100 protein-coding genes, 3 tRNA genes, 1 pseudogene and 1 riboswitch (1 of these 105 running past the window's edge) are annotated in these 113,970 nt (G+C 70.1%); of the genes and pseudogenes, 51 read left to right on the top strand and 53 right to left on the bottom strand.

Annotated elements, in window-relative coordinates; translation table 11 throughout:
* Positions 1 to 979 carry the 5' portion of a chromosomal replication initiator protein DnaA gene (gene dnaA / locus ABZ624_RS09775; protein WP_360084536.1) on the bottom strand. It extends 977 nt beyond the left edge of the window, so only the first 979 of its 1,956 coding nucleotides appear in the window; its start codon is at positions 977 to 979; its stop codon lies beyond the left edge, outside the window.
* A gap of 393 nt (positions 980 to 1,372) precedes the next feature.
* On the opposite strand from dnaA, the gene rpmH reads away from it, so the two are divergent.
* From rpmH to ABZ624_RS09730, 9 genes are all read left to right on the top strand, one after another.
* A complete protein-coding gene (gene rpmH / locus ABZ624_RS09770; protein WP_015659252.1) occupies positions 1,373 to 1,510 on the top strand; it encodes a 50S ribosomal protein L34 in 138 nt (45 codons plus the stop codon).
* A gap of 21 nt (positions 1,511 to 1,531) precedes the next feature.
* Positions 1,532 to 1,903, top strand: coding sequence for a ribonuclease P protein component (rnpA, locus tag ABZ624_RS09765; protein WP_078992730.1), 372 nt, complete (start codon positions 1,532 to 1,534; stop codon positions 1,901 to 1,903).
* Complete coding sequence (gene yidD / locus ABZ624_RS09760) at positions 1,900 to 2,265, top strand: membrane protein insertion efficiency factor YidD (protein WP_360084533.1); 366 nt, start codon at positions 1,900 to 1,902, stop codon at positions 2,263 to 2,265. Before rnpA ends, yidD begins: the two co-directional genes overlap by 4 nt.
* Positions 2,266 to 2,268: 3 nt before the next feature.
* A complete protein-coding gene (gene yidC / locus ABZ624_RS09755; RefSeq protein ID WP_360084530.1) occupies positions 2,269 to 3,558 on the top strand; it encodes a membrane protein insertase YidC in 1,290 nt (429 codons plus the stop codon).
* Between the two features lie 15 nt (positions 3,559 to 3,573).
* Positions 3,574 to 4,086: a R3H domain-containing nucleic acid-binding protein gene (locus tag ABZ624_RS09750; RefSeq protein ID WP_360084527.1), complete on the top strand. Its 513-nt coding sequence runs from the start codon at positions 3,574 to 3,576 to the stop codon at positions 4,084 to 4,086.
* Positions 4,087 to 4,203: 117 nt separating this feature from the next.
* Complete coding sequence (gene rsmG, locus ABZ624_RS09745; RefSeq protein WP_360084525.1) at positions 4,204 to 4,920, top strand: 16S rRNA (guanine(527)-N(7))-methyltransferase RsmG; 717 nt, start codon at positions 4,204 to 4,206, stop codon at positions 4,918 to 4,920.
* Positions 4,921 to 5,185: 265 nt separating this feature from the next.
* Complete coding sequence (locus tag ABZ624_RS09740) at positions 5,186 to 6,259, top strand: ParA family protein (RefSeq protein ID WP_360085199.1); 1,074 nt, start codon at positions 5,186 to 5,188, stop codon at positions 6,257 to 6,259.
* Positions 6,256 to 7,356 (top strand): ParB/RepB/Spo0J family partition protein, encoded by a 1,101-nt coding sequence (locus ABZ624_RS09735; protein WP_360084522.1) that lies wholly within the window; start codon positions 6,256 to 6,258, stop codon positions 7,354 to 7,356. The genes ABZ624_RS09740 and ABZ624_RS09735 overlap by 4 nt, the downstream gene beginning before the upstream one ends.
* A 321-nt stretch (positions 7,357 to 7,677) precedes the next feature.
* A complete protein-coding gene (locus ABZ624_RS09730; RefSeq protein ID WP_351241981.1) occupies positions 7,678 to 8,295 on the top strand; it encodes a GNAT family N-acetyltransferase in 618 nt (205 codons plus the stop codon).
* Between the two features lie 68 nt (positions 8,296 to 8,363).
* Here ABZ624_RS09730 and trxA read toward each other — a convergent pair whose 3' ends face one another.
* From trxA to ABZ624_RS09695, 7 genes are all read right to left on the bottom strand, one after another.
* Positions 8,364 to 8,696 (bottom strand): thioredoxin, encoded by a 333-nt coding sequence (trxA, locus tag ABZ624_RS09725; protein WP_351241979.1) that lies wholly within the window; start codon positions 8,694 to 8,696, stop codon positions 8,364 to 8,366.
* A gap of 43 nt (positions 8,697 to 8,739) precedes the next feature.
* Positions 8,740 to 9,711 carry a thioredoxin-disulfide reductase gene (gene trxB / locus ABZ624_RS09720; protein WP_360084519.1) on the bottom strand — a complete coding sequence of 324 codons (972 nt, stop codon included), beginning with the start codon at positions 9,709 to 9,711 and terminating at the stop codon, positions 8,740 to 8,742.
* A 453-nt stretch (positions 9,712 to 10,164) separates the two neighbouring features.
* Complete coding sequence (locus ABZ624_RS09715; protein ID WP_360084516.1) at positions 10,165 to 10,857, bottom strand: hypothetical protein; 693 nt, start codon at positions 10,855 to 10,857, stop codon at positions 10,165 to 10,167.
* Positions 10,858 to 11,045: 188 nt separating this feature from the next.
* Positions 11,046 to 11,771, bottom strand: a complete 726-nt coding sequence (gene sigM / locus ABZ624_RS09710) for an RNA polymerase sigma factor SigM (protein ID WP_360084513.1) — start codon at positions 11,769 to 11,771, stop codon at positions 11,046 to 11,048.
* 26 nt (positions 11,772 to 11,797) lie between these two features.
* The gene (locus ABZ624_RS09705) at positions 11,798 to 13,516 is read right to left on the bottom strand and encodes a protein kinase family protein (RefSeq protein ID WP_360084510.1); all 1,719 of its coding nucleotides are present in this window, start codon (positions 13,514 to 13,516) and stop codon (positions 11,798 to 11,800) included.
* A gap of 118 nt (positions 13,517 to 13,634) precedes the next feature.
* Positions 13,635 to 15,977, bottom strand: a complete 2,343-nt coding sequence (gene murJ, locus ABZ624_RS09700; protein ID WP_360084507.1) for a murein biosynthesis integral membrane protein MurJ — start codon at positions 15,975 to 15,977, stop codon at positions 13,635 to 13,637.
* A gap of 45 nt (positions 15,978 to 16,022) precedes the next feature.
* On the bottom strand, positions 16,023 to 18,401 hold the full coding sequence (locus ABZ624_RS09695) for a DUF6049 family protein (RefSeq protein WP_360084504.1): 2,379 nt from the start codon (positions 18,399 to 18,401) through the stop codon (positions 16,023 to 16,025).
* 277 nt (positions 18,402 to 18,678) lie between these two features.
* On the opposite strand from ABZ624_RS09695, the gene ABZ624_RS09690 reads away from it, so the two are divergent.
* Positions 18,679 to 20,145 carry a CCA tRNA nucleotidyltransferase gene (locus tag ABZ624_RS09690; protein WP_360084501.1) on the top strand — a complete coding sequence of 489 codons (1,467 nt, stop codon included), beginning with the start codon at positions 18,679 to 18,681 and terminating at the stop codon, positions 20,143 to 20,145.
* 118 nt (positions 20,146 to 20,263) lie between these two features.
* Here ABZ624_RS09690 and ABZ624_RS09685 read toward each other — a convergent pair whose 3' ends face one another.
* From ABZ624_RS09685 to ABZ624_RS09675, 3 genes are all read right to left on the bottom strand, one after another.
* On the bottom strand, positions 20,264 to 21,526 hold the full coding sequence (locus tag ABZ624_RS09685) for an MFS transporter (RefSeq protein ID WP_360084498.1): 1,263 nt from the start codon (positions 21,524 to 21,526) through the stop codon (positions 20,264 to 20,266).
* 102 nt (positions 21,527 to 21,628) lie between these two features.
* Entirely contained in the window at positions 21,629 to 22,711 is a 1,083-nt protein-coding gene (locus ABZ624_RS09680; protein WP_360084495.1) for an inositol-3-phosphate synthase, read from the bottom strand.
* 43 nt (positions 22,712 to 22,754) lie between these two features.
* The gene (locus ABZ624_RS09675; RefSeq protein WP_360084492.1) at positions 22,755 to 23,438 is read right to left on the bottom strand and encodes a PadR family transcriptional regulator; all 684 of its coding nucleotides are present in this window, start codon (positions 23,436 to 23,438) and stop codon (positions 22,755 to 22,757) included.
* Positions 23,439 to 24,227: 789 nt separating this feature from the next.
* Here ABZ624_RS09675 and ABZ624_RS09670 point away from each other — a divergent pair.
* A complete protein-coding gene (locus ABZ624_RS09670; RefSeq protein ID WP_360085196.1) occupies positions 24,228 to 26,510 on the top strand; it encodes a transglycosylase domain-containing protein in 2,283 nt (760 codons plus the stop codon).
* 129 nt (positions 26,511 to 26,639) lie between these two features.
* A complete protein-coding gene (locus tag ABZ624_RS09665) occupies positions 26,640 to 28,184 on the top strand; it encodes a glycosyltransferase 87 family protein (protein WP_360084489.1) in 1,545 nt (514 codons plus the stop codon).
* Between the two features lie 78 nt (positions 28,185 to 28,262).
* Here the strand turns inward: ABZ624_RS09665 and ABZ624_RS09660 are convergent, their stop codons facing one another.
* The 3 genes from ABZ624_RS09660 to ABZ624_RS09650 form a co-directional block, all read right to left on the bottom strand.
* Entirely contained in the window at positions 28,263 to 29,294 is a 1,032-nt protein-coding gene (locus ABZ624_RS09660; RefSeq protein ID WP_360084487.1) for an alanine racemase, read from the bottom strand.
* An 83-nt stretch (positions 29,295 to 29,377) separates the two neighbouring features.
* A complete protein-coding gene (gene femX / locus ABZ624_RS09655; RefSeq protein ID WP_360084484.1) occupies positions 29,378 to 30,499 on the bottom strand; it encodes a peptidoglycan bridge formation glycyltransferase FemX in 1,122 nt (373 codons plus the stop codon).
* A 179-nt stretch (positions 30,500 to 30,678) separates the two neighbouring features.
* Positions 30,679 to 30,996 carry a hypothetical protein gene (locus tag ABZ624_RS09650; protein ID WP_360084481.1) on the bottom strand — a complete coding sequence of 106 codons (318 nt, stop codon included), beginning with the start codon at positions 30,994 to 30,996 and terminating at the stop codon, positions 30,679 to 30,681.
* 272 nt (positions 30,997 to 31,268) lie between these two features.
* On the opposite strand from ABZ624_RS09650, the gene rpsF reads away from it, so the two are divergent.
* The 4 genes from rpsF to rplI all read left to right on the top strand — a co-directional run bounded on the left by rpsF (position 31,269) and on the right by rplI (position 32,987).
* Complete coding sequence (gene rpsF, locus ABZ624_RS09645; RefSeq protein WP_043502363.1) at positions 31,269 to 31,559, top strand: 30S ribosomal protein S6; 291 nt, start codon at positions 31,269 to 31,271, stop codon at positions 31,557 to 31,559.
* 78 nt (positions 31,560 to 31,637) lie between these two features.
* Positions 31,638 to 32,228, top strand: a complete 591-nt coding sequence (locus tag ABZ624_RS09640; RefSeq protein ID WP_360084478.1) for a single-stranded DNA-binding protein — start codon at positions 31,638 to 31,640, stop codon at positions 32,226 to 32,228.
* A gap of 57 nt (positions 32,229 to 32,285) precedes the next feature.
* Positions 32,286 to 32,522 (top strand): 30S ribosomal protein S18, encoded by a 237-nt coding sequence (gene rpsR, locus ABZ624_RS09635; RefSeq protein WP_003949403.1) that lies wholly within the window; start codon positions 32,286 to 32,288, stop codon positions 32,520 to 32,522.
* Positions 32,523 to 32,540: 18 nt separating this feature from the next.
* Positions 32,541 to 32,987, top strand: a complete 447-nt coding sequence (gene rplI / locus ABZ624_RS09630) for a 50S ribosomal protein L9 (RefSeq protein WP_360084475.1) — start codon at positions 32,541 to 32,543, stop codon at positions 32,985 to 32,987.
* 156 nt (positions 32,988 to 33,143) lie between these two features.
* Here rplI and ABZ624_RS09625 read toward each other — a convergent pair whose 3' ends face one another.
* Positions 33,144 to 34,481: an MATE family efflux transporter gene (locus ABZ624_RS09625; RefSeq protein WP_360084472.1), complete on the bottom strand. Its 1,338-nt coding sequence runs from the start codon at positions 34,479 to 34,481 to the stop codon at positions 33,144 to 33,146.
* Positions 34,482 to 34,963: 482 nt separating this feature from the next.
* On the opposite strand from ABZ624_RS09625, the gene dnaB reads away from it, so the two are divergent.
* Together dnaB and ABZ624_RS09615 are read left to right on the top strand one after the other, a co-directional pair.
* A complete protein-coding gene (dnaB, locus tag ABZ624_RS09620; RefSeq protein WP_360084469.1) occupies positions 34,964 to 36,442 on the top strand; it encodes a replicative DNA helicase in 1,479 nt (492 codons plus the stop codon).
* A 117-nt stretch (positions 36,443 to 36,559) separates the two neighbouring features.
* Complete coding sequence (locus tag ABZ624_RS09615; protein ID WP_360084467.1) at positions 36,560 to 37,945, top strand: serine hydrolase domain-containing protein; 1,386 nt, start codon at positions 36,560 to 36,562, stop codon at positions 37,943 to 37,945.
* A 33-nt stretch (positions 37,946 to 37,978) separates the two neighbouring features.
* On the opposite strand, the gene ABZ624_RS09610 is transcribed toward ABZ624_RS09615, so the two are convergent.
* Complete coding sequence (locus tag ABZ624_RS09610; RefSeq protein WP_360084464.1) at positions 37,979 to 38,467, bottom strand: MarR family transcriptional regulator; 489 nt, start codon at positions 38,465 to 38,467, stop codon at positions 37,979 to 37,981.
* Between the two features lie 143 nt (positions 38,468 to 38,610).
* Here ABZ624_RS09610 and ABZ624_RS09605 point away from each other — a divergent pair, with 143 nt between their 5' ends.
* Both ABZ624_RS09605 and ABZ624_RS09600 read left to right on the top strand, forming a co-directional pair.
* A complete protein-coding gene (locus ABZ624_RS09605; protein WP_360084461.1) occupies positions 38,611 to 39,819 on the top strand; it encodes an MFS transporter in 1,209 nt (402 codons plus the stop codon).
* 110 nt (positions 39,820 to 39,929) lie between these two features.
* Positions 39,930 to 40,349, top strand: a complete 420-nt coding sequence (locus tag ABZ624_RS09600; protein WP_360084458.1) for a heme-binding protein — start codon at positions 39,930 to 39,932, stop codon at positions 40,347 to 40,349.
* A 73-nt stretch (positions 40,350 to 40,422) separates the two neighbouring features.
* Here the strand turns inward: ABZ624_RS09600 and ABZ624_RS09595 are convergent, their stop codons facing one another.
* Positions 40,423 to 41,289, bottom strand: a complete 867-nt coding sequence (locus ABZ624_RS09595) for a GNAT family N-acetyltransferase (RefSeq protein ID WP_360084455.1) — start codon at positions 41,287 to 41,289, stop codon at positions 40,423 to 40,425.
* Between the two features lie 150 nt (positions 41,290 to 41,439).
* Between ABZ624_RS09595 and ABZ624_RS09590 the strand changes: the two genes are divergently transcribed.
* On the top strand, positions 41,440 to 42,075 hold the full coding sequence (locus ABZ624_RS09590; protein WP_360085193.1) for a haloacid dehalogenase-like hydrolase: 636 nt from the start codon (positions 41,440 to 41,442) through the stop codon (positions 42,073 to 42,075).
* A gap of 30 nt (positions 42,076 to 42,105) precedes the next feature.
* On the opposite strand, the gene ABZ624_RS09585 is transcribed toward ABZ624_RS09590, so the two are convergent.
* The 5 genes from ABZ624_RS09585 to ABZ624_RS09565 all read right to left on the bottom strand — a co-directional run bounded on the left by ABZ624_RS09585 (position 42,106) and on the right by ABZ624_RS09565 (position 45,822).
* Positions 42,106 to 42,588, bottom strand: a complete 483-nt coding sequence (locus ABZ624_RS09585) for an NUDIX hydrolase (protein ID WP_360084452.1) — start codon at positions 42,586 to 42,588, stop codon at positions 42,106 to 42,108.
* Positions 42,589 to 42,677: 89 nt separating this feature from the next.
* On the bottom strand, positions 42,678 to 43,583 hold the full coding sequence (locus ABZ624_RS09580) for a LysR family transcriptional regulator (protein WP_360084449.1): 906 nt from the start codon (positions 43,581 to 43,583) through the stop codon (positions 42,678 to 42,680).
* Between the two features lie 217 nt (positions 43,584 to 43,800).
* Positions 43,801 to 44,949: a cystathionine gamma-lyase gene (locus tag ABZ624_RS09575; protein WP_360084446.1), complete on the bottom strand. Its 1,149-nt coding sequence runs from the start codon at positions 44,947 to 44,949 to the stop codon at positions 43,801 to 43,803.
* Positions 44,946 to 45,437 (bottom strand): low molecular weight protein-tyrosine-phosphatase, encoded by a 492-nt coding sequence (locus tag ABZ624_RS09570; RefSeq protein WP_360084443.1) that lies wholly within the window; start codon positions 45,435 to 45,437, stop codon positions 44,946 to 44,948. Before ABZ624_RS09570 ends, ABZ624_RS09575 begins: the two co-directional genes overlap by 4 nt.
* A 7-nt stretch (positions 45,438 to 45,444) precedes the next feature.
* Positions 45,445 to 45,822, bottom strand: coding sequence for a phage holin family protein (locus ABZ624_RS09565; protein WP_360084440.1), 378 nt, complete (start codon positions 45,820 to 45,822; stop codon positions 45,445 to 45,447).
* A 60-nt stretch (positions 45,823 to 45,882) separates the two neighbouring features.
* Between ABZ624_RS09565 and ABZ624_RS09560 the strand changes: the two genes are divergently transcribed.
* The 4 genes from ABZ624_RS09560 (at position 45,883) to ABZ624_RS09545 (ending at position 48,264) form a co-directional block, all read left to right on the top strand.
* Complete coding sequence (locus ABZ624_RS09560; protein ID WP_360084437.1) at positions 45,883 to 46,200, top strand: cupin domain-containing protein; 318 nt, start codon at positions 45,883 to 45,885, stop codon at positions 46,198 to 46,200.
* A gap of 152 nt (positions 46,201 to 46,352) precedes the next feature.
* On the top strand, positions 46,353 to 46,565 hold the full coding sequence (locus tag ABZ624_RS09555; protein ID WP_360084434.1) for a DUF5326 family protein: 213 nt from the start codon (positions 46,353 to 46,355) through the stop codon (positions 46,563 to 46,565).
* Positions 46,566 to 46,785: 220 nt separating this feature from the next.
* Positions 46,786 to 47,727, top strand: a complete 942-nt coding sequence (locus ABZ624_RS09550; protein ID WP_360084431.1) for a helix-turn-helix domain-containing protein — start codon at positions 46,786 to 46,788, stop codon at positions 47,725 to 47,727.
* A 99-nt stretch (positions 47,728 to 47,826) separates the two neighbouring features.
* On the top strand, positions 47,827 to 48,264 hold the full coding sequence (locus tag ABZ624_RS09545; RefSeq protein ID WP_360084428.1) for an SsgA family sporulation/cell division regulator: 438 nt from the start codon (positions 47,827 to 47,829) through the stop codon (positions 48,262 to 48,264).
* Between the two features lie 98 nt (positions 48,265 to 48,362).
* Here ABZ624_RS09545 and ABZ624_RS09540 read toward each other — a convergent pair whose 3' ends face one another.
* Positions 48,363 to 49,817 (bottom strand): YibE/F family protein, encoded by a 1,455-nt coding sequence (locus tag ABZ624_RS09540; protein ID WP_360085190.1) that lies wholly within the window; start codon positions 49,815 to 49,817, stop codon positions 48,363 to 48,365.
* 80 nt (positions 49,818 to 49,897) lie between these two features.
* Positions 49,898 to 50,075: riboswitch (TPP riboswitch) on the top strand.
* On the opposite strand from ABZ624_RS09540, the gene thiC reads away from it, so the two are divergent.
* Positions 50,068 to 51,870: a phosphomethylpyrimidine synthase ThiC gene (gene thiC / locus ABZ624_RS09535; protein WP_360084425.1), complete on the top strand. Its 1,803-nt coding sequence runs from the start codon at positions 50,068 to 50,070 to the stop codon at positions 51,868 to 51,870. (Overlaps the previous riboswitch by 8 nt.)
* Positions 51,871 to 52,082: 212 nt before the next feature.
* Here thiC and ABZ624_RS09530 read toward each other — a convergent pair whose 3' ends face one another.
* The 3 genes from ABZ624_RS09530 to ABZ624_RS09520 all read right to left on the bottom strand — a co-directional run bounded on the left by ABZ624_RS09530 (position 52,083) and on the right by ABZ624_RS09520 (position 55,597).
* On the bottom strand, positions 52,083 to 52,943 hold the full coding sequence (locus ABZ624_RS09530; RefSeq protein ID WP_360084422.1) for a hypothetical protein: 861 nt from the start codon (positions 52,941 to 52,943) through the stop codon (positions 52,083 to 52,085).
* 180 nt (positions 52,944 to 53,123) lie between these two features.
* Positions 53,124 to 54,203, bottom strand: coding sequence for a metallophosphoesterase (locus tag ABZ624_RS09525; RefSeq protein WP_360084419.1), 1,080 nt, complete (start codon positions 54,201 to 54,203; stop codon positions 53,124 to 53,126).
* Positions 54,204 to 54,484: 281 nt separating this feature from the next.
* A complete protein-coding gene (locus ABZ624_RS09520; protein WP_360084416.1) occupies positions 54,485 to 55,597 on the bottom strand; it encodes a LacI family DNA-binding transcriptional regulator in 1,113 nt (370 codons plus the stop codon).
* Positions 55,598 to 56,025: 428 nt separating this feature from the next.
* On the opposite strand from ABZ624_RS09520, the gene hisC reads away from it, so the two are divergent.
* On the top strand, positions 56,026 to 57,105 hold the full coding sequence (gene hisC / locus ABZ624_RS09515) for a histidinol-phosphate transaminase (RefSeq protein ID WP_360084413.1): 1,080 nt from the start codon (positions 56,026 to 56,028) through the stop codon (positions 57,103 to 57,105).
* Between the two features lie 13 nt (positions 57,106 to 57,118).
* Here hisC and ABZ624_RS09510 read toward each other — a convergent pair whose 3' ends face one another.
* Positions 57,119 to 57,496 carry a cyclophilin-like fold protein gene (locus ABZ624_RS09510; RefSeq protein ID WP_360084410.1) on the bottom strand — a complete coding sequence of 126 codons (378 nt, stop codon included), beginning with the start codon at positions 57,494 to 57,496 and terminating at the stop codon, positions 57,119 to 57,121.
* 208 nt (positions 57,497 to 57,704) lie between these two features.
* Here ABZ624_RS09510 and ABZ624_RS09505 point away from each other — a divergent pair, with 208 nt between their 5' ends.
* The 3 genes from ABZ624_RS09505 to cydD are packed head-to-tail and all read left to right on the top strand — an operon-like array spanning position 57,705 to position 63,871.
* Positions 57,705 to 59,213 (top strand): cytochrome ubiquinol oxidase subunit I, encoded by a 1,509-nt coding sequence (locus ABZ624_RS09505; protein WP_360084407.1) that lies wholly within the window; start codon positions 57,705 to 57,707, stop codon positions 59,211 to 59,213.
* Between the two features lie 15 nt (positions 59,214 to 59,228).
* A complete protein-coding gene (gene cydB / locus ABZ624_RS09500) occupies positions 59,229 to 60,248 on the top strand; it encodes a cytochrome d ubiquinol oxidase subunit II (protein ID WP_360084404.1) in 1,020 nt (339 codons plus the stop codon).
* Positions 60,249 to 60,307: 59 nt separating this feature from the next.
* Positions 60,308 to 63,871: a thiol reductant ABC exporter subunit CydD gene (gene cydD / locus ABZ624_RS09495; RefSeq protein ID WP_360084401.1), complete on the top strand. Its 3,564-nt coding sequence runs from the start codon at positions 60,308 to 60,310 to the stop codon at positions 63,869 to 63,871.
* Positions 63,872 to 63,971: 100 nt separating this feature from the next.
* Here cydD and ABZ624_RS09490 read toward each other — a convergent pair whose 3' ends face one another.
* The 7 genes from ABZ624_RS09490 to ABZ624_RS09460 form a co-directional block, all read right to left on the bottom strand.
* On the bottom strand, positions 63,972 to 64,859 hold the full coding sequence (locus ABZ624_RS09490) for a Cof-type HAD-IIB family hydrolase (protein WP_360084398.1): 888 nt from the start codon (positions 64,857 to 64,859) through the stop codon (positions 63,972 to 63,974).
* 124 nt (positions 64,860 to 64,983) lie between these two features.
* Positions 64,984 to 65,886, bottom strand: a complete 903-nt coding sequence (locus ABZ624_RS09485; RefSeq protein ID WP_360084395.1) for an LLM class flavin-dependent oxidoreductase — start codon at positions 65,884 to 65,886, stop codon at positions 64,984 to 64,986.
* Positions 65,887 to 65,928: 42 nt separating this feature from the next.
* Positions 65,929 to 66,387 carry a hypothetical protein gene (locus ABZ624_RS09480; RefSeq protein ID WP_360084393.1) on the bottom strand — a complete coding sequence of 153 codons (459 nt, stop codon included), beginning with the start codon at positions 66,385 to 66,387 and terminating at the stop codon, positions 65,929 to 65,931.
* A gap of 33 nt (positions 66,388 to 66,420) precedes the next feature.
* A complete protein-coding gene (locus tag ABZ624_RS09475; RefSeq protein WP_360084390.1) occupies positions 66,421 to 66,981 on the bottom strand; it encodes an RNA 2'-phosphotransferase in 561 nt (186 codons plus the stop codon).
* Between the two features lie 120 nt (positions 66,982 to 67,101).
* Positions 67,102 to 68,049 (bottom strand): MerR family transcriptional regulator, encoded by a 948-nt coding sequence (locus ABZ624_RS09470; protein WP_360084387.1) that lies wholly within the window; start codon positions 68,047 to 68,049, stop codon positions 67,102 to 67,104.
* Between the two features lies 1 nt (position 68,050).
* Positions 68,051 to 69,805, bottom strand: coding sequence for an SDR family oxidoreductase (locus ABZ624_RS09465; RefSeq protein ID WP_360084384.1), 1,755 nt, complete (start codon positions 69,803 to 69,805; stop codon positions 68,051 to 68,053).
* A complete protein-coding gene (locus ABZ624_RS09460) occupies positions 69,802 to 70,644 on the bottom strand; it encodes a M24 family metallopeptidase (RefSeq protein WP_360084381.1) in 843 nt (280 codons plus the stop codon). Before ABZ624_RS09460 ends, ABZ624_RS09465 begins: the two co-directional genes overlap by 4 nt.
* A 255-nt stretch (positions 70,645 to 70,899) precedes the next feature.
* Here ABZ624_RS09460 and ABZ624_RS09455 point away from each other — a divergent pair, with 255 nt between their 5' ends.
* From ABZ624_RS09455 to ABZ624_RS09435, 5 genes are all read left to right on the top strand, one after another.
* Positions 70,900 to 71,883, top strand: coding sequence for an ABC transporter ATP-binding protein (locus tag ABZ624_RS09455; protein ID WP_360085188.1), 984 nt, complete (start codon positions 70,900 to 70,902; stop codon positions 71,881 to 71,883).
* On the top strand, positions 71,873 to 72,781 hold the full coding sequence (locus tag ABZ624_RS09450; protein ID WP_360084378.1) for an ABC transporter permease subunit: 909 nt from the start codon (positions 71,873 to 71,875) through the stop codon (positions 72,779 to 72,781). The genes ABZ624_RS09455 and ABZ624_RS09450 overlap by 11 nt, the downstream gene beginning before the upstream one ends.
* Positions 72,778 to 73,689, top strand: coding sequence for an ABC transporter ATP-binding protein (locus ABZ624_RS09445; protein WP_360084375.1), 912 nt, complete (start codon positions 72,778 to 72,780; stop codon positions 73,687 to 73,689). The genes ABZ624_RS09450 and ABZ624_RS09445 overlap by 4 nt, the downstream gene beginning before the upstream one ends.
* Before the next feature lie 10 nt (positions 73,690 to 73,699).
* Positions 73,700 to 74,419 carry an ABC transporter permease gene (locus ABZ624_RS09440; protein ID WP_360084372.1) on the top strand — a complete coding sequence of 240 codons (720 nt, stop codon included), beginning with the start codon at positions 73,700 to 73,702 and terminating at the stop codon, positions 74,417 to 74,419.
* A gap of 77 nt (positions 74,420 to 74,496) precedes the next feature.
* Complete coding sequence (locus ABZ624_RS09435) at positions 74,497 to 74,739, top strand: hypothetical protein (protein ID WP_360084369.1); 243 nt, start codon at positions 74,497 to 74,499, stop codon at positions 74,737 to 74,739.
* Between the two features lie 407 nt (positions 74,740 to 75,146).
* Here the strand turns inward: ABZ624_RS09435 and ABZ624_RS09430 are convergent, their stop codons facing one another.
* From ABZ624_RS09430 to ABZ624_RS09390, 9 genes are all read right to left on the bottom strand, one after another.
* Complete coding sequence (locus ABZ624_RS09430; RefSeq protein WP_360084366.1) at positions 75,147 to 75,947, bottom strand: HAD family hydrolase; 801 nt, start codon at positions 75,945 to 75,947, stop codon at positions 75,147 to 75,149.
* Positions 75,944 to 77,221 (bottom strand): serine--tRNA ligase, encoded by a 1,278-nt coding sequence (serS, locus tag ABZ624_RS09425; RefSeq protein WP_360084363.1) that lies wholly within the window; start codon positions 77,219 to 77,221, stop codon positions 75,944 to 75,946. Before serS ends, ABZ624_RS09430 begins: the two co-directional genes overlap by 4 nt.
* A gap of 530 nt (positions 77,222 to 77,751) precedes the next feature.
* Positions 77,752 to 78,684 carry a prephenate dehydratase gene (gene pheA, locus ABZ624_RS09420; protein WP_360084360.1) on the bottom strand — a complete coding sequence of 311 codons (933 nt, stop codon included), beginning with the start codon at positions 78,682 to 78,684 and terminating at the stop codon, positions 77,752 to 77,754.
* Positions 78,685 to 78,766: 82 nt separating this feature from the next.
* A complete protein-coding gene (gene efeB, locus ABZ624_RS09415; protein ID WP_360084357.1) occupies positions 78,767 to 80,050 on the bottom strand; it encodes an iron uptake transporter deferrochelatase/peroxidase subunit in 1,284 nt (427 codons plus the stop codon).
* Positions 80,051 to 80,058: 8 nt separating this feature from the next.
* Entirely contained in the window at positions 80,059 to 81,966 is a 1,908-nt protein-coding gene (locus tag ABZ624_RS09410; RefSeq protein WP_360084354.1) for a copper resistance protein CopC, read from the bottom strand.
* A gap of 17 nt (positions 81,967 to 81,983) precedes the next feature.
* Complete coding sequence (locus tag ABZ624_RS09405) at positions 81,984 to 82,451, bottom strand: copper chaperone PCu(A)C (protein ID WP_360084350.1); 468 nt, start codon at positions 82,449 to 82,451, stop codon at positions 81,984 to 81,986.
* Positions 82,448 to 83,101 (bottom strand): SCO family protein, encoded by a 654-nt coding sequence (locus ABZ624_RS09400; RefSeq protein WP_360084347.1) that lies wholly within the window; start codon positions 83,099 to 83,101, stop codon positions 82,448 to 82,450. The genes ABZ624_RS09405 and ABZ624_RS09400 overlap by 4 nt, the downstream gene beginning before the upstream one ends.
* 121 nt (positions 83,102 to 83,222) lie before the next feature.
* Positions 83,223 to 83,957 carry a YcnI family protein gene (locus ABZ624_RS09395; RefSeq protein ID WP_360084344.1) on the bottom strand — a complete coding sequence of 245 codons (735 nt, stop codon included), beginning with the start codon at positions 83,955 to 83,957 and terminating at the stop codon, positions 83,223 to 83,225.
* A gap of 120 nt (positions 83,958 to 84,077) precedes the next feature.
* Positions 84,078 to 84,938: a hypothetical protein gene (locus tag ABZ624_RS09390; RefSeq protein WP_360084341.1), complete on the bottom strand. Its 861-nt coding sequence runs from the start codon at positions 84,936 to 84,938 to the stop codon at positions 84,078 to 84,080.
* 186 nt (positions 84,939 to 85,124) lie between these two features.
* Between ABZ624_RS09390 and ABZ624_RS09385 the strand changes: the two genes are divergently transcribed.
* Both ABZ624_RS09385 and ABZ624_RS09380 read left to right on the top strand, forming a co-directional pair.
* Complete coding sequence (locus ABZ624_RS09385) at positions 85,125 to 85,571, top strand: ATP-binding protein (protein WP_360084338.1); 447 nt, start codon at positions 85,125 to 85,127, stop codon at positions 85,569 to 85,571.
* Positions 85,572 to 85,681: 110 nt separating this feature from the next.
* Positions 85,682 to 85,771 (top strand): annotated as a pseudogene (locus tag ABZ624_RS09380) (alanine acetyltransferase); the annotation flags it as partial.
* A 36-nt stretch (positions 85,772 to 85,807) separates the two neighbouring features.
* Here ABZ624_RS09380 and ABZ624_RS09375 read toward each other — a convergent pair.
* The 3 genes from ABZ624_RS09375 to ABZ624_RS09365 all read right to left on the bottom strand — a co-directional run bounded on the left by ABZ624_RS09375 (position 85,808) and on the right by ABZ624_RS09365 (position 90,276).
* Positions 85,808 to 87,178, bottom strand: coding sequence for a PLP-dependent aminotransferase family protein (locus tag ABZ624_RS09375; protein WP_360084335.1), 1,371 nt, complete (start codon positions 87,176 to 87,178; stop codon positions 85,808 to 85,810).
* Positions 87,179 to 87,243: 65 nt separating this feature from the next.
* Positions 87,244 to 88,728, bottom strand: coding sequence for an aminopeptidase P family protein (locus ABZ624_RS09370; protein WP_360084332.1), 1,485 nt, complete (start codon positions 88,726 to 88,728; stop codon positions 87,244 to 87,246).
* Positions 88,729 to 88,875: 147 nt separating this feature from the next.
* Positions 88,876 to 90,276 carry a PP2C family protein-serine/threonine phosphatase gene (locus ABZ624_RS09365; RefSeq protein WP_360084329.1) on the bottom strand — a complete coding sequence of 467 codons (1,401 nt, stop codon included), beginning with the start codon at positions 90,274 to 90,276 and terminating at the stop codon, positions 88,876 to 88,878.
* Positions 90,277 to 90,886: 610 nt separating this feature from the next.
* Between ABZ624_RS09365 and ABZ624_RS09360 the strand changes: the two genes are divergently transcribed.
* Positions 90,887 to 91,573 (top strand): bifunctional DNA primase/polymerase, encoded by a 687-nt coding sequence (locus ABZ624_RS09360; protein WP_360084326.1) that lies wholly within the window; start codon positions 90,887 to 90,889, stop codon positions 91,571 to 91,573.
* Positions 91,574 to 91,745: 172 nt separating this feature from the next.
* Positions 91,746 to 92,366: a hypothetical protein gene (locus tag ABZ624_RS09355; RefSeq protein WP_360084323.1), complete on the top strand. Its 621-nt coding sequence runs from the start codon at positions 91,746 to 91,748 to the stop codon at positions 92,364 to 92,366.
* A gap of 242 nt (positions 92,367 to 92,608) precedes the next feature.
* On the opposite strand, the gene ABZ624_RS09350 is transcribed toward ABZ624_RS09355, so the two are convergent.
* The 3 genes from ABZ624_RS09350 to ABZ624_RS09340 form a co-directional block, all read right to left on the bottom strand.
* Entirely contained in the window at positions 92,609 to 93,574 is a 966-nt protein-coding gene (locus ABZ624_RS09350; protein WP_360084320.1) for a DUF5926 family protein, read from the bottom strand.
* Between the two features lie 192 nt (positions 93,575 to 93,766).
* On the bottom strand, positions 93,767 to 94,318 hold the full coding sequence (locus ABZ624_RS09345; protein ID WP_360084317.1) for an ATP-binding protein: 552 nt from the start codon (positions 94,316 to 94,318) through the stop codon (positions 93,767 to 93,769).
* 265 nt (positions 94,319 to 94,583) lie between these two features.
* Positions 94,584 to 95,414, bottom strand: a complete 831-nt coding sequence (locus tag ABZ624_RS09340; RefSeq protein ID WP_360084314.1) for a glycerophosphodiester phosphodiesterase — start codon at positions 95,412 to 95,414, stop codon at positions 94,584 to 94,586.
* Positions 95,415 to 95,635: 221 nt separating this feature from the next.
* Between ABZ624_RS09340 and ABZ624_RS09335 the strand changes: the two genes are divergently transcribed.
* A complete protein-coding gene (locus ABZ624_RS09335) occupies positions 95,636 to 96,991 on the top strand; it encodes a trypsin-like peptidase domain-containing protein (protein ID WP_360084311.1) in 1,356 nt (451 codons plus the stop codon).
* Between the two features lie 147 nt (positions 96,992 to 97,138).
* Positions 97,139 to 97,223, top strand: a tRNA-Ser gene (locus ABZ624_RS09330).
* A gap of 242 nt (positions 97,224 to 97,465) precedes the next feature.
* Here ABZ624_RS09330 and ABZ624_RS09325 read toward each other — a convergent pair.
* On the bottom strand, positions 97,466 to 98,356 hold the full coding sequence (locus ABZ624_RS09325; RefSeq protein ID WP_360084308.1) for a bifunctional DNA primase/polymerase: 891 nt from the start codon (positions 98,354 to 98,356) through the stop codon (positions 97,466 to 97,468).
* A gap of 168 nt (positions 98,357 to 98,524) precedes the next feature.
* On the opposite strand from ABZ624_RS09325, the gene ABZ624_RS09320 reads away from it, so the two are divergent.
* From ABZ624_RS09320 to ABZ624_RS09300, 5 genes are all read left to right on the top strand, one after another.
* Entirely contained in the window at positions 98,525 to 99,433 is a 909-nt protein-coding gene (locus ABZ624_RS09320; protein WP_360084305.1) for a bifunctional MaoC family dehydratase N-terminal/OB-fold nucleic acid binding domain-containing protein, read from the top strand.
* Positions 99,430 to 99,828 carry a MaoC family dehydratase gene (locus ABZ624_RS09315; protein ID WP_360084302.1) on the top strand — a complete coding sequence of 133 codons (399 nt, stop codon included), beginning with the start codon at positions 99,430 to 99,432 and terminating at the stop codon, positions 99,826 to 99,828. The genes ABZ624_RS09320 and ABZ624_RS09315 overlap by 4 nt, the downstream gene beginning before the upstream one ends.
* Positions 99,825 to 100,991, top strand: coding sequence for a lipid-transfer protein (locus tag ABZ624_RS09310; protein WP_360084299.1), 1,167 nt, complete (start codon positions 99,825 to 99,827; stop codon positions 100,989 to 100,991). The genes ABZ624_RS09315 and ABZ624_RS09310 overlap by 4 nt, the downstream gene beginning before the upstream one ends.
* 248 nt (positions 100,992 to 101,239) lie before the next feature.
* Positions 101,240 to 101,833, top strand: coding sequence for a SigE family RNA polymerase sigma factor (locus ABZ624_RS09305; protein ID WP_360084296.1), 594 nt, complete (start codon positions 101,240 to 101,242; stop codon positions 101,831 to 101,833).
* A 141-nt stretch (positions 101,834 to 101,974) separates the two neighbouring features.
* The gene (locus ABZ624_RS09300; protein WP_360084293.1) at positions 101,975 to 103,630 is read left to right on the top strand and encodes a long-chain fatty acid--CoA ligase; all 1,656 of its coding nucleotides are present in this window, start codon (positions 101,975 to 101,977) and stop codon (positions 103,628 to 103,630) included.
* Between the two features lie 51 nt (positions 103,631 to 103,681).
* On the opposite strand, the gene ABZ624_RS09295 is transcribed toward ABZ624_RS09300, so the two are convergent.
* Positions 103,682 to 104,911 (bottom strand): MFS transporter, encoded by a 1,230-nt coding sequence (locus ABZ624_RS09295; protein WP_360084290.1) that lies wholly within the window; start codon positions 104,909 to 104,911, stop codon positions 103,682 to 103,684.
* A gap of 135 nt (positions 104,912 to 105,046) precedes the next feature.
* On the opposite strand from ABZ624_RS09295, the gene ABZ624_RS09290 reads away from it, so the two are divergent.
* Positions 105,047 to 105,628, top strand: a complete 582-nt coding sequence (locus ABZ624_RS09290) for a TetR family transcriptional regulator (RefSeq protein WP_360084287.1) — start codon at positions 105,047 to 105,049, stop codon at positions 105,626 to 105,628.
* An 84-nt stretch (positions 105,629 to 105,712) separates the two neighbouring features.
* Here ABZ624_RS09290 and ABZ624_RS09285 read toward each other — a convergent pair whose 3' ends face one another.
* Both ABZ624_RS09285 and ABZ624_RS09280 read right to left on the bottom strand, forming a co-directional pair.
* Complete coding sequence (locus ABZ624_RS09285; protein ID WP_360084284.1) at positions 105,713 to 110,401, bottom strand: PAS domain-containing protein; 4,689 nt, start codon at positions 110,399 to 110,401, stop codon at positions 105,713 to 105,715.
* 365 nt (positions 110,402 to 110,766) lie between these two features.
* The gene (locus ABZ624_RS09280; RefSeq protein ID WP_360084281.1) at positions 110,767 to 111,273 is read right to left on the bottom strand and encodes an SSI family serine proteinase inhibitor; all 507 of its coding nucleotides are present in this window, start codon (positions 111,271 to 111,273) and stop codon (positions 110,767 to 110,769) included.
* Between the two features lie 169 nt (positions 111,274 to 111,442).
* On the opposite strand from ABZ624_RS09280, the gene ABZ624_RS09275 reads away from it, so the two are divergent.
* From ABZ624_RS09275 to ABZ624_RS09260, 4 genes are all read left to right on the top strand, one after another.
* Positions 111,443 to 111,533, top strand: a tRNA-Ser gene (locus ABZ624_RS09275).
* Between the two features lie 219 nt (positions 111,534 to 111,752).
* A tRNA-Arg gene (locus tag ABZ624_RS09270) sits at positions 111,753 to 111,825 on the top strand.
* 234 nt (positions 111,826 to 112,059) lie between these two features.
* Positions 112,060 to 112,560, top strand: coding sequence for a hypothetical protein (locus ABZ624_RS09265; protein WP_360084278.1), 501 nt, complete (start codon positions 112,060 to 112,062; stop codon positions 112,558 to 112,560).
* Between the two features lie 427 nt (positions 112,561 to 112,987).
* Complete coding sequence (locus ABZ624_RS09260) at positions 112,988 to 113,881, top strand: calcium-binding protein (RefSeq protein ID WP_360084276.1); 894 nt, start codon at positions 112,988 to 112,990, stop codon at positions 113,879 to 113,881.
* Positions 113,882 to 113,970: the final 89 nt, after the last annotated feature.

Raw genomic sequence — 113,970 nt, 5'->3', positions numbered from 1 at the left:
TGGAGGCGCCGATGACGAACGTGTCGAAGAGGTACTTGGGGTTCAGCCGTGCCGTCGGCTCGCCGGGACCGCTCGCCGGCGCGGGCTGTGCGGCCAGCGGTCCCGGCGCTCCGGTGCCGCCGGCCGAGGGCAGGTCCGGCCGGCCGGGACCGCCGCGGTGCGCCGGGCCGCCGCCCGCCGGCTGCTCGGGCAGCTCACGGCGGACGGGATCGCGCTGGTCGTACTCGGCGCGCCCGGAGTCGTAGTCGGCGCGCGGGCTGTCGTACTCGCCGCGCTGCTGCTCGTACGACGGCCGGTCCATGCCCTGCGAGCGGTAGTCCGACGACGGCGGGCCGTAGACGTCCGGCCCGGAGCCGTAGGCGTCCTGGGACGACGGCGAGGCGTACGGGTCGCGCTCGGGGAAGCCGAGCCGCGGCTGCTGCCAGCCGTACTCGTCCTGCGTGGGACGCGGCCAGCCGCCGGGCTCGCGGCGCTGGTACTCGGAGGGATACGCCGGGCGCACGACGGGGAGCTGGTCGGCGCGACCGGGGGGCAACTGGTCGGCGCGGCTCTGGTGGTCGGCCGGCGGCTGCTCGGCGGCGCGGTGGCGGCCGTAGCCCTCGTACGGCCGTTCCTCGTATGACGGGCCGGACGGCAGCTCCGGCTCCTCGTAGCGCGGCTTCGGCGTCTGCTGCGCCGGCGCCGCGGGAGCCGGCGGCTCGCCCGCGGAGTCGTCCACGGTGATCGCGATGCGGATGGGGCGGCCGCACTCGCGGCTCAGTGTCTCGCTGACGACCGGCGCGAGACGGCCCTCCAGTACGCCCTTCGCGAATTCGTTCGGCACGGCGAGCAGGGCGGTGTCCGCCACCAGCGCGAGCGGCTGGCAGCGCCGGATCCAGTGCTCGTCCTTCCCCTCGACACCCTGTCCGCGGCCCTCACCGAGGAGCTGCTCCAGTACTCGTGGCCACACTGCGGCAAGATCGGCAGGTACGTCAGCCACAGGGCACGCTCTCTCACAGGTCCCACGAACGTGTGATCGCGGAACGGGTCGGGGGGTACATCGGGTGGTCGGCGGGTCAAACCCGCCGGGGCGGGGGACAAAAGAACGAATCGCAGTCCAGCCACGGTAGTCAGCGCGGCGGGTGCGGTTCAAGTTGTTGTCCCCAGCCTGTGGATAGTGTCTCTCCGTGACCCCCGGTTTGACCGGATGGCGCAGCCCCGCGTACCGTAACCAGGTCGAGTTGTCGATGGCTGCTGCCGCCTGCCTCCGATGGGCACAGGTCACGTCAGGTGATCGGGAAGCGGTGCACTCGGGCGTGACGCGAGCTACTCGTGGGCGCACGGTGACAGCCAAGACGGCACCCCGCCACTACCGATTTTCTGGAGCCCCCGAGTGAGCAAGCGCACCTTCCAGCCGAACAACCGTCGCCGCGCGAAGACCCACGGCTTCCGCCTGCGGATGCGCACCCGTGCCGGCCGCGCGATTCTCGCGAACCGTCGCGCCAAGGGTCGCGCCAGCCTGTCCGCCTGATCCCGATCAGGTCATGACGTCGTGCTGCCTACCGAGCATCGGCTGAGGCGGCGCGAGGACTTCGCGACCGCGGTCCGACGAGGACGCCGGGCAGGACGCCCGACTCTCGTCGTCCACCTTCGTAGCGGTGCCACGGACCCGCACGCGCCTGGGGAGAGCGCTCCCCCGACGCGTGCGGGTTTCGTCGTGAGCAAGGCCGTGGGTGGTGCGGTCGTGCGCAACAAAGTGAAGCGCAGACTGCGTCATCTGATGCGTGACCGAGTCGCCCTGTTTCCCCCCGGTAGCCTGGTAGTCGTACGAGCGCTGCCCGGATCGGGCGACGCAGACCACGCACAGCTGGCCCGAGACCTGGATGCCGCCCTCCAGCGGCTGCTGGGAGGGGGCGCGCGATGAAGTACCCGCTGCTGGCTCTGATCAAGCTGTACCAGTGGACGATCAGTCCACTGCTGGGGCCAGTGTGCAAGTACTACCCGTCGTGCTCCCACTACGGCTACACGGCCATCGACCGGCACGGTGCGATCAAGGGAACGGCACTCACAGCCTGGCGCATCCTCCGGTGCAATCCGTGGTCGCCGGGCGGTGTGGACCATGTTCCGCCGCGCAAGCGCCCGCGGTGGCACGAAATGCTGCGCGACGCTTGGCGTGCACGCAGGGGCGGGCCCTCCGCCGCCGAACCGGCCACCGAAGAGAAGCTCTCTTCCGAGCTTCCTCCGAGCCCGGCCGCAGAGACTTCGTCCCATGCCCAAGGAGCATGATTAGTGGACACGATTGCCAGCCTCTTCAGTTTCATCACCTGGCCCGTCTCCTGGGTCATCGTCCAGTTCCACAAGGTGTACGGGGCGATCTTCGGACCTGACACCGGGTGGGCCTGGGGCCTGTCCATCGTGTCCCTGGTGATCCTGATCCGCATCTGCCTGATCCCGCTCTTCGTGAAGCAGATCAAGTCGACACGCGCGATGCAGACGCTCCAGCCGGAGATGAAGAAGATCCAGGAGCGCTACAAGAACGACCGGCAGCGTCAGTCCGAAGAGATGATGAAGCTGTACAAGGAGACGGGCACCAACCCGCTCTCCTCGTGCCTTCCCATCCTGGCGCAGTCGCCGTTCTTCTTCGCCCTGTACCACGTGCTCAACGGCATCGCGACGGGCTCGAAGATCGGCGCCATCAACGAGCCGCTGCTCGCCAGCGCCCGTCATGCGCACATCTTCGGCGCCCCGCTCGCCGCGAAGTTCATGAACAGCGCGGACACGGTCGCGGCGCTCGGCGCCTCACTGACCGATGTCCGGGTCGTGACCGCGGTCATGATCGTCATGATGTCGTTCTCGCAGTTCTACACGCAGCGCCAGCTGATGACGAAGAACGTCGACACGACGGTCAAGACGCCGTTCATGCAGCAGCAGAAGATGCTGATGTACGTCTTCCCGGTCATGTTCGCCGTCTTCGGTATCAACTTCCCGGTCGGTGTCCTCGTCTACTGGCTGACCACCAACGTGTGGACCATGGGCCAGCAGATGTACGTCATCCGCAACAACCCGACCCCCGGTTCCAAGGCCCAGGCCGCCTACCTGGAGCGCCTGACCAAGCACGTCACGCACGCCGGCAAGGTCCGCCGCCGCAGCGAGAAGACCATCGTCAAGGCGATCGTCGCCAAGGGCCGCGACCGCAACGAGTTCGAGCGCAAGTTCATCAACGCCCTGAACAAGGCCGGTCTCGCCGCCCAGGCCGACGGCACCGTGGTGAAGAGCGTGACCCAGGCCGAGGCCCCGACCGCAGACGGTGCGGAGACCATCTCGGCGGCGGAGGCCGGCACCGCGGCGCGGCGCCAGCAGCCCAAGCGCCAGTCCAAGTCCCAGCGTCAGTCCGGTGGGCCCAAGCCGGCGGGCGGGACCACCTCGTCCACCTCGCTGGAGAAGTCCGACGAGCCGCAGGACGCCAAGCCCGCCGCTGCCCAGCAGGCTCCGAAGCCCGGCTCCGGCACCCGCAGCAAGGCCCAGTCCGGCCAGCGCAAGGGTGGCCCGCAGCGGCCCAAGTCCCCGTCCAAGAAGTAAGAAGGAGCCCATCCCGTGACGGAAGGCACCACCTCCGCCGCTGCCGAGGGTGCAGACACCCTCACCCGCCTCGAGCAGGAGGGTGAGATCGCGGCGGACTACCTGGAGGGTCTGCTGGACATCGCCGACCTCGACGGCGACATCGACATGGATGTCGAGGCCGACCGCGCCTCCGTGTCAATCATCAGTGACACCGGCAGCCGCGACCTGCAGAAGCTGGTCGGCCGGGACGGCGAGGTGCTGGAGGCACTGCAGGAGCTGACGCGCCTGGCCGTGCACCGGGAGACCGGTGACCGCAGCCGGTTGATGCTGGACATCGCGGGTTACCGGGCCAAGAAGCGGGCCGAGCTGTCCGAGATCGGCGCCAAGGCCGCCGCCGAGGTGAAGAGCACCGGTGAGCCCGTCAAGCTCAAGCCGATGACTCCGTTCGAGCGCAAGGTCGTGCACGACGCGGTCAAGGCCGCAGGACTGCGCAGCGAGTCAGAGGGCGAGGAGCCGCAGCGGTTCGTCGTCGTACTGCCCGCCTGATCGGTCCCCACGTTCCACCGGCCCCGTCTGTTGAGCAGACGGGGCCGAACTTTGTCAGCCTGGTAGTTCTGGTGGCCGACGCGCGAAGCGTCGGCGCTGTACGGAAGGACGGTCCCCGTGACGGAGGCAGCGGAGCTTCCCCCCGCGCCCGAACAGGCGCGGGAAGTGTTTGGTGATCGCTTCGCCGATGCGGTCCGCTACGCGGAGCTGCTCGCCGAGGCGGGCGTTCAGCGTGGCCTGATCGGCCCGCGGGAAGTGCCCCGCCTGTGGGAGCGGCATCTGCTGAACTGCGCGGTGCTCTCCGAGGCCGTCCCCGAGGGAGTGACGGTCTGCGATGTCGGCTCCGGCGCCGGATTGCCCGGCATCCCCCTCGCTCTGGTCCGGGACGACCTGAACATCACCCTGTTGGAGCCGCTGCTGCGGCGCACCAATTTCCTCACCGAGGTCGTCGAGCTGCTCGGCCTGGATCATGTCACGGTCGTGCGGGGGCGTGCCGAGGAGGTTCTGGGGAAGTTGCCGCCGGTCCATGTGGTGACCGCCCGAGCCGTGGCCCCGCTGGACCGACTGGCCGCGTGGGGCATCCCGTTGCTGCGCCCCTACGGCGAGATGCTCGCGCTCAAGGGGGACACCGCCGAGGAGGAACTGAAGGCCGCGGCCACGGCACTCAGCAAGCTCGGCGCGGTGCAGACGTCCATCCTGCATGTGGGCGAAGGAGTGGTAGACCCGCCGTCCACCGTCGTACGGGTCGAGGTCGGTGAGAGCCCCGGCGGTGTGCGGTTCGCGGCTAAGCGGGCGAAGGCGGCCCGGACGGGCCGGGCACGCCGCCGTCGCTGATCCGTCCTGACCACGCGGCGTACTCCACACAAGGTGCCAAACCTACGCAGGACGGAGTGTCGCAGGGGTCCGGTCGCAGCCGCTGTGCATCGTGTTTCACGTGAAACGTCGCTCACTTCTGCACGGCATCATCAGTCGTGGCCGCGCCGCGGCCGAACCCCGCGACCGCAAGCCTCTCAGTTCACTCGGAGGGGCAACCAAGTTGTCCACAGAGGTGGATTTCTCCACAGAACACCAGGCCTCACTGGTTCACGACCCCGAAGGCATGGGAGGCTCTGTTCATTGCGAGCCTGAAGTCGAGGAGAGTGAATCCTTGCGGTCCGACGCCAACATCGCGGGACCGATGACCGATCCGGTCCCCGGTCCCCGTACCGAGTCGATGGGGGCGGATGTTTCACGTGAAACACCGCCCCCGATGGACGACACTCCCATCGGTCGTGCGGCCCAACTGGCGGTAGAGGCTCTGGGCCGCGCCGGCGAAGGTCTGCCACGACCGGAGCAGACCCGAGTCATCGTGGTCGCCAACCAGAAGGGCGGCGTGGGCAAGACGACGACAACCGTCAACCTTGCCGCTTCGCTGGCTCTGCACGGCAGCCGTGTCCTGGTGATCGACCTCGACCCCCAGGGCAACGCGTCCACCGCCCTCGGAATCGACCACCACGCCGACGTCCCTTCCATCTACGACGTGTTGGTGGAGAGCAAGCCTCTGGCCGAGGTCGTCCAACCGGTGGCGGACGTGGAAGGCCTCTTCTGTGCTCCGGCCACCATCGACCTCGCCGGTGCCGAGATCGAGCTGGTGTCCCTGGTGGCCCGGGAGAGCCGACTTCAGCGGGCGATCCAGGCGTATGAACAGCCCTTGGACTACATCCTCATCGACTGTCCGCCCTCGCTCGGCCTGCTGACGGTCAACGCGCTGGTGGCGGGCCAGGAGGTCCTCATCCCGATCCAGTGTGAGTACTACGCACTCGAGGGTCTGGGCCAGCTGCTGCGCAACGTCGACCTGGTGCGGGGGCACCTCAACCCCACACTGCATGTGTCGACCATCCTGCTCACCATGTACGACGGCCGGACGCGTCTCGCGTCCCAGGTCGCGGAAGAGGTGCGCACCCACTTCGGCGACGAGGTGCTGCGGACGAGCATTCCCCGCTCGGTCCGTATCTCCGAGGCGCCGAGTTACGGGCAGACGGTGCTGACCTACGATCCTGGATCGAGCGGTGCCCTCTCGTATCTTGAGGCGGCCCGAGAAATCGCGCTGAAGGGCATTGGCGTCAGCTACGACGCGAGCCAGGCCCATATCGGCGCTCAGAACGACCCGAACATGGTGGAGGGGATCCAGTGAGCGAGCGACGGAGGGGGTTGGGCCGTGGGCTTGGCGCACTGATCCCCGCTGCCCCGACCGAGAAGACCCCGGCTCCGGCCGCGCTGGGAGGCGGAGCCTCCACCTCCCCGGCAGCGGTCCCGGTGCTGACGACTGACCGCGGAGTCGCCGCGGCGAAAGTGGCCACGCTGCCGCCTGTTTCACATGAAACCGAGGAGCCCCCGGCAAATCCGGTCACCGAGATGCCGGCTCCTCCGATGGGCGCGCACTTCGCCGAGATCCCTCTCGACGCGATCTCGCCCAACCCCCGCCAGCCGCGTGATGTCTTCGACGAGGACGCGCTCCACGAACTGGTGACCTCCATCAAGGAGGTCGGTCTCCTGCAGCCCGTCGTGGTACGGCAGCTGGGGCCCGGCCGCTATGAGCTGATCATGGGTGAGCGCCGCTGGCGAGCATGCCGTGAGGCCGGCCTGGACGCCATTCCGGCGATCGTCCGCGCCACGGAGGACGAGAAGCTCCTCCTGGATGCGCTGCTGGAGAACCTGCACCGCGCGCAGCTGAACCCGTTGGAAGAGGCGGCCGCCTACGACCAGCTGCTGAAGGACTTCAACTGCACGCATGACCAGCTGGCCGACCGGATCGGGCGTTCCCGGCCCCAGGTCTCCAACACCCTGCGTCTGCTGAAGCTCTCGCCAACGGTCCAGAAGCGGGTTGCCGCTGGTGTCCTCTCCGCCGGTCACGCCCGAGCCCTGCTGTCCGTGACAGACTCTGAGGAGCAGGACCGGCTGGCTCATCGCATCGTGGCCGAAGGCCTGTCCGTGCGAGCCGTCGAAGAGATCGTGACCCTCATGGGCTCGCGGCCCCAGAAGCCTCAGCGCTCCAAGGGCCCGCGCGCCGGCTCCCGGCTCTCCCCGGCACTGAACGAGCTGGCGACCCGCCTGTCGGACCGCTTTGAGACCCGGGTGAAGGTCGACCTCGGTCAGAAGAAGGGCAAGATCACCGTCGAGTTCGCCTCCGTGGACGATCTGCAGCGGATCCTGGGCACCCTCGCGCCGGGCGAGGGGCCGGTGCTGCAGGGCGAGCTTCAGGAGAACGAGGTGGAGGACCAGGACGACTGATCCTGGCTCGGCCCCCTCGGTCGTACAGGGAGCGGGCTGTGTCCGGTGTGTACCGGAACACGGCCCGCTCTTTGCTTTGAGTCGGTATCGAGGGAATCGCATGGTGGATACGATGCGATCGGGTATGGCACATCCACCGGACAGCGTCTGCATCTCTCAGTGGGGAGACGGGGGCCATGCGATCGATGAGCCGCACCGGACTGGTGAGCGCGGGCCTGGGCCTTGGAGCGGTCGGCGGATTCGTCGGCAGCCTGCTCAGGGAGCGGAGCGCTCTGACAGCCGCTTGTGATGCGGCGGCGAAGGAAGCGAGGAACAGCCTTCATGGGGCGTCGGCTCGTGCCGCTCACGCTGGACAACCTTCAGGACCTTCCCTCACGCTGTCGCTCGTGCGTCTTCTGGGAGCTGGACCCCGTCAGCGGTGAAGCGGCGGTAAAGGGCGGCACCTCCGCAATGGAGAAGGAGGCGTGGATCTCCGCCGTCCTGCTGGACTGGGGATCGTGTGGCCGCGTGGTGTACGTCGACGACGTGCCGGTGGGCTTCGCGCTCTACGCTCCTCCGGCCTATGTCCCACGCTCGACGGCCTTCCCCACGAGCCCCGTCTCGCCGGACGCCGTGCAGCTGATGACGGCGTTCATCATGCCCGGCTATCAGGGCCAGGGGCTGGGGCGGGTGCTCGTACAGACGGTCGCCAAGGATCTGCTGCGCCGAGGCTTCAGGGCGATTGAGGCCTTCGGCGACGCCCGCTGGAAGGAGCCCGCCTGCCTGTTGCCGGCGGATCATCTGCTGGCCGTGGGGTTCAAGACGGTCCGGCAGCACCCCACACATCCCCGGCTGCGGCTGGAGCTGCGCTCGACGCTCTCCTGGAAGGAAGACGTGGAGATGGCGCTCGACCGGCTTCTGGGAGCGGTACAGAAGGAGCCTGCGCTGCGGCCCCTCTAAGCTCCGACCCCTCTCACACGAATGGGCCAGCCCATCCGGGCTGGCCCATTCGTGTTTCACGTGAAACGTCACTCGGCGATGAACTCATCGAGGTCGCGCACGATCGCGGCCTTCGGCTTGGCACCGACGATGGTCTTGGCGACCTCGCCACCCTGGTAGACGTTCAGGGTCGGGATGGACATGACGCCGTACTTGGCGGCCGTATTCGGGTTCTCGTCGATGTTGAGCTTGACGATCTCGATCTTGTCGCCGTACTCGGCAGCGATGGCCTCGAGGGACGGTGCGATCTGCCGGCACGGGCCGCACCAGGCGGCCCAGAAGTCCACCAGGACGGGCTTGTCGTTCTTGAGGACGTCCTGCTCGAAGGAATCGTCGGTCACATTCTTCAGGGTGCCGGCCACGGCGGGCTCCTTAACTCGATCGTGCGGGGGGCGAGGGGGAAGGTCAGACGGCGGCGGTCTTCTCGGGCTCCGCCTTGTCCTCGTCCGCGAGGGCGGAGAGGAAGCGCTCGGCGTCGAGAGCAGCGGAGCAGCCGGTACCGGCTGCGGTGATCGCCTGGCGGTAGGTGTGGTCCACCACGTCACCGGCGGCGAAGACACCTGTGGCATTGGTGTGGGTGGACGGGGAGGTGACCTTCAGGTAGCCCTCCTCGTCCAGATCCAGCTGGCCCTTGAACAGCTCGGTGCGCGGGTCGTGGCCGATCGCGATGAACAGCCCGGTCACGGGCAGCTCCGACAGCTCGCCGGTCTTGACGTTGCGCAGCTTCAGGCCGGAGAGCTTCTGCTCGCCCTGGATCTCGGCGACCTCGCTGTCCCACACAAACTTGATCTTCGGGTCGCCGAAGGCGCGCTCCTGCATCGCCTTGGAGGCGCGCAGGGTGTCCCGGCGGTGGACGATCGTCACGGACTTGGCGAAGCGCGAGAGGAAGGTGGCCTCCTCCATCGCGGTGTCGCCGCCGCCGATCACGGCGATGTCCTGGTCCTTGAAGAAGAACCCGTCGCAGGTGGCGCACCAGGAGACGCCGCGACCGGAGAGCGCGTCCTCGTTCGGCAGGCCCAGCTTGCGGTGCTGGGAGCCGGTGGCGACGATGATGGCCTTCGCCTGGTGCACCGTGCCGGCGGTGTCGGTGACGGTCTTGATCTCACCGGTCAGGTCGACCGAGACGATGTCGTCCGGGACCAGCTCGGCGCCGAAGCGCTCGGCCTGCGTCCTCATGTTGTCCATGAGGTCGGGGCCCATGATGCCGTCGCGGAAGCCCGGGAAGTTCTCGACCTCGGTGGTGTTCATCAGTGCGCCACCGGCGGTGACGGCGCCCTCGAACACCAGGGGCTTCAGCGACGCGCGCGCGGTGTAGAGCGCCGCCGTGTAGCCTGCGGGCCCGGAGCCGATGATGATCACGTTTCGGACGTCGCTCACGGCTTGTTTCCTCGTCTCTGGTCTGCGTCGGTCGACCGGTGGGAGCGCCTTTCAGAACTCTCACCCACCCAACGGATCCTACGGGGCGCGCATTCCCGCTGTGTCGGAGCGCACGCATGCGGCGAGGCTACGGATGGCGCTGCCGGAGTGGGTCAGGTGTGCCGGTGAGCACGGCTGGGCTGCACACGGCAGGCATCAAGATCATCGTTGGGTACAGTAGTAAGACGCTCAACGTGCGGGGCACAGCCTGTGGGGGAACGGATTCCGACTGGAAGACGGTGCAGATCGGTGGCCGTGATGGCTGGGTGGCGGCGGAATGCGTCGCTCTCCGCATCTGATTCCAGCGGCGTCGTTGAGGTGACCTGCTGAACATCCACGCACGTGGGTGACGTGGAAAGGTCACGAGTTCGGTGCTCGTGGCTTTTCCTTGTTCACAGCCTCGGCCACGTCACTTCATGGTCGGGGGTAGGACTCTTTCAAGAGGACGGTGCCCGAGGCCGTGGGAGGTTGACGGACACAGGCCGCGTCGACGATATAAGCCGTGACCCGAGCACTGTCATGGGTATCGGGCACGACGACGAGGTAGGCGCTCTTCCCGGCGTAGGTGCCCACCTTCGAGGCCAGGGCGCCGTCGCCCCGGGGGATGACCCGCCGAATACAGCCGGGTACCGGGACCTCGGTCTGAAGCAGTGTGTTGGCGCTCTCTGTGCCCCCCGGCGTTTCCCGTCCGGAGTCGGTGCCGGAGCGTGGTCGCTGACCGGTGTCTCCGTGTGTGGTGTCCCTGTTCGAGGCCAACAGGTCCCGCACCTGGTTCTCGACACTGACGCCGGAGAAGGCGCTGCTGGCCGGACTCGGCTTGCCGTGAGCCGTCGTCGTTGACGTCCCACTGCCGAGCACCTGGACTACCAGGGCCCCGGCCCCGAGCACGGCCGCGGTCAGAACACCCCCGAGAACGACGGCCCTGCGGCGGCTGCGTCCGGTCGTCTTCCGCCCTGGCCCGGTTGCCCCCTGTGGGCGCCCGGCAGGGCGAGAGGTGGTAACCGGTGTTTCACGTGAAACATGACCGGCGACGTCGTCTTCGGGTGCGCTGAGGAGCGCCTCGGCGGCGAGCGCCGCATCGATACGACCGACCACGTCGGCCGGCATACGCAGTGTCTCCGATACGGATCCCAGCAGTCCCCGGAATTCCTCCAATGAGGCATGGACGTCCGCGCACAGCTCGCACGAGTCGAGGTGCTGTCGTATGGCGCTGCTGCGGTCCGGAGGGAGAAGGTCTTCGGTGAGGTCGGAGATCTCCGCGACATCCGGGTGCCCGGCCGTGTCTGGCGTGGAAGTCACGCTCGCCCACCTCCGCCCTTCACTACGGCTGAATCGCTCGGTCTGGCGTTCTTGGGGCCTTCTCTCGGAGACCCCGTTGCAGGTGGGACGGATGTCCCCTCCACCCGGTTCCGTCCCGTGCCGGGTTCTTTTCCGCTTCCGGAACCTTCGGGCCTTAGATGAGCCAGCAGAGGAAGCAGCCGGGCCCTGCCGCGGGCGCACCGGCTCTTCACCGTGCCCGTCGGTACATCGAGGATCCGGGCGGCCTCGGCCACGGGGTAGCCCTGCATGTCCACGAGGACCAGGGCGGCCCGCTGGTCGTGCGGGAGGGTACCGAGCGCTTCGAGGAGCTGGCGGTGCACGTCGTTCCGCTCGGCCGGTGCCGAAGCCGACTCGTGGGGCTCAAGCAGCTGCTCCAGCCGTTCTGTGTCGTCGACCGGCGAGGTCTTCCGTGAGGCCGCCTTACGGGCACGGTCCAGGCAGGCGTTCACCGTGATCCGGTGCAGCCATGTTGTGACAGCCGACTGGCCCCGGAAGGTGTGGGCGGCCCGGTAGGCCGACACCAGGGCGTCCTGGACCGCATCGGCGGCTTCCTCGCGGTCCCCCAGTGTCCGCAGCGCGACCGCCCAGAGCCGATCCCGATGCCGCCGGACGATCTCACCGAAGGCATGGGAGTCGCCTTCCACATGGCGGGCGAGCAGATCCCTGTCGCTCACTCCGTCGAATCCGGCGTCATCCGCCATCTGCCCCCTCCGGTCCGGGTGCGGCGTCAGCCCGTGAACTTCACTTCGCCGATCGCCTGTTTGTAGCCGGCGTCGGCGTACAGGGTGGAGTCGTACCCCGACTTCGGCACGGCCGTCAGCCAGACGAGGACATAGCGCGTCGTCACCGGCTTGGTGACCTTCACCGTAGCGGTATTGCTCGTCGTCGTGGCCTCGCCGATGCGTGTCATCGAGTCCAGCGACGGCGGCGTCAGCGAGTCAGCCGCGTACAGCTCGACCGTCGTGTGGTCACCGCCGTAGCGCATGTCGAGTGTGGCCGTGCTGAGCTTCTTGGCCGAGCCGAGGTCGTACATGATCCCGACGCCCGGCTTGAGGGGCGCGATGGGCGGGCCGGCGTTGAAGCTCTTGGTCCGCCAGTATGTCGAGGCGTTGCCGTCGTACGTGTTCCGGACGTCGCCATGCTGGGCGTCACCCTCTGCAACGAACTCCCGGCTGTCCTGGATCTTTATCGGTGTCAGCTTCGACTTCGCCGTGCCCTTGCCACCGTCGTCCGTCGTCTGGGTCCTGTTGGTGTCGTCGGACTTGTCTCCCCGGCCCATCAACGCATCCGCCAACTGCCAGCTGCCCAGACCGAGGGCCGCGATGAGGAGCGCGGACACCGCCCACTTCAGGGCCTTGCCGGTGCGGCTCTGCAGCGGGGGCGGCGGGGTCACGATCGGCTGGGGCACGCCGGGATGCGGCGCCGGTCGGCCGTACGTGCCCTGCTGGTAGGTCGTGCGCTGGTACTCGGGCGGAGCGGTGAACGCCGGCTCCGGCGGGCGGATGCGCGGCATCTCACCGATCGCCTTCACCAGCTCCTCCGGCGTGGTGCACGGAGCCTCGTGCCGGGAGGCGGTGGCCCCGTCGTTGGCGAGTGCGCGCATGGCCAATTCGGACAGACCCCGGTGGACACCGGCCCGCACCTGGTCCGGTGCGATCAGGCCGACGCCCTTGGGGAGGCCGGAGAGACCGTACGCGTCGCTCTCGTACGGCCAGCGCTGGGTCAGCGCGGCGTACAGCAGGGCGCCGATCCCCTCGGTGTCGGTGCGCTGCGGGGTGTCGGAGCTGATGCCGCGCAGCGCGGCGTTCACGGCGAGGCCCCGGATGCGCCACTGGCCGGTCGAGGCGCGCAGCACGGCGTTCGGGTTCAGCCGCAGATGGGCGAGGCCCTCGCGGTGTGCGGCGGCCATGGCGGAGGCGACCTGACTGACCAACTGGTAGGCGTCGTGCGGCTCCAGCGGGCCGGTCGTGAGGAGCGTGGTCAGCTCGGTGGCGTCGGGCAGCCACTCGTGCACGACGTAGACGAGGTCGTTCTCCTCGACGGCGTCCAGGACCTGGACGAAGCGCGGATCGCCGAGCAGCGCGGAGGAACGGGCGGCAGCCAGGACGGAACGGGCCCGCGCATGGTCCGCGGGAAGGATATGCACGCCGACGGCACGGCGGAGTTTCTCATCGACCGCACGCCAACTGCTGAATCCGTCCAGACGGGTGACGCACTCCTCCAGTCGGTAGCGTCTGGCGAGCTTGTGGCCGCTGTGCAGTTCCGGAGGCGAGGCCTTCTTCCCTGGACGCTCGGTCCCGCCGCTCCCCCCTGCCTCGTCGCTGTCCGTGTCCTGCTCCGGGTTCTTGGCCACCCCGTCGGCCGTGGACTGGTCCGCCTTCGCGGTCAGCGGCTGCTCACCGCTGTTGTCTGCCACGTCGACGGCAGCCGTGCTCCGTTCCGCCACCGTCGTCCCTGCCTCCCCATCCGTTGCACGCTGTCCGACGCCGAAACCAATTGTGCCCACAGTCCGCCGCTATGCACGACACACGGCGGCGGACGATGGTTGTGCACCTACCCCCGCCTCATCGGCCCAGACGTCCGCGGACCATGCCCACGAGCGAGTTCAGTTCCTCGATGCGCATCCGGCGGGCGGCGACGAAGAAGACGCCGAGCAGGACGGCACCGCCGGCGAGCAGCGCGGCGAAGGACCCGACGACGCCCTGGCCGAGGGTGTGCCCGATGCCGTAGCAGGCCGCGCCGCTGAGCAGGGCCGCGGGCAGCGAGGCGATGCACAGGCGCGCGTACGTCCGCAGCACCCGGGTGCCGTCCAGGTCACCGTCGAGCCGCTTGCGCAGGCGCTGCCAGGCGACCCCCACACCGATCGCGTAGGCGATGCCGTACGCGGCTGCCATTCCGGCGACCGCCCAGCGGGACGGCAGCAGGAAGTAGCAGAGCGCGGAGACGGCCGCGTTGACCGCTGCCACGATCACGGTGTTGTAGAAGGGCGTGCGGGTGTCTTCGTATGCGTAGAAGGCGCGCAGAACGACGTACTGCACCGAGTACGGGATCAGGCCGAGGCCGAAGGCCATCAGCATGTAGCCCATGTTGACGGCCGAGCTCGTGCCCGCGGAACCGAAGATCAGCGTGCACATCGGGATGCCGAGCGACAGGAAGCCGAAGGCGATGGGCACGATGGCGACCGCCGTGGTGCGCAGACCCTGGGAGATGTCGTCGCGGACGGCACCGCTGTCGCCTTCGGCGGCCGAGCGTGAGATGCGCGGCAGCAGTGCAGCCATGAGGGACACCGTGATGATGGCCTGCGGCAGGCCCCAGATCAGCTGGGCGTTGGCGTAGGCGGCGAAGCCGGTGCCCTTGACACCGGAGTGGTCGCCGGCGGCGGTGGACAGCTGGGTCACGACCATGGCGCCTGCCTGGTTGGCGAGAACGAACAGGATCGTCCACTTGGCGAGCATCGCGGCCTTGCCCAGGCCGTGGCCTCTCCAGTCGAAGCGCAGCCGGATCCGGAAGCCGGTCTCGCGCAGGTAGGGGATCATCGCCAGCGCCTGGACGACCAGGCCGAGCAGCACACCGACACCGAGCAGCCGCTGACCCTGCGGCGGGATGTTGGTGACGTCCATGTGGGAGTTGGCGGCGGTGCCGTAGACCCAGATGAACGTGCCGAGCGACACGATGATGACGATGTTGTTCAGGACCGGGGTCCACATCATCGCCCCGAACTTCCCGCGTGCGTTGAGGATCTGACCCATCACCACGTGGATGCCCATGAAGAAGATCGAAGGCAGGAAGTAACGGGTGAAGGTGACCGCGACCTCGTTGGCCGCCGGGTTGTCGGCGATGGTGGGAGACAGCGCCCGCACCAGCAACGGCGCGGCGAACATCGCGAGCGCGGTCAGCGCGGCCAAAGCCACCATCACAAGGGTCAGCAGCCGGTTGGCGAAGGCCTCGCCACCGTCCTCGTCCTCTTTCATGGACCGCACCAGCTGCGGCACGAAGACGGAGTTGAGCCCGCCGCCGACGGTGAGGATGTAGATCATCGTCGGCAGCTGGTAGGCGACCTGGAAAGAGTCGGCGAGGAAGCCGAGGCCCAGCGCCGCGGCGATCAGCGCGGAGCGGATGAAGCCGGTGAGGCGGGAGACCATCGTGCCCGCCGCCATCACGGCACTGGACTTCAGCAGCCCGCCGGCCTTGCCGCCCTTCTTCGCGGGGGCGGGAGCAGCTGCCGCCACGGGCGCGGCGTCCCTGTGCGGACCTGCGGGATCCGGTGCCGGTGCCGGGGCGGGCACCGCCGGGTCCGCCGGGGCAGCCGGGTAGGAGGCTTCGGCGTACTGGTTGCCCTGCTGGGGGCCCTGGCCGTTCGCCGGGTACTGGCCGGCGGGGCCGTACCCGGTGCCCTGAGCGGCGGCCGGTCCGGAGAAGCCCGGCGCATCCATGGGCGCCTGCCCACCACTCTGCTGCTGGTCCTTGAAGAGGTGCGCGAAGGCGTCCGGCTCGTGGTACTCCTCGCCCGAGTGCGTGACCAGGTCGTCCACGCCCACGAACTGGGTGGTGCGCGGGTCGTCGCCGTACGGCAGGTACGGGGTCGCACCCTCCGGCTCCGGTGCCGGCGTCTGCGCCCACACCCGCGGGTCGGGTGCGTACGGTGACGGGGCGGGCGGGCCGTACAGGGGCTGCTGCTCGTAGCTGCCGGCAGGGGGCGGCGGGTGTGCGGCGCGGTCGTAGAGCGCCTCGGCGACCGGGTCCTGCGCGGCCAGGTCGTGCGCCCGGTAGGGGTCCTGGTCGTAGGCGTCCTGGAGGTACATGTCCGCCGCTTGCTGCGGCGGTACCTGACCGGGCTCCGGCGGCGTCTCGGGGTAGCCCGAGCCGGCCGCGCCCTGGCCGCGATCACCGTCGTACGGCGCGTTCATGCTTACCCCACCTCATCGTCCCTGGCTCACCGGCCACGACATCGCTCAACGGTCCACTCTCTCACCCGTCCCGGACGGGTCGGGGCTTTCCGGTGCGGTGTCCGGCGCAGGGTCACTCGGGTGCTCCGGGTCGTCTGCCCCGGAGGGGGAGCCGGATTCCTCCGGCCCTTCCGGGAGACGATCCGCGGGGGCGTCGGGGTTCCCAGGCTCGTCGGCGGCCTCTTCCGCCGTGCCGGTGCCGTCCTCGTTCTGGCGGGCCGCGGCGCGCTTGCGCTGGGTGTACATCCGGAAGCCGGCGAGAACGAGGAGGAGTACGCCACCGCCGATGACCAGCATCACGGTGGGCGTGATCTCGGTGACCTTCACGTCGAAGCTGACGGGGGCGCCGTACTTCACGCCGTCCTCGGTGTACAGCTGGGCGACCACCGTGACCCGGCCGTTGGCGTTGGCGGAGGTGGTGAACTTCACGGACTGGCTGTGCCCGCCGGAGATCTCGACCGGCTGCTCGTAGTAGGCCTTGCCGCCGATCTTCAGACGGGTCGGCATGCTCGAGGTGAGGCGCAGGACCAGATGTCCGACGGGCTGGACGAGGTTGTTCTGGACAGTCACCGGGATCGTGGCGCTGCGGCCGGAGAGCTTGGTCTCCGACTTGTCGATCAGCTTGACCTGGTCGGCCAGGTGGTCGAGCCAGCCCTCGACGCCGTCCCGGTAGCTGCCCGCTTCCGCGCTCCTGCCCCGCCACGACGCGGACATCTCACGGTTTATGGCCAGCCCGAAGGGGGTCACGACGCGGGACTGGTGGGAGAGGATCACCTGGAAACTGTCGAGCCCTCCCTGGGTGCGCGCGATCTGCTCGAAGGCCGTTCGCGGCAGCTCCCGCGAGCGCAGCGAGGAAGGATAGGCGGACCCGGACGGGATGCGCGTGGTGGCATCCGGGTCGGGCTTGTCCTTGGCCGCCGCGCCGAGATCCTGGGACTGGGACCAGTTCCCGCCCTGGAGCGCCTTCAGCGCCGCCGCCATCGCCTGTGCCTGGCTCCCCGTGGGCATGCGCTGCGGGGCGACGACGACGCTGCGCTGCTTGTCCGTCTGCGCGTTCACCTCGAGGCTCTGGGCCAGGAACTCCTGCACGGCGAGCGTGGCCGAGTCCGCCTTCGTCAGATCACCCTCGAAGGCCGTGGACAGCCGGGCGTCGGAGACCACCGCAGTGGTGCCTCCGCCGACCGGGCGGGCGGCGGAGGGCGTGTACGACAGCCCGGCCGTCTCCTGGAGGCTGTCGCTGCGGGCGATCACACGGTCGGCTCCGGCGGAGGTCGCCACCTTCATGGTCGCCGGATCCACGGCACCCTCCACCGGCCAGGCGAAGTCGGTGCTCGGTGTGACGTGGAGCACGGTCTTGACGGTGATGGCGGCGACGTCGGTGGCGTCTTTGAGGTGGCTGAGCGAGCCGGTGACGCTGGTGCCGTTGTGGGCGAGGGACGCCAGGTCCGGGTCGCCGAAGGGGAGCGCGACGACCTCCTTGCCCGCCACCGCCTTCTGCAGGTTCGCCAGCCACTGCTTGGCGACCGCCTGGTGATCCCGCGGGCCGGGCGTGGTGGTGTCCCCGTCGCCCGGCAGCCGGTAGTTGCCGGTCGCCATCGCGTCCACCGAGGCCAGCAGGTCCGGGTCGATCACCCAGGTGATGTCGAGGTCCTTGCCCAGCTCCACCATCTGGGCCAGCCGGCCGCCCGGTGCCAGCTCCTTGGCCAGGTCGTCGTTGAGGAACACCCGCGTCTGGAGCTCGCCGGCGCCCGTTTTGGCCGTCATGTGGACCGTGGAGAGCAGCGGCCACAGGAACGTCGTCTTGGTCTTGGTGTCGGCCTCGGACGGCTGCCACGGCAGGAACGTCCGCTGGATGCCGAGCACCTGGTCCCAGGGCTGCGCGGCGGTCTGGCCGGAGAGGGAGACACCGAACTCGTAGACACCGTCGGGGCCGAGATCGAGCTTGTCGACGGGGACGGAGATGCTGAAGTGCTCGGCGACCCCCGGGGGCAGCTTGGAGAACTTCTCCTCGTACTTGCCGCCCACCTCGGAGCCGGTGTCGCCCGGCAGGTCGTCGGAGTGCCGGGCGACGGCGTCGATCGCCGAGCGGGTGTCCAGCAGCGGACCCACTCGCAGACCCACGTGGGCGCCGGTGACGGCCTGCTTGCCGTTGTTGGTCACCGTGCCCGACACGGTCAGCGTGTCCCCGTCCGTGGGGGCACTGGGGCTGAGCGAGTCCAGGGAGACGGACACCGTGTCCGAGGCGGCGGCCTGGGCGGGCGCCGCGACGGGCAGCTGCAGCAGCCCGGCCAGCAGAGGCGCCCCCGCGAGCAGCGCGCCGGTGCGCCGCAGCCACCGGCGGGCAGGTGAGGCACTGGTCCCCTGGAAGTCTGCCGCCTCGGCCACGCGCTCGCCCGTCCCTCGTCGTCGTCAGTGGTCGTCGGAATGTGCGTCCACGCATGGTAACGATGCGCGCTGAGGGGAAGTGCCGCGGTGTCCCTGGACAAGATCGAAGAACACCGGTGACCCGTCCTCTATATCCAGTATCGGGGGGAGAGCCTCCGTACGCCGCGAGGGCAGTGCTTGCGGTGGGTATGCCGGGAGCCCGCACCTCCTGGTGGCGGCCGTCCCTGGAGGAAATGGAGGGCGCCCCTGGCCGCCGGGGCACGTACCCTCTTCTGTTGTGCCGAACCCCAACGAAGACACTCCCTCTGCCCTGAGCCAGGCGCAGCAGCGCGCGGTCGCCGAGCTGCTGCGGGTCGCCCCCGTCGCCGACGATCTTGCCCGCCGATTCCAGGAGGCCGGGTTCTCGCTCGCCCTGGTCGGCGGATCGGTGCGCGACGCGCTGCTCGGCCGGCTCGGCAACGACCTGGACTTCACGACCGACGCCCGCCCCGAGGACGTACTGAAGATCGTCCGGCCATGGGCGGACGCCGTATGGGACGTCGGAATCGCCTTCGGTACCGTCGGCGCGCACAAGGGTGCCCGTGTCGGAGACACTGACTGGCACTTTCAGATCGAGATCACCACCTATCGGTCGGAGGCCTACGACCGCACCTCGCGCAAGCCCGAGGTGTCGTACGGCGACTCCATCGAGGAGGACCTGGTCCGCCGGGACTTCACGGTCAACGCGATGGCCGTGGCGCTGCCCGAGAAGGAGTTCATCGACCCGCACGGTGGCCTTGAGGATCTTGCGGCCCGGGTGCTGCGGACGCCGGGTACGCCCGAGGAGTCGTTCTCGGACGATCCTCTGCGGATGATGCGGGCCGCGCGGTTCGCCGCCCAACTGGACTTCACGCTCGCCCCTGAGGTCATCACCGCGATGACGGAGATGGCCGGACGTATCGAGATCGTCTCGGCCGAGCGGGTCCGGGACGAGCTGAACAAGCTGATTCTCTCCGCACACCCCCGCAAGGGGCTGGGCCTGCTCGTCGACACCGGGCTCGCGGATCACGTGCTGCCCGAGTTGCCGGCGCTGCGCCTGGAACGGGACGAGCACCATCGGCACAAGGACGTCTACGAGCACACGCTGATCGTCCTGGAGCAGGCGATCGCCCTGGAGGACGACGGTCCCGATCTCGCGCTCCGGCTGGCCGCGCTGCTGCACGACATCGGCAAGCCGCGGACGCGCCGCTTCGAGAAGGACGGCCGGGTCTCGTTCCACCATCACGAGGTGGTCGGTGCCAAGATGACCAAGAAGCGCATGACCGCCCTGAAGTACTCCAACGAGCTGGTGAGGGATGTCTCACAGCTGGTCGAACTGCACCTGCGTTTCCACGGCTACGGCACCGGAGAGTGGACGGACTCGGCAGTGCGGCGTTACGTCCGTGACGCGGGCCCGCTGCTGGATCGCCTGCACAAGCTGACCCGCTCGGACTGCACCACCCGTAACAAGCGGAAGGCGGCAGCGCTGTCCAGGGCCTATGACGGCCTGGAGGAGCGCATCGCCCAGTTGCAGGAGCAGGAGGAGCTGAACGCGATCCGCCCGGACCTCGACGGCAACCAGATCATGGAGATCCTGGGTGTCGGTCCCGGCCCTGTCGTCGGCAAGGCCTACAAGCACATGCTGGAGCTGCGTCTGGAGAACGGCCCGATGGGGCATGACGCGGCCGTGACGGCTCTCAAGGACTGGTGGGCAGAGCAGAGCTGATCTCTGCGGTGCCGGGCGCGGCGGTGTTTCACGTGAAACAGGCCCCGCCCGGGCTTATCGCGTTGAGGGGCGATGTTTCACGTGAAACATCGCCCTCGCCGTTTCCCGGCCACCCACCTCAGTGACGCTCGAAGCGGGCCAAGGCCGTGGCGACCCCGCCGTAGAGGACGGCGACCAGGACAACCAGGAGTGTCGACCGGCCGTCCGGCGGCAGCATCAGGGCCGCCACTCCGGCCGCGCCGACGAAGGCCACGTTGAAGAGCACGTCGTACACCGAGAAGATCCGGCCGCGGAATGCGTCATCGACGCAGGCCTGGACGATGGTGTCCGTGGCGATCTTGGCGCCCTGGGTGATCAGGCCCAGAATGAAGGCCGCGACCAGGAGGGGCCCGGCGGCGAAGGGAAGCCCGAGGGCAGGCTCCAGTACGGTGGCAGTTCCGGAGCACACCGCGATCCACCGCTCGGGACCTAGGCGCCCCGCCGCCCACGGCGTCACCGCGGCCGCCACGAAGAATCCCGCGCCGGACACCGCCAGTGCGAGTCCGAGCAGTCGGAGCCCCGCCTCGGACGTCGTGGAGAGGGCATACCGGCACAGCATGAGCAGAAGGACCAGCAGCGCGCCGTAGCAGAAGCGCATCAGCGTCATCGCGGCCAGCGCCCAGGCGGCCTCCCTGCGCTGGGGTGCGGCCAGGTGCCGGACAGCCGCGATGAGGTCGCGTGCCGTGTCGGCGAGGGCGGTGGACATGTGCGGGCGTTTCGGCTGCTGGTCGGGGCCGAGGAGCGGGGGTGCCAGGGTGAGGGCGCTGAGGCCGGCGCACAGATAGAGGAAGGCGCCGAGGAGGACCACCGCAGCGTCGGATCCCGACGCCACGAGCCGTACGGCGAAGGCCAGACCGCCTCCCGCGGTCGCGGCGAGCGTCCCGGCTGTCGGCGACAGAGAGTTGGCCAGTACCAGACGCTCGGCGTCCACCACCCGGGGCAGAGAGGCGGACAGCCCGGCGAGGACAAAGCGGTTGACGGCCGTGACGCACAGCGCGGAGACGTAGAACAGCCAGTCCGGGACCTGGCTGACCATCAGCGCGGCGGTGGCCACGGCCAGCAAGGCGCGCAGCAGATTGCCGTACACGAAGACCTGTCGGCGCCGCCAGCGGTCCAGCAGGACGCCGGCGAACGGGCCGACCAGTGAATAGGGGAGCAGCAGGACTGCCATCGTCGAGGCGATGGCGGTCGCCGAGGTCTGTTTCTCGGGGGAGAAGACGACGTACGCGGCGAGCGCGACCTGGTAGACGCCATCGGCGCCCTGGGACAGGAGGCGGATGTACAGCAGGCGTCGGAAGTACCGCAGGCGCAACAGGACGCGCAGGTCACGGACGACGGGCATGGAGCACAGCCTCACACATGCGGAAGGCCCCCGGGTCGGTGAACCCGGGGACCTTCACAGCCCTGGCAGGAGCGTTCTGGTGCGAGCGATTGCCTTCAGGGCTTAGCGCTCGACCTCACCACGGATGAACTTCTCGACGTTCTCGCGGGCCTCGTCGTCGAAGTACTGGACCGGCGGAGACTTCATGAAGTAGGAGGACGCCGACAGGATCGGGCCGCCGATGCCGCGGTCCTTTGCGATCTTCGCGGCACGCACGGCGTCGATGATGACACCCGCGGAGTTCGGGGAGTCCCAGACCTCGAGCTTGTACTCCAGGTTCAGCGGGACGTCACCGAAGGCGCGGCCCTCGAGGCGGACGTAGGCCCACTTGCGGTCGTCCAGCCAGGCCACGTAGTCGGACGGGCCGATGTGGACGTTCTTCTCGCCGAGGTCCCGGTCGGGGATCTGGGAGGTGACGGCCTGCGTCTTGGAGATCTTCTTGGACTCCAGGCGCTCGCGCTCGAGCATGTTCTTGAAGTCCATGTTGCCGCCGACGTTCAGCTGCATCGTGCGGTCGAGGATGACACCGCGGTCCTCGAACAGCTTCGCCATGACGCGGTGCGTGATGGTGGCGCCGACCTGGGACTTGATGTCGTCACCGACGATCGGGACGCCCGCCTCGGTGAACTTGTCCGCCCACTCCTTGGTGCCGGCGATGAAGACCGGGAGGGCGTTGACGAAGGCGACCTTGGCGTCGATGGCGCACTGGGCGTAGAACTTCGCCGCGTCCTCGGAGCCGACGGGCAGGTAGCAGACGAGGACGTCGACCTGCTTGTCCTTGAGGATCTGGACGACGTCGACCGGCTCGGCGTCGGACTCCTCGATGGTCTGGCGGTAGTACTTGCCGAGGCCGTCGAGGGTGTGGCCACGCTGCACGGTGACACCGGACGTGGGCACGTCGCAGATCTTGATCGTGTTGTTCTCGGAGGCGCCGATCGCGTCCGCCAGGTCGAGGCCGACCTTCTTGGCGTCGACGTCGAACGCGGCGACGAACTCGACGTCGCGCACGTGGTAGTCACCGAACTGCACGTGCATCAGGCCGGGGACCCTGGACGCCGGGTCGGCGTCCTTGTAGTACTCGACTCCCTGCACCAGCGACGCAGCGCAGTTGCCCACGCCGACGATGGCTACGCGAACCGAACCCATTCCGGTTGCTCCCTGTGTGTACGAGTGAGGCCCTGAGTGGGACTCACGTGGCGGTGTCGCCGGGCGTATCCGTGCGGGGGGTGTCCCCGCGACGGGGCAGGCCGCCCGTCGATCCAGTGGTGGTGTCCTGCTGAGCGGGCCCCCCGGACGCGGAACCTTTCAGGTCCCGTCCGGCCCGCTCGCTCTCGATGAGCTCGTTCAGCCAGCGCACTTCGCGCTCCACGGACTCCATCCCGTGGCGCTGGAGCTCGAGTGTGTAGTCGTCGAGGCGTTCCCGCGTGCGCGTCAGAGAGGCGCGCATCTTCTCCAGGCGCTCCTCCAGACGGCTGCGCCGGCCCTCCAGGACCCGCATGCGCACATCGCGCGACGTCTGCCCGAAGAAGGCGAAGCGTGCGGCGAAGTGCTCGTCCTCATACGCGTCGGGGCCGGTCTGCGAGAGCAGGTCCTCGAAGTGCTCCTTCCCTTCCGCCGTCAGCCGGTAGACGATCTTGGCGCGGCGTCCGGCGAGCGGAGCGGCGAGGGCGTCCTCGTGGGTGCTGCCCGGTTCCTCGATCAACCAGCCGTTGCTGACCAGCGTCTTGAGGCAGGGATAGAGGGTCCCGTAGCTGAACGCCCGGAACACACCCAGGGACGTGTTGAGTCGTTTGCGCAGCTCATAGCCGTGCATCGGGGACTCGCGCAGCAGGCCGAGCACGGCGAACTCCAGGATGCCGGAACGTCGGCTCATCGTCGCCTCCTCTCGGTCCCGCTGATCGCTCCTGCGGGTCTCGCAGTACCTCTCAGCGTCTTTATCTCGCGCTGATGTATCGACTCGATACATCATGACGATAGAACGGCCTTCCGCAGGCGACAAGAGTCGCGGTGGTGAACGGGATCACATCACCGATTCATACGATGCAAGTTGCACGTTTTGGGGTGAACTTCAGGGCTCGGCAGGTTTTGGGGATGCGTAGTCTGTGCGGCATGCACACCACCGGGAACCGCGTGACGCCCGGGGAGCGTCGTCGTCCCCGGTGCAGTACGGGTGAATGCAGGACCGACCACATCCGTACTTCGGGGGGACCGGAAACCAGCCGCCGTTCCAGGCGCGCACGGGTGCGCCTGCCCGAGGAGTAATCGTTCGATGAGCGAGCACCGTCGCAAACCGCCGCAGCCGCAGGGAGGCGGACGTGCCGCGGCCCGACGCGACCCGTCCGGCTCGGCCTCCGGTCGCCGTGCGGCACCGCGGGGCGCCACCGGGTCCCCAGCCGACTCCTATGGGTCCAGTTCCTATGGGTCGGGTGCCAGTGGTCCGGGAGGTGATGAGCGTCCCTACGGTGGCCGTGCCGAGGCCCGCCGGGCGGCACAGAGAGGCAGTCGCCGCAGAGGCGTGGACACCGTCGGCCCGGGCGGTCGGCGCGGTGCTCCCGGCGGCCCGACCGGCCCCGGGCGCGGCAGGGGTCGTGCATCGACCGCGCCCGGCAAGAAGCGACTGATCGACTATCCCCGTGCCGGAAAGTACGGCTGGCGCCGCTGGGTGCCCTCCTGGAAGCTCGTCTCCGGGCTCTTCATCGGTTTCGTCGGAAGCCTGGTGGCGCTGGTCGGCGTCAGCTACGCGATGGTCTCGATCCCCAACGAGAACGATGCCGCCAAGTCCCAGAACAACGTCTACTACTGGGCTGACGGCAAGCAAATGGTGGCCACGGGCACCGGCGTCAACCGGCAGAACGTCAGCATCGACCAGATCCCCGATGCCATGCAGTGGGCCGTGATCTCGGCCGAGAACAAGAGCTTCTACCAGGACTCGGGCGTGGATCCCATGGGCATCGCGCGCGCCGTGGTCAACATGGCGCGGGGCGGCCAGACCCAGGGTGGTTCGACGATCACCCAGCAGTACGTCAAGAACACCTACCTGAGCCAGCAGCAGACCGTCACCCGTAAGTTCAAGGAGCTGTTCATCTCCATCAAGGTGGGGACGAAGCTCAAGAAGAGCCAGATTCTGCAGGGGTACCTCAACACCTCGTACTTCGGACGAGGCGCGTACGGCATTCAGGCGGCTGCGCAGACGTACTACGGCAAGAACGCGGTGGACCTGACACCGAGCCAGTGCGCGGTCCTCGCCTCGCTGCTCAAGGGCCCGACGTACTTCGACCCGGCCGGCAACGCGGACCTCGATCCCTCGGCGAACGCGACGGCCAACCAAAAACGCTCGAAGGAACGCTGGAGGTGGATCCTCGAGCAGATGCACAACGATCACCACCTCAGCGACGGCGCCTACCACAAAGCCATCGCGCAGTACCCCATGCCCGACGGCCGCAAGGCGACCAAGGGGATGACCGGCCAGATCAGCTACCTGGTCGACACGGCGAAGAAGTACGTCCTCGCCCACTCCGACATCACGGAGGCGGATTTCGACAGGGGCGGTTATCAGATCAAGACGACCTTCGAGAAGGACAAGGTCAACGAGCTGAGCGCGGCCGTGAAGAAGGTCCAGAAGGAGCGGATCGATCCAAAGCGCCGTGACCTGGACAAGTACGTCCAGTTCGGTGCGGCGTCGGTGAGGCCCAACAACGGCGCGATCGTCGCTCTCTACGGCGGCGACGGCTACGAGAACGGCCACTTCACGAACAACGCCGACACCTCCGGTGTCCCGGTCGGTTCGACGTGGAAGCCGTTTGTCCTCGCCGCGGCCATGGAGGACGGGACTTACAAGTCCGGGGGGCAGGGAATTTCCCCGCTGAGCAAGTACAACGGCAACGACCATCTCAAGGTGCTCAACCAGGATGGCAGCCCGGTTCTGAAGAGGGACGGCTCAGTCTTCTACCAGCGCAACGAGAGCGACCACCCGTGGGGCTACATCACGCTGCGCAAGGCGATGGAGCAGTCCGTCAACACTCCGTTCGTCCAGCTCGGCATGGATGTGGGGTTGACGCATGTCCGTGACCTCGCCCAGGCGTCCGGCATTCTGAAGGACAGCTTCTCCACGCTCAACCCGTCCTTCGCCATCGGTACCTCGACCCCGAGCGCGATCCGCATGGCCGACGCGTACGCGACCTTCGCAGCGTCCGGCAAGCACGCGGACCCGTACTCGGTGACCTCCGTGAAGAAGGACGGCGAGGAGATGCAGGGCTTCACCAAGCCGCAGGTCACCACGGCGATGACGGCCAACGTGGCGAACAATGTCACAGACGTCCTGCAGAACGTGATCCAGAACGGTACGGGTCAGAACGCCAAGGCCCTGGGCCGTACGGCGGCGGGCAAGACCGGTACCACCGACAGCAACAAGTCGGCCTGGTTCGTCGGCTACACCCAGCAGCTGTCCACCTCGGTGGCGATGTTCCGTGAGAACCCGAAGGACCACGAGCTGCTGTCCATGAACGGCACGGCCGGCGTCCCGTCGATCCACGGTGGTGATATCCCGACGTCGGTGTGGACCGAGTACATGAAGGCCGCGCTGCAGGGCAAGAACGACCCCGGCTTCCCGGATGCCACCGAGATCGGCAAGGTCCAGGACGAGGCCGGTGCCCCGTCCCCGTCCCCGACCGTCAGCATCACGCCGAGCCCGACGCCGAGCGACTCGCCGAGCCCGTCGCCCAGCGACACGTCTCCGTCCCCGTCCCCGTCGGCCAGCGACACCTGCCAGTGGAACTGGGGCAACGGCTGCAACGGAAACGGCAACGGTGGCACGGACACGGGTGGCGTGGACGGAGGCACCTCTCCGACACCCACCGTCACCGACACGACCGGGACCGGCGGAAACACGCGTGGCAATGGCAACGGCAACGGTAACGGAGGCATCTTCGCAGGCCCGACCGGCTAGCCGCCGGGCTTGACCGGTTGGCGGCCATTTCGCCAGCCGCGGGTGTTTCACGTGAAACATGGGCCGCCGCACCTACGAGGTGCGGCGGCCCTCGGCGCTTTCCCAGACAGGTACGGCAGGATGTGGCCCATGCCCAGTGCAGAGATGACGCCCGCGAGCATGCCCGAGCCCGAGCCCGAGCCCGAGCCCGTGCGGCCCACCACGGCAGAACCGGTGCGGCCGACCGGTGAGGACGAGATCGCCCGGGCAGGCAGTGAGCTGATCGGTGGCCCGCTGGGGCGGCGCGCCCTGCTCGCGACCTCCTGGTGGACCCCCATACGGGTCGTCGCCCTCGTGGCGATCGGCATGTTCGCCCTCGGCCTGGTCCAGAAGGCGCCCTGCTATCAGAGTGCCTGGTTCTTCGGCGCGAGCAGTCAGTACACGCACGCCTGCTACTCGGACATCCCGCACCTCTACCAGGGGCGTGGGTTCGCCGATCATCTCGTGCCGTACTTCGACAAGCTCTCGGGCGACATGGACTACCTCGAATACCCGGTGCTCACCGGCGTGTTCATGGAGGTGGCGTCCTGGCTGACCCCGCACAGCGGCAGCATCCAGCGCCAGGAACAGTGGTACTGGTTCGTCAACGCCGGGATGCTGATGGTCTGCGCGGCCGTCATCGCGGTCTGCGCGGTCCGCACTCACCGCCGGCGCCCCTGGGACGGCCTGCTGGTCGCTCTGGCGCCCGCTTTCGTGCTCACCGCGACCATCAACTGGGACCTGCTGGCCGTGGCGCTCACGGCCGCCGCGATGCTGATGTGGTCCCGGAGCCGTCCCGTCGCCTTCGGCGTTCTCCTGGGCCTGGCCACCGCCGCCAAGCTCTACCCCGTCTTCCTGCTCGCTCCGCTGTTCGTGCTGTGCTGGCGGGCCGGCAAGTGGCGGGAGTACACCCAGGCCTTCGGCGGCGCGGCGATCGCCTGGCTGGTGGTGAATCTGCCGGTGATGCTCTTCGCCTTCCAGGGCTGGTCGAAGTTCTACACGTTCAGCCAGGAACGGGGCGTCGACTTCGGCTCGTTCTGGCTGGTCTGGGCGCAGAACTCCAGCAACCCGCCCGGTACCGGCTTTGTGAACACCGCTGCCCTGGTGCTGGTGGTGCTGTGCTTCCTCGGCATCGCCGCGCTGACGTTCACCGCCCCGCGCCGGCCGCGCTTCGCGCAGCTGGCCTTCCTGATGGTGGCGGCGTTCATCCTCACCAACAAGGTCTACTCACCGCAGTACGTCCTGTGGCTGGTGCCGCTGGCGGTCCTGGCCCGGCCCAAGTGGCGCGACTTCTTGGTCTGGCAGGCCTGCGAGGTGGCGTACTTCCTGGGCATCTGGATGTATCTCGCCTACACGACCAGCGGAGATGCCCACAAGGGTCTGCCGACGCACGGCTATCAGTGGGCGATCGTGCTGCATCTGGCGGGCACGCTGTACCTCTGCGCCGTCGTCGTGCGGGACATCCTCATGCCGGAGCGGGATGTGGTGCGCCGGTCGGGCGACGACGACCCGTCGGGCGGGGTGCTCGACGGCGCGCGGGACGTCTTCGTGTTCGGCGCGGCAGCCCATCCGCCGCGACACGCCGCCCACTTCGAGGGGCCACAGGTGGACTGGGGCAGGCCTGGCCCGCCGTCCTCCGAGGAGCGTTCGCTCTGAGCGAACACTCCTGCCCAAGGCCATGAAGAAGGCCGTACACGCACACTGCGTGTACGGCCTCTTGCCGTCCTGGCCGGCTCAGCGGTCCACGAGCCGGTCGAACTGCGTGGTGGTGTGCCGCAGATGGGCCACCAGCTCGTCTCCGACCTGCGGCTCCGGAGCGTCCGACGGGACGAACAGGATCGACACCTGCATGTGCGGCGGCTCGGCGAACCAGCGCTGCTTGCCGCCCCAGACGAACGGAGAAAGGTTCCGGTTGACCGTGGCGAGGCCGGCCCGTGCGACGCCCTTGGCGCGCGGCATGACGCCGTGCAGGGCCTTCGGGGCCTCCAGGCCCACACCGTGCGACGTTCCGCCCGCCACGACCACCAGGTAGCCGTCGGAGGCCGCCTTCTGCTGCCGGTAGCCGAACCGGTCGCCCTTGGCCACGCGCGTGACATCCAGGACGGCACCGCGGTACTCGGTCGCCTCGTGGTCCCCCAGCCACAGCCGCGTGCCGATGCGGGCGCGGAACAGGGTCTGCGGGAACTGCTGCTGCAGGCGGGCCAGTTCATCCGCCTTGAGGTGGCTGACGAACATCGTGTGCAGCGGCAGCCGGGCCGCGCGCAGCCGGTCCATCCAGCCGATGACCTCCTCGACGGCGTCCGAGCCGTCGGTGCGGTCCAGCGGCAGATGGATGGCGAAGCCCTCCAGCCGGACGTTCTCGATGGCCTGGTGCAGCTGGGGCAGATCCTGCTCGCTGATGCCGTGGCGCTTCATCGAGGACATCACCTCGATGACGACCCGCGCGCCGACGAGGCCGTACACCCCGTCGACCGACGACACCGAGCGCACCACCCGGTCGGGCAGCGGCACGGGCTCCTCGCCGCGCCGGTACGGCGTCAGCACCAGCAGGTCACCGCTGAAGAAGTCCTTGATGCGCGCGGCCTCGTACGTCGTGCCGACCGCGAGCAGGTCCGCGCCCAGCCGCGTCGCCTCCTCCGCCAGCCGTTCGTGCCCGAAGCCGTAGCCGTTGCCCTTGCAGACCGGGACCAAGCCCGGGAACTGCTCGTGCACGTGCTTGTGGTGCGCCCGCCAGCGCGCGGTGTCGACGTAGAGCGTGAGCGCCATGGCCGGACCCGGAACCTTTCTCGTGGCTGCGGTGAATCAGAGGTGTGAAGGCTGTGAAGCCTATGGAATCAAACGCCCGCGGCTCAGCGGCGCGACATGTAGATGTCGAGCGCCTTGTGGAGCAGCTTGTTCAGCGGGAAGTCCCACTCGCCGAGGTACTCGGCGGCCTGCCCGCCGGTGCCGACCTTGAACTGGATCAGACCGAAGAGGTGGTCCGTCTCGTCCAGCGAGTCGGAGATGCCCCGCAGGTCGTAGACGGTGCCGCCGAGCGCGTAGGCGTCGCGCAGCATCCGCCACTGCATCGCGTTCGAGGGCCGGACCTCACGGCCGATGTTGTCGGAGGCGCCGTAGGAGTACCAGACGTGTCCACCGACGATCAGCATCGTCGCCGCGGACAGGTTCACGCCGTTGTGGCGGGCGAAGTAGAGCCGCATGCGGTTGGGGTCCTCGGTGTTGAGGGCCGTCCACATGCGCTGGAAGTACGACAGCGGGCGGGGCCGGAAGTGGTCGCGCACCGCCGTGATCTCGTACAGCCGCTGCCACTCGGCCAGGTCCTGGTAGCCGCCCTGTACGACCTCGACGCCGGCCTTCTCGGCCTTCTTGATGTTGCGGCGCCACAGCTGGTTGAAGTTCTTGTGGACCTCTTCCAGGGAACGGTTGGCCAGCGGCACCTGGAAGACGTAACGCGGCTGGACGTCGCCGAAGCCGGCGCCGCCGTCCTCGCCCTGCTGCCAGCCCATACGGCGCAGCTTGTCCGCCACCTCGAAGGCACGCGGCTCGATGAAGTCGGCCTCCAGGTCGCGCAGACGCTTGACGTCCTGGTCCTGGATGCCCTTCTTGATCGTCTCGGCGTTCCAGCGCCGGATGATCACCGGCGGGCCCATCTTCACCGAGAAGGCGCCCTGCTGCTTCAGATGCGCCAGCATCGGCTGGATCCAGTCGTCCAGGTTGGGCGCGAACCAGTTGATGACCGGGCCCTCGGGCAGATAGGCGAGGTAGCGCTTGATCTTGGGCAGCTGGCGGTAGAGGACCAGGCCCGCACCGACCATCTCCCCGGTGCGGTCGTCGAACCAGCCGAGGTTCTCCGAGCGCCACTCCGCCTTCACATCGGCCCAGGCCGGGACCTGCATGTGGCTCGCCGCCGGCAGGCTCTGGATGTAGGCCAGATGCTGCTCGCGGCTGATGGTCCTCAGGGTCAGGCTCATGTCGGGGCGCTCCTCGGGCTGGTGTGTCCCCATGGGTACAGGGGCTCCGGCTCTCGCGCCGAAGCCTACTGCGCCTTGCGAACGCCCCGACTGGGCGTACGGACCTTAACCCCGGCCGGACGGGCGACCGGGGCGGTCCGCGGTGTTCGAAAAGGCGTGTCGGACGTCTCGTCGGGCGGTCAGCTGCTGATGAGTCCGCCGAACAGTCCGCCGTGCGCCATGCTGATCAGGAAACCTACTCCCGCAGCGCCGAGACCCAGGATCAGAACGAAGCGCTCCCGAGTGGTCACCGAGATCCACTGTCCGTAGATGCCGACGGCAAGGCCCACCAGACCCGTCCAGGAGCTGAGCAGGTGGAGGCCGTGGAAGAAGGACGTGGCGAAGGACAGCACGCCCAGGACGAAGGTCACCGCCATCAGGGCGTCCTGAAGCGGATGAGCCTTGCCGTCCGTGGCGAAGAGGGAACCGGCGACGTTGGGATGCAATGTCTGTGCCATGGGCACCTCCTGCGGAAGGCGGCGCATAGTAGCGCCGTACACACCCGACGTGTACAGGGTGACGGTCTTCCCGCCCGGATTTCAACCGGAAGCGGGTGTGCGGGTAGTCTGTACCGTCTGCACTGGTGTCTGCCCATGCCTGCCCAGGTAACACTTCAGGGATCCCTCCGGGCCCCCGATTGTCAGTGGTGGCCGATACCGTTGCGTACGCATCACAACCCTCCTGCCACGGAACGACCGTGGCCGCTGAGTCCAAAGGAGGTGGGTTCCACATGCGTCACTACGAGGTGATGGTCATCCTCGACCCCGATCTCGAGGAGCGTGCTGTCTCCCCGCTGATCGAGAACTTCCTGTCCGTCGTCCGTGACGGCGGCGGCAAGGTTGAGAAGGTCGACACCTGGGGCCGTCGTCGTCTCGCCTACGAGATCAAGAAGAAGCCCGAGGGCATCTACTCGGTCATCGACCTGCAGGCCGAGCCTGCGGTCGTCAAGGAGCTCGACCGCCAGATGAACCTGAACGAGTCGGTCCTCCGGACCAAGGTCCTCCGTCCCGAGATGCACTGAGCTCTCCCGCTCAGCTGATCTCGGGATTCGAGTAGCAGCACCAAGCAGCCAGCAGCAAACCCGCCGAGAGGTTCCCCCATGGCAGGCGAGACCGTCATCACGGTCATCGGCAATCTTGTCGACGACCCCGAGCTGCGCTTCACCCCGTCCGGTGCGGCGGTCGCGAAGTTCCGTGTCGCGTCCACTCCCCGCACCTTCGACCGCCAGACGAACGAGTGGAAGGACGGCGAGAGCCTGTTCCTGACCTGCTCGGTCTGGCGTCAGGCGGCGGAGAACGTCGCCGAGTCGCTCCAGCGAGGCATGCGCGTCATCGTGCAGGGCCGGCTGAAGCAGCGGTCCTACGAGGACCGTGAGGGCGTCAAGCGCACGGTCTACGAGCTGGACGTCGAGGAAGTCGGCCCCAGCCTGCGCAACGCCACGGCCAAGGTCACCAAGACCGCCGGTGGCGCTCGCGGTGGCCAGGGCGGTTACGGCGGTGGTGGCGGCCAGGGTGGCGGCAGCTGGGGCGGAGGCCCTGGTGGTGGCCAGCAGGGCGGCGGCGCTCCGGCCGACGACCCGTGGGCGACCGGCGCTCCCGCCGGTGGCAACCAAGGCGGCGGCGGTGGCGGCGGCTGGGGTGGAAACTCCAGCGGCGGTGGCGGCGGCTACTCGGACGAACCCCCCTTCTAGGTCCTCGGACCAGGGGTGGGTCGTACCCCAACTTCTTGATCACACAGGAGAATCACCATGGCGAAGCCGCCTGTGCGCAAGCCGAAGAAGAAGGTCTGCGCTTTCTGCAAGGACAAGGTCACGTACGTGGACTACAAGGACACGAACATGCTGCGGAAGTTCATTTCCGACCGCGGCAAGATCCGTGCCCGCCGCGTGACCGGCAACTGCACGCAGCACCAGCGTGACGTCGCCACGGCCGTGAAGAACAGCCGTGAGATGGCGCTGCTGCCCTACACGTCCACCGCGCGCTAAGGGGAGGGTGACCGAAACATGAAGATCATCCTCACCCACGAGGTCACCGGCCTCGGTGCCGCTGGCGACGTCGTCGACGTCAAGGACGGTTACGCTCGCAACTACCTGATCCCGCGGAAGTTCGCTATCCGCTGGACCAAGGGTGGCGAGAAGGACGTCGAGCAGATCCGTCGCGCTCGCAAGATCCACGAGATCCAGACCATCGAGCAGGCCAACGCTGTGAAGGCCCAGCTCGAGGGCGTCAAGGTCCGTCTGGCCGTCCGCTCCGGCGACGCCGGTCGTCTCTTCGGTTCCGTCACCCCGGCCGACATCGCGTCCGCGATCAAGGCTTCCGGTGGCCCCGAGGTCGACAAGCGCCGCATCGAGCTGTCCGCCCCGATCAAGACCCTGGGCGCCCACGAGACGTCCGTGCGTCTGCACCCCGAGGTGGCCGCCAAGGTCAACATCGAGGTCGTCGCGGCCTGATCGCTGCGCTCTGCTTGAGCAGCTCTGAAAGGGGCCGCGCCTTCACCGGCGCGGCCCCTTTCGCGTGCGCTTGGGTTGGACTCGCACCGGCACAGCGTGGAGAAGGGCGGGCGTTTCACGTGAAACACCACAGCTGGCTTGTTTCACGTGAAACGGTCAGCGGGTGGCTCCCGTGACGATCCATTGACCCGAGCGCGTCCGCAGCCACAGGGTCAGCATGCGAATGGCCATCATGAGTGTCATCGCAGCCCACAGTGCGGTGAGGCCGCCGCCGAGTGTGGGGACGAGCAGTGCGATGGGTGCGAACACCGCCAGGGTGACAACCATCGCCCAGGCCAGGTACGGTCCGTCACCCGCGCCCATCAGTACTCCGTCCAGTACGAAGACGATCCCGCAGACGGGTTGTGAGAGCGCCACCATCAGCAGTGCGGGCAGTGCCGCGTCCTTGACTATGGAGTCGTTGGTGAACAGTGGCAGGAACAGCGGCCGGGCGGCTAGCACGAGCAGACCGAGAATCACCCCGGTCGCGATGCCCCACTGGACCATGCGGCGGCAGGCCTCACGCGCTCCATGGGCGTCGTCCGCGCCGAGATAGCGGCCGATGATGGCCTGACCCGCGATCGCTATCGCGTCGAGAGCGAAGGCCAACAGACTCCACAGGGACAGGATGATCTGATGGGCGGCGATATCGGCGTCGCCCAGATGTGCTGCGACCGCCGTCGCGATCATCAGGATCGCCCGCAGTGACAGCGTGCGGACCAGGAGCGGAACGCCTGCCTGAGCCGAGGCCCGGATGCCGGCGGCATCCGGGCGAAGCGATGCCTTGTGCCGACGGGCCCCGCGGACGACCACGGTCAGATAGACGGCTGCCATACCGCACTGAGCGATGACCGTGCCCCAGGCCGAACCGGCGATGCCGAGCCCGGCACCGTACACGAGCCCTGCATTGAGTACGCCGTTGGCGACGAAGCCTGCGCCGGCGAGGTACAGCGGGGTCCTGGTGTCCTGCAGTCCGCGGAGCACCCCCGTAGCGGCGAGAACGATGAGCATGGCCGGGATGCCCAGTGAGGAGACGCGTAGATACGTCGTGGCGTAAGGCGCCGCGGTCGTGGAGGCGCCGAAGAGGTCCACGATGCCGGGTGCCAGCGGAAGTACGACGGCGATGACGGCGCTGCCGAGCAGCAGTGCCAGCCAGATGCCGTCCATGCCCTGGCGAATGGCCGCCTGCAGATCGCCGGCGCCGACACGCCGGGCCACGGCGGCGGTGGTCGCGTAAGCGAGGAAGACAAAGACGCTCACCGCGGTGGTGAGGAGGGCCGAGGCAACGCCGAGGCCGGCGAGCTGAGCGGTCCCGAGATGGCCGACGATGGCACTGTCCGCCATGACGAAGAGAGGCTCGGCGACGAGCGCGCCGAAGGCCGGGACGGCCAGCGCGACGATCTCTCTGTCGTGCCGCCGACGGGTGACCTCGGGTATCGCGGGAGCCTGTGTCATGAGCACTAATCTAATCGTCCACAGGTAAGTGATACAACTCCTTAGTGACCCTTACCTCCTCTCTCTGAGTGTGTCCTTTGACGCACCGTTCGACAGGATCTTGGTCCGACTGGGGAAGTTTTTCTTCTGCACAGCCGGTGGACGGTAAAGGTGCAGGTCAGTGCGGTTCGCCGGGTGTGAGAGAGGGCTTGTTCACAGGGCTGTCCACCGGGTCGTGCACAGGTTTCGGCGAGTTCTCCACAGCATCCGGGCCGTCGTCCACATGGCCTGTGGATAACCAGATTGGCTGACGGTGCCGACGGGCCTACGGTGGTCCGGCGCCCACTCCTTCCCCAGGCCTGGGAAGCGTCCTTTCCCCGGCCCTGGAATCGTCACAAACCCGACGCGTCCGAACCGGAGTTGGGCCTCTCATTTGTCAGTGCCGTGCCGTACAAAAGAGGACACGGCGAGGTCCGCCCTGCGGACGGGGAGGAGGTGGCTCGGTGAGCATTTCCGAGCCCTTGGACGATCCGTGGGCCGATGCCGGGCCCAGTGATCGCCTGCCGGCCTCCCGGCGACGCGGAGACGGCGGCCGGAGCCGTGAGGAACAACACGACCGGGGCCGGGAGAACGACTCCTGGGACGGCGGGAGCTCCTCCTTCGAGCGGGTGCCGCCACAGGACCTGGACGCCGAACAGTCGGTGCTGGGCGGCATGCTGCTGTCGAAGGACGCCATCGCCGACGTCGTCGAGATCCTCAAGGGTCACGACTTCTACAAGCCCGCGCACGAGACGATCTACCAGGCGATCCTGGACGTCTACGCCAAGGGCGAGCCGGCCGACCCGATCACCATCGCGGCGGAACTCACCAAGCGTGGCGAGATCAACAAGGTCGGCGGAGCCGCGTATCTGCACAGCCTCGTCCAGACCGTACCGACGGCGGCCAACGCCGAGTACTACGCGGAGATCGTCCATGAGCGGGCCGTGCTGCGCCGCCTGGTCGAAGCCGGTACGCGCATCACGCAGATGGGATACGCGGCTGACGGCGACGTGGACGAGATCGTCAACCGCGCCCAGGCCGAGATCTACGCGGTCACCGAGCAGCGCACCAGCGAGGACTATCTGCCGCTCGGCGACATCATGGAAGGCGCCCTCGACGAGATCGAGGCGATCGGCTCGCGCAGCGGAGAGATGACCGGTGTGCCGACCGGCTTCACCGACTTCGACTCGCTGACGAACGGTCTGCACCCGGGCCAGATGATCGTCATCGCGGCTCGTCCCGCCATGGGTAAGTCGACGCTCGCGCTGGACTTCGCGCGGGCCGCCTCGATCAAGAACAACCTGCCGAGTGTCATCTTCTCCCTCGAAATGGGCCGCAACGAGATCGCGATGCGTCTGCTGTCCGCCGAGGCCCGGGTCGCCCTGCACCACATGCGCTCCGGCACGATGACCGACGAGGACTGGACCAGGCTCGCCCGGCGCATGCCGGACGTCTCGGCCGCACCGCTCTACATCGACGACTCGCCCAACCTGTCGATGATGGAGATCCGCGCCAAGTGCCGGCGCCTGAAGCAGCGCAACGACCTGAAGCTGGTCGTCATCGACTACCTCCAGCTGATGCAGTCCGGTGGCTCCAAGCGCGCCGAGAGCCGGCAGCAGGAGGTCTCGGACATGTCCCGTAACCTCAAGCTGCTCGCCAAGGAGCTGGAGCTCCCGGTCATCGCGCTCTCGCAGCTCAACCGTGGTCCCGAGCAGCGCACCGACAAGAAGCCGATGGTCTCCGACCTGCGTGAGTCGGGCTCCATCGAGCAGGACGCCGACATGGTCATCCTGCTGCACCGCGAGGATGCCTACGAGAAGGAGTCCCCGCGGGCGGGCGAGGCCGACCTGATCGTGGCCAAGCACCGAAACGGCCCCACAGCCACGATCACGGTCGCCTTCCAGGGCCACTACTCCCGCTTCGTGGACATGGCCCAGACCTGATCGCCCAACCGGGTGAACCCGGGCGCTCGGACGATCACCTTGTCCGAGCGCGTGCTCCTCGGACGCCGTCCGCGAAATGAACTCGACGGCCGCTGCTAGGCCCGGTGGACTGGGCGCATGACGACAGCTCAGGAAGATCTGCTGCCCACGACCCGGCGAGCCCTGCTGCACCGGATCGCCGTCGCACAGGCCGAAGGACGGTCGCCGTCGCTGGTCGCGGCCGTTGTGCGGGGCGGGCGGGCCGTGTGGCACGGGGCGCGAACCTCGGTGGACGGCCAAGGTCCGGACGAGAATGTGCAGTACCGGATCGGATCCATCACCAAGACCTTCACGGCCGTCCTGGTGATGCGGCTGCGCGACGAGGGCCTGCTCGACCTCGGTGATCTCCTGGAGAAGCATCTGCCGGGTACCGGCGCGGGCGAGGCGACGATCGCAGATCTGCTCGCGCACACCGCGGGACTGGCCGCCGAGTCGCCCGCCCCCTGGTGGGAGCGGACTCCGGGCACCCTCCGCCCGGAACTGGCCGATGTGCTCGGCGAGCAGCCGCTGCTGCACCCCGTCGGCCGACGGCATCACTACTCCAATCCCGGCTACACGCTGCTCGGCGCGCTGGTGGAGGAGGTGCGTGGTGCTCCCTGGGAGCAGGTGCTGCGCAGCGAGATCCTCGACCCGCTCGGTCTGCACCGCACGAGCACGCAGCCCGAGGCCCCGCACGCCGGCGGATGGGCCGTGCATCCGTGGGCGGACGCGATGCTGCCGGAGCCGCTGGAGGACCTGGGCAGGATGGCGCCGGCCGGTCAGCTGTGGTCGACCACAGGGGATCTGGCGCGGTTCGCCGCGTTTCTGGCCGTGGGGGACGACCGGGTGCTGAGTGCGGAGTCGGTGCGGGAGATGCGTACGCCTGCGGCGCCCGCCGAGGCCGCGGACGTGCTGGACGGGGCCGCCTACGGCCTCGGTCTGCAGATCCAGCGCCGCGACGGCCGGCTTCTGGTGGGGCACTCCGGCTCGCTGCCGGGCTTCCTGGCGAACCTCACCCTCAGCGTGGCGGACGATGTGGCGGCAGTGGTGCTCGCCAACTGCACGAGTGGGCCGCTGCTCGGAGCCGTCGCTGCGGACCTCGTCCGGATCGTCGCCGAGGCGGAGCCGCGGATCCCGGAGCCCTGGCGGCCGCTGCGCGAGGTCGACCCGGTGGTCCTGGAGCTGGCGGGGCAGTGGTACTGGGGGACCAACGCCTTCGCCCTGCGGATGACCGCTGAGGGTCTGCTCGCACTCGGTCCGCTGACCGGCAGCGGCCGGCGCGCTCGCTTCCGCTCGAACGGTGACGGCACCTGGACGGGTCTGGAGGGTTACTTCGCCGGAGAGCTGCTGCGGCCCGTACGACGTCCGGACGGGGCCGTGAGCCACCTCGACCTCGGCTCATTCGTGTTCACGCGGCAACCGTACGACCCCGAGGCGCCGATCCCCGGTGGAGTGGACCCGGAGGGGTGGCGCGGTCTCCGCTAGGCCCTGAGCGGTGGGGGAGGTCGCCCAATTCGATCAGCGGGAAGGATCTCCTGTGCGCGCGCCCTGTGACGGTACGTTCAGGGACTCCACGACCCGGACCAGCGGGGCCAGTTCGGGGTTCCTGGAGGCCTCGTCCAGAGCCTCGCGCAGGGCGGCGTCATTGGTCGGCCGCGCCTCCTCCAGCAGCCGCAGGCCCGCCTCGGTGACGTTGGTGTAGATACCGCGCCGGTCGGTGGGGCAGAGGTAGCGCTCCAGCAGGCCACGGTCCTCCAGCCGGGTCACCAGGCGTGTGGTGGCGCTCTGGCTGAGAACGACGGCGTCGGCGACCTGTTTCATCTGCAGATGGCCGCCCTCGCCGTCGTGCTGGCGGCTCAGCACATCGAGCAGGGAGTACTCGCGCACGCTCAGGTCGTGCTGTGTCTGCAGGGCGCGCTCGATGTGCGCCTCGATTCTTCCGTGCAGCGCAGAGAGGGCGCACCAGCCCTGCGCGAGGGCGGTGAGCGCTGTGTCCGTCGCTGTCATTGGCGTTTCCTCCGTCCCGGAGCGGCTGCATCAAGGGTAGAGCAAGTCCGCAATAGTACGCGCTTGCAATTAATCAGCGTCTGCAATTATTGTGAACGCACGCAAAGCGCTCCTGCAATCGTCTGGGAAAGGTGTACCCCTCCATGCCTCTCGCGCTTTTGGCCCTCGCGATCGGGGCCTTCGGAATCGGAACCACCGAGTTCGTGATCATGGGCTTGCTGCCCCAGGTCGCGAGCGACTTCGGGGTCTCCATCCCCACGGCGGGCCTGCTGGTGACGGGCTACGCGCTCGGCGTGGTCATCGGCGCCCCGCTGATGACCGTGCTCGGCACCAAGGTCGCGCGCAAGCGGATGCTGATGCTGCTGATGGGCCTCTTCATCGTCGGGAACCTGCTCTCCGCCGTGGCACCCACCTTCGCGATCATGCTGATCGGACGCGTGGTCGCCTCCCTCGCGCACGGTGCCTTCTTCGGCATCGGCTCGGTCGCGGCGGCCGAGCTGGTCGCGCCCGACAAGAAGGCCGGCGCCATCGCCATGATGTTCACCGGCCTGACCGTCGCCAATGTCGTGGGTGTTCCGCTGGGCACGCTCATCGGCCAGCACATCGGCTGGCGCGTCACCTTCGGCATCGTCGCCGCTCTCGGGGTCATCGGTCTCGCCGGCGTCGCCAGGCTGGTGCCCGAGATGCCGCGGCCCGAGGGTGTGCGTCTGCGGCACGAACTGGCCGCTTTCAAGAACGCCCAGGTCCTGCTGGCCATGGCGATGACCGTTCTCGGCTTCGGCGGCGTCTTCGCGGCCATCACCTACATCGCCCCGATGATGACCCACGTCACCGGCTTCGCCGACGGCTCGGTCACCTGGCTGCTGGTCCTGTTCGGCCTCGGCATGGTCGGCGGCAACCTCATCGGCGGCACGTTCGCCGACCGTGCCCTGATGCCGATGCTGTACGTCTCCCTGGGCGCCCTGGCCGTCGTTCTGGCCCTCTTCACGCTCACCGCCCACAACAAGATCGCGGCGGCCGTGACGATCGCCCTGATCGGCGCGCTGGGCTTCGCGACCGTACCGCCGCTGCAGAAGCGCGTGCTCGATCAGGCGCACGGAGCCCCGACGCTCGCGTCGGCCGTGAACATCGGCGCCTTCAACCTGGGCAACGCGCTGTCCGCCTGGCTCGGCGGCACCGTGATCGCGGCCGGCTTCGGCTACACGTCCCCCAACTGGGTCGGAGCCGCCCTCGCAGCGGCCGCCCTGGTCCTCGTCGTCCTCTCGGCGGCGCTGGAGCGGCGCGACGGTGCCCACAGCACCGTGGCCGCCTCCGGTACACCCGCTGGGCAGCGGACGCCGGTCCACCACTGAGCACCTGGGGACCGCGGGGCGCCTCACCATCCGTACCCACAGAGCTCCCGTGCCGGCGTACGCCCCCGATACCGCAAGCCCCATAACGCACACACGAGGAGAGAACCTCCATGAGCACCACCGCCGTCGCCCCGCTGTCCATCGAGGACGCCGAACTGCTCGTCGCCACGGCCCGCCGCGCGGCCGAGGACGCCGGAGTCACGGTCAGCGTCACCGTCCTGGACGCCGGCGGCCATCTGCTGGCCTTCCGCCGGGACGACCGGGCCGTGCTGATCTCCGGCGAGACCAGCACCCGCAAGGCCTACACCGCCCTCCAGCTGAACACCCCGACCGCCGACCTGGTCGACGCCGTCCAGCCCGGCGGCCTGTTCCACACGCTGCCCACGGCCCTCGACCGGCCCCTGCTGTTCATCGCGGGTGGTGTGCCCGTCCACCGGAACGGCCGGCTGATCGGCGCGATCGGTGTCGGCGGCGGTGCGCCGGAGCAGGACCACGGCGTCGCCACCGCAGCCGTGCGGGCGCTCGCCTGATCACCCGGCTCCGGACGAAAAGCGCCGGCCCCACCGTACGACGCGGAGGGGCCGGCGCTCGTGGTACGAGGGCTCAGCCCGCGGCTACGGTCAGGGGCGCGAACCGCCGGGTCCAGTCCCCCGGGAGGTCCGTGATGCCGTAGGTCATCACCGCGTTGAAGGCCACGGAAGCCAGCCCCCGTGCCTTCGCCCAGGCCAGCAGCTCCTTATGGCGCACGTCGATGTCGGTGCGCAGCGGGCGGTCCGTACGGGCCGCCACCGAGGTGAGGAGCGCCTGGGCCGTCTCGGTGTCCCGGGCGATCAGCGGACCGACGACGTGGGTGTCCATGTTGGGCCACGCGGCCGTGTAGCCGACGATCCGGCCGTTCTCCTCGGCTACCCGCAACTGGTCGGCGAAGGCGGGCAGCCGGGTGATCAGGGGAGTGCGGTCGGCGCCGAAGACCTCCTCGTCGATGCGCAGGATCGCGGGAAGGTCCTCGGCGGTGGCTGCTCGGGTGAGCACGCCGGTTTCCGGCCCGCCGGGAGTGAAGCGGCCCATCAGCATCTCCGCCTGGCCCGTCACCTTGAACCCCAGTTCCTCATACAGAGGACGGCCGTTGGGCGTGGCGTGCAGGGTGAGGGGGGTGGTCCCCATGACTGAGACGACATGGCGCATCAAGCGGCGCCCGACGCCCCGACGGGCATGGCGTTCGGCCACCAGAACCATGCCGATGGCGCCGAGGTCCGGGCGGTTCCACGAGCCGTACTCCGTGACGACGCACGCGGCGACAAGGCCACCCTGAGGATCATCGATGCCGAAGCCCTTCCCAGCCGCGAGGAGGAACCCCCATTTGTGTTCCTCGCGTGGCCACCCCCGGTCTTCGGACAAGTCGGCGCAGGCGGTGAGATCGCGAAGCGTCAGACGGCGGATGGGCAGAGCGGCGAGGGAGGGAGTCGACACGCAGGTCAGGCTGGCCGATCGATGCCCTCGGCGTCCACCCGTTTCGACACAGACACACGTGCTTTTGGTCATGCCGTGGCCATATGCACAGCCCGTGAACAGCAGCCGGTGTTTCACGTGAAACACCGGCAGCCGGTTAGCCTCCAGGCCATGGCGAGACTTCATCTCTTCGACCTTGACGGCACGCTGCTGCACGGCAGCACCGCACCGGTGGAGATTTCCCGTCAGTTGGGGCTGGAAGCGGAGACTGCGGCACTGGACCGGGCGATCGCGGAGGAACGGATCGGTCCGCCGGAGTACGCGGCGCAGGTGTACGACCTATGGGCCGATCTGACCGAGGCGCACGTCAGCGCCGCATTCGAGGAGGCTCCTTGGCTGGCCCGCATCCATGAGGTCTGGGTGGAGATCAGAAACGCCGGTGAATACTGCGCGGTGGTGTCGCTCTCGCCGTCCTTCTTCGTGGAACGCCTTCTCGACTGGGGTGCTCATGCGGCGTATGGATCCCGCTTCCCCGCCGTGCCGTTCACCGAGCCCGTCGATCCGTCCGGGGTGCTCAGCGCCGCAGCCAAGGTGACCATCGCGGACCGGCTCTGCGCGGAGTTCGGAGTCGCGCGGGCGGACTGCGTGGCGTACGGCGACTCCATGTCCGACAAGGATCTGTTTGCTGCCGTACCGGTTTCGGTGGCGGTCAATGCGGACAACCACCTGGCCGGGCTTGCGACCCACTCCTACGCGGGACGCGATCTGTGGGATGCCTATGAACTGGTCGCCCTGCCCGATAGGTGACGGGCTTCCTGGGGCCGGGAGCTGAGGGCGTCAACCGAGGTCGGGAGCGTGCATGGCTCGTACGCCCTCGATGTTGCCGTCCAGATAGTGGCGCAGCGACAGCGGGACCAGGTGGACGGAGGCGATGCCGACCCGAGTGAAGGGGACGCGGACGATCTCGTACTCACCGGCCGGCTCGTCCACTTCGGGGCCGTGTCGTAGGGCCGGGTCCATGGACTCCAGCCGGCAGACGAAGAAGTGCTGCACCTTTACGCCGGTCGCGCCGCTGTCCTCGCCGATGTGCTCCACAGTGTCCACAAAGCACGGGACCACATCGGTGATCTTGGCGCCGAGTTCCTCGGACACCTCCCGGTGCAGGGCGTCCACGACGGTTGGATCTCCGGGCTCGACCCCGCCACCGGGAGTGACCCAGTAGGGATCGACACCGGGCTTGGTGCGCTTGATCAAGATCAGGTCGTCACCGTCCAGAAGAACGGCACGGGCGGTGCGCTTGACCACGGGTCGGACGGTCATGGGAGAAATGTGGCCCGGCTGGTTCCACGTGAAACATCGCAAAGCGTCACCGTACGACCGCCGTACGTGGACACTGTGCCGGAGGACCCTCAGCACCAGGCCGTGGCCGCCCGCAGAAGCCACTCGTGAGCCCGCGCTATAGGGGGAATGGCGAGGGTTCCGGTCCGCGCCACCAGGAAGTATGTGCGCAGCGGTGGCACCGCCGGGTCGTGCAGGGCTGCGACCGTGCCGTCGCCGAGGGCGGCAGCGCACAGATAGCGGGGCAGCACCGCGAGTCCGGCACCCGAGGTCGCGCAGGCGAGGACGGCCCGTAAGTCAGGGACGATGACCGTGCCCGAGGCGGCGGGGCGGGAGTCGAAGACAGAGGCCCAGTAGCGGGAGACGAAGGGCAGCGACTCGTGGACCTCGACGACGGGCAGATTCTCCAGCGCGGGCGCCCCCTTCAGACACAGCGCCCCCGTATCGATCCGCTCGACCCAGCGAGGGGCGGCGACCAGTACGTGTTCCTCGTCGCAGAGAGGAGTCGCGGTGAGCAGAGCACCACGGGGCCGGGCTGTGCTGATGGCCAGGTCATGGTGTCCGGAGGCCAGTCCCTCCAGCGTCTCCTCCGCCGTGCCGAAGGAGACACGGAGTGCGAAGCCCTGGCCGTCGTCGCCGGTCAGCCCTGTCAGGGCGGGCACGGCACGTTCGGCGGTGAACTCGGGCGGTCCGGCGAGGTGCAGGGTTCTGAGCGAGGACTCGTCGTCCAGGCCGCTCTCGGCTATCTCCACCAGGGCGTCGAGATGGGGTGCGGCCTTGTGCGCGAGTTCGTCACCGATGGTCGTCGGGGTCACTCCGCGCGCCTGCCGAAGGAAGAGAGGTCTGCCCAGTTGCCGTTCCAGCGTGCGGATCTGTGAGGTGACGGCGGGCTGGGAGAGGCCGAGCAGAGCGGCGGCGCGGGTGAAGGAACCAGCCCGGTGCACAGTGACGAACGTGCGCAGCAAGGCCAGATCCATGGCGTGCCCTCCTCTATCCCTGCCCTCCTCCGGCCCCCAGGCAGGCCCCAACTATAAATAAGTCGATAGGTCTCTGTCGCTAACGTGATTGGACACTGACACAGGGTCAACTAGCCTAGTTCGCGCGGTTCTTCGCATGTGGAACCGATGACGGTCCGAGCCACGAGGGGGGAGGCTCGGACCGTTCCGCGACATCAGTGGGCGGAAGAGGACGCGTTCACTCGGCGGACTCGTCCAGCGCACGCAACAGGTCGGCGATCAGGTCCTCGGGGTCCTCGGCGCCCACGGACATGCGGATGAATCCCTCCGGGACTTCGTCCCCGCCCCAGCGGCGGCGGCGCTCGGCCGTGGAACGCACGCCCCCGAAGCTCGTCGCGTCCTCGACGAGGTGCAAGGCCCCGAGGAAACGCTCGGCACGCGCGCGTGTGGGCAGCGTGAAGGAGACCACGCAGCCGTAGCGGTGCATCTGTTCCGAGGCGATCTTGTGCGAGGGATCGTCGGGCAGCCCGGGATAGCGCAGGTCCGACACCTCGGGCCGCTGCTTGAGAGCCGTGGCGACCGCAAGGGCGGTGGCGTTCTGCCGGTCGACGCGCAGTTGGAGGGTGGCGATGGACCGGTGCGCGAGCCAGGCCTCCATGGGCCCGGAGATCGCCCCGGCGATCTTGCGCCAGCGCCGTACGGCGGCCATCGCCTCGGCGTCGCGGCCGGTGACGTAGCCCAGCAGCACGTCGCCGTGGCCGGTGAGCTGCTTGGTGCCGCTGGCCACGGAGAAGTCGGCGCCGAGCTCCAGCGGGCGCTGGCCGAGCGGGGTGGCGAGGGTGTTGTCGACGGCCACCAGGGCGCCCTGTGCGTGCGCCGCCTCCACCAGCCGCCGGATGTCGCACACGTCGAGCCCCGGGTTCGCCGGGGACTCGATCCACAGCAGCCGGGCTCCGTCGAGGACCTCCAGCTGGGCGTCGCCGCCGGTGGGTGCGGTGCGCACCTCGATGCCGTACGCCTCCAGCTGGGCGCGGACCAGCGGCAGTACCTGGTAGCCGTCGGAGGGCAGCACGACCGCGTCTCCCGCGCGCAGCTGGGAGAACAGCACGGAGGAGGTCGCCGCCATGCCGGAGGCGAAGACCAGCGTCTCGACGTCGTCCTGCCCGGGTGCCTCCAGTTCACCGATGGCCCGCTCCAGCAGCGTCCAGGTCGGGTTGTCGTCACGGCCGTACGCGTACGGGCCCGTCACCTCGCCGGGCAGGTGGAAGTGTGCCGCGAACACCGGTCCGGGAAGGGTCGGCTCGTGCTTGACCGGCTCGGGCAGGCCGGCGCGTACCGCGCGCGTGCCGTCGCCGCTACGACCCTGGTCCTTGGCGGTGTCGCTCATGCGGCTCGTCCTTCCAGTTGCTCGCGTACGGCGGCGAGCAGACCGAGGCTCGCCGTCTCCACCATCTCAAGACACTCCTCGAAGCCGTTCCACTGTCCGTAGTACGGATCGGGTACGTCGAGGGCGTCGCCGGCGGCGGGGTCGTACGAGCGCAGGAGGCGGACCTTGTGCGCGTCCTCCTCGGTGGGCGCGAGGCGGCGCAGGGTCTTGAGGTGGCCGATGTCGAGGGCGATCACGAGATCGAGGCGGGAGAACCACGACGGCTGGAACTGGCGGGCGACATGGTCGCTGTCGTAGCCGCGCTCTTCGAGGACCGAGACGGTTCTGGGGTCGGCGGATTCGCCCTCGTGCCAGCCGCCGGTGCCGGCGCTGTCGACCTCCACCCGGTCCTCGAGGCCGGACTCCGCCACACGCGCGCGGAAGACGGATTCGGCCATCGGGGAGCGGCAGATGTTGCCGGTGCACACGAAGCAGACGCGGTAGGTCATGGCTCGCTCAGTCCTCGTCGGGCAGGACCATGTGCAGGGCCCAGGAGACGACCGAGATGATCAGGCCGCCGATCACGGCCGTCCAGAAGCCTTCCACGTGGAAGCTCAGATGGAACCTGCCGCACACCCAGGAGGTCAACAGCAGCATCAGCGCGTTCACGACCAGGGTGATCAGGCCCAGGGTCAGGATGAACAACGGGAAGGTGAGCACCTTCACGATCGGCTTGACCAGCCAGTTCACCAGGCCGAAGATCAACGCGACGACGACCAGCGTGCCGGCCTTCCTGGCCGTGTTGTCACCCGTAAGAGTGATCTTGTCCAACAGCCACACGGCGACCGCCAGGGCGCCCGCGTTGGCGATCGTCTTGACTACGAAATTCTTCATGTGTCTGATCGTGGCAGACCAGACCGACGACGAGCAGAGCGGCAAGGGCGGACAACGGCGATGAAGGCATTCCGGCTGGACGAACTGGAGGCGGAGCGAGCCGCCAACGAGGGGGCCTACCTTCAGTTCCTGCGCGAGCGGAACATGTCCGTCGGCCTGTACGCCCTCAACGCCGGCGAGCACGACCCGCAGAAGCCGCACAACCAGGACGAGGTGTACTTCGTCGTGAGCGGCCGGGCGTCGATCACGGTCGGACTGGAGACGACCGAGGTGGCGCGCGGCAGCGTGGTGTACGTGCCGGCCGGCGTCACCCACAAGTTCCACCACATCAGCGAGGACCTGAGGGTTCTCGTCGTCTTCTCTCCGCCCGAGGCGTGAGCCCGCACCTCGGGGTTCCCTAGGGGACGGGTCAGGGGAGGACAAGGGATGCGAGGCCCCCGCCGGGCCCCTTGCCGGCCCTAGCATCGAGTGCAGAACGCCAACGCTGTATTCGAGAACACAGACTTACGAGAACGCAAAGGACGAGGGCTATGCGAGAGATCTTCGCGGGACTGCCGTGGTGGGTGAAGTGGGTCGCGGTGCCCATCATCGCCCTGGTCGTGTTCGGCGGCCTGATAGCGACCGTGGTCGGGTTCGTGATCGGTCTGCTGTTCAAGGCGCTGGTCTTCGTCGCCCTGGTCGGCGGACTCATCTACGTCGTGCGCAAGTTCATGGCGGGCTCCTCGTCACGCGGCGACTGGTGACGGACGCGGGAACTGGTGACCGCTCACGGGATCACCGGTTGCCGGCAAGGTGATCACCGGTTTCCCTCGGGGGAGGGAAGTTTCCCCGGGAGGCCGTCTGCGGTCGGGGACGGACGATTAGAGTCCGGAACTCCCGCGGGGACCGGCCCCGCGGGCGGCGCAGATCCCCTCCGTGCTCCTCCTCCGCACGGGCTGCCCCTCGCGCTCCGGGAGTAACCCCTTGGCCACGGTTGACACCACACCGGCAGAGCCCCACGCACCCCCCAACCCACCGCGCACCTGCGCGCCCCCCTCCCCACGTCCGCCGACCGTCGCGGTCCCCGAACAACCGCACCCCAGCGGCGCCTCGGGCCCGCCGCACCGCGCCGGCGCCTCAGGACCGCCGCACCCCGCCGACACCACCGGACCACCGGCCACCGCGACGCTCATCGGGTCCGTCCAGCGCGCCATGCGCCTGCTGGAGACCGTGGCCACACACAGCTACGGCGCCCCCGCCAAGCAACTCGCCCGCGAGACGGGCCTGGCTCTGCCGACGACCTACCACTTGCTGCGCACCCTGGTGCACGAGGGCTATCTGCGCCGCGAGAAGGGGCTGTTCTTCCTCGGCGAGGCGGCTGAGCGGCTGGGCAGCAGCGGAGCTCAGCAGAAACGTCGCAGCGCGGTCGCCGACACGCTCGCACACTGGCGCGATTCCATCGGGGTGCCGGTGTACTACGCGATGTACCGGGACGGCGAGATCGAGGTCATGTGCGTCTCCGACTCCCCCGGGGCGCCGGCGGTCGAGGAGTGGGCCGACTTCCGCGAGACCGGTCACGCGCACGCCATCGGGCAGTGTCTGCTCTCCCAGCTGGACGAGGACGCCCGCCGCGACCACCTTGCCCGCTATCCCGTCCAATCGCTCACGCCGTACACCGTGCGCGACAACGATGCCCTGGTGCGGCGGCTGGCCCGGATGCCGCGCATGAAGCCGGTGGTGGAGCGTCAGGAGTACGCGCTCGGGACGGTCTGCGCGGCGGTGCCGATCACGGTCGGCACGACCGTGGCCACGATGGCCATGTCGCTGCCCGCCGACCAGGCCGACCGGCTGCTGCCCGCGGCCCGTCGGCTGCAGGCCGAGATCGGGCGGCATCTGGGGACGCTCACCCTCTCTATCAGTATCTGAAAACTTACTCCTTGTGATCTCACGTGTACGTTCAGCAAGATTTGACCACGGTTACAGGGAGCAATCCCGGCCAGTCGGTGTCATATGACGGGATGGACGATGCGCGAGTCCGTACAGGCAGAGGTCATGATGAGCTTTCTCGTGTCGGAGGAACTCTCCTTCCGCATCCCGGTGGAGTTGCGCTACGAGACCAGTGATCCCTATGCCGTGCGGCTCACCTTTCATCTACCCGGTGATGCTCCGGTGACTTGGGCGTTCGGGCGTGAACTGCTGATCGACGGTGTCGGCCGACCGTGCGGGGAAGGGGATGTGCACATCGCTCCCGTCAGTTCCGATGTGCTGGGCGAGGTGCTGATCAGGCTTCAGGTCGGCTGCGACCAGGCCCTGTTCCGTTCCTCCGCACCTCCGCTCGTGGCCTTCCTGGACCGTACGGACAAGCTCGTGCCGTTGGGCCAGGAGGGCGCCCTGGCCGACTTCGACGCCCATCTGGACGAGGCCCTTGACCGCATTCTGGCCGAGGAGCAGAGCGCGGGCTGAAGCGTCACGGCACGGGCCGCCGGGCGCTGCGCCATGCCGCGTGGACGCATGCAGGAACGCTTCTGCCTGGTGCCCTGTCCGGGACGCTCAGCTCGGGCTCACCGCTTCCGGCGTCGGCCGCGGCCGCCACGAGCCGTAACGAGCTGTGCCGGAGCCGGGGTGCCCGGGCCGGTCCGGTCGGCCGAGACCACCAGGGCGGCGAGCGCGGTGGTGACCGGGACTGAGGCGACGAGACCGATCGAGCCCACCAGCGTGCGCACGATCTCCTCGGCCACCAGTTCGCTGTCGGCCACGGTCCCGACGCTGCTCTGCGCGATCGAGAACAGCAGCAGCAACGGCAGCGCGGCACCGGCATAGGCGAGGACAAGGGTGTTGACCACGGAGGCGATGTGGTCGCGGCCGATACGGATGCCGGCCCGGTACAGCCCGCGCCAGCCCATCGACGGATTGGCCTCGTGCAGCTCCCAGACGGCTGACGTCTGCGTCACGGTCACATCGTCCAGGACACCGAGCGAGCCGATGATGACGCCGGCCAGCAGCAGGCCGCTCATGTCGATCGACGGGTACAGGCCATGGATCAGACCGGTGTTGTCGTCCGTGTTGCCGGTCAGGGCGGCCCAGCTGATGAAGAGGGAGCCGAGTACACCGATCAGCGACAGGGAGATCAGCGTGCCCAGCACCGCCACCGACGTCCGCGCCGACAGACCGTGGCACATGTACAGGGCGATCAGCATGATGGCGCTCGCTCCCACCACTGCCACGAGCAGCGGGTTCGAACCCTGGAGGATCGCGGGCAGGATGAACAGGGTCAGCACCAGGAAACTCACCGCCAGTGCGATGAGCGCCATGAGCCCGCGCAGCCGTCCGACCACCACCACGGCGAGCGCGAAGATCCCCGCGAGCAGCGTCATGGGGAACTTCCGGTTCACGTCGGCCACCGAGTACTGCAGGTCCTTCGGTGCCGAGGGCTCGTAGGCGGCCACCACCTTCTCGCCCTGGTGCAGCTGCCGGGTCTGGTCCGGCTGCACGATCTCGGTGAACGTACGCCCCTTGTCCTTGCCGGTGTCGACACGGACGGTCGCCTTCTTGCAGGTTCCCTTCGCCTCCTGTTGCGCCGAGGTGCCCTCGGCGGTGGAGGTGTTGCCGGTCGGGGTGTCGCCGGATGCGTTCACCGACCGGCAGCTCACCTCGACGACCCTGGTGACCGTGGCCTGCTGGGTCTCCCGGTCGAAGCCGACGCCGGTGCGTTTGTGGGACGGAGCTCCCCCGGGCCAGAGAACCAGCAGCCCGACGACGACCGCCGCGGTGAACGGGACCAGGATCGCGGCGATGACCTTGCGCAGGTGCTGGGAGACCGGGGCAGCGGGACCGTGGCTGTGGCTGTGGCTGTGGCTGTGGCCGTGCGCGTGACCGTGGCCTCGGCCGTGACCGCGGCCGTCGTCCCCACCAGATCCCCGCCCGGGACCCTGGCCGTCGCCCCCGCCGAAGCCGGTGCCCTGCTCTGAGCCCTCGTGATGGCGTGGCTCGGGCGGCTGATATGGGTACTGATCCATCCTGGTCACCGCCCGATCATTGCAAGAACGGCGGGGGCCCACTGTTCACCGCGCCACATATGGCGCTAGCGTGGAGGCACCTTTGCACACGCGGGAGCTCGGAGCACCGGGCTGAGAGGGCGCTGACCTCCGTACACGCGATGTTTCACGTGGAACATGCCATGTTCCTCAGGAAACACCGGCAGACGGAAACCGCTGCGTCGACCGCCGAACCTGTTACCGGGTAATGCCGGCGTAGGGAGTAGGTCACATGACCAACAAGGACGCACGCACGCCTGCCTCCGTCCAGGACGAGAAGTCCCAGGAGGCCGGGAAGTCCATCGGCTGGCACAAGGCGTACGTCGAGGGTTCGCGCCCCGACCTGCGCGTGCCGGTCCGCCAGGTGCACCTCACCAACGGGCAGTCGGTCACGCTGTACGACACGTCGGGCCCGTACACCGACCCACTCGTTGATACCGATGTCCGCAGGGGCCTGCCGCCGTTGCGGGATAACTGGATCATCGCCCGCGGCGACACCGAGGAGTACGCGGGCCGTCCCGTCCGTCCCGAGGACGACGGGATCAAGCACACCTCGCCGCGTGGCGGGCTGCGCAACCTGGACGCGGTCTTCCCCGGACGCCCGCGCCAGCCGCGCCGGGGTCGCAGCGGCCAGACGGTGACGCAGCTCACGTATGCGCGCCGGGGAGAGATCACCCCCGAGATGGAGTACGTGGCCATCCGGGAGAACGTTTCTCCCGAGGTGGTCCGCGAGGAGATCGCGGCGGGCCGGGCGGTGCTGCCGGCCAACGTCAACCACCCGGAGATCGAGCCGATGATCATCGGCAAGCGGTTCCTGGTGAAGGTCAACGCCAACATCGGCAATTCCGCGGTGACCTCCTCCATCGAGGAAGAGGTGGAGAAGATGACCTGGGCGACCCGCTGGGGCGCCGACACGGTCATGGACCTCTCCACCGGCCGCAACATCCACACGACGCGTGAGTGGGTGCTGCGCAACTCCCCCGTTCCCATCGGCACGGTGCCGCTCTACCAGGCACTGGAGAAGGTCGACGGCAGGGCCGAGGAACTGACCTGGGAGATCTACAAGGACACCGTCATCGAGCAGGCCGAGCAGGGCGTGGACTACATGACGGTCCACGCCGGCGTGCGGCTGCCGTACGTCCCGCTCACCGCCAACCGCAAGACCGGCATCGTCTCGCGCGGCGGCTCGATCATGGCCGCGTGGTGCCTGGCGCACCACAAGGAGTCGTTCCTGTACGAGAACTTCGAGGAGCTGTGCGAGATCCTCGCCGCCTACGACGTCACGTACTCGCTGGGCGACGGTCTCAGGCCGGGCTCGATCGCGGACGCCAACGACGAGGCGCAGTTCGCGGAATTGCGAACCCTCGGGGAACTCAACCGGATCGCCAGGCGTTTCAACGTACAGACGATGATCGAGGGTCCGGGACATGTCCCGATGCACAAGATCAAGGAGAACATCGACCTTCAGCAGGAGATCTGCGATGAAGCTCCGTTCTATACGCTCGGCCCGCTGACCACGGACATCGCGCCGGCGTACGACCACATCACCTCCGGCATCGGCGCTGCGATGATCGCCTGGTGGGGCACGGCGATGCTCTGCTACGTCACGCCCAAGGAGCACCTCGGCCTGCCCAACCGGGACGACGTCAAGACCGGCGTCATCACCTACAAGATCGCTGCGCACGCGGCCGATCTCGCCAAGGGGCACCCGGGAGCCCAGGAGTGGGACGACGCGCTGTCCGACGCGCGCTTCGAGTTCCGGTGGGAGGACCAGTTCAACCTCGCTCTGGACCCGGACACGGCACGGGAGTTCCACGACGAGACCCTGCCCGCCGAGCCCGCCAAGACGGCCCACTTCTGCTCCATGTGCGGGCCGAAGTTCTGCAGCATGAAGATCAGCCAAAGCATCACAGAGCGGTTCGGTGGTGCGGCGGCTGAGGGGGCGTCACCCGAGGAGGTCGCTGAAGGAATGCTGCAGAAGTCGAAGGAGTTCGCTGAGGCGGGGAACAGGGTGTACCTGCCGATCGCGGACTGAGCTCAACGTACGGCGGTCCGTGCTCCGAATGCTCAAGCCGGCTGGGAGCACGGGCCGCGCGCTCACGGCCGTGGACGCCTTCTCGCGGGACATCCGCCGCGAACACGGCGGCTGACCGGGTGGTGATACCACGCCGGTTGGCCGCTCGGTCCCCCCCGGTCGGGACCCCGCGGTACGGAGCGCGAGCCGGGTTGTTCGGGTGCTGGTGCGGGTCAGTCGGGCTGGTGCTCCGGGCCGCCGAAGTCCGGGCTTGTGTAGTCCGGGCTGGTGAAGCTCGGGCGACCGGAGCCGGAGCCGTCGTCGGGGCTGCTGAAGCCGGGGCGGTCGTACCCGAGGCGGGGCATGCGGCCGCTCGGGGCGGGTGGCGTCGTGTGGTGCAGGGCGGCTGGTCCGGGCTCGGCGAGCGCCTCGCGCAGGAACGGCAGGATGCCTCGCTCCAGCAGGGCGTCCCGCCAGGCCTCTCTGGCCCTGTCCAGCTCCCGGTGCGCCGCGTCCAGTGCCTGGGCCTGGGGCGAGCTGCTGTTGCGCAGCGCGGTGAGGAGCAGGCCGACGGCGGCGACGAGGATCGCGGCCGCGGTCACCGCGCCGAACACCCAGCCGGCGGTGAGCATGGTCTGCGCGAAGGCCTGTCCGGGGCTGAGTGTCTTCAGGATGTAGCCGACGAGGAGGAAGATCGCCGCGGCCGTTCCGGACAGGACGGGAGCCAGGACGGCGATGACCGCGATGGCGCCCGCACCGGTGCTCTCGGCATCCTCGCCGAGGGTGGTGACGAGCCCGGTCGTGGCCGAACCCGGCTCCGCGGTGGCGGAGTCGCCGGCGGCCGACGGGGCCATGGCCGGGTGGCGCAGTTCCTGGCGGACCTTCACATAGTGCTGGTATTCGGCCGCTGCGGCGGCCGTGATCAGGGCGCTGGCGTCGAGTGCCATGGTGCGCAGTTGTTCCGGATTGAGCCGCTGTCCGACAGCGGCCAGTTCCGGCCGGTGCGGTGCGGAGCGCAGCGCCTCGCTGAGGAGCCGCTCGAATTCCTGGCGGTCCTCGCTCTGCAGGTGCTGCGGAACGCTGTTCATGTGCATCCCCCGATGCTCCGTAGGGCTTGGGGCTCGCACGCCGGCGAGCCGTCGGGCAGAAACGGAGGGGAGCCTGCTACGGATAAGCCGATGGTAGAGCCGTGACGGCACACGGTGACAGGGGGTTGCCGGAAATTGCCCCCCGCGTGCGTGTACTCCGCCGGGGGACGCCTGCCCGCGGGACGGTCAGGTAGTCAGGGGCAGTTGCCGGACCAGTAGCTTTCCGGCCATGGTCACCCCGCCGTCCATCGCGATGGCGAGCCCGTCGGCGTAGACGTGCGGGTCCTCCACGGCCGGGCCGGTGCCCTCCTCGCCGTCCTCGGAGCCGACCTCGCCGAGGAGGTAGGGGATCGGGCTGTGGCCGTGAACGATGCGAGTGCCGCCGTACGTATCGAGGAGGGAGCGTACGGCGTCGGCGCCGCCCTCGTCGCGGAAGGAGAAGCGCTTGGTGAACTTGCGGAACAGATCCCAGCACTCGTCCGCGTCATTACGGGTGAGGGTCTCGCGGACGGTGTCGTTGACCGCCTCGATGGAGTCTCCGTAGTCGAGGTAGGCGGTGGTGTCCGAGTGCACGAGCAGATAGCCGTCGACCTCCTCGACGGCGTCGAGACGGGCCATCCACTGCAGGTGGTGGTCCTGGAGGCGGTCCATGTCGGTCTTCTGGCCGCCGTTGAGCAGCCAGGCCGCCTGGAAGGTGGCGGTGCCGGCGCCGGAGTTGACGGGGGTGTCGCCGAACCGCTTGGCGCCGAGCAGCAGTAGTTCGTGGTTGCCCATGAGGGCCTTGCAGTAGCCGCCGGCCGCCGCGGCCTCGGCGGACAGCCGCATCACGAGGTCGATGACGCCGATGCCGTCGGGCCCGCGGTCAGTGAAGTCGCCGAGGAACCACAGCCGGGCAGTGCCGGCGCACCACTGGCCCGAGGTGTCGATCAGCCCCTGTTCCCGCAGGGCGGTCATCAGTTCGTCGAGGTATCCGTGCACGTCTCCGACGACGAACAGCGGTCCTGGCCCGGTCGCGGGCTGCGGGGCAGGGGCCGCGGGTGCCGGTTCGACGGGGACCTGGAGCCTCTCCGGCCGGTTGATGACGGGGAGGTCGCGCTGGGTGGGCGTGTAGCCGTCGGGGTACGCCTCGTCGACGGGCGGCACGGTGTCGCCCGGGGGGGCGGTGCGGACGTACGGACCGGTCTCGTGGACGTACGCCGGTACCCGGAAGTCGCGCAGCGTCGCCGTCCGCTCCACTTCGGGTCCCTGACCGGCCCCCTGAGTCATCAGACCCCTCCACCATCGCGCCGCATCTGCACCGCTTCGGACTGCCTGGTCGCAGCGGTCCGCGGTGTCGTGGGCCCATCATAGGAATGCGCGTCGCGCCGTGTGATGACCCAGGGGTGGTGAATCGGAACAAGACTCCAGTTCACCGCGGCTTTCGCCCCGTTTGGGCAGGTGTTCGGCCGGCTATGCGCCGACCGAACCCCCGGCTCGCCGGTCGCCGGCCCGCCCTGCCCCTGCCACCGGCTGAGGGCTGTACGGGGTGAGCGCCCCGCTTTCCGGCGCTATTTCCCGTCCGGTGACCGCGGCGGGCTGACCGTCGTGCGCGGCGGGCGCCGCTGGGAGGAGGTGCGCACGATCAGCTCGGTCGGTATCACCTGCTCGACCGGCTGGTTCGACTCCATGCCCTCGATGGCGTCGATGAGGAGCTGGACCACCGCGGTGCCGATGCGACGGGGTTTGAGGGAGAGCGTGGTGATGGGCGGCTCAGTGCTGGCGTAGACCATGGACTCGCTGCAGCACACGAGGAGCAGGTCCTCGGGGACGCGGAGCCCGTAGCGGCGGGCGGCGGCCAGCAGATCCGTGCCGTTGGGGTCGAACAGTCCGTAGACGGCGTCGGGCCGGTCGGGGCGGGCGAGCAGCCGGTCGGCGGCGACGGCGCCCGCGCACGGGTCGTGCGCCGGATAGGCCTCGTAGACCGGGTCCTGGCCGACGCGTTCGCACCAGCGCAGGTAGGCGGTGGTCGACAGATGGGTGTACGTGTCCGTCGTCGTGCCGGTGAGCAGGCCGATACGGCGGGCACCGGCGGCGGCGAGGTGGTCGAGGATGCCGAGTACGGCGGCCTCGTGGTCGTTGTCGACCCAGGCGGTGACCGGCAGCGAGCCGGCCGGGCGGCCGTCGGAGACGACCGGCAGCCCCTGCCGGACCAGCTCGCTGACCACCGGGTCCTGGTCGGACGGGTCGATGACGACCGTGCCGTCCAGGGCGACGTTGGACCACACGTCGTGGCGGGAGGTCGCGGGCAGGATGACGAGGGCGTAGCCGCGGGCGAGCGCGGCCGAGGTGGCGGCCCGGGCCATCTCGGCGAAGTACGCGAACTCGGTGAAGGTGAAAGGTTCATCCCCGTATGTCGTCACGGTCAGGCCGATCAGACCCGACTTCCCGGTACGGAGCGTGCGGGCGGCGGCTGAGGGGCGGTACCCCAGTCGGTCGGCGACCTCGCGGACATGGCGGCGGGTGGCATCCGGGAGCCTGCCCTTGCCGTTGAGAGCGTCGGAGACGGTCGTGATGGAGACCCCGGCGGCGGCGGCCACGTCTCTGATGCCCGCCCGGCCCGGCCGACTGCCTCGACGTGAGGTTTCCGCGCGGCTCACCTGGTGCTTCCCTGCTGCTGTCATGGCGAGCCGATAGTAGGGCTCATACGGTGGGGTAGTGCGGACGCATATGCACGCGTTGACAGGCACGTTTCTGCATGGTTGCTACGGCACAACTGCCTTGGAAACTAAGGTAGTTAAACGATCCGGCGGTAGGACTTTACTTGTCAACGCGCATGGGCCTGCCGAGGGTCCGATGTCTCGAAGAGGTCTCAACTCACCTGCACGGGGGATGCGCGCCACGGCGCAAGCCACCGGCGCATAGATATATGTACGGTGCGCCCCCTGAAAGTACGCCTTCGTACGGGGATGCCCGTGATGGCGGGAGGGCGGATGCGGTTTGCGTATTACCGGCCCGCATCTGTACGCACCGGGGCCGAATCCTCATAAGGTGAGGAGTATTGGAAGCCGGCGGCGTCGACGGTCCGCCGGTGATCGCGAGGAGGACTGCGGTGAGCGAGACGAGCCCCAAGCTGCGCGCCGAGCTGGAGGGTATCCCCACTTACAAGCCGGGCAAGCCCGCCGCAGCCGGCGGGCCGGTCGCCTACAAGCTGTCCTCCAATGAGAACCCGTACCCGCCGCTGCCCGGCGTGATGGAGAGCGTCACGGCGGCCGCCTGCAACTTCAACCGCTACCCGGACATGGCGTGCACGGGGCTGATGGAGGAGCTGTCCGAACGGTTCGGCGTCCCGCTCTCCCATCTGGCCACCGGCACCGGCTCGGTGGGCGTCGCCCAGCAGCTCATCCAGGCCACCAGCGGTCCCGGCGACGAGGTGATCTACGCCTGGCGGTCCTTCGAGGCGTACCCGATCATCACTCAGGTCAGTGGCGCCCGGTCGGTGCAGGTGCCGCTCACGTCCGGCGAGGTGCACGACCTGGACGCGATGGCGGACGCGATCACCGACCGGACGCGCCTGATCTTCGTCTGCAATCCCAACAACCCGACCGGCACGGTGGTGCGGCGGGCCGAGCTGGAGCGGTTCCTCGACCGGGTGCCCGGCGATGTCCTGGTGGTGCTGGACGAGGCCTACCGCGAGTTCATCCGCGACCCGGAGGTGCCCGACGGTGTCGAGCTGTACCGGAACCGGCCCAACGTCTGCGTTCTGCGTACCTTCTCCAAGGCCTATGGGCTCGCCGGGCTGCGCGTCGGTTTCGCGATCGCCCATGAGCCGGTCGCGGCGGCGCTGCGTAAGACGGCGGTGCCCTTCGGCGTCAGCCAGCTCGCGCAGGAAGCGGCGATCGCCTCGCTGCGGGCCGAGGACGAGTTGCTCGGCCGGGTCGGCTCTCTGGTGTGCGAGCGCAAGCGCGTGGTCGACGCGCTGCGCGCCCAGGGCTGGACGGTGCCGGAGACGCAGGCGAACTTCGTCTGGCTGCGGCTGGGGGAGCGCACGGTCGCATTCGCGCAGGCCTGTGAGCAGCATGGTGTGGTCATCCGGCCGTTCCCGGGCGAGGGTGTGCGGGTGACGGTCGGAGAGACCGAGGCGAACGACATTTTCCTGAAGGCGGCGGAGGCGTTCCGCAAGGAGCTGTAGCCCGACAGGGGCTCTACTCGTCGATCAGTTCCACTCGGATGGGGTCGCCGTCTCGTACGGTCGCCAGAGCGCGGGCGTCCCCGTCCAGGCTTCCGAGGACATTGCACGGGCTCGCGAGGCGGCACTCGTCGCCTCGCGAGATCGGTGTGGGGCCGTAGGGCAGGGCGAGCGCATCGCCGTCCGTCCAGAAGGCCACCGTGCCCGGCTCCACGACCTGCCGGGCGTCCGTTTCACGTGAAACAGAGACTCCTGTGTCGAAATAGACCTCCTCGCCCCATGTACAGGCGCTGGAGATGAGCGGCAGTGCCTTGGCGAGGGCCTGCGCGGTCGGTGTATCGGTGTCGAGGGTCGCGGTGATGTTTCCCGCGGGCCAGGAGATACGTATCTGCATGGCGCGCAATTCAACAAGATGTTGAAGTCGCTGCCAAGGCCCTGACGTGAAGGCGAAGGGGGGACCCCCTGTTCGTTGCCGAAAATCAGTGCGTCATAATGGCTTGTGAATGTGAACGCGTTCACAAGCGCGTCCCGATTGTCCTGTATGTGCGCGGTAAGCAGGGCAAACCGCCGCTGTATCACGGCGTAGTAAGGAGAGTGACGACGTGGACCTGGCTCTGGCGCCGGAGACACTGGCGCGCTGGCAGTTCGGCATCACCACCGTCTACCACTTCCTGTTCGTCCCGCTGACCATCTCCCTGGCCGCCCTCACGGCCGGGCTGCAGACGGCCTGGGTGCGCACGGAGAAGGAGAAGTACCTCAGGGCGACGAAGTTCTGGGGCAAGCTCTTCCTGATCAACATCGCCATGGGAGTGGTCACCGGCATCGTGCAGGAGTTCCAGTTCGGCATGAACTGGTCCGACTACTCGCGCTTCGTCGGCGACATCTTCGGCGCACCGCTCGCCTTCGAGGCCCTGATCGCTTTCTTCTTCGAGTCGACCTTCATCGGCCTGTGGATCTTCGGCTGGGACAAGCTCCCCAAGAAGATCCACCTGGCCTGCATATGGATGGTCTCGATCGGCACGATCCTGTCGGCGTACTTCATCCTCGCCGCCAACTCATGGATGCAGCACCCGGTCGGCTACAGGATCAACAAGGCGAAGGGGCGCGCCGAGCTGACCGACTTCTGGGCCGTGCTGACCCAGAACACCGCACTGAGCCAGGCCTTCCACACCTTGTCCGCTGCCTTCCTGACCGGTGGGGCCTTCATGGTGGGCATCGCCGCCTACCACCTGGCCCGCAAGAAGCACATCCGCGAGATGAAGACCTCGCTGCGGCTCGGTCTGGTCACCGTGGTCATCGCCGGTCTGCTCACTGCGGTCAGCGGGGACACCCTCGGCAAGGTCATGTTCAAGCAGCAGCCGATGAAGATGGCCGCCGCCGAGGCGCTGTGGGACGGGCAGAAGCAGGCGCCGTTCTCGATCTTCGCCTACGGTGATGTGGAGAAAGGGCACAACACCGTCGCGATCGAGATCCCGGGTGTGCTGTCCTTCCTCGCCAGCGAGGACTTCTCCTCGTACGTCCCCGGCATCAATGACGTCAACAAGGCCGAGCAGCAGAAGTTCGGGCCGGGCGACTACCGGCCCAACATCCCGGTCGCCTTCTGGGGCTTCCGCTGGATGATCGGCTTCGGCATGGCCTCTTTCGCCATCGGCCTGGCCGGACTGTGGCTGACCCGCAAGAAGTTCATGCTGCCCGAGCATCTGCGAGTCGGCGAGGACGAGGTGCCGCATCTGGTGCTGTTCAAGAACAAGGCGCTCAGCCCGAAGCTGACGACCTGGTACTGGCGCATAGCGATCTGGACCCTGGCCTTCCCGCTGATCGCCAACTCGTGGGGCTGGATCTTCACCGAGATGGGCCGCCAGCCGTGGGTCGTCTACGGCGTCCTGCAGACCCGGCACGCGGTCTCCCCCGGTGTTTCCCAGGGCGAGGTCCTCACCTCGATGATCGTCTTCACTTCGCTGTACGCGATTCTCGCCGTGGTCGAGGTCAAGCTGCTCGCGAAGTACGTCAAGACCGGCCCGCCCGAGCTGACCGAGGCCGACCTCAACCCGCCCACGAAGATCGGCGGCGACACCCGTGACGCCGACAAGCCGATGGCCTTCTCGTACTAGGCCGGGGGAACAGTCATGGAACTTCACGACGTCTGGTTCGTTCTGATCGCCGTCCTGTGGGCCGGCTACTTCTTCCTTGAGGGCTTCGACTTCGGGGTCGGCATCCTCACCAAGCTACTGGCCCGGAACCGGCCGGAGCGGCGGGTGTTGATCAACACCATCGGACCCGTCTGGGACGGCAACGAGGTGTGGCTGCTCACGGCCGGCGGCGCGACCTTCGCCGCGTTCCCGGAGTGGTACGCCACGCTCTTCTCCGGCTTCTACCTGCCGCTGCTGATCATCCTGGTCTGCCTGATCGTCCGGGGCGTCGCCTTCGAGTACCGGGCGAAGCGCCCCGAGCAGAACTGGCAGCGCAACTGGGAGACAGCGATTTTCTGGACCTCGCTGATCCCGGCGTTCCTGTGGGGCGTGGCCTTCGGGAACATCGTGCGGGGCGTGAAGATCGACCAGCACTTCGAGTACGTCGGCAGCGTCTGGGACCTGCTCAACCCCTACGCCCTGCTCGGCGGTCTGGTGACGCTCACGCTGTTCACCTTCCACGGAGCGGTCTTCACCGCGCTCAAGACCGTGGGGGACATTCGGGTGCGGGCACGGAAGCTGGCCCTGTGGGTCGGCCTCGTCACGGCCGTCGTGGCGCTCGGCTTCCTGCTGTGGACGCAGGCCGACAGTGGTGACGGCAAGAGCCTGGTGGCCCTCGTTGTGGCGGTCGCCGCCCTGGTGGCCGCACTGGTGGCCAACCAACTCGGCCGTGAGGGATGGGCGTTCACGCTGTCCGGCGTCACCATCGTGGCCGCCGTGGCGATGCTCTTCCTGTCGCTCTTCCCGAACGTCATGCCGTCGACGCTCAACGGGGATTGGAATCTGACGGTCACCAACGCCTCGTCGAGCCCGTACACCCTGAAGATCATGACGTGGCTGGCGGCCATCGCCACACCGCTCGTCCTGCTCTACCAGGGCTGGACCTACTGGGTGTTCCGCAAGCGAATCGGCACGCAGCACATCGCTCCCGACGCTACGGCCGGCGCCGCACACTGAGTCCGCCGAGGGTGTGTTTCACGTGAAACACACCCTCTGGACCGAAGGATGCGTTTCACGTGAAACCAATCGATCCCCGTCTTCTGCGCTACGCCCGCGCCACCCGGCTCTTCCTGGCGGCGGTCGTCGGCCTGGGAGCTGTCGGTGCGGGGCTGGTCATCGCTCAGGCGATGCTCATCGCCGAGGTTGTCGTGGGAGCGTTCCAGCGGGGCGAGTCCGTCGCTGGACTGCGTACTCCCCTGTTGCTGTTGGCGGCCGTGGCCGTGGGGCGGTCGGTTGTCGCCTGGCTCACCGAACTCGCCGCCCATCGGGCGAGCGTGGCGGTGAAGTCCGAACTGCGAGGACGGCTTCTCGACCGGGCGGCGGCGCTCGGTCCCGGGTGGCTGGCCGGGCAGCGCACCGGTGCGCTGGTCACGCTGGCCACGCGCGGGATCGATGCCCTCGACGACTACTTCTCGCGCTATCTGCCGCAGTTGGGGCTCGCGGTGGTGGTGCCGGTGGCAGTGCTGGCGCGGATCGTCACCGAGGACTGGGTGTCGGCGGCGATCATCGTCGGCACCCTGCCCCTCATCCCGCTCTTCATGATGCTGATCGGCTGGGCCACCCAGTCCCGGACGGACCGTCAGTGGCGGCTGCTGTCGCGGCTGTCCGGGCACTTCCTGGACGTGGTTGCAGGACTGCCCACGCTGAAGGTCTTCGGCCGGGCCAAGGCACAGGCCGAATCCATCCGCCGGATCACCGGTGAGTACCGTCAGGCCACCCTGCGGACGCTGCGGATCGCCTTTCTCTCGTCCCTCGCGCTGGAGTTGCTCGCCACGCTGTCGGTCGCCCTGGTCGCGGTGACGATCGGCATGCGGCTCGTGCACGGCGACATGGACCTGTACATCGGCCTGGTGATCCTGGTGCTGGCGCCCGAGGCCTACCTGCCGCTGCGCCAGGTAGGCGCGCAGTACCACGCGGCGGCGGAGGGGCTCGCCGCTGCGGAGGAGATCTTCGGTGTGCTGGAGACGCTGGTTCGGGCGTCGGGTACGGGTGCGGTACCTGCGGGCGCGGTGACCTTCGACGGGGTCACCGTGCGCTACCCCGGGCGTTCCCTGGACGCCGTGACGGGGGTGTCGTTCCGTGTCGAGCCCGGCGAGACGGTCGCGCTGGTCGGGCCGAGCGGGGCGGGCAAGTCGACGCTGTTGAATGTGCTGCTCGGGTTCGTCCAGCCGGTTGAGGGGCGGGTGCGGATCGGGGGCGCGGCTCTCGCGGACCTCGACCTGGAGGAGTGGTGGTCACGGATCGCGTGGGTGCCGCAGCGGCCGCATCTGTATGCCGGGACCATCGCGGAGAACGTGCGGTTGGCCCGGCCGGACGCGGACGACCGTGCCGTACGCCGGGCGCTGCGGGATGCGGGTGCGCTGGAGTTCGTGGATGCGCTGCCCGAGGGGGCCGAGACCGTGCTCGGGGAGGACGGGGCCGGGCTGTCGGCGGGGCAGCGGCAGCGGGTGGCTCTGGCTCGGGCCTTTCTCGCGGATCGACCTGTGCTGTTGCTGGACGAGCCGACGGCTGCGCTGGACGGGGCGACGGAGGCGGAGGTTGTGGCGGCGGTGCGGAGGCTGGCCGCCGGGCGGACAGTGCTGCTTGTGGTGCATCGGCCGGCGTTGCTCGGGGTTGCTGACCGGGTGGTGCGGTTGGAGGGTGCGGAGCTTGTGACGCACCGGGGTGCCGGTGAGCCCCCCAGGGAGCTCATCTCCCTGGACCCCCGCCTTTGCCCGCCCACCACCCGACTCGATGGGCTGGGAAGCGAGCCCTCGGACTCTCGGGCTGGTCGGTTCGGGAACGACTCCGCACGTGTCGTTTCGGGGCGGCCCCGGCGTGTCCTTGGGCGGGTGCGAGGGCTTGGTGGGGCCCGGCGGGGGCGATTGGCGCTGGCCCTGGCGTTGGGGTGTCTGGCGCTCGGTAGTGCCGTGGGCCTGATGGCGACCTCCGGATGGCTCATCTCGCGGGCCTCGCAGCAGCCTCCCGTGCTGTATCTGATGGTGGCCGTGACAGCCACGCGGGCCTTCGGGATCGGGCGGGCCGTCTTCCGGTACGCCGAGCGGCTGGTGTCGCACGACGCCGTGCTGCGGATGCTGGCCGACACCCGGGTCGCCGTCTATCGGCGTCTGGAGCGGCAGGCACCTGCCGGACTGCGGACCGTCCGTCGCGGCGATCTGCTGACCCGGCTGGTCGCGGATGTCGACGCGCTCCAGGACTACTGGCTGCGCTGGCTGCTGCCCGCGTCGGTCGCCGTCGCCGTGTCGGCCCTCTCGGTCGGATTCACGGCCTGGCTGCTGCCCGAGGCCGGTGCCGCCCTCGCGGCGGGCCTCGTGGCCGCCGGTGTCGGCGTCCCGCTCGTCACCGCGACCGTGGCGCGGCGGACCGAACGACGGCTGGCTCCTGCCCGGGGCGACCTCGCCACCCGCGTCACCGACCTGCTCACCGGCACCGCCGAGCTGACCGTCGCCGGTGCGCTGCCCGCCCGTACCGAGGCGGCCCGGCGAGCCGACGGCACCCTCACCCGGATCGCCTCGCGTGCCGCCACCGTGACGGCGCTCGGCGACGGGCTGACCGCGCTGATCTCGGGCCTGACCGTCACGGCGACCGCGCTGTTCGGCGCCCAGGCGGTGGCCGCGGGCCGGCTCCACGGCGTGGCGATGGCCGTGGTCGTCCTCACGCCACTGGCCGCCTTCGAGGCCGTACTGGGGCTGCCGCTCGCCGTGCGCTACCGGCAGCGGGTGCGGCGGAGCGCCGAGCGTGTCCACGAGGTGCTCGACGCTCCGGAGCCCGTGCGCGAGCCGGAGCGGCCCCGGCAGGCGCCCGCCTCGCCGTTCCCGCTGGTGGTCAAGGGGCTGGCCGCACGGTATGAGGGGCAGCGGAGGGAAGCGCTGACCGGCTTCGATCTCACCCTGGAGGAGGGGCGGCGGATCGCTGTGGTCGGGGCGTCGGGTTCCGGCAAGACGACCCTCGCCCAGGTGCTGCTGCGCTTCCTCGACCCGCGGGAGGGCTCGTACACGCTCGCCGGTGTGGACGCCTGCGCGCTGGCGGGTGACGACGTACGGCGGCTTGTCGGACTGTGTGCGCAGGACGCGCATCTCTTCGACAGCTCGGTGCGCGAGAACCTGCTGCTGGCCAGGAAGGGCGCCACCGAGACCGAGCTGCGCCGGGCGCTGGGCCGGGCCCGGTTGCTGGACTGGGTGGACGGGCTGCCCGACGGCCTGGACACGCTCGTCGGGGAGCACGGAGCGCGGCTGTCCGGGGGCCAGCGGCAGCGGCTGGCGCTGGCCCGTGCGCTGCTGGCCGACTTCCCCGTCCTGGTCCTCGACGAGCCCGCCGAGCATCTGGACCTGCCGACGGCCGACGCGCTGACCGCCGATCTGCTGGCCGCCACGGAGGGTCGTACGACGCTGCTGATCACCCACCGACTGGCCGGCCTGGAGGCGGTGGACGAGGTGATCGTCCTCGATGCGGGCCGGGCGGTGCAGCGGGGCACGTACGCGCAGTTGCTCGCGGCGGACGGGCCGCTGCGGGCGCTGGCACGGCGGGAGGCGGAGGCAGGGTCCTTGGTGGTGGCGGGCCGACCGGCATCGGTTCGGTGAACGACACTCCGGTTCCTGGCTCCGGTTCCGGGAGCAAAAGGGACGGGGAGAACGGCGGCGGCACGACGCTGGTGGGGCGTCGTACCAGTGACCGGCCCGGTCAGAGGGTTTCCGCCAGCAGTTGTTCGATGACGACCGCGACACCGTCCTCGTTGTTGGCGACCGTACGGCCCGACGCGGCTGCGATGACGTCCGGGTGGGCGTTGCCCATCGCGTACGAGTGGCCGGCCCAGGTCAGCATCTCGACGTCGTTGGGCATGTCGCCGAAGGCGACGACCTCCTCGTGCGAGATACCGCGCTCGGCGCAGCACAGGGCGAGTGTGCTGGCCTTGGAGACATCGGGGCCGCTCAGTTCGAGCAGGGCGCTGGGGCTGGAGCGGGTGACGTTGGCGCGGTCGCCGATCGCGAGCCGGGCGAGCGTGAGGAAGGCGTCCGGGTCGAGGTCCGGGTGGTAGGCCAGGATCTTGAGCACGGGCTGGTCGGCGTCCGGGCCATGGGGGGCGAGGAGTTGCTCGGCGGCCAGCAGGTTGTCCGGTATCTCCATGTGCAGCTTGGGGTAGTCCGGCTCCTGGTGGAAGCCGTAGGTCTGCTCGACCGCGAACACCGTGCCGGGTGCCGCCTCGCGCAGCAGTCGCACGGCGTCCAGGGCGTTGTCGCGGGCCAGTTCGCGCACCTTCACGAAGCGGTGGGCGCCGGGGCCGCCGTGCAGGTCGACCACGGCGGCGCCGTTGCCGCAGATCGCCAGGCCGTGGCCGTGGACGTGGTCGCTGACGACGTCCATCCAGCGGGCCGGGCGGCCGGTGACGAAGAAGACCTCGATGCCCGCCTCCTCCGCGGCCGCCAGCGCGGCGACCGTGCGAGGTGAGACCGACTTGTCGTCGCGCAGCAGTGTGCCGTCGAGGTCGGTGGCGATCAGCCGCGGTCGAACGGCGGCGGCGGGAGTTCCGGGCTGTCTGGTCGCTGAGGTCACCCGGCCATTCTCACGCATATGCCAGCACGGCCGTGCGGGACTGCGCACAGATGAGACACAGATGACGCTCAGCGCCCGTCAGCCGGAATATCCGTCAGCCCGAACGCCCGCCGGCCCGAACGCCCGTCAGTGCGGGTGTCCCTCAGCTCAGCTGAGCCGCGGCCTCCATCGCGATCTGCTCGAAGACCTTCTCGTCCGTGGCGAAGTCGGAGTCCGGGATGGGCCAGTGGATCACGATCTCGGTGAAGCCCAGTTCCTGGTGGCGGCCGGCGAAGTCCACGAAGGCGTCCAGGGACTGAAGCGGCCGGGCGCGGTCCGGGGTGAATCCCGTGAGCAGGATCTTCTCCAGGCCGGCCACGTCCCGCCCGGCGTCCGCGCAGGCCTCGGACAGCTTGGTGATCTGCCCGCGCAGGGCCTCGACGGACTGCTCCGGGGTGCCGGACTCGTACAGCTTCGGGTCGCCGGTGGTCACCCAGGCCTGCCCGTGCCGCGCGGCGAGCTTCAGGCCGCGCGGTCCGGTGGCCGCCACCGCGAACCGTAGCCGGGGCCGCTGCACACAGCCCGGGATGTTCCGGGCCTCGTGCGCCGAGTAGAAGCGGCCCTCGTGCGTCACCGCGTCCTCGGTGAGCAGCCGGTCCAGCAGCGGCACGAACTCGGCGAACCGATCGGCGCGCTCACGCGGGCTCCACGGCTCCTGGCCCAGCGCGGTGGCGTCGAAACCGGTGCCGCCGGCGCCGATGCCGAGGGTGATCCGGCCGCCGGAGATGTCGTCCAGGGAGATCAGCTCCTTGGCGAGGGTCACCGGGTGTCGGAAGTTCGGCGAGGTCACCAGCGTGCCCAGGCGCAGCCGCTCGGTGACGCCGGCGGCGGCCGTCAGGGTCGGGACGGCGCCGAACCAGGGCCCGTCACGGAAGCTGCGCCAGGACAGGTGGTCGTAGGTGTACGCGGTGTGGAAGCCGAGCTGTTCGGCCCGCACCCAGGCCGAACGGCCGCCTTCGCTCCAGCGGCGGTAGGGCAGGATCACGGTGCTCAGGCGCAGAGTCATGCGTTCGAGAGTAAGCGGCCCCATGGACAACGGACCAAACGGTCACCGAACGCGGCTGCTCAGCCACGGGCTGAGCAGGACCATCGGGACGTACTCCTTGTGTGCGCGGTCGCCGGGCAGCGGGACGACCAGGCGGTAGCCGGGCGGGAAGCGGCGCGCTCTGACGTGGGCGAGGCCCTCGAAGACGGAGCGGAGGAAGGCGGGCACGTCGTCGCGCGGGATGTCGTGGCACTGAATGCCCTCGACCGTGATCAGCGCGTCGCCCTCCGGGAAGAGCCGCACGCTCACCCGGGGTACGCCGCCGAACTCTGCGTACGCCTCGTGCGGCAGGGTGCCGTCGGGGTCCGTGGTCGCACCGACGCCCGCGGCGCTGCGGCGGGAGGTCTGGTCGGCACCGATGTCGTGGGTCACCTCGATCTCGCGCGCGTAACGGGCGGCGAGGGCGCGCAGCGCGGTGACGGCGGCCTCGGTGGTCGGCAAGTGCTCGCGCGAGTGGTCCATACCGCGATCATGGCCTTTGGCCGGTTCTCTGTGTCAGTGGGGCTCCGGAAAACGCAGGTACCGCGGTGGTACGGCCCTCGTCAGCCAGACCCCGTTGGCGCTGACGCGGAAGAGGTGGCCGTCGCGGTGCATGGCGCCGGCGTCGACGGCGAGCACCACGGGGCGGCCGCGGCGGGCACCGACCCGGGTGGCGGTCTCGCGGTCGGCGGAGAGGTGGACGTCGTGCCGGCTCATGGGCCTCAGTCCGTCGGCACGGATCGCGTCCAGGTTCCGGGCGACGGTCCCGTGGTACAGGTACGCCGGCGGGGTCGCCGGGGGCAGGCCGAGGTCGACGTCGATGCTGTGGCCCTGGCTGGCCCGGATCCTGCTGCCCTCGATCGCGAAGCGCCGCTTGTCGTTGGTGGCCACCACGTGGTCCAGTTCCTCGCGCGTGAACCGGAAGCCGTGAGCGGCGGCCGCGGCGATCAGCGAGTCGATCTCCACCCAGCCTCCGGGATCCAGCGTGAGCCCGATCCGCTGCGGCTGGTGGCGCAGATGCTTGGAGAGGTACTTCGACACCTTCACGGTGCGTCTTTCGTCGTATTGCCCGTTCATACGCCCAGCGTGCGGGAGAGGCGTGCAGTACGCAGGTTTTTTTGTTCGTAGGTTTGATCCACAAGCAAGTCGGGTTATCCACAAGCAAATTGATGAACCTGTGGACAAGTGACGTCCCTTCTAGGGTGGTTCGCCAACTCCTCTGTCAATCATGGCGTCTGTCGCCAGCTCATCCAAAGCGCGTGCCGCCAGCTCGCGTTCGACCGCCAGGGCGATGAACTCGGAGACGCGTGTGTGCCCAACGAGCCGCTCCACGGCGTCGATCGTCTTGGCGGGAAGGGCGACCGAACGGGCGCCGTGCTGCTCTTCCGGGGACTGGGCCGCGCCGAGACGCGTGCGCAGCTGGCGGGTGGCCAATGAGCGCATCGCACGGGCCAGTTCGGCGTCCATCGTCTGCTGGGCCAGCGGGCGCAGCCGGCGCACGAGCGAGGCGGCCTCCGCCGCGTCCGCGTCCGTGCGGCGCTCGGGATCGTGCAGACAGCGCGCGAAGACGTATTCGGTGGTGAACTCCAGGAAACGGGCGGCGATGTACTCGACCTGTCCCCGCAACTCCCGCAGATGGCCCGAGATGGCGGAGAGCGGAACTCCGGCGGCATGCAACTCCACTGCCACGGACAGCTCTTGGGGACTCGGGACAAGGAACGCGTCGGGATCACCGTCGATCCGCTCCAGCACACCGAGTTCGACCGCCTCGCTCACGGCGTCGTCGTCGGGTGTGCCGCCGAAGCGGGCGTCCAGTTCGGCGCGCGTGACGCGGTCGGGGCGCTCGTCCGTCCAGGGCCCCTCCACCTCGGTGACCAGGCCGAGCACCCCGCCCAGGCCACGGCCCGTGTCCCAGGCGTCCAGCAGCTCCTTGATCGAGGCCAGTGTGTAGCCGCGGTCGAGGAGATGGGCGATCTGGTGGAGCCGGGTGACGTGCGCCCCGGAGTAGACGTTGGCCCGGCCCCGGCGCTCGGGCCGGGGGAGCAGACCGCGGTCCTGGTAGGCGCGGATGGTCCGGACCGTGGTGGCGGTGTGGTGGGCAAGGTCCTCGATGCGGTAGGTCGGCTGCGGCGGCGGGTCGGTCATGTCACAGCCTCGGCTCCACGCGCGCGATCCGCCGCAACGCCCCCGGCAGGAAACGGGACATGAGGTGGGCGCCGCGGGCCTCCGGGGTCACCGGGACGACCGCCCGGTTGCGGGCCACCGCGTCCAGGATCGCCGCGGCCACCTTCTCCGGCGGGTAGTTGCGCATGCCGTACAGACGGGCCGAGTTCTTCTGCCGGCGGCGCTCCTCCGCCTCGTCCACACCGGCGAAGCGGGCCGTCGCGGTGATGTTGGTGTTGACGAAACCGGGGCAGATCGCCGTGACACCGATGCCCTGCCCGGCGAGTTCGGCGCGCAGGCACTCGGAGAGCATCAGCACCGCCGCCTTGGAGGTGCTGTAGGCGGGCAGGGCTCGGGAGGGCTGGAAGGCCGCCGCCGAGGCGATGTTGACGATGTGGCCGCCCTGGCCGCGCTCGGCCATCCGCCCGCCGAAGAGCCGGCAGCCGTGGATCACGCCCCACAGGTTCACGTCGAGGACCCTGCGCCAGTCGTCGGACGTGGTGGCGAAGAACGAGCCCGACAGACCGATGCCCGCGTTGTTGACCAGCACGTCCGGCACGCCGTACGCGCGGTGCACCTTCTCGGCGAGCTTCTCCATCGCCTGCTCGTCGGAGACGTCGGCCGTCTCCGCCCAGGCCTCGGGCGCGCCGACCAGCCGGGACAGCTCGGCGGTGCGGGCCGCGGCCTCGGTGTCGCGGTCGACGGCCACCACGCGCGCACCGGCCTCCGCGAACGCGAACGCCGTGGCCCGGCCGATGCCGCTGCCCGCCCCGGTGACCAGCACCAACTGGCCCCCGAACCGGTCGGCGTGGCGGCCGGTGGCCTTCGGCTCCAGGCGGCCGCCTTCCACGGACAGGATGAATTCCCCGATCCAGGAAGCGAGCTGATCGGGCCGGGTGCGCGGGATCCAGTGCTTGGCGGGGAGCGTGCGGCGGGTCAGCTGGGGCACCCACTGCTCCAGGTCGTCGTAGAGGTGCTCGGAGAGGAACGCGTCCCCCTGGGGCGTGATGAGCTGCACGGGCGCGTGCGCGTACGCGTCGGGGCGCGGCCTCGCCAGCCGGGCGCGGACGTTGTCGCGGTACAGCCAGGCGCCGTGCGCCGCGTCGGAGGGCAGCGAGGAGGTCGGATAGCCGTCGGCGGGGACCTTCTCGACCCGCTGGAGGATCTTCGGCCAGCGCCTGCCGAGCGGGCCGCGCCAGGCCAGCTCGGGCAGGACCGGTGTGTGCAGCAGGTACACGTACCAGGACTTGGCGCCCTGGCCGAGGAGCTGGCCCACCCGGCGGGGCGTCGGACGCTTCACGCGCGCGTTGATCCAGTGCCCGAAGTGGTCCAGGGACGGCCCGGACATCGATGTGAAGGAGGCGATACGGCCCTCCGTGCGGCCGACCGTGACGAACTCCCAGGACTGCACCGACCCCCAGTCGTGCCCGACCAGGTGGACCGGGCGGTCCGGGCTGACCGCGTCCACGACGGCGAGGAAGTCGTCGGTGAGCTTGGCCAGCGTGAAGCCGCCGCGCAGCGGCCGGGGTGCCGTCGAGCGGCCATGGCCCCGGACGTCGTACAGGACCACGTGGAAGCGGTCGGCGAGGCGGACGGCGACCTCCGACCAGACCTCCTTGCTGTCCGGGTAGCCGTGCACCAGTACCACCGTCGGCTGTTCCGGGTCGCCCAGCTCGGCCACGCACAGCTCGACCCCGCCGGTCGCCACCCGGCGCTCCCGCGCGCCTTTCGGTGTCATTTCTCCTCCGCCCAGCGCCGCACGTGCGGCAGATCGTCGTCCAGCCAGAAGGCGCTCTCTTCGGGGTCCGTCGAGTCCGTGACCACGAGGATCTCCTCGAACTTGGCGCCCGTCCCCCGGAAGCCGAGGTGTGGTTCGACCGCCCACAGGCCCGGCTGCGGCGGATGGTCCGAGAAGCGGTACGGCGACCACAGCGGTGACCAGCCCTCGCGGTGGCCGTGCAGCGCGTCGGCGGCCAGGCCCTTCAGGGACTGCGTACCGAACCCGAAGAGACGGGGGGAGAAGCGGCGCTGCCTCACGCGGTCCACCTTGTGGGCGATCACGCCGAACGGGTACGCGCGATGCCGGTTGGCGTAGCCCTGGCGGACCATGAGCCGGTCCACGTCCTCATAGATCTCGCGCAGCGGACGCCGCTCGCGCACCTCGCGCAGGATCAGCTCCCGGTGCGCCTCCAGGTCGGCCATCAGCCGGTCCTGCACCGGGTTCACGCCGAGCGAGCCCGAGTAGCCGATGTCCGCCGTGTATCCCTGGTACACCGGCGCCATGTCCAGGATGAACGGCATCCCGGGCTCCAGGGCGCGGTCGGTGGGGAAGAACTGCAGGGGTATGCGGAAGTTCACGAACGCCGTGCGGTCGCCGAACCAGGCGAAGGGCAGGTGGAACCAGTCCCGCACCCCGCGCTCGCGCAGCCACTCGCGCTGCATCCGCGCCGCCTCGCGCTCGGTCACACCCGGCTCCAGCCGCGCCGCGACCGCCTCCGCGCACTCGTAGGCGAGGCGCTGCACCCGCCTGAACCCGCCCAGTCCTGCGGCGAGTTCGCTGTTCACTGCCGTCGTCATGCCGCCCCGTCCCGTCGTGCCGTCGACTCGTCCACTCGTCCGGTCGACCGCGGTACGCGTCCGTAACTTGACACTGGTGAATGTGACAGTTGTTAGAGGTGGCGTCAATAGGCTGGCCCGCGGCCTGTGGACAACTCGCGGTAACCCTGAGGCAGGGCATCCCCTAGGGCCCCGTAATACCTGGGTCTGACGCGAAGACGGCTCTGAGGTCTGACGACCGGCGTGGCTCGGATCACTACCGTCGTAGACGTGACTGTGATCGCGACCGAAAGCCTGAGCAAGCGGTTCCCCCGGGTGACCGCGCTCGACCGGCTGTCCGTGGACATCGGGCCCGGTGTGACCGGACTCGTCGGAGCCAACGGCGCCGGCAAGTCCACCCTGATCAAGATCCTGCTGGGTCTGTCCCCCGCGAGCGAGGGCCGCGCCGAGGTGCTCGGCCTGGACGTCGCCACCAAGGGCGGCGCCATCCGCGAGCGTGTCGGCTACATGCCGGAGCACGACTGCCTGCCCCCCGACGTCTCGGCCACCGAGTTCGTCGTGCACATGGCGCGCATGTCCGGCCTGCCGCCCACCGCCGCCCGCGAGCGCACCGCGGACACGCTGCGCCACGTCGGCCTGTACGAGGAGCGCTACCGCCCCATCGGCGGCTACTCGACCGGCATGAAGCAGCGCGTGAAGCTCGCCCAGGCGCTGGTGCACGACCCGCAGCTGGTGTTCCTGGACGAGCCGACCAACGGTCTCGACCCGGTCGGCCGGGACGAGATGCTGGGCCTGATCCGCCGCATCCACACCGAGTTCGGCATCTCGGTCCTGGTCACCTCCCACCTCCTCGGTGAACTGGAACGCACCTGCGACCACGTCGTCGTCATCGACGGCGGCGCTCTGCTGCGCTCCAGCTCCACCACCGACTTCACCCAGACCACGACCACCCTCGCGATCGAGGTCACGGACAGCGACACCCACCCCGACGGCACCCGCGCGGTCCGCGACGCGCTCCACGCGCGCGGGGTGGACACCCACGCCGAGGGCGCGGGCCTGCCGGGCGCCGGACACATCCTGCTGCTGACCGCCCAGGGCGAGGAGACCTACGACCTGATCCGCGACGTCGTCGCCGACCTCGGGCTCGGCCTGGTCCGCATGGAGCAGCGCCGGCACCACATCTCCGAGGTGTTCACCAGCGCAGACGAGCAGAACAGCAACGACGAGCAGCGGAAGGAGGCCGTCGGCCATGGCGGTTGAGCAGCCCCTGATCTCCCACGCGGGCGACCAGACCCGCATCCACGACATCGGCTACCGGGGCTACGACGGCCCCCGCCTCGGCCGCGCCTACGCCCGCCGGTCGCTGTACTCGCAGTCCCTGCGTGGCGCCTACGGCCTCGGCCGCTCGGCCAAGACCAAGGTGCTGCCGATGCTGCTGTTCGCGGTGATGTGCGTGCCCGCCGCCATCATGGTGGCCGTCGCGGTCGCCACCAAGGCGCACGAACTGCCGGTGGCCTACACCCGCTACGCGATCATGATGCAGGCCGTGATCAGCCTGTACGTCGCCGCGCAGGCACCCCAGGCCGTCTCCCGCGACCTGCGCTTCAAGACCGTACCGCTGTACTTCTCGCGGCCCATCGAGACCGCCGACTACGTACGCGCCAAGTTCGCCGCGCTCGCCTCGGCGATCTTCGTCCTCACCGCGGCTCCCCTGCTCGTGATGTACGTGGGCGCGCTGCTGTCCAAGCTGGGCTTCGCCCACCAGACGAAGGAATTCGCCGAGGGACTGGTCTCCGTGGCCCTGCTCTCCCTGCTCTTCGCCGGCATCGGCCTGGTCATCGCCGCCGTCACCCCGCGCCGGGGCTTCGGCATCGCCGCGGTGATCGCCGTGATGATCATCTCCTACGGCGCGGTCAGCACGCTCCAGGCCATCGCCGACGTGCAGAACCACTCCAGCGCCATCCCGTGGATCGGCCTGTTCTCGCCCGTCACGCTGATCGACGGCGTCCAGTCGGCCTTCCTGGGCGCGACCGCCCGTAACCCCGGAGCGGTCGACCCGTCGGCCGGGCAGGGCGTGGTCTACGTCCTGGTCGTGCTCGCCCTGATCGCCGGCAGCTACGGCCTGCTGATGCGCCGCTACAAGAAGGTGGGACTGTGACGACCCTCAGCATCGACCACGTCTCCCGCTGGTTCGGCAACGTGGTCGCCGTCAACGACATCACCATGACCATCGGCCCCGGCGTCACCGGCCTGCTCGGCCCCAACGGCGCCGGAAAGTCCACCCTGATCAACATGATGGGCGGCTTCCTCGCCCCCTCCACCGGCACCGTCACCCTCGACGGTCAGCCGGTGTGGCGCAACGAGCGGATCTACCGGCACATCGGCATCGTCCCCGAACGCGAGGCGATGTACGACTTCCTCACCGGCCGTGAATTCGTCGTCGCCAACGCCGAGTTGCACGGGCTCGGCGACAAGGCAGCCCAAAAAGCCCTCGCCACCGTCGAGATGGAGTACGCGCAGGACCGGAAGATCTCCACGTACTCCAAGGGCATGCGGCAGCGCGTGAAGATGGCGAGCGCGCTGGTGCACGAGCCGTCGCTGCTCCTGCTCGACGAGCCGTTCAACGGCATGGACCCACGCCAGCGCATGCAACTGATGGACCTGCTGCGGAAGATGGGCGACGAGGGCCGCACGGTGCTGTTCTCCTCGCACATCCTCGAAGAGGTCGAGCAGCTCGCCCGGCACATCGAGGTCGTCGTCGCGGGCAGGCACGCGGCCAGTGGCGACTTCCGCAGGATCCGCCGGCTGATGACCGACCGCCCGCACCGCTATCTGGTCCGCTCCAGCGACGACCGCGCCCTCGCGGCCGCACTGATCGCCGACCCCTCGACGGCCGGCATCGAGGTCGACCTGACCGAGGGCGCGCTGCGCATCCAGGCCGTCGACTTCGGCCGCTTCACCGCCCTGCTGCCGAAGGTCGCCCGGGACCACGGCATCCGGCTGCTCACGGTCTCGCCGTCGGACGAGTCCCTGGAGTCCGTCTTTTCCTATCTGGTCGCGGCGTAGGAGGCCGAAGATGTACGACCCCACCGTCGCCCGGCTCACCTACCGGGCCCTGCTCGGCCGCCGTCGGGCCCTCATCCTGGGTGCGCTGCCGCTGCTGCTGATCGTGCTCTCCGTGGCCGTGCGCGGCCTGACGGGAGCTGACGACCAGACCGCCGCCAACGTGCTCGGCGGCTTCGCGATCGCCACCATGGTGCCGATCATCGGCGTCATCGCCGGTACGGGCGCGATCGGCCCGGAGATCGACGACGGTTCCGTCGTCTATCTGCTGTCCAAGCCGCTGAAGCGGCCCACGATCATCGTGACCAAGCTGATCGTCGCCATCGCCGTGACCATGGTCTTCTCGGCGGTACCGACCCTGATCGCGGGCCTGATCCTCAACGGCAACGGCCAGCAGATCGCCGTCGCCTACACGGTGGCCGCACTGGTCTCCTCCATCGCGTACTCCGCGCTCTTCCTGCTCCTCGGCACGGTGTCCCGGCACGCGGTGGTCTTCGGGCTGGTCTACGCACTCGTCTGGGAGGCCCTGTTCGGCTCGCTGGTGCCCGGTGCGCGCACGCTGAGCGTCCAGCAGTGGTCGCTGGCCGTCGCGCACAAGATCGCCGGAGGTGACCTGGTCACCTCGGACGTGGGCCTGACGACGGCCACCGTGCTGCTGGTGGCGGTCACCGTGCTGGCCACCTGGTACGCCGGGCAGAAGCTGCGCACGCTGAAGCTGGCGGGCGAGGAGTAGGCCTCCGGCGGCCTGACGGGGAGTTCACACCGGTCCGCGCACACTGGGCACAGCGGATGAACGGCAGGAGGCCGCTGATGGCAGAGGAGATACCGGGGAACGACGGGCACGGGCGGCCCGAGGATGACCTCTGGGACGGGCTGGTCCTGGACGACGACTTCATACGGGCCGCCGAGACCGCCGAGCCGTCGGCCCGGGCCCGGATGCTCGCCGCCCGCTGGCGCTCCGAGGAGCCGGAGCCGCAGCCGTGGCGCTCCGAGGAGCCGCCGGCGGGCTGGTTCTTCAGCAAGGCGCGGCGCCGCAGGTGGCGCCGCCGGTAATTCGGTGGCGCCCAACTCGGCGGGGAGGCAGAGTGGTTGTGTCCCTTCCGCCGGGAACGTCCCGGCGTCATGTTCTGGGAGTGGAGGTGGGCGATGTCCATGCACGGCAGTACGCCCAGCTCCCGACAGGGCGGCCCGAGGCCGGCTCCGGTGTAGTTACCCCACCGTCGAGCCCTAAAGGGCAGCCCGGGGCGGCCGCTTCGAGCACGTGAGCGCTGCGCTTGCGTGGGCCGCCTTCCCTGTGGCCCTCTCTTGCAAGGGGGCACCCGCGCTGGGGCGGCCGGATGAGTTGCGCAACTCGGCGCTGACAGGTGCCGCTGCGCCCACCCGTGCCGCCCCAGCCGCACGACTGCCCGCAGCTACGGGGCGCGAATAACGGACCCGAGTCCTACGGCGGGACCCGGCTGCTAAGACAGCAACCGCTCCAGCACCACCGCGATCCCGTCCTCCTCGTTGGAAGCCGTCACCTCGTCGGCCACCGCGCGGAGCTCCTCGTGGGCGTCTGCCATGGCCACACCGTGGGCGGCCCAGGCGAACATCGGGATGTCGTTCGGCATGTCGCCGAAGGCGATCGTGTCCGCGGCCTTCAGGCCGAGACGGCGCGCGGCGAGGGACAGGCCCGTGGCCTTGGACAGGCCCAGCGGGAGCAGTTCCACGATGCCCTCGCCCGCCATGGCGACCGTGACGAAGCCTCCGGCAGCCTGCCGGGCGGCCTCCGCGAGCTCGTCGTCGTCCATCGTCGGATGCTGTAGATAGATCTTGTTGAGGGGAGCCGTCCAGAGGTCGGACGCGTCCGTGAACGGGGTGGCCGGGAGGCTGCCGGTGACCGCATACCCCGGACCCACCAGCACCTCGCCGTCCAGACCGTCCCGGCTGGCCGCCAGGTACAGCGGGCCCACCTCGGCCTCGATCTTGGCCAGGGCCACGCCCGCCAACTGCCGGTCCAGGGTCACGGACGTCAGCAGGCGGTGCGCCCCGGCGTCGTAGACCTGCGCGCCCTGGCCGCAGACGGCGAGGCCGTCGTAGCCGAGGTCGTCCAGGATGTGCCGGGTCCACGGGACCGCGCGGCCGGTGACGACGATGTGGGCCGCGCCCGCCGCGGTGGCCGCGGCGAGCGCGTCACGGGTGCGCTGCGAGACCGACTCGTCGGAGCGCAGGAGCGTTCCGTCGAGGTCGGTGGCGATCAGCCGGTAGGGGAAACCGGTCACTTGGCGACCGGCTCCAGGACCTCCCGGCCGCCCAGGTACGGGCGCAGCACCTCGGGGACCCGGACGGAGCCGTCGGCCTGCTGGTGGTTCTCCAGGATCGCCACGATCGTGCGCGGTACGGCGCACAGCGTGCCGTTGAGCGTGGCGAGCGGCTTGACCTGCTTGCCGTCGCGGACGCGGATCGACAGGCGGCGGGACTGGAACTCGGTGCAGTCCGAGGTCGAGGTCAGCTCGCGGTACTTGCCCTGCGTCGGGATCCACGCCTCGCAGTCGTACTTGCGGGCGGCCGAGGAGCCTAGGTCACCGCTGGCGACGTCGATGACGCGGAACGGCAGCTCCAGCGAGGTCAGCCACTGCTTCTCCCACTCCAGCAGCCGCTGGTGCTCGGCCTGGGAGTCTTCCGGCGCGACGTAGGAGAACATCTCGACCTTGTCGAACTGGTGCACACGGAAGATGCCCCGGGTGTCCTTGCCGTGCGAGCCGGCCTCGCGGCGGAAGCAGGGCGAGAAGCCCGCGTACCGCAGCGGCAGCTTGTCGGCGTCGATGATCTCGTCCATGTGGTAGGCCGCCAGCGGGACCTCGGAGGTGCCGACCAGGTACAGGTCGTCCTTGTCGAGGTGGTAGACGTCCTGGGCCGCCTGGCCGAGGAAGCCGGTGCCCGCCATGGACTGGGGCCGGACCAGCGCCGGGGTGAGCATGGGCGTGAAGCCGGCCGCCGTGGCCTGCGCGATCGCCGCGTTCACCAGGGCGAGCTCCAGCAGCGCGCCGACGCCGGTGAGGAAGTAGAAGCGGGAGCCCGAGACCTTGGCGCCGCGCTCGACGTCGATCGCGCCGAGCAGCTGGCCCAGCTCCAGGTGGTCCTTGGGCGCGAAGCCCTCGGCACCGAAGTCACGGATGCTGCCGTGCGTCTCCAGCGTGACGAAGTCCTCCTCGCCGCCGACGGGTACGTCGGGGTGGACGAGGTTGCCGAGCCGGAGCAGCAGCTCCTGGGTCTCGGCGTCGGCCGCGTCGCGCTCGGCGTCGGCGGCCTTGACGTCGGCCTTCAGCTGTTCGGCCCGCTTGAGCAGCTCGGCCTTCTCGTCGGCGGTGGCCTTGGGGATCAGCTTGCCGAGCTGCTTCTGCTCGGCGCGCAGTTCGTCGAAGCGGACGCCGGAGGACCTGCGCCGCTCGTCGGCAGACAGGAGGGAGTCGACGAGCGCGACATCCTCTCCACGGGCGCGCTGGGATGCGCGCACACGGTCGGGGTCCTCACGGAGCAGGCGAAGGTCAATCACGAGCACAAGGCTACCGGTGCCGGGTTGCCGCTCACGAATCTCTATTCCGACGTGTTCGGATTCGCGACTTACGTTCCGTTATGCCGTAATTGCCGAGCGTGTCAAGGAAAAGTGTCTCACTCCCTGGGACGGGGCATGTCCCGGGCCCCGGGTTGACTGGATTCCCTTGTGGGGAAGGGGACTTGGCGGCCTGGTTGTCCACAGAAATCCACACCCTCCGAAAAGTTATCCACAGGCTGTGTGGAAGGTCTGTGGACTCCGGAATTGATCATTCCGGAAGTGGCGAACGGAGGGAAGAATTCCCGGGTCAAACCGCCTCGACACCTGCTTTCGGGTGGAAAACGGTCGCCCTGAAAGATGAACCAAAGGAAACGGATGGGCGAAGGGTGACCCATGCGACGGTGACCCGATCTAGGGGCTGCAGGGCGATTTGTCGACCCGGTCGCCCTTGTCTGTCGACTTGTCCCCAGGTCGAGAAGGGCACCTGTGGATAACCTCTGTGGATAACGATGGTATGCAGGTAGGACTGGCTAGAACCGGCCGTCCTGGCAGCGCGCCACCCAGTCCGCCGCCGCCATGAACTCCTCGTCCGAGGTCCCCGGCCGCGTCGCCGGAGCCTCGTCCGGCTTGATGTCCGCACGCGGATAGGAGCCGAGGAAGCGCACCTGAAGACAGATCCGCTTCAGTCCCATCAGCGCCTCCGCCATCCGCCGGTCGGAGATATGGCCCTCGGCGTCTATGCAGAAGCAGTAGTTGCCGATGCCGGCGCCGGTCGGCCGGGACTGCAGCAGCATCAGGTTGATCCCGCGCGAGGCGAACTCGCCCAGCAGGTCCCGCAGGGCGCCGGGGTGGTCGTCGCGCTGCCACAGCACCACCGAGGTCTTGTCTGCACCGGTCGGTGCGGCCGGCCGGGCCGGGCGGCCGACCAGCACGAACCGGGTCTGCGCGTTCTCCGCGTCGTGGATCCCGGTCTCCAGCGCCGTGAGGCCATACCGGGCGGCGGCGAACTCGCCCGCGAAAGCGGCGTCGTAACGGCCCTCCTGGACCAGGCGGGCGGCGTCCGCGTTGGAGGCGGCCGATTCCCAGATCGCGTCCGGGAGGTGCCGCCGCAGCCAGTTGCGCACCTGCGGCTGGGCCGCGGGGTGGGCGGAGACCGTCTTGATGTCCGTGAGCTCCGTGCCGGGCCGGACCAGCAGCGCGAAGGTGATCGACAGCAGCACTTCGCGGTAGATCATCAGCGGTTCGCCCGCGACCAGCTCGTCCAGGGTGGTGGTGATGCCGCCCTCGACGGAGTTCTCGATCGGTACGAACGCCGCCTCGGCCTCCCCGGCCCGCACCGCGTCCAGCGCGGACTGCACCGACACATACGGAATCAGCTCCCGGGTGGCCGCCTCCGGAAGAGTCCGCAGGGCGACCTCGGTGAAGGTGCCCTCCGGGCCGAGATACGCATAGCTCGCTGGCATGTCCTCACCCTAATGGGCGCAGCGCCCCGCGGCCTCGGTGTCCCACGAACACCACACGACCGGGTGGTTTGGATCCGGATATTCACCCTTCCAGCAGCCGCTGCCCCACATACTCGCCCTTCGCCGCCCCGCCCGGCACCGCGAACAGTCCGCTCGCCTCGTGCCGGATGAACTGCGACAGCGCGTCGCCCCGGTCGAGCTTGCGCTGCACCGGTACGAAGCCGCGCAGCGGATCCGCCTGCCAGCAGATGAACAGCAGACCGGCGTCCGGCGTGCCGTCCGTATCGAAGCCGTCGTGGTAGGAGAAGGGGCGCCGCAGCATGGCCGCGCCGCCGTTCGTGTCGGGCCGGGTGATCCGGGCGTGCGCGTTGAGCGGGATGACGTACGCGCCCTTGGCGTCGGCCTTCTCCAGGTCCATCGGGGTCGTCTCGTCGCCTCCGGACAGCGGTGCCCCGTTGGACTTCCGGCGGCCTATGACCGCCTCCTGGGCCGGCACCGACAGCTTCTCCCAGTCGTCCAGGAGCATGCGGATGCGGCGTACGACGGCGTAGGAGCCGTTTGCCATCCAGGCGGGCTCGCCCGAGGCAGGCACGAAGATCCGCCGGTCGAAGTCGGAGTCGGCCGGCTTCGGGTTGCGGGTGCCGTCCAGCTGGCCCATGAGGTTGCGGGCCGTCATGGGGTGCGCGGTGGCGCCCGGGGTGCGGTTGAAGCCGTTCATCTGCCAGCGCAGCCGGGCCGCCCCGCCCGCACCCTTCTGGACCGCACGCAGGGCGTGGAAGGCGACCAGGGCGTCGTTCGCACCGATCTGCACCCACAGGTCCCCGTCGCTGCGCGCCTTGTCGAGGTGGTCGGAGGAGAAGTCCGGCAGCGGATCCAGCGCGGTCGGCCGCTGCTTCTCCAGACCGGTCCTGCCGAAGAAGGAGTGCCCGAAGCCGAAGGTGATCGTCAGCGAGGACGGCCCGGCGTCACGGGCCACATCGGTGTCGTCGTGCGGCGCGGCCTCGCCCGCCATCAGCCGCTCGGCCGTCGTCGACCAGCGCCGCAGCAGGGCCGCCGCTTCTTTGCGGCCCGCGCCCGCCACCAGGTCGAAGGCGACGACATGGCCGCGCGCCTGGAGCCCCTCGGTGATACCGGGCTGATGTTTCCCGTGAAACATCGCCCGGTCGGAGCCAACCGAGGTCAGCGGGGTGGCCTGGGCGGGGGCGGAGGCGTAACCCACGGCCCCGCCCGCCGCGCCGAGCACAAGACCGGTGGCGCCCGCCGTACCGAGCAGGGCGCGCCGGGAGATGCCGTGGCCGCCCGCGGGCTCGGACGCCTGGGACACCTCGGCGGATGTGCGGGCCTGGGGGATGGACTGGTCGGGCATGGTGTCGTTCAGCCGATCTGAGCGTTCTTGGAGACGGTCACCTGGTCGATGTGGGAGGTCCGCACGGTGACGGCGATCTTCCAGTCGCCGGCCATGGGGATCTGCACTCCGTTGGCCGACCAGTGGCCGGTCGTGATGTGGTCGGGGGTCACGGGAAGCGGGCCGATCTTCTTCGCCTCCAGGGTGAAGGCGACCTTCACCTCGGGGATGTCGAAGGCCCGGCCGTTGGGCCGCTGGACGTACACGTGCATCTCGTTGCCGCCCACGCGCGCGGGGTCGAGGTCGATGCTGATGACGCCCTTGCCGTCGGTGCCGCCGGTGTCGAAGGGCATGTCCAGGGTCAGCGCGCCGTTCGAGGGCGCCGTGGAAGAGCTCGAAGAGGACGAGGCGGCGGTCTTGGCCTCCAACTCGGTGCGGCCCGGCTCGGTCTGGGTCAGCCAGGTGGTGACGGCGAGCAGGACGACCGCGACACCGGCCTCGGCGAGCACCGAGCGGCGCAGCCCGAAACGGTTCGGGTCGCCGTCCCGCAGCCGCTTCTGCCGGGCGGCGTCCATCGCGGCCCGCTGCCGGGCGAGCTGGGCGGCGCGCTTCGAGTCCCCGGAGCCGCTGCTCCTTCCGGCCGTCTTCGACGCGGTGACGCGCTCCTTCTCGGGCTTGCCGAGGGCGACGGCGTCGGCGAGCCGGCCCGTCCACCGCCGCGACACGGACGCGATGCCGACCAGCAGCGCCACCAGCCCGATCTTGACCAGCAGCAGCTGTCCGTACCGGGTGTCGGTGAACGCCGACCAGGAGCCCAGCTGGCGCCAGGACTGGTAGGTGCCGGTCGCGACGAGCGCGATGACGGAGCCGAGGGCCACCCGGGAGAAACGGCGCACCGCGGAGCTCTGAACGGGTGTTTCGGCGGGCGCCCGGTACAGCGCGACCAGCAGGGCGGTGAGCCCGCCCAGCCACGTGGCGACCGCGAGCAGGTGGACGACGTCGACGGGCATGGCGATACCCGGCTGGAGGCCGACCGAGGCGTGCTCGGCCATGGCCCAGCTGGTCGCGAGCCCGGCCGCGACGACCACACCGCCGATGGCCAGCCCGAAGGTCAGATCACGCTTCTCCTGGCCCTCTTCCCGCTTGGTGTACGCGCCGAAGAGGACGGCGATGAACAGTGCGGCGGCGGCGAGCAGCAGCAGCCGGGAGACCAGCGCCGCACCGGTCTTGGTCTGCAGCACCTGGCCGAGCAGACCGAGGTCGAAGACGTCGGCGACCTTCCCGGAGGTGGTGTACGCGCCGCGCAGGAGCAGCAGCCACAGGGTGGCCGCGGTGAGCGTGAGCCAGCCGCCGACGACCAGCCGCTGCAGGGCCCGTACGCTCGCGCCGCGCTGCCAGCAGGCGAGCACGAAGGCGGCGCCGCCCGCGAGCACGATGAACCCGGCGTACGACGCGTAGCGCCCGAACGCGTAGAGCCCGCCCACGACTCCGCCGCCCACGACCGGCCCGGTGCCGGAGACCACGGTCTGTGAGGGCGCCCCGATGGAGAAGGTGTAGGCGCCGGAGACGGGGTGGCTGTCGGCCGAGACGACCTGGTAGGTCACCGTGTAGGTGCCCTTGCCCAGACCGCTCTTGAGCCGTACGGCGTATGTCGTCCCGCTCAGGTTGGCGGGTTTGCCGGTCCGGACCGGCTTGCCCTTGGGGTCGAGGACGCGCAGGGAGTCGTCGTTCATCGCCACCTTCTCGGAGAAGGTGAGCGCCACCTGGCTGGGGGCCTGCTTGACCACCACCCCCTGCGCCGGGTCGCTGCCGGTCAGCGCCGCGTGGGCGGAGGCCGGTCCGGCACCCGCGAGCAGTGCGCCGGTGACGGCGAGGAACAGCAGCACCAGGGTGCGCAGGCTGCCCCAGTGCCGTGTGGGGGTGATGGTCCGCGTCACGGTGGTCGGTCCCTCCTTCAGTGGCCGGTCGACGGGTAGTACGTGGCGGACTTCACCGGCATCTCGACGGTGAGGGGCCCGGACTTGGCGAAGGTGAGCTTCACGGTGACCGTCTGGCCCTGCCTGGGCTTGCGCTTCAGCTTCTCGAACATCAGATGGCTGCCGCCGCTTTTGAACACGAGTTGACCATGGGCGGGTATCGCGAAAGAGGTCTTCTCCTGCATGGCGCCGCCCATGGTGCTGTGCATGGTGACCTGGCCGGCGGCGTCACTGCTCACCGCGGTCAGCTCGTCCTTCGCGCCGCCCTTGTTGGTGATCGTCAGAAAGCCCGCGGCCATGTCGGCGGAGACCGGCTGCGGCATGTACGGCCCGTTCACCGACAGCTCGGCCTTCGAGGAACCGGACTTCGGCCCGGAGCCCGAGCAGCCCGCGAGGGCGAGGGCACCGGTGCAGACAGCCGCCGTCAGAAGGGTGTGGCGCCTCACGGCTTCTCCCCCTTCACGAGCTTGGGCAGGTCCTTGGTGTAGTCGTCGACCGTGGCGTTCTCGCCGTAGTAGACGTAACCGCCGTCCGTCTTCGGTGAGAAGGCGATGACCTGGGTGCCGTGGACGGAGACGAGCTTGCCGTTCTTGTCCTTCGTCGTCGGCTCCACGGTGATGCCGACCGAGCGGGCACCGGCCTGGATGGTGGCGAAGTCCCCGGTCAGGCCGATGAACTGCGGGTCGATGCCCTTGAGCCACTTGCCCAGCCCGGCCGGGGTGTCACGGCCGGGATCGGTGGTGACGAAGACGACCCTCAGCTCGTCCTGCTCGGCCTTGGGCAGCGCCTTCTTGGCGACGGCGATGTTGCTCATCGTCGTCGGGCAGATGTCGGGGCAGTGGGTGTAACCGAAGTACAGCAGGGTCGGATGGCCCTGGGTCTCCTTGCGGAGGTCGTACTTCTTGCCGTGCGTGTCGGTGAGGACGAGGTCCGGCTTCTCGAAGGGTTTGTCGAGGACGATGGCGGGCTTGCCCGAGTCGGACTCCTCCGTGACCACGGCGATCGGCGACTTGCCGTCGTTCCCGCTGCCGCAGGCGGAGAGGGTCAAGGTGGCGGCGGCGAGCAGCGCGGCCGCGGCGAACGTCTTCTTGCGCATAGAAAAAGGTCCCAGATGGTGAGTACTCCGGTGCGCACCGGGTCGTACGACAGTCATGACAACGGCCATGACAGCGTCGCACGTCGTACGACCCCGGTGCGCGGTCCGGAAACGATGGGGCTCAGGCGGTGCGGCGGCGGCCCGCGAGGACGCCGTAGGCCACGCCCGCGACGCCGACGACGATGCCGGCCACGCCGAGTACGCGCGCGGTGGTGTCGGTGCGGGAGCCGGAGTCGGTGGCGGCGGCCGCGTTCCCGGCCGTGTCGGAGGTGTCCTTGGCGCTCGCCGTGCCGTGGTGGTCGTCGGTCGCGGCGGACAGCTCCAGCACCGGCGCCGGGTTCTCCGGCTCGTCCTGGCCGGCCTGCGGCACCTCGATCCAGCGGACGACCTCCTTGTCGGAGTACGTCTGGATCGCCTTGAAGACGAGCTGGTCGGTGTTGTCGGGCAGGGCGCCGAGGGAGAGCGGGAACTTCTGGAAGTAGCCGGGCTGGATGCCCTTGCCGTCGGCGGCGGTCCAGGTGACCTTGGTGACGGCCTCGTCGATCTTCTCGTGGTGCACGGTCAGCGGCTTGGCCAGCTTGGCCTTGGTGACCTGCACGTTCCAGCCGGGGACGGGCTGGGCCATGACCGAGGCGATCGGGTGGTCGGCCGGGAGGCTGACCTCGACCTTGGTGGTCGAGGCCTTGTCGCGCTCGTTGGGGACCTTGAAGTCGACGACCGCGTAGCCGCCCTTGGCCGCCGGGGTCTCCGGCTGCACGGTGACGTGCGCGAAGGCGGGGACGGACAGCGCCAGTACGGCCGTGCCCGCGACGGCGCCGGCGGTGGTGACACGAGAAGCGATGCGGGAAACCTGCATGGCAGGAGCACTCCACTCTGAGAGTTCTGATGGCGAGGAGAGGTACGCGCATGCGCGCGTGCCGCGCGACGGCGGCAGCCCTCTCCCTCTCGAATCGGTGGAGTGGTGCGGCGCGTCGCGTCAGGCGGCGAGACGGAAACCGGCGGCGGGCGGGCCGCGCCGGATCACCGTGTGCTGGAGTGCGGTGGTGTGCGGGCCGGGCGTGTCGTCCCGCGCGGTACGACGGCCGCGCGGACCGGGCGCGGAGGCGGGGAGCAGGCCGGCGCACAGGGCGTGCGCCAGCGCGAGCGCCGCCCGCAGGGACCGTACGAGCGCCCCCTCCGTGACTCCGTGCGCCGACAGCTCGATCAGCCGCAGCAGGGCCAGATCGCCGCGGCGCAGCAGCCAGCCGGCGGCGACGGCCACGAGGACGTGGCCGAGCAGCATCGGCAGCGAGGGCAGCAGCCCGGCGACGGAACCGGTGGCGCCCTGGACGTGGTCCATGCCGCCCAGGACGGTCACGGGCCGGCCCGAGCGGTCGATGAGGTGGGCGGCGAGCAGGACGTGGAAGGCGCGCCCAGGGGTGAGTGCGGCGGGGTTCGCCCCGCACAGGAAGCGCGCGGCCTGCTCCACGAGCGCGGTGTCGCTCAGCGAGGAGCCGCGCGCCCCCGGTGCCGCCATCGCCATGCCGCCCGAGGTCATCCCGCCCGAGGCCATGGCGGCCCCGTGCTGGCCCAGCCCGAACAGCGTGTGCAGCGCGCTCTGGCCGAGTGCGAGGAGCGCGGCGATGCCCGGCAGCGAGCGGGTCCGCCCGGCGAGCGGCACCACGAGCAGCAGACAGCCGACGAAGCCCGCACCCAGCGTCCACAGCGGCACTCCCGCGCAGGAGGCGAGGGCGTGTCCGCACGCGGACAGCGCCACACAGACCGCGGCGAACACCGCGGCCCGCAGGATCCGGAGCCCGGCTCCGGGACGCGCCGTGCGCGGGTGGGGGGCAGTCATGGCGGCCTCATCATCCCACTGCGCTTATCGGCGTCCTACGGCAGGGCCGCGGGAACGTCCCTCATACACCGATTCCTCCCCCGGCGCATCGGCTGTATGGGCGGAGTCACGTCAACGGTGTGCTTACGTCCCCCTACGGGCGGCAATACGTATCGGTATGTCGAGCCGCGGCCAGGAGGCTGGAGCATGAGCATCTGGTGGTCACTCCATTTGCGCCGCGAGGCCGCGAGCGTGCCGCTCGCCCGGCGGCTGCTGATCGGCACCATGGAGACGGCGGGCGTCGACCCCGATATCTCCTACGACCTCTCCGTCGCCTTGAGCGAGGCCTGCGCGAACGCCGTCGAGCACGGCGGTGACAGCCCGAACGGCGGCGCCTCGGAGGCCTACCGGGTGACCGCGTACCTCGACGGTGAGAAGTGCCGCATCGAAGTGGCCGATTCCGGACCGGGCTTCTCCCGTGCCCATGAGATCCGGACCGCCCGCCCGGACGCCGAGCACGGCCGCGGTCTCTGTCTCATCCGCGAACTCGCCGACCACGTCCATATCGGCCCCAAGCCCGGCCGCGGTGGCACGGTGGTCAGCTTCGACAAGATCCTCAAGTGGAAGAAGGATCCGTCGCTGCTGACGGCATAGTGACGGCTTGGAGATCGAGAGAGGGCCGCCTCGCTGCCCCCCTCACTTGACGGCGAAGCGCCGCCGGCCAGCAGAAACGGGGCCTGGCCAGCGCGGCGGTGGAGCGGGTCTGCGGCTTCGAACCGATCGGCCTGGCCCCGACGTACCTGCACATCGACGGGGAGTGGCGGGACTGCCGGCTCTTCCAGCGCGTCCTGCACACCACGATCCGGTTCCCTGAGCCTGGCCCGGCGCGCTCAGCGCGTGTCCAGCACCTTCGCCAGGACCTCCAGCGCCTCCGGATACGCCCGCTCCCGCGGCGTGCCGTAGCCGACGACCAGGCCCTGCGGGCGGCCGGGGCCGGAGCTGTGCCAGTGGTCGCCGAGGGCGCCGAGGGCGAGGCCCTCCGCCTCCGCGCGGGCCAGCACCTCGCTCTCGTCGGGCACGTCGACCAGGGCGTGCAGGCCGGCCGCGACGCCGTGCACGCTCCGGCCCGCGCCCAGCCGGTCCAGCAGCTGGTCGCGGCGGCGCCGGTAGCGCAGCCGGCACGCGCGGACGTGCCGGTCGTAGGCATGGCTGTCGATCAGTTCGGCGAGCGCCAGCTGCCCGATGGTCTCGGTGTGGTGGTCGCTGTGCAGCTTGGCGTCGGCCACCGCGTCGACCAGGTGCGGCGGCAGCACCATCCAGCCGAGCCGCAACGCCGGGCCGAGCGTCTTGGAGGCCGTGCCGAGGTACACCACCTGGCCGGGCGCCATGCCCTGCAGCGCGCCCACCGGCTGGCGGTCGTAGCGGAACTCCCCGTCGTAGTCGTCCTCGACGATCAGCCCGCCACGCGCGCGTGCCCAGTCGCCGAGCGCCCGTCGCCGCTCGGGACGCAGGGTCACCCCGGTCGGGTACTGGTGCGCCGGGGTGACCACCACCGCGGCCGCCTCGCCCAGCTCCTCGGGACGCACCCCGCGCGCGTCCACCGGGACCGGCAGGACCGTTCCGCCGTTGCGCCGCACGACCTCCCGGTGGAACGGCAGCCCGGGGTCCTCCATGGCGACGGCCGCGCCGTCCAGCACGCGCGTGAGGAGCGCCAGGCCCTGCACGTACCCGGTGGTGATGACGATCCGCTCCGGCGGCGCGAGCACCCCGCGCGCCCGGCCCAGATAGCCGGAGAGCGCCGTGCGCAGCTCGATCCGGCCGCGCGGGTCGCCGTAGTCGTACGCCAGGGAGGGCGCCGTCGCTATGGCCCGGCGCAGCGCGCGCAGCCAGGCCGCCGCCGGGAACGCGCCGACGTCCGGGCTGCCGGGGCGCAGATCGAACCGCGGGGCACGCGCGCGTGCGTCGGCCTGCGGCGCTTCGCCGTCGAGTGAGGGGGGCAGCGAGGCGACCCGGGTGCCCGAGCCCTGCCGTGCCGTCAGATACCCCTCGGCCACCAACTGGTCGTAGGCCGCCTTCGCCGTGCCCCGCGAGACACCGAGTTCGGCCGCGAGCCGCCGGGTCGCCGGCAAGCGGGCGCCGGGGGTGAGCCGGCCGTCCCGCACGGCGTTCCTGAGGGCCCGTTCGAGCCCCGCCCGGCGGCCGTCCGCCGAGTCCGGCTCCAGATGCAGATCGACACCGACATCGGACCAGAAGTCCTCCACGAAGCCCTCCCCCTAGGCATGTGCATGGCCGGGCACCTTGCGGGTGCCCGGCCAGCAGTGTCCTATCAGCCCTTCAGCGAGGCCATCCAGGCCTCCACCTCCTGGGAACGACGCGGCAGACCGGCCGAAAGGTTCCTGTTGCCGTCCTCCGTGACGAGGATGTCGTCCTCGATCCGCACCCCGATCCCCCGGTACTCCTCCGGCACGGTCAGGTCGTCGGCCTGGAAGTACAGCCCCGGCTCGACGGTGAGCACCATGCCCGGCTCCAGGACACCGTCCACGTACGTCTCGGTCCGCGCGGCGGCGCAGTCGTGGACGTCCATGCCGAGCATGTGGCCGGTGCCGTGCAGGGTCCAGCGGCGCTGCAGGCCCAGCTCCAGGACGCGCTCGACCGGGCCCTCGACCAGGCCCCACTCGACGAGCTTCTCGGCCAGCACGCGCTGGGCGGCGTCGTGGAAGTCGCGGTACTTGGCGCCCGGCTTGACGGCCGCGATACCGGCCTCCTGGGCCTCGTACACGGCGTCGTAGATCTTCTTCTGGATCTCGCTGTACGTGCCGTTGACGGGCAGCGTGCGCGTGACGTCGGCGGTGTAGAGGGTGTGCGTCTCCACGCCGGCGTCGAGCAGGAGCAGGTCGCCGGAGCGGACCGGGCCGTCGTTGCGCACCCAGTGCAGCGTGCAGGCGTGCGGGCCGGCCGCGCAGATGGAGCCGTAGCCGACGTCGTTGCCCTCCACGCGGGCGCGGAGGAAGAACGTGCCCTCGATGTACCGCTCGGAGGTGGCCTCGGCCTTGTCGAGGACCTTCACGACGTCCTCGAAGCCGCGCACCGTCGAGTCGACGGCCTTCTGCAGCTCGCCGATCTCGAACGCGTCCTTGACCAGCCGGGCCTCGGAGAGGAAGACACGCAGCTCCTCGTCGCGCTCGGCGGTGACCTTGTCGGTCAGCGCGGCCTCGATGCCCGCGTCGTAGCCGCGCACCACGCGGACCGGGCCGGTGGCCTCGCGCAGTTTGTCCGCCAGTTCGCGCACGTCGGCGGCCGGGATGCCGTAGAGCGCCTCCGACTCGGTGAGGGAGTGGCGGCGGCCCACCCACAGCTCGCCCTGGCCGGAGAGCCAGAACTCGCCGTTCTCGCGGTCGGAGCGGGGCAGGAGGTAGATCGTCTCCTCGTGGCCGTCGCCCTGCGGCTCCAGGACCAGGACGCCGTCCTCGACCTGGTTGCCGGTGAGGTACGCGTACTCGACGGAGGAGCGGAAGGGGTACTCGGTGTCGTTCGAGCGGGTCTTCAGGTTGCCCGCCGGGATCACCAGGCGCTCGCCCGGGAAGCGGGCGGAGAGCGCGGCACGGCGGCGGGCGGTCTCGGCGGCCTGCGGGATCGGCTTCAGGTCACGCTGCTCCGTGTCGGCCCAGCCGGACTTCATGTTCTCGGCCAGCTCGTCGGAGACGCCCGGGTACAGGCCGTTCTTCCGCTGCTTGACGGTCTCCTCGGACTCGGTCTCGGGGCCCTCCGCGGTAGCGGTGTCGGGCACAGCCGGGTTGAGCTCGTCGGACACGTGATCCTCCTCGATACGCCTGGTGATCTCCCCCGGGGCCCGCGACGCTCCTGCTTGTGGCCGAGCGGGGACCTCCATCATCGTACGGTCGTACCGGGAGCGGGCCGGGGCCGGATGCCCTGTTATGCCCGGTCATTCCAGGTGGGCTCAGTCGAAGCGGGCGGCCAGCAGCACCACGTCCTCCTCGCTGTCGGCCGTGTCCAGGCCGTCCGGCAGGACGGCGCGCAGGACGTGGTCGGCGACGGCGCCGGGGTCGTGCCGCACCGCGCGCGGGATGCTCGCGGCGGCTGAGTGCAGCCGGGCGAAGGCGCGGTCCATCGAGTCGCCGGTACGGTGCAGCAGCCCGTCGGTGTACAGCAGAACCGTCTCGCCGGCCTCGGCCTGGATCTCCACGCTGGGCGCCTCCCAGCAGGCGAGCATGCCGAGCGGTGCGGAGACGGAGGTCTCGGCGAACGCGGTGTGCCGCTCGCCGATCAGCAGCGGCGGGCTGTGTCCGGCGCCGGCCAGGGTGACCTTGCGCAGCGCGGGCTCGCAGTAGGCGAACAGGGCGGTGGCCGAGCGGGCGGGCTCGGTCAGCCGCAGCAGCAGCTCCAGGTCGGACAGGACGGCGACCGGGTCCTCGCCCTCCATCACCGCGTAGGCGCGCAGCGAGGCGCGCAGTCGGCCCATGGCGGCCACGGCGCTCGGCCCCGAGCCGGTGACCGAGCCGACGGAGAGGCCGAGCGCGGCATCCGGCAGCGGCAGCGCGTCGTACCAGTCGCCACCGCCGCGCGGGCCGGTGCGGCGGCGGGCGGCGAGCTGGACGCCGGGCACCCGGGGCAGCCGGGTGGGCAGCAGTTCCTCGGTGATGGTCGCCACGCGCGCGCGGGTGCGTTCCACTTCGAGCAGCCGGGCGAGGTGCTCGGTGGCGTGCCGGATGTAGAGGCCGGCGAGGTGGCGCTGCCGTTCGTGGGGTTCGGCGGGTTCGTCGTAGAGCCAGACGGCGGCGCCGAGGCGGCCGGCGGAGTCGGTGGCGAGGGGCAGGCAGTAGCTGGCGGCGTAACCGAGGCGGGCGGCCACCTCGCGGTGCCGGGGGTCGAGGCCGTCCTCGGCGAGCAGGTCGGGGTGGACGATCTCGGCGGCGGTGCCCGTGTCGTACGGCAGTGCGCCGCGCGGGACGGTCTCCATGTGGCCGAGGTCGGCGCGGCCGAGGCCGAGGCCGACGGTGGTGCGGGGGCCGAGTCCGTCGCCGGGTTCCAGGGCGACGAGGCCGCGGCGGGCACCCACGAGGGCGGCTCCGGCGCGCAGCAGCTCGGGGAGGGCGCCTTCCAGCGTGTACGTGCGGGACAGGCGCTCGGTGAGTTCGTGGAGGGTGGTGAGGTCCGAGACCCAGCCGGCCAGCCGGTCCTGGAGGACGGTGCCGGGCGCGGGGGTGTGCGGGGCGGGGACCGGAGGGGTGTCTGGGGAGGGGGCGGCGCCGGGGGCGGGGGGAGCCGGCGCGACAGTGTGGGCGGGCGTGGAAACTGTTGAATCGATTCCGGCCACTTTCGGAGGGTGCGGGGCGTTCATGGCGTCCGGCCTTCAGACCGGTGCGTATTGCTGAAAAGCATCGCAAACCCCCATGTCATTCTGCGCCGCTGCAGTGTCTCCACATGTACACGCACTCGTGAGGGGATGTCCAGCATTGTCCTGCGGGGATTCCTGGTGTCCATGAGCTTGGTGAGGGTTTCTTCCGAACCCCTTGCCCTACTGCCAAGTTGGCTTGAAACTGCCTCGGGTATCGGTTCATTGCGGTCGACTGGCCCTGCTCCACGGAGCGTCACAGCGGTCGTGATGGGTACGTACTCGGAGAAGGCCAGGGGTGGTTGGGGGCCACCCGGAACCTGGCGACGGACCCGGGCGTCATAGCCACCGACGGCCGAGCCCCATCCTCCCTGGCGGAGGCGGAGAGAACCACGCGCGACGGCAAAACGCCATACTTCGCCACCCCCGCGCCGCACCCGTGCTTTTGATGGACGCACCACGGACGCGGACGCGGCCCATGCTCGACCCCTTGGGGTTTCCCCCTGCGTGCGCAGGGGTGTGATGCGCCAACAGGTACGCACAGTGAAGTGATCGACACATGTTGTGATGTGGACCACGGTGTTGCCAGCGGTGCAACGGAAAGGAACGAGCGCTCATGCGCGAGATCCTCGGAAGGCGACGCAGGCTCCTGTCCAGGCGGAACGACGGGAAGCCCGGGCGGAACGACGGAAGGTCCGAGCTGATCGGCGCGGCCCTGACCTGCGCGACCGAGTGGCAGTGGCCCGTACTCCCGGGCGTGGCCCCCGACCCGCAGGGGCGGGCCCGCTGCGCCTGCCCCGATCCCGAGTGCACGGTGCCCGGTGCGCACCCCTTCGACCCCGGCCTGCTCACGGCCACGACCGACGCGCGCATGGTGCGCTGGTGGTGGACCAACCGGCCGAGCGCGCCGATCATCCTGGCCACCGGAGGCAGGGCGCCCTGCGCGGTCAGCCTGCCGGCGCTCGCCGCCTCGCGAGCCCTCGCCCTGCTCGACCGGCGGGGCATGCGCCTCGGCCCGGTGATCGCCGCGCCGAACCGCTGGGCGCTGCTCGTCAAGCCGTACTCCATGGAGCAGTTGGGGGAACTGCTCTACGCCAAGGACTTCGTCCCCGGCTCCCTGCGCTTCCACGGCGAGGGCGGCTATCTCGCCCTGCCCCCCTCCGAGACCGGCCAGGGCGCCGTCCGCTGGGAGCGCGCCCCGATGCAGGGTTCGGCCGCGCCCTGGGTGCCCGATGTGGAGGCCGTGGTCGACGCCGTGGTCGACGCCCTCACTCGTACGGGTGTGATCGCCCCCGAGTTGTAGGCGTCTGCGGCACGGTCGTGCTGGGGGAGCCCCGCCCGATCGTTATCTTCCGCACATGCTGCGAATTTCAGGGGGACATGGCCGTCGACACTCTGGACGGCACGGCCGCAGATCGCCACAGCGCGGCGGACCGGAATCCCACAGGCTGCGGCTGCTCGCGCTAGTCGGCGGCGTGACGGCCGCGGTCGTGCTGCCGCTGGCGGTGGCGTCCGCGGTGCAGGTGGGCGAGGCGGCCCGGCACACGGCGGCTGCAAAGCCACACGGCGGGGAGAAAACACGGCGGGAGAAGGCCTCCGGGAGCGAGGACGACACCGGCTCCCGCGAGGAGGGAACCGACACCGGCTCCCGCGAGGACGGGACCGGCTCCGCGGACGGCAAGATTCCGCCGTCGGGCGAGGCACCCCAGCTGCTCGGGCTCGGCCTGGACACCGCCGCGCGGTGCGGCCCCCAGCTCACCTCCCCGGACGGCGTCGAGGCGCAGACCTGTGTGCTGGCCCAGGGCGAGGACACCTGGGCCCGCACCTACTACCGCAACGCCACCGGCAAGCCGCTGGACGCCGTGCTGAGCCTGATGGGTCCGGACGGCCGCACCCTGCAGATGCACTGTGTCACGAGTACGGACGACGAGCCCGCCACCTGCGAGACACCCCGTCGGCACAGCAAGGGAGGGCCGGACGCCTACACGGCCGTCACCGAGTTCGCCTCGCGCGGAGCCGACGGTGCCCTGCTGCTGCGCTCGGGCAGCGACTCCGCGGACACCGACGGCAACTCCGTCATCCAGAAGGGGAGTTGACGGTCGGCGGCGCCTTGTGCGCCGTACGCCGAGATGGAAAGACCCGGTTGCTGGCGACGGGGGATGCACCAGCAACCGGGCTACTGGAACGGTAACAAGAGATCGGCGGTTCGCAAATTCCGCATCGGTCATTCAGCCACCGATTTCCCTGTCACAACGGCGAGTTGTGACAGGAGTCACCTGTTGCGCGGGCCGCGTCCACGCCTTACCGACCGTTCAGTCGCGGCCCCGCGCGTATGCCGTCAGCTGAGTGTGACCTGCCGGTTGGTCAGTCCGCCGCGCGCCCGGCGCTCGTCCGCCGTGAGCGGCTCGCCGGCGGCCAGGGCGGCGGCGAGCCGCTCGGCGAACTCGGCGGCCGGCTTCTCCACGTCCTCCGCCGTGACCCCGCTCGGCAGGTCCCAGACCGGCACTGTGAGGCCGTGAGCACGGAAGGAGCCCACGAGCCGGGTGCCCTCGCCCAGGCCGGAGCGGCCCGCGGCGTGCAGCCGCGCGAGAGCGTCCAGAAGCTGTTCCTCGGGATGCGGCATCACCCAGCGCAGGTGGTTCTTCTCCGGCGTCCGGCACCAGTACGCGGCGTCCACGCCGGTGAGCTTCGCCGTCGGGATGGCGGCGGCGTTGGCCCGCTCCAGGGAGGCGGTCACCTCCGGCGTGGCGTTCTCCGCGTCCGGCACCCAGAACTCGAAGCCGCTGTGCACGACCGGCTCGAACGGTGCCTCGGGGTCGAGCAGGTCCTGCAGCCGCGGACCGCCGGCCGGGGCGCGGCGGCCCTGCACCGGGGTGCCGGGGTCGGTCCGGAGCGCACGCTGGAGGATGTCGGCGAGGTCGCGGCTGAGGTCGCCGGACGCCGTGTCGTTCTGCAGGCCGAGCAGTACCGAGCCGTCGTCGCGGCGCAGCGCGGGCCAGGCCATCGGCAGCACCGTGGCGAGCGTGACCGAGGGAACGCCCTCGGGCAGGCCGTCCTTGAGGGTCAGCTCGGCCGTCGCGGCCGGTACCAGCTCGCGCAGCGCCACCCAGTCGCACTCACCGGGCAGCCCCTCGAACGGGCGCTGCACCAGCTCGGTCACCGCGTGCGCCGCGGCCCGGCCGTGGCATGCCTTGTAGCGCCGGCCGCTGCCGCAGGGGCAGGGCTCGCGGGCGCCGACCACCGGGACCTCCGCATCGCTGAGCTGCGGCCGCTCGGCCTTCGTCTGGGGTCGCTTCTTGGCCATCGTGGGTGTCTCCCGGTTACGGCTCTTCTCGTACGGGCGGGAGCCTAGCCGTTCGGGCCGTGACCGGCGGGAACCTGTGGACAACGCACGCCCGCTCGGCGCCAGGGGAGTGAACCTGTGGACAACCTCGGGGTGCACCGCGGCTCGGTCCGGCGTGTCCCGGTCCGGCGTGTCCTGGTACGTGAGCTCCCGTCAGTCCAGGTCCTCGAAGGCCCTGCTGAAGTTCAGGCCGGCCAGGTCCGGGAGCGCGGGGGCCGTGACGCGCGTAGCGAAACGGTCCGGGCGGCCCCCGGCATCGGGATCGTGCACGTCCGCGTGGACCACCACCCAGACCGTCACCTCGCCGTGGACGTCGTCCCGGACGCCCCAGTCGTCGGCGAGGGCGGTGATGATGTTCAGCCCGCGGCCGCCGTGCGCGGTCACCGACGGGGTGGCCGGCGCCGGCCGGGTCGGGCCGCCGCCGTCCGTCACCTCGACGATGAGCCGGCCGCGCGCGTCGACCCGCCACGCGGCGCGCACATCACCGTCGCCCGTTAGCGCGTCGCCCAGCGGCCGCCCGTGTTTGCAGGCATTGCTCAACAGTTCGGAAAGGATCAGTACGGCATCGTCGATGACCGATTCGGCCACGCCCCCGCTGCGCAACTGTGCGCGCATCCGGTGCCGCGCCTTCCCCACGCCCGCAGGGCCATGGGGTACGGCCATGCTCGACGACGTGGGCACCTCCTGTGCCACCACCAACGCCACCCCCGAGACCTCCTTTGCCCCACGCCACGGTGTGGATGCCCCATTGGCCTGTACCGGAAACCGGCCAACCCTCTTCCGGTGACGCGTTCGCAACATGCCTGTACGGAGCGAACGTGCCGGAGCACTCCCTGTGACGAAGGCCCTGCCTCGGGTCGTCGTATGGCTGTCGTATGGCTGGATTTCACTGGTGGGGCCGAGAGGGAGAATCCAGCAGCCGCACAGCGGGGTCAAGGCATGTGCACAGCTCTTTACCGGTCTCTTGAGGTCACACCCGCCCCAACTGGCGCAGGACGGCGCCCGGCCGGTTGGTGATGATGGCGTCGATCCCCAGTTCCACGCAGAGGTCGACGTCCTCGGGCTCGTTCACGGTCCACACGTGCACCTGATGGCCGGCGTGTTTCAGCCGTTCCACATAGGCGGGGTGGTTGCGCACGATGCGGATCGAGGGCCCCGCGATCCGCACGCCCGCGGGCAGCCGCCCGTCGCGCAGCCGGGGAGTGAGGAACTGCACCAGGTAGACGGTCGGCAGCGTGGGCGCGGCGGCACGCACGCGGTGCAGCGAACGCGCCGAGAAGCTCATGATCCGGACCGGGGACTCGGTGGCGGAGGCCGGTGCGTCCAGGCCGAACCGCTTCAGCAGCGTCAGCAGCCGCTCCTCCACCTGGCCCGCCCAGCGCGTGGGGTGCTTGGTCTCGATGGCCAGCTCCACCCGCCGCCCGGCGTCCGCGACCAGTTCCAGCAGCCGTTCCAGGGTGAGCACGGAGGTGTCCGCGGGGTCCTCCGGACGGGACACCCAGTCGGGCTCCTCGTCCCGCCCGCGCCAGGCCTCGCGCGTCTTCCAGGAACCGAAGTCGAGGGCGGCGAGATCGGCCAGTTCCAGCGCGGAGACGGCGCCGCGGCCGTTGGAGGTACGGTTCACCCGGCGGTCGTGGACGCAGACCAGATGGCCGTCGGCGGTCAGCCGTACGTCGCACTCGAGGGCGTCGGCGCCGTCCTCGATCGCCTTCTTGTAGGCGGCCAGGGTGTGCTCGGGCGCGTCTTCGGAAGCGCCTCGGTGGGCTACGACCTGCAGGGAGCGGTGTGGTGCGTGGGTCACCGCGTCATGGTGTCACCGTCTCGGGGTACGCGTGGCGGCGCGGACGCGTCCGTGCCGCGAAGGACGGCACCCACTCTGCTCATTTATATAACTTTTGCGTGAATGGTCTTATATAAAGAGAACCCCCGGACCCACAGCCACCGCTTATCGTGCTCTGACGGCCCGTGGGAAAAGCTGACTGCATACAACGGGACAACAGCCGTGGATCGAGGAGAAGAGCTGTGAGCACCGAGAACGAGGGCAACGAGGTACCCCCGGCCCCGTCGGCGCCTCCCGTGCCGGTGGCCTCTCCCGCCTCCCCGCAGGGGCCCGCGCCCGAGGCACCGGCGGGCCCGGCCGGCGCACCGCACGTTTCCGGCCCGGCCCCCGACGGCTCCTGGCCGCCGCCGCCGGCCACCCCGCCGTACGGCGACGGCGCCTGGGGAGCGTCGTACCAGCAGCCCGCCCCCAAGCCCCGCAGCGGACGCGGCGGCCTCGTCGCCGCGGTCCTGGTGGCCGCGCTGGTCGCGGGCGGCCTGGGCGGCGGCCTCGGCTACACCCTGGCCAAGGACCACGACAGCAGCGGTTCCACCACCGTCTCCGCCTCCGACAGCAGCGCCGCGCAGGTCAAGCGCGCGCCGGGCACGATCGCCAACGTGGCCGCCAGGGCGCTGCCCAGCACGGTCACCATCGAGGCGGAGAGCAGCAGCGGCGAGGGCGGCACCGGCACCGGTTTCGTCTTCGACAAGCAGGGTCACATCGTCACCAACAACCACGTGGTGGCGGACGCGGTGGACGGCGGCAAGCTCACGGCCACGTTCCCCGACGGCAGGAAGTACAACGCCGAGATCGTCGGCCACGCGCAGGGCTACGACGTCGCCGTCATCAAGCTCAAGAACGCCCCCTCGGACCTCAATCCGCTCCCCCTCGGCGACTCCGACAAGGTGGCCGTCGGCGACGAGACGATCGCCATCGGCGCGCCCTTCGGCCTGTCCAACACGGTGACGACCGGCATCATCAGCGCCAAGAACCGCCCGGTGGCCTCCAGCGACGGCAGCTCCACCAGCAAGGCGTCGTACATGAGCGCCCTGCAGACCGACGCGTCGATCAACCCGGGCAACTCCGGCGGCCCGCTGCTGGACGCCTCCGGAGCGGTCATCGGCATCAACTCCGCGATCCAGTCGAGCAGCAGCGGCGGCTTCGGCTCCGGCCAGTCCGGCTCGATCGGCCTGGGCTTCGCCATCCCGATCGACCAGGCCAAGTACGTCGCCCAGCAGCTGATCAGGACCGGCAAGCCGGTGTACGCCAAGATCGGCGCCTCCGTCTCGCTGGAGGACTCCACGAACGGTGCGAAGATCACCGACCAGGGCGCGTCCGGTGCCGCCCCGGTCGAGTCGGGCGGTCCGGCCGACAAGGCGGGTCTCAAGCCCGGCGATGTGATCACCAAGCTGGACGACATGGTGATCGACAGCGGCCCGACCCTGATCGGCGAGATCTGGACCCACAAGCCGGGCGACAAGGTGACGGTCACCTACAAGCGGGACGGCCAGGAGCACACGGCGCAGCTGACGCTGGGGTCGCGGGTGGGCGACAGCTGACCCTGCCGAAGGGCACGCACGCGCAGGGGCGCCTTGCGTCGCCGGGGGTCCGGACCGGTCTTCCGAGGGCCGGTACGGACCACGCCGCCCGTCGGACGCCCGATCCCGGTACGCTGTACCCGCTCCGGCCCAGGTGGGCGGAGACGAGGTGGGTTGCCCGAGCGGCCTAAGGGAACGGTCTTGAAAACCGTCGTGGCGCGAGTCACCGTGGGTTCAAATCCCACACCCACCGCGCAGTTGAACGGCCCCTGACCAGGCACCACGGTGGGGGGCCGTTGCGCTGTACCGGGACAGCGGGGCCGGCCACGGCCAGGTGGTCAGCCCTTTTCCCCCACGACTTGGCAGGCAGAGATCAACGTCTCCTGACTGCTCAGTGATCGTTTCGATGTCCAGCAGGACGCTTGCCGGATCCCAGGTACGCCACGCTGTGGCAACCCACTCGGACGCAAGGACGTCCGGTCGTCTTCCCGGTGGTCACGGCCGGTGCTCCGTCATCCGTGCCGCCGAGGCGATCGTCGCCCGGGCCTCGCGCTCCGACAGGCCGGTGCCGCGGGCCGCCTCGGTCAGCGGGTCGACCAGGGCGGGGCCGATGCCGTTCTCGTAGGCGCGGCAGGCCGCCCAGAACAGACGGGTGTTGCGCTGGCCCTCGTGCGCGGAGCGGACGAACTGGACCAGCCCGCGGCCGTGGTCGCCGTGGTCGCCGTGGTCGCCGGGGGCGGGCGGGGCCGGGTGCGGGGGCCGGGGCGGGGGCACGAGCAGGCGCAGCAGGGAGGGCGGGCAGGGGGCCGGGGCCAGGCGCGCGGTGCCCGGGGCGGTCGTGTACACGCCGTGGTCGGTACGGGAGCCGGGGCCGACGAGGTAGCCGCCGGCGCCGCGGATGTCGATACCGGGGGCGAGACGGCCGGCGGAGTTCGGTACGACGACGTCCGGCGGGCCGGTGAGCCACAGGTGCCGCCCGCCGCTCGGCGTGCGCACGACGATCGTCTCCGGAATGGTGAACAGGTGGCGCAGGGCCAGTTCGCGCAGCGCGGTCGGGGAGTCGGTGCCGGACTTGGTGTCCAGATCGACTCCGATCAGGTGGTACGGCGGCAGCCCGCAGGCGATGCCGTAGCCGGTGGCCCAGGGCGCGGCGGTGAACAGCTCGCGGATGCGGACCGGGTCGGTCGAGGCGTCGTACACGCCGTGTCCGAAGCGGCCGCACTCGCCGTGGCAGCGCCCTCCGGCCGGGCCTGGGTCGTCGTGGTGGGGGGAGCGCAGGGCCGGGAGCTTCGTCCGGGACAGGGGGATGACGGCCAGGCCGCGTTCGGCGGCTGACAGGGCGTGTGCGAGGGCCAGCGTCGTGGCCTGCCGGTCGGTGGTGGCCATGCCTCCATGTTCGTACGTACGTTCGAAAAAGGGAAGAGGGGGTCGCATCGGCGCGCCGGATGGTGCCGTCGCGCAGGCGTTTTCCGGACCTTGACACTTGCCATCATCTGACGGACAGTCAGAAACTGGCGTTGCGGTGATGCGGCTCGGGAGGACGAGGGGGCGGCTGTGAGCACGGCAGATGTGGGGTCCGACCCGCTCGGCGCGCGGCTCAAGGCGTACGAGGGGCGGCCGGCCGCCGTCGCCGGGGTGGGCAAGGACCCGGTGAACGCGCCGATGATCCGGCACTGGTGCGAGGCCATGGGCGATGCCAACCCGGCCTACCGCGGTCCGGAGGCCATCGCCCCGCCCACCATGCTCCAGGCCTGGACGATGGGCGGCCTGTCCGGACACGAGGGCCGCACGGGTGCCTACGACGAGCTGCTGGCCCTCCTCGACGGCTCGGGCTGTACGTCGGTGGTGGCCACCGACTGCGAGCAGGAGTACCCACGGCCCCTGCGCCCGGGCGACCGGGTCACGTTCGACTCGGTGATCGAGTCGGTCTCCGGCCGCAAGACGACGAAACTGGGCACCGGGTACTTCATCACGACCCGTACGGACGTCCGGGTCGACGGTGACCTCGTGGGCACGCACCGCTTCCGCATCCTCAAGTACGCCCCGGCCCGCCGAAAGCCCCCGGCCCCGCGTCCGCGCCCGGTGGTGGGCCGGGACAACGCCGGCTTCTGGCAGGGCGTGGCCGAGCACCGGCTCCTCATCCAGCGCTGCACGGGCTGCGGCACCCTGCGCCACCCCTGGCTGCCGGGGTGCAACGCGTGCGGCTGCCTCGACTGGGACACGGTCGAGGCGAGCGGCGAGGGCACCGTCTACTCGTACGTGGTGATGCACCACCCGCCCTTCCCGGCCTTCGACCCTCCCTACGCGGTCGGCCTGATCGAACTCGCCGAGGGGGTGCGGATGGTGAGCAACGTGGTGGGGGTGCCGTACGACAAGGTGCGCATCGGGCTGCCGGTGCGGCTTGAATTCCGGTCGTGCGACGAGGAGTTGACGGTGCCGGTGTTCCGAGTGGTGGAACGGTGAGGGCCGGGGAACAGCTGCCCCCGCTGGAGATCCCGGTGACGCGGACGCTGATCGTGGCGGGGGCGATCGCGTCGCGGGACTACCAGGACGTCCACCACGACGCCGAGCTGGCCAGGCAGAAGGGCTCGCCGGACGTCTTCATGAACATCCTGACGACGAACGGCCTGGTCGGCAGATACATCACGGACCACTTCGGCCCGACGGCGGTGCTCCGCAAGGTCGCCATCAGGCTGGGGGCGCCCAACTACCCGGGGGACACGATGGTGTTGACAGGCAGGATCGAGGCGGTCGACGGCGACACCGCCACCGTACGGGTCGTCGGCGCCAACGCCCTCGGCAGACATGTGACGGGCACGGTGACGGTCACGGTCCCGGGCGAGGAGGGCCGCCCATGAGCGTGCGCAGCCGCGACACCCTGGCCGGACGCGCCGCGATCGTCGGCATCGGGGCCACCGAGTTCTCCAAGGACTCCGGGCGCAGTGAGCTGCGGCTGGCCGTGGAGGCGGTGCGGGCCGCGCTGGACGACGCGGGGCTGGCGCCGGCGGACGTGGACGGGATGGTGACCTTCACGATGGACACCAACCCGGAGATCACGGTGGCCCAGGCCTGCGGGATGGGCGAGCTGTCCTTCTTCTCCCGGGTCCACTACGGCGGCGGTGCGGCCTGTGCGACGGTGCTGCAGGCGGCGCTCGCGGTGGCGGCGGGCGTGGCGGAGGTGGTGGTCTGCTACCGCGCCTTCAACGAGCGGTCGGGCCGCAGGTTCGGCGCGGGCGTGCAGCACCGGGAGCCCTCGGCGGAGGGCGTGGCGCTCGGCTGGGTGCTGCCGTTCGGGCTGCTCACCCCGGCCTCCTGGGTGGCGATGGCGGCCCAGCGGTATCTGCACGCGTACGGGCTGACGCCGGAGGTGTTCGGGCATGTGGCCGTGGTGGACCGCAGGTACGCGGCGACGAACCCGGCGGCGTACTTCCACGGCCGCCCGATCACGCTCGCCCAACACGCGGCCTCCCGCTGGATCGTGGAGCCGCTGCGGCTGCTGGACTGCTGCCAGGAGACCGACGGCGGGCAGGCGATCGTCGTCACGTCCCTGGAGCGGGCCCGGGACCTGCCGCATCTCCCCGCCGTGATCGCGGCTGCCGCCCAGGGCGCGGGCCGGGCGCAGGAGCAGATGACGAGCTTCTACCGGGACGATCTGACCGGCCTGCCGGAGATGGGCGGGGTGGCCCGCCGGCTGTGGCGCAGCTCGAGTCTCGGCCCGGCCGACATCGATGTGGGGATCCTGTACGACCACTTCACGCCGTTCGTGCTGATGCAGCTGGAGGAGTTCGGCTTCTGCGGGAAGGGGGAGGCGGCCGACTTCGTGGCCGAGGAGCGGCTGCCGCTCAACACCCACGGGGGTCAGCTCGGCGAGGCGTACCTGCACGGCATGAACGGCATCGCGGAGGCGGTACGCCAGCTGCGGGGCACGGCGGTGAACCAGATACCGGGAGCGGCCCGGACCCTGGTGACGGCCGGCACCGGGGTGCCGACGTCGGGACTGATCCTGACGGGGGACGGCTGATCCGAGGGCCTGGCCTCCACCCGGGGCCACGCCGACCGACGGGCCGGACCCGTGCCCGGTTCAGGGCCGGGCCGGTGGGCGGAGCCAGGAACGCTCGACCGGGAGTCAGGGTCGTACCCGTAGAGCGGGTGCATCCGCCGTCCACCTTCAGGAGGTGGAGTCAGCCCCACCCCTACAACCTGAGGGGGACTCCGCTTCGGGACCTGCGGGCGATCCGCCGGAGGGGAACCCGCTCCTAGCGTGGAGCCATGACCACACCCGTCTGCACCAGCGCCTCGGCCGCCGCCGCACCCAGGCGGCAGACCCTTTCCCACGCACGGCTCAGGCCGGGCGGGGAGACTCCCGCCTACCCGTCGTTCGCGTCGTACGTGCGCGCCCGCCAGCCTGTCCTGCTGCGGACCGCCCGCTCGCTGACCGCCAACCTGAGCGACGCCGAGGACCTGCTGCAGACCGCGCTCGCCAAGACCTATGCGGCGTGGGAGCGGATCGAGGACCAGCGGGCGCTCGACGGCTATGTGCGCCGGGCGCTGCTGAACACCCGGACCTCGCAGTGGCGCAAGCGCAGAGTGGACGAGTTCAGCTGCGACGAGCTGCCCGAGCCGGAGCCCGTGCCCGGCGACGGCGACCCGGCCGAGCGGCAGGCGCTGCACGACGCCATGTGGCAGGCGGTCATGAGGCTGCCGGCGCGGCAGCGGGCGATGGTCGTCCTGCGCTACTACGAGGACCTCAGCGAGGCCCAGACCGCCGAGGTGCTCGGGGTGTCGGTGGGGACGGTGAAGTCGGCGGTGTCGCGTGCGCTCGGCAAGCTGCGCGAGGACCCCGAACTGGAACTGATCCGCTAGTGCGGCTGGTCCGCCAGGCCGGAAATTCCCTCTGTTTTCTTCCCCGGGTGACCCATCCCCTAGTGACATACCGCGCGGTATGTGAGCAGAATCAGCGCTACCTCTACCACCGCCTAGGCAACGCCGCCCCGGGAGGACTCCGTGCTGAGCACCATGCAGGACGTACCGCTGACCGTCACCCGCATCCTCGTACACGGGACGCTGGTGCACGGGCGGTCCCAGATCACCACCTGGACCGGTGAGGCCGAACCCCAGCGGCGCAGTTTCGCCGAGGCGGGGAGGCGTGCCGTGCAGCTGGCGAACGCCCTGCGGGACGAACTCGGCGTCCGGGGCGACGACCGGGTGGCGACCCTGATGTGGAACAACGCGGAGCACGTCGAGGCGTACTTCGCGGTCCCGTCCATGGGCGCGGTGCTGCACACGCTCAATCTGCGGCTGCCCGCCGAGCAGTTGGTGTGGATCGTCAACCACGCGGCCGACAAGGTCGTCATCGTCAACGGTTCGCTGATCCCGTTGCTCGCGCCGCTGCTGCCCCAGCTGCCGACGGTGCGGCACATCGTCGTGTCCGGCCCCGGTGACCGTACGCCGCTCGCGGGCGCCACCGCGCGGGTGCACGAGTACGAGGAGCTGATCGCGGACCGGCCGGCCACGTACGACTGGCCGGAGCTGGACGAACGCCAGGCCGCCGCCATGTGCTACACCTCCGGCACGACGGGTGATCCCAAGGGCGTGGTCTACAGTCACCGTTCGATCTACCTGCACTCCATGCAGGTCAACATGACCCAGTCGATGGGCCTGACCGACCGGGACACCTCACTGGTCGTCGTCCCCCAGTTCCACGTCAACGCCTGGGGCCTGCCGCACGCCACCTTCATGACCGGCGTGAACATGCTGATGCCGGACCGTTTCCTGCAGCCCGCCCCGATCGCCGAGATGATCGAACGCGAGCGGCCCACCCACGCGGCGGCCGTCCCGACCATCTGGCAGGGCCTGCTCGCCGAACTCACCGCCCGGCCCCGGGACACCGCGTCCCTCACCCAGGTCACCATCGGTGGCTCCGCCTGTCCGCCCTCGCTCATGGAGGCCTTCGACCGGCTCGGCATGCACGTCTGCCACGCCTGGGGCATGACGGAGACCTCGCCGCTGGGCACGGTGGCCCGTCCGCCGGCCCACGCCGCCGGTACGGACGAGGAGTTCGCCTACCGCCTGACCCAGGGCCGCTTCCCGGCCGGCGTCGAGGCCCGCCTCACCGGCCCCGGCGGCGAACGCCTGCCCTGGGACGGCGAGTCGGCGGGCGAGCTGGAGGTGCGCGGCCCGTGGATCGCGGGTGCGTACTACAACGGCCCCGACGCCGAACCCCTGCGCCCCGCCGACAAGTTCAGCGAGGACGGCTGGCTGAAGACCGGCGACGTCGGGACCATCTCCCCCGACGGCTTCCTCACCCTCACCGACCGCGCCAAGGACGTCATCAAGTCCGGCGGCGAGTGGATCTCCTCGGTGGATCTGGAGAACGCGCTGATGTCCCACCCGGACGTCGCCGAGGCCGCGGTGGTCGCCGTGCCCGACGAGAAGTGGGGCGAGCGCCCGCTGGCCACGGTCGTCCTGCGGGAGGGCGCCACCGCCGACTTCACGACCCTGCGCACCTTCCTCGCCGAGGAGGGCCGCATCGCCAGGTGGCAGCTGCCCGAGCGCTGGACGATCGTCGAGGCGGTGCCGAAGACGAGCGTGGGCAAGTTCGACAAGAAGGTGCTGCGCAGGCAGTACGCGGACGGCGACCTGGACGTCACCCGTCTCTGACGCAGGAGCGGCACGGCCGTGCGACGCGTGCGGAAGGCGCGCTGCCGGCTCTCACCCACGCCGCAGCGTGGTCGTCCAGCCCAGCAGCAGCCCCAGCCCCGCCACCGCGCACACCCCGGCCCAGCCCCAGTGGCTGAAGGCGGGACCCGCGACGGCCGAGGCGAGGGCCCCGCCGGCGAAGCCGGAGACCACGTAGGCGGTGTTGGCGGTGGCCGGGGCGGACGTCGTGGTCAGGGCGAGGGTCTGGTTGGCGACGTGCGAGGCGACCAGTGCCGCATGGATGGCGATCGCGGCGGCGAACAGCGCGACCAGGACATGCCCGCCGAGCCAGAACAGCGGCACGGCCACGGCCGCGGCCAGATACGCGGTGCCTACGACCCGTGCCGCACCGAAGCGGTCCACCAGGCCACCGGCCAGCGGCGCCACCGCGCTGGAGGTCAGCCCGAAGAGGCCGAAGAGCCCGGCGGTCGCGGTGGACAGGCCGTAGGAGGGGCCGGTCAGCAGCAGCGCCAGCGATGTCCACAGCGCGCTCCAGGCGCCGAACATGCCGGCCTGCCTGAGGCACGCCCGCCACAGGTCGGGCGAGCGGCGCAGCAGTCCCGGCAGCTCGGCCAGGCCCGAGAACAGCCCGCCCTGCCGAGCCCGCCGCTCCGGGGGCAGGGCCAGGGCGGTGGCCAGGCCCAGCGCCAGGGTCAGTACCGCGGACCCGGCGAACACCCAACGCCAGCCGAAGGCCTGTCCGGCCAGGCCGCCGACGACACGGGCGGCCACGATCCCGGTGAACAGCCCGGCGATGACGGCCGCGACATGCCGGGCGCGCCGGTCCGCGGGGGCCCGTTCGGCGACCAGCGGGACCAGCAGCTGCGGTACGACGGTCGCGGCGGCGGCCAGGAACACGGCCGCGGCGAGGGCGGCGGTGCCCGGGGCCGCGGCGGCGGCGACCAGCGCCACCGTGGTGGCCACGGACAGGCCGGCGACGAGCGTGCGCCGGTTGACGCGGTCGCCGAGCGGGGCGAAGAAGAGCAGGCCGGCCGCGTAGCCGAGCTGGGCGACGGACGCGATCCAGGCCACGGCCGCGGGGACCGTACCGAAGTCGTGGGCGATCAGGGGGAGCAGCGGGGCCGCGAGGTAGATGTTCGCGGCGGTCGCGGCCGTGCAGACGGCGATGAGCAGGAGCAACGGACCGCCGGACGCGCCGGATGCGGCTGCGGACCAACGGCCGGGGGCACGGTCGCGGACACGTATCCGGTGTGCCGGGCGGGGGCGGGTGGCTGACGGCATGAGCGGTGGCACTCCTTGGAGCCGACTCTGACAACTAACTCGTTGGTTGGTAACCGTCAACAGGGTGCACCGCGTCCTCATTCCCGGTCAACCAAATAGTTGGTTACCTGCCTGGCCGGGCCCTACCCTGTCCCCATGGCAGCAGTCAGGGACCCCGAGGCCACCAAGGCCCGTATCTTCGAGGCGGCGGTCGCCGAGTTCGCCCGGCACGGCATCGCGGGCGCCCGCATCGACCGCATCGCCGCCGGGGCCAAGGCCAACAAGCAGCTGATCTACGCCTACTTCGGCAACAAGGCGGAGCTGTTCACCCAGGTACTCGGCACCTGCATGGTCGACCTGGCCGCCGCCGTCCCCGTCGACCCCGACGACATCGAAGGCTGGGTCGACCGCCTGATCGACTACCACGCCACCCACCCCCAGCTGCTGCGCCTGCTGTTCTGGGAGGGCATCGAGTACGGCACCGCCGAGCTGCCCGACGAGCCGACCCGCCAGGAGCACTACGCCCGGAAGGTGGCCGCAGTCGCCGACGGCCAGGCCCGGGGCGTGATCACCGACGCGTTCCCGCCCGGCGACCTCCTGCTGCTGCTGACCGCCCTGACCAACTGGATGGCCGTGGTCCCGCAGATGCGGCGCATCCTCACCGGCACGCAGGACACCGACCGCGACCGCCTGCGGGCCTCCATCAAGGAGGCGGCCCGCAGGCTGGTGGCACGCTAGACCGACAGGGCCCGGACAACAGCACCGGGCAGCCGACGGCGCCGCACCTCCCCAGGGGCGGTGCGGATCGGCGCCCGAAGGCGACTAGTTCGTGCCGATCCTGGCCAGCAGGTCCACGATCCGGTCCTGCACCTCGGTACTGGTCGACCGCTCCGCGAGGAACAGCACTGTTTCGCCCGCGGCCAGCCGGGGCAGGTCGGCCTGGTCGACGGCGGCCGTGTAGACGACCAGCGGGGTGCGGTTGAGCTGACCGTTCGCGCGGAGCCAGTCGATGATCCCGGTGAAGCCGGCCTGCCGCCGCTGCACCTGCATCAGGTCCATCACCACGAGGTTCGGCCGGAACTGCCCGGCGAGCGTCACCGCGTCGTTGTCGTTCGCGGCCCGCGCCACCTGCATCCCGCGCCGCTCCAGCGTCGAGGTCAGCGCCAGCGCGATCTCCGCGTGCTCCTCGATGAGCAGCACCCGCGGCGGGTGCTGCTCGCTGTCCCGCGGCGCCAGCGCCTTCAGCAGAACGGCGGGGTCGGCGCCGTACGCCGCCTCGCGCGTCGCCTGCCCGAGTCCGGCCGTCACCAGCACCGGCACCTCGGCCGCGACCGCGGCCTGCCGCAGCGCCTGCAGGGCCGTACGCGTGATGGGCCCCGTCAGCGGGTCCACGAACAGGGCGGCCGGGAACGCCGCGATCTGCGCGTCGACCTCCTCACGGGAGTGCACGATCACCGGCCGGTAGCCACGGTCGCTCAGCGCCTGCTGGGTCGGCGCGTCCGGCGCGGGCCACACCAGCAGCCGGCGCGGGTTGTCCAGCGGCTCCGGGGGCAGCTCGTCGTCGAGCGGCTGCGGCAACGGCGCGTCCGAGACCTCGACCGCCCCACCGGGACCGTCCAGCGGCTCGGGCCCCTCGGCGGCATCGGCGTCCGGCGCGCCTATGGCGTACGACCGCCCGGCGCCCTCGGTGCCGGGGGCGAGCAGGGACTGCCCGGGGAGCGACGGCTGCGCCTGCGCGGGGACCGGCTGTCCGCCGAGCGACGGCTGTGCGGGCGACGGTGCGGCCGGCGGATGCGGCAGGGCGGCCTGCTCCGGCTGCTCCGCGCGCTGGGCCGGGTCGGGAGGCGTGCCCAGCTTGCGCCGCCGGCCGGATCCGCCCGGCGCGTGCGGCGGCGGGGTCGCCGTCGGCTGCTGCACCTGCGCGGCCTGCCGCGCGAACGGCACGCCCTGCCCGAGCGTGCGCACACTGATCGCCCGGCCCTGCGTCGAGTTCGGGTCGACCGCGGCATCCTCGGCGGGCAACGGCTGCGCGGCCCGCGGCGCCTGCGCACCGGCGTGTTCCGCGGGGAGCGGGGAGCCCGTGGCCGGCGTGCCGGTCTGCGGTACGGGCGTGCCCGCACCGGAGGTGTCATCGGCGCCGGGCCACTGCTGGGGCACACCGGGTGCCTGGACGGCCGCCGGCATCTGCCCGGTACCCGCCCCGGCCGGGGCCGCGGGGGGCTGCTGGGCCGGGAGGGCCGGTCCGGAAGCGGCCGGTACGGGGCGGCCGGCGGTGCCGTGCGTGGGCACCGCGGGCGCGGCGGAGTGCGCTGCGGCAGGCTGCTGACCGGGTACGGACACACCGGCGGGGGCACCCGGCGCCGCCTGTGCGGGAACGGGCGTCTGCCCCGCGGCTGCCGCGGGACCGGCCTGGACGGGGATGCCCTGCCCGGCCGTGCCCTGCGCCGGAAGGCCGTGCACGGGGGTGCCCTGCCCGGGAGTCGGTGCCCCGGCGGGGTGCGGCCCGGCCTGCCCCGGGAGCGCCTGGCCGGCAGCGGCCTGTGCCGGAGGCGTCTGTACGGAGGGCGTCCGCGCGGGAGGTGTCGGTGCCGAGGCCGGCTGCGCGCTTTCCGGTGCCTCGGGGGCCGTCGGCTGAGCGGGCTCCGTCGGCTGGGCCACGGCCCGGCGGCGGCGACCGGTCGGCGCGCTGGTCGGATGCGGCTGCGGCGGGGTGTGGTCCGAGGCCTGGTCGAGCGGTACGGCATCATGCCGGCCGACGTCACCGGGTGCCCCCGTGACGGGCAGCGGCTGCTGAGCCGGCACCTGCACCTGCATCTGCCCGGTGCCCTGCACCTGCCCGGCGCCCTGGACCGGAATCCGCGGCTGCCCCCCGGCGACTCCCGGACCGGCACCCGCACCCGGCCCGGCGGGCGCGACCATCCCGTGACCGGCAGGGGCAACGGCTCCCGGACCGGCAGGCGCACCGGCCCCCGGACCGACCGGCACGGCGCCCCCGGGGGCCACAGGCGTGCCCGCCACCGGAACCCCACCGGTGGCCGGAACTCCACCGGTCGCCGGAACCGTACCCACGCCGTTCGCCGCGTCCGCGGACTCCGGTGAGCGGTCGGCCTCGGCCGGCGGCAGGGCGAAGACCGTACGGGCGCCGGCCTCCTGGACGGCGGCCCGCTCTGCCGCGGCGGCCAGCGCACGCCGGCGCCGCCCGGTCGGCTGCCCGCCCTCGGCCGGAGCGGCCTCGGCCTGCGCACCAGGAAGGGCCGGAGCCCCCGGCGCCGCCCCGCTGCCTGATGCTGCGGCGGGCAGGGCGGCCGGCAGGGCCGGCTGCGCAGCGCCCGAGTCATGGGGAGCGCGTCGGCCCGTGGGCGCGGGCACGCCCTGGGGCGGCACGGCGGAGCCGAGGCCCGTACCCGAGGCAGCGGCCCCGGCGGCATGCTCGGCGGCCGTCACCACCGCACCCTCACTCACGGCCGCACCGTCACCGCCGTCGCTCTCGGCGGGCCGGCCACGCCGTCGCCCCCTGCCACCGGACGCGTTCTCCGGGCCCTCGGCCGCGGGGACCACGCCGGTCTCCTCGGTGGGCGCGGCGGCCCGCCTGCGGCGCCGCCCGGTCGGGACGGGCGCCTCCGCGTCACCGGTCTGACCCGCCGCGGCCACCTCACTCTCCAGGAAGGCGTCCGTGGAGGCGCGCCGGGCCCGCCGCCGTCCGCCACCGGCCGACTGCTCGACGGCACCGGTCGCCTCCTCCGCGGCCGACGCGCCGCCGCCGGAAACCTGCGCACCCGGTCCCTGCATGCCCAGTCCCTGCCCGGCCGGAGGCGCCGCGGCCGTCGGCACCTGTCCGTCGACCGTCCCGGCGCCACCGCCGAGCGGCACTTCCAGCACATACGCGCTGCCGCTCATGCCCGGCACCTCGTGGGTCTGCAGCACGCCGCCGTGGGCCCGTACGATCCCGCGCACGATCGGCTCGTGCACCGCGTCTCCCCCGGCGTACGGCCCGCGCACCTCGATCCGCGCGACCTCACCGCGCTGCGCGGCGGCGACCACGACCGTGTTGTCCAGGTAACCGCCCGCGGAGACGGGCGAGTTGCCGGTCGCGTCGACGCCGGCCACGTCCGCCACGAGGTGGGCGAGCGCGGTGGCGAGCCGCTGCGGGTCCACCTCGGCCTCGATGGGCGGCGCGTGCACGGCGAACTGCACCCGCCCCGGCCCGATCAGCTCGACGGCCCCGTCCACACCCGCGGCGACGACGGCGTCCAGCATCACCTTCGTACGGTGGATGTCCTCGGCGCCGGCGTCCAGCAGCTGATAGCCGAGGACGTTGTCGATGAGCGTCGTGATCCGCGAGTACCCGGCGGAAAGGTGATGGAGCACCTGATTGGCCTCGGGCCACAGCTGCCCGGCATCGTCGGCGGCCAGCGCGGCCAGCTCGCGCCGCAGCTCCTCCAGGGGCCCGCGCAGCGACTGCCCGAGCAGGGTCAGCAGCTGTTCGTGCCGCCCGGCCAGGGCCTCGTACCGGTCCTTCTCCCGCTCGGCGAGCGCGGCGTACCGCTCCTCGCCGGCGGCCAGCTCCTCCGCATGCTCCTCGCGGAGTTCCTCGAGCTCGGTGACATGCTGCTGGCGCAGCGCGGTCAGGTCGGAGGCGTGCTCCTCGGAGAGCCGCTCCACCTCCTGGGCGTGCGCCTTCTCCAGCGCCGCCTTCTGCTCGGCCAGGGTTTCGAGCGGCCGCCGGTCGGTGAAGGTCATCACGGCGCCGACGAGCTGGTCCCCGTCGCGCACGGGAGCGGTGGTGAGGTCGACGGAGACCTTCTCCTTCCCCTTGGACCACAGCGCCTGCCCACGCACCCGGTGCTTGCGCCCGGAGCGCAGGGTGTCGGCGAGCGGGGACTCCTCGTACGGGAAGGGGGAACCGTCGGCACGCGAGTGCAGTACGAGCGTGTGCAGCTCCTTGCCGCCCAGTTCACCGGCCCGGTAACCCAGTATCTGGGCGGCGGCCGGGTTGACGAGGACGATCCGTCCCTCGGTGTCGGTGCCCACGACGCCTTCGGACGCCGCCCGCAGGATCATCTCGGTCTGCCGCTGCGAGCGGGCCAGCTCGGCCTCGGTGTCGACGGTCCCGGACAGGTCCCGTACGACGACCATCAGCAGCTCGTCGCCGGTGTAGCCGTAACCGTCGTACGCCTGCTGGCCGTTCTCCAGATTCGCGCTCGTGACCTCGACCGGGAACTCGGTTCCGTCGGTCCGCCGCGCGATCATCCGCGTCGGTTTGGTCCGTCCCCGCGGGTCCATGTGATCGGGCCGCCGCATCGAGCCGGGGATGAGCCGCGAGTCGAACTCCGGCAGCAGATCGAGCATCCCGCGCCCGACGAGCGCCGTGCCCGGCGCCTCGAAGGCCTCCAGCGCGATGGTGTTCGCGTTGACGACGGTTCCGTTGGCGTTGACCAGGACCAACGCGTCCGGCAGCGCGTCGAGTATGGCTGCGAGGCGAGCAGCGCCTCGGGATGGCCTGCTGCTCACGAGACGCCTTCCTCCCTGTTACCGCACCTTGCCGACCGCTCGGGCCATCTTGCCAACCGGCCCGCGACGTGTCACGCGAGGGAGTCTAAGCGCACGCGTTGCGCTCGCGACGCCGGATGAGAGGGAGGTCCCACGACGAAGTGACACCGAACGCGTGACCACCCGCCGACCACGGCCTCCGGCTGCACCGACGACGGCTCCTTCGGCCCGCCTCCGGTTCGGCTCCGGCCCCGCTCGGGCCCCGCTCAGGCTCGGCTCCGGCTCCGCTCCGGCCCCGCGAGACCTTCGCGGGACCTTCACCGGGCCGGTGATTTCAACGGAAGACCCCCATGAGCCAGCACACCCAGCCCCCTCGCCCCAGCCGCTCAGGCGGGCACCGAGCCCAGCTCCGGCAGCAGCGGCACCAGCCCGTTCCACCGCCCGATCTCGCACCCGTTGCTGCGGTCGTAGCCGGCGTCGACCCTGCGTCCGGCCCAGGTGCCGGTCACCCGGGCGGTGGCCGGTCCGCCGTAGAGCATGGTGCAGGTGGTGCCGGGTGCCACCGGAGCGAAGAGGTCCCGCCCCCAGCGCGTGCGCCCGTCCAGCAGCCGGCAGGCCTCCGCCGCGTCCGGGTGACTCCCGCCGGCCGGATGGCAGGACAGGTCGTACGTCCCGTCCCGCCCGGATCCGGCCTGCCGCACGACGACGGTGAGGTGATCGCCGCCCCGGTCCTCGGGCCGCACGGGCGACGGCCCCGCGGGCGCGGCGACGGCGGGTACGGCGGACAGGGCGAGGAGTCCCGAGACAGCGGCGAGGACAGGACCGACGCCGCCGCGAACCGGGCCCGGCCGGACACCGGCGCGCGCCGGACCTCGCTGAAGAAGAAAGACCATGACCTGCCCAACGCCTCCGGCCGCCGGATGTTGCGGCACGCCTCGCCGTAGGAAGCCCTTTGCTCTGTGCCCCGACTGCCTAGTACCGTGGGGGGCGATTGGTGACAGGCCGCTCGGCTGTGTCATCATCTGCACGCACCACTCGCGCGCTCGTGTGAGCGGTTGTGCTGGAGGCGTCGCCTAGTCCGGTCTATGGCGCCGCACTGCTAATGCGGTTTCGGGCTAACACCCGATCGAGGGTTCAAATCCCTCCGCCTCCGCACCGATCCCGAAGCCCCGGTCCCAGGACCGGGGCTTCGGCGTTCCCGCGCCGGCTGCCCCCTATGTGTCCCCTCTTGGCCTCCCATCGGCGTTTCCGCAGGTCACAAGGGGTGCGCCAATCGGATTTCACATGGCGGCGGCAGTCATGTAATGTTCTTCCTGTCGCCGGGACGGGCCGAAAGGGCCGAAACGGAGACAAGAACAAAAGAACAGCACAAGCACTCGTAGCTTAACGGATAGAGCATCTGACTACGGATCAGAAGGTTGCAGGTTCGAATCCTGCCGAGTGCACAACAGTTCAGAGGCCCTGTGGAGCGATCCACAGGGCCTCTGGCTTTTGCCTTGACGGCAAGGTTGGCCGGTGCTTTTGGAGCCGTCGGCGGGTGGACCGTTTGGGTCATATGCCAGCCGCAACTCTGGAAATGTAACGCACAGTGACGATTCGGGGGGCGGGTTGTCGCGCTGCGTGTAACGGTGGGAGGGCAGGCATATGCCCGCGCCGGTCCCATCCCATGAGGAGTACCAGTGACGACGCAGCCATACGCGCCGCCCCAGCCGCAGTACCCGTACCCGCCGCAGTTCCAGCCGTACCCACCGCAGCCGTACCCCTACCCGCCCCAGGGGCAGTACCCGTACCCGCCGCAGTTCCAGCCGTACCCGCAGCCGTACCCGTACCCGCCGCAGTCCAACGGGGGAACGGAGAAGGAATACCCGCAGCTCACCGCAGCGACGGTGAAGGGAACTGTGATGGGCCAGGCGCAGGCTCAGATCAGCGCGAAGCTCATCGACAGCGACGGCGAGCCCATCAAGGGCGTGCCCATCACGTTCACCGTCGGGTCGGGCCGACAGATCGGTATCGGGGTGACGGACGCGACCGGAGTCGCGCACCTCGACAGCGGCTCCAACCTCCTCGACCCCATTCTGTGGGCCCAGGCGCTCGGTTCTGGCTACGAGGCGCAGTTCCAGGGCAACAAGAAGTACATGCCCGCGCTCGCGCACGGCAAGATCGAGCCCAGCCTCGGCTGACCGATTGAAGACCGCGGGCTGTTCACGCAGCCCGCGGTTCGCAGCGGGCGCCGGTCTCCACCGCTCCACCACCAGCGGGCAGACCGGCGCCCGACTCGCGTGAGGAAGTGTGGCGAGGCCGGCAGGGGGTTGCTGAGAACACCCGTGCCGGGCAACTCGACAACCAGAGGCCGGGGTTGCGGCAGCACGCGAATCCGAGCGCGCCAACTGCCCCGGCACCGGCGGCACCGGTGTTCTGATCCGGTGTTCTGATCCCGGTGGAAGCTGAGGTCATCCGGACGGTGAACCGGTTAACGGAACTTCCATCTCCGGTACAACCGTTCGCCGCGCCCGTAGGTCTTCGGTACGAGTCGCCAGACTCCTCAGAACCGTCGGGCCCGTGAGTCCCCCACCTCGCTGCGGCCCCATTCCTCACTTGGGGAACAACATGCGCATACGTGCCAGCCTGGCCGCCGCGGCTCTCTCCGGTGCCGCAGCCATGACCGCCCTGGCCGTCCCGGCCGCGCACGCCGAGGGGAACCCGGCTGCCGCCAAGGCCGAGCAGTTCAAGAGCGCCCACCAGGCGCCGAGCAAGCAGCAGTCCTTCGCCGCCTCGCCCGCCACCGGGGCGGACGGCGACATCCAGGTGACCAAGGTCACCGTCAATGCCAACAAGGACGTCGTCGTCGGCCTGTCGCCGAAGTCGTTCAACGTCTATGTGACGGTGACCGACCCGTCGGGCATCAGCCAGGGCCAGAACGACGTGGACGTCGCCCTGTGGCACGGCACCAACATGGAGACCGGCGACGTCGACGGCTTCCTCTGGAACGAGAACGGCGCCGAGAGCTGCGACTACTGGAGCGCGTCCGCCGCCACCTGCAAGTTCACCATCACGGCCAAGCCGGGCGAGCTCGACGGTCTGTGGGGCAGCGAGCTGAACGGCAGGTGGAACGTCGCCGTCCGCGGGTCCGCCAACGACGGGGACTCCTACGAGAACGACTTCTACAAGAACCACTGGATCAAGCGCGCCAGCAGCTTCAGCGGCTTCAACGCCGGCCCCGAGCCCGTCGCCAAGGGCGGGACCATCACGATCTCCGGCACCCTGAACCGCGCCAGCTGGAGCTACATGAAGTACTACGGCTATGGCAGCCAGCCCGTGCAGCTGCAGTTCAAGAAGGCGGGCACCAGCACCTACAGCACCGTCAGGACCGTCACGACCTCCTCCAGCGGTTACGCGAAGACCACGGTCACCGCCTCCGCGGACGGCACCTGGCGCTTCCACTACGCGGGCAACGGCAACTCCTCCGTCGCCGACGCCTACGACTACGTCGACGTCCGCTGATCCACGGGATCCGCCGATCACACCTGGGTGAGACGGAGTGAGACAGAAGGCCCCGGAGCGATCCGGGGCCTTCGTCATGCGCCTCCGCC

The organism is Streptomyces sp. NPDC007205 (genome assembly GCF_040634095.1).
GTDB lineage: Bacteria > Actinomycetota > Actinomycetes > Streptomycetales > Streptomycetaceae > Streptomyces.
Note: the sequence above shows the minus strand (reverse complement) of the source record. Positions and strands in the feature narration are given on the sequence as shown.

What these genes read in the sequence shown, in the direction of transcription:
- yidD (WP_360084533.1), top strand. Translation starts at nt 1,900, where the DNA reads ATGAAGTACCCGCTGCTGGCTCTGATCAAGCTGTACCAGTGGACGATC.
- ABZ624_RS09740 (WP_360085199.1), top strand. Translation starts at nt 5,186, where the DNA reads ATGGGAGGCTCTGTTCATTGCGAGCCTGAAGTCGAGGAGAGTGAATCC.
- ABZ624_RS09730 (WP_351241981.1), top strand. Translation starts at nt 7,678, where the DNA reads ATGGGGCGTCGGCTCGTGCCGCTCACGCTGGACAACCTTCAGGACCTT.
- ABZ624_RS09715 (WP_360084516.1), bottom strand. Translation starts at nt 10,857, where the DNA reads ATGCCGGCCGACGTGGTCGGTCGTATCGATGCGGCGCTCGCCGCCGAG.
- sigM (WP_360084513.1), bottom strand. Translation starts at nt 11,771, where the DNA reads ATGGCGGATGACGCCGGATTCGACGGAGTGAGCGACAGGGATCTGCTC.
- murJ (WP_360084507.1), bottom strand. Translation starts at nt 15,977, where the DNA reads ATGAACGCGCCGTACGACGGTGATCGCGGCCAGGGCGCGGCCGGCTCG.
- ABZ624_RS09685 (WP_360084498.1), bottom strand. Translation starts at nt 21,526, where the DNA reads ATGCCCGTCGTCCGTGACCTGCGCGTCCTGTTGCGCCTGCGGTACTTC.
- ABZ624_RS09680 (WP_360084495.1), bottom strand. Translation starts at nt 22,711, where the DNA reads ATGGGTTCGGTTCGCGTAGCCATCGTCGGCGTGGGCAACTGCGCTGCG.
- ABZ624_RS09675 (WP_360084492.1), bottom strand. Translation starts at nt 23,438, where the DNA reads ATGAGCCGACGTTCCGGCATCCTGGAGTTCGCCGTGCTCGGCCTGCTG.
- ABZ624_RS09665 (WP_360084489.1), top strand. Translation starts at nt 26,640, where the DNA reads ATGCCCAGTGCAGAGATGACGCCCGCGAGCATGCCCGAGCCCGAGCCC.
- ABZ624_RS09660 (WP_360084487.1), bottom strand. Translation starts at nt 29,294, where the DNA reads ATGGCGCTCACGCTCTACGTCGACACCGCGCGCTGGCGGGCGCACCAC.
- femX (WP_360084484.1), bottom strand. Translation starts at nt 30,499, where the DNA reads ATGAGCCTGACCCTGAGGACCATCAGCCGCGAGCAGCATCTGGCCTAC.
- ABZ624_RS09650 (WP_360084481.1), bottom strand. Translation starts at nt 30,996, where the DNA reads ATGGCACAGACATTGCATCCCAACGTCGCCGGTTCCCTCTTCGCCACG.
- rpsF (WP_043502363.1), top strand. Translation starts at nt 31,269, where the DNA reads ATGCGTCACTACGAGGTGATGGTCATCCTCGACCCCGATCTCGAGGAG.
- ABZ624_RS09640 (WP_360084478.1), top strand. Translation starts at nt 31,638, where the DNA reads ATGGCAGGCGAGACCGTCATCACGGTCATCGGCAATCTTGTCGACGAC.
- rpsR (WP_003949403.1), top strand. Translation starts at nt 32,286, where the DNA reads ATGGCGAAGCCGCCTGTGCGCAAGCCGAAGAAGAAGGTCTGCGCTTTC.
- rplI (WP_360084475.1), top strand. Translation starts at nt 32,541, where the DNA reads ATGAAGATCATCCTCACCCACGAGGTCACCGGCCTCGGTGCCGCTGGC.
- ABZ624_RS09625 (WP_360084472.1), bottom strand. Translation starts at nt 34,481, where the DNA reads ATGACACAGGCTCCCGCGATACCCGAGGTCACCCGTCGGCGGCACGAC.
- ABZ624_RS09615 (WP_360084467.1), top strand. Translation starts at nt 36,560, where the DNA reads ATGACGACAGCTCAGGAAGATCTGCTGCCCACGACCCGGCGAGCCCTG.
- ABZ624_RS09610 (WP_360084464.1), bottom strand. Translation starts at nt 38,467, where the DNA reads ATGACAGCGACGGACACAGCGCTCACCGCCCTCGCGCAGGGCTGGTGC.
- ABZ624_RS09605 (WP_360084461.1), top strand. Translation starts at nt 38,611, where the DNA reads ATGCCTCTCGCGCTTTTGGCCCTCGCGATCGGGGCCTTCGGAATCGGA.
- ABZ624_RS09600 (WP_360084458.1), top strand. Translation starts at nt 39,930, where the DNA reads ATGAGCACCACCGCCGTCGCCCCGCTGTCCATCGAGGACGCCGAACTG.
- ABZ624_RS09590 (WP_360085193.1), top strand. Translation starts at nt 41,440, where the DNA reads ATGGCGAGACTTCATCTCTTCGACCTTGACGGCACGCTGCTGCACGGC.
- ABZ624_RS09585 (WP_360084452.1), bottom strand. Translation starts at nt 42,588, where the DNA reads ATGACCGTCCGACCCGTGGTCAAGCGCACCGCCCGTGCCGTTCTTCTG.
- ABZ624_RS09580 (WP_360084449.1), bottom strand. Translation starts at nt 43,583, where the DNA reads ATGGATCTGGCCTTGCTGCGCACGTTCGTCACTGTGCACCGGGCTGGT.
- ABZ624_RS09575 (WP_360084446.1), bottom strand. Translation starts at nt 44,949, where the DNA reads ATGAGCGACACCGCCAAGGACCAGGGTCGTAGCGGCGACGGCACGCGC.
- ABZ624_RS09570 (WP_360084443.1), bottom strand. Translation starts at nt 45,437, where the DNA reads ATGACCTACCGCGTCTGCTTCGTGTGCACCGGCAACATCTGCCGCTCC.
- ABZ624_RS09565 (WP_360084440.1), bottom strand. Translation starts at nt 45,822, where the DNA reads ATGAAGAATTTCGTAGTCAAGACGATCGCCAACGCGGGCGCCCTGGCG.
- ABZ624_RS09560 (WP_360084437.1), top strand. Translation starts at nt 45,883, where the DNA reads ATGAAGGCATTCCGGCTGGACGAACTGGAGGCGGAGCGAGCCGCCAAC.
- ABZ624_RS09555 (WP_360084434.1), top strand. Translation starts at nt 46,353, where the DNA reads ATGCGAGAGATCTTCGCGGGACTGCCGTGGTGGGTGAAGTGGGTCGCG.
- ABZ624_RS09545 (WP_360084428.1), top strand. Translation starts at nt 47,827, where the DNA reads ATGCGCGAGTCCGTACAGGCAGAGGTCATGATGAGCTTTCTCGTGTCG.
- ABZ624_RS09540 (WP_360085190.1), bottom strand. Translation starts at nt 49,817, where the DNA reads ATGGATCAGTACCCATATCAGCCGCCCGAGCCACGCCATCACGAGGGC.
- thiC (WP_360084425.1), top strand. Translation starts at nt 50,068, where the DNA reads ATGACCAACAAGGACGCACGCACGCCTGCCTCCGTCCAGGACGAGAAG.
- ABZ624_RS09530 (WP_360084422.1), bottom strand. Translation starts at nt 52,943, where the DNA reads ATGCACATGAACAGCGTTCCGCAGCACCTGCAGAGCGAGGACCGCCAG.
- ABZ624_RS09525 (WP_360084419.1), bottom strand. Translation starts at nt 54,203, where the DNA reads ATGACTCAGGGGGCCGGTCAGGGACCCGAAGTGGAGCGGACGGCGACG.
- ABZ624_RS09520 (WP_360084416.1), bottom strand. Translation starts at nt 55,597, where the DNA reads ATGACAGCAGCAGGGAAGCACCAGGTGAGCCGCGCGGAAACCTCACGT.
- ABZ624_RS09510 (WP_360084410.1), bottom strand. Translation starts at nt 57,496, where the DNA reads ATGCAGATACGTATCTCCTGGCCCGCGGGAAACATCACCGCGACCCTC.
- cydB (WP_360084404.1), top strand. Translation starts at nt 59,229, where the DNA reads ATGGAACTTCACGACGTCTGGTTCGTTCTGATCGCCGTCCTGTGGGCC.
- ABZ624_RS09490 (WP_360084398.1), bottom strand. Translation starts at nt 64,859, where the DNA reads ATGCGTGAGAATGGCCGGGTGACCTCAGCGACCAGACAGCCCGGAACT.
- ABZ624_RS09485 (WP_360084395.1), bottom strand. Translation starts at nt 65,886, where the DNA reads ATGACTCTGCGCCTGAGCACCGTGATCCTGCCCTACCGCCGCTGGAGC.
- ABZ624_RS09480 (WP_360084393.1), bottom strand. Translation starts at nt 66,387, where the DNA reads ATGGACCACTCGCGCGAGCACTTGCCGACCACCGAGGCCGCCGTCACC.
- ABZ624_RS09475 (WP_360084390.1), bottom strand. Translation starts at nt 66,981, where the DNA reads ATGAACGGGCAATACGACGAAAGACGCACCGTGAAGGTGTCGAAGTAC.
- ABZ624_RS09470 (WP_360084387.1), bottom strand. Translation starts at nt 68,049, where the DNA reads ATGACCGACCCGCCGCCGCAGCCGACCTACCGCATCGAGGACCTTGCC.
- ABZ624_RS09465 (WP_360084384.1), bottom strand. Translation starts at nt 69,805, where the DNA reads ATGACACCGAAAGGCGCGCGGGAGCGCCGGGTGGCGACCGGCGGGGTC.
- ABZ624_RS09460 (WP_360084381.1), bottom strand. Translation starts at nt 70,644, where the DNA reads ATGACGACGGCAGTGAACAGCGAACTCGCCGCAGGACTGGGCGGGTTC.
- ABZ624_RS09450 (WP_360084378.1), top strand. Translation starts at nt 71,873, where the DNA reads ATGGCGGTTGAGCAGCCCCTGATCTCCCACGCGGGCGACCAGACCCGC.
- ABZ624_RS09440 (WP_360084372.1), top strand. Translation starts at nt 73,700, where the DNA reads ATGTACGACCCCACCGTCGCCCGGCTCACCTACCGGGCCCTGCTCGGC.
- ABZ624_RS09435 (WP_360084369.1), top strand. Translation starts at nt 74,497, where the DNA reads ATGGCAGAGGAGATACCGGGGAACGACGGGCACGGGCGGCCCGAGGAT.
- pheA (WP_360084360.1), bottom strand. Translation starts at nt 78,684, where the DNA reads ATGCCAGCGAGCTATGCGTATCTCGGCCCGGAGGGCACCTTCACCGAG.
- efeB (WP_360084357.1), bottom strand. Translation starts at nt 80,050, where the DNA reads ATGCCCGACCAGTCCATCCCCCAGGCCCGCACATCCGCCGAGGTGTCC.
- ABZ624_RS09400 (WP_360084347.1), bottom strand. Translation starts at nt 83,101, where the DNA reads ATGCGCAAGAAGACGTTCGCCGCGGCCGCGCTGCTCGCCGCCGCCACC.
- ABZ624_RS09395 (WP_360084344.1), bottom strand. Translation starts at nt 83,957, where the DNA reads ATGCAGGTTTCCCGCATCGCTTCTCGTGTCACCACCGCCGGCGCCGTC.
- ABZ624_RS09390 (WP_360084341.1), bottom strand. Translation starts at nt 84,938, where the DNA reads ATGACTGCCCCCCACCCGCGCACGGCGCGTCCCGGAGCCGGGCTCCGG.
- ABZ624_RS09385 (WP_360084338.1), top strand. Translation starts at nt 85,125, where the DNA reads ATGAGCATCTGGTGGTCACTCCATTTGCGCCGCGAGGCCGCGAGCGTG.
- ABZ624_RS09365 (WP_360084329.1), bottom strand. Translation starts at nt 90,276, where the DNA reads ATGAACGCCCCGCACCCTCCGAAAGTGGCCGGAATCGATTCAACAGTT.
- ABZ624_RS09360 (WP_360084326.1), top strand. Translation starts at nt 90,887, where the DNA reads ATGCGCGAGATCCTCGGAAGGCGACGCAGGCTCCTGTCCAGGCGGAAC.
- ABZ624_RS09350 (WP_360084320.1), bottom strand. Translation starts at nt 93,574, where the DNA reads ATGGCCAAGAAGCGACCCCAGACGAAGGCCGAGCGGCCGCAGCTCAGC.
- ABZ624_RS09325 (WP_360084308.1), bottom strand. Translation starts at nt 98,356, where the DNA reads ATGGCCACCACCGACCGGCAGGCCACGACGCTGGCCCTCGCACACGCC.
- ABZ624_RS09310 (WP_360084299.1), top strand. Translation starts at nt 99,825, where the DNA reads ATGAGCGTGCGCAGCCGCGACACCCTGGCCGGACGCGCCGCGATCGTC.
- ABZ624_RS09305 (WP_360084296.1), top strand. Translation starts at nt 101,240, where the DNA reads ATGACCACACCCGTCTGCACCAGCGCCTCGGCCGCCGCCGCACCCAGG.
- ABZ624_RS09295 (WP_360084290.1), bottom strand. Translation starts at nt 104,911, where the DNA reads ATGCCGTCAGCCACCCGCCCCCGCCCGGCACACCGGATACGTGTCCGC.
- ABZ624_RS09290 (WP_360084287.1), top strand. Translation starts at nt 105,047, where the DNA reads ATGGCAGCAGTCAGGGACCCCGAGGCCACCAAGGCCCGTATCTTCGAG.
- ABZ624_RS09280 (WP_360084281.1), bottom strand. Translation starts at nt 111,273, where the DNA reads ATGGTCTTTCTTCTTCAGCGAGGTCCGGCGCGCGCCGGTGTCCGGCCG.
- ABZ624_RS09260 (WP_360084276.1), top strand. Translation starts at nt 112,988, where the DNA reads ATGCGCATACGTGCCAGCCTGGCCGCCGCGGCTCTCTCCGGTGCCGCA.